At 70.2% G+C, this 113,734-nt stretch carries 106 protein-coding genes, 4 tRNA genes, 7 pseudogenes and 1 riboswitch (1 of these 118 cut by a window edge); of the genes and pseudogenes, 84 read left to right on the plus strand and 33 right to left on the minus strand.

All coding sequences use genetic code 11. The annotated features are described in order from the left end of the window. Together KWI83_RS14855 and KWI83_RS14860 are read right to left on the minus strand one after the other, a co-directional pair. A pseudogene (locus KWI83_RS14855) lies at positions 1–98 on the minus strand (IS5/IS1182 family transposase); the annotation flags it as partial. A gap of 122 nt (positions 99–220) precedes the next feature. After that, positions 221–835, minus strand: coding sequence for a hypothetical protein (locus KWI83_RS14860; RefSeq protein ID WP_218514844.1), 615 nt, complete (start codon positions 833–835; stop codon positions 221–223). Between the two features lie 283 nt (positions 836–1,118). Here KWI83_RS14860 and hemL point away from each other — a divergent pair, with 283 nt between their 5' ends. From hemL to KWI83_RS14900, 8 genes are all read left to right on the plus strand, one after another. Then, positions 1,119–2,435, plus strand: a complete 1,317-nt coding sequence (hemL, locus tag KWI83_RS14865) for a glutamate-1-semialdehyde 2,1-aminomutase (protein WP_218514845.1) — start codon at positions 1,119–1,121, stop codon at positions 2,433–2,435. Then, positions 2,432–3,112: a histidine phosphatase family protein gene (locus tag KWI83_RS14870; protein ID WP_218514846.1), complete on the plus strand. Its 681-nt coding sequence runs from the start codon at positions 2,432–2,434 to the stop codon at positions 3,110–3,112. Before hemL ends, KWI83_RS14870 begins: the two co-directional genes overlap by 4 nt. Before the next feature lie 286 nt (positions 3,113–3,398). Continuing rightward, a complete protein-coding gene (locus tag KWI83_RS14875) occupies positions 3,399–4,676 on the plus strand; it encodes a hypothetical protein (RefSeq protein ID WP_218514847.1) in 1,278 nt (425 codons plus the stop codon). 66 nt (positions 4,677–4,742) lie between these two features. Then, positions 4,743–5,348 carry a TlpA disulfide reductase family protein gene (locus KWI83_RS14880; protein ID WP_218514848.1) on the plus strand — a complete coding sequence of 202 codons (606 nt, stop codon included), beginning with the start codon at positions 4,743–4,745 and terminating at the stop codon, positions 5,346–5,348. Between the two features lies 1 nt (position 5,349). Then, positions 5,350–6,120: a cytochrome c biogenesis CcdA family protein gene (locus KWI83_RS14885; protein WP_218514849.1), complete on the plus strand. Its 771-nt coding sequence runs from the start codon at positions 5,350–5,352 to the stop codon at positions 6,118–6,120. Between the two features lie 3 nt (positions 6,121–6,123). After that, entirely contained in the window at positions 6,124–7,863 is a 1,740-nt protein-coding gene (locus tag KWI83_RS14890) for a cytochrome c biogenesis protein ResB (RefSeq protein WP_218514850.1), read from the plus strand. Further along, positions 7,860–8,966 carry a c-type cytochrome biogenesis protein CcsB gene (ccsB, locus tag KWI83_RS14895; RefSeq protein ID WP_218514851.1) on the plus strand — a complete coding sequence of 369 codons (1,107 nt, stop codon included), beginning with the start codon at positions 7,860–7,862 and terminating at the stop codon, positions 8,964–8,966. Before KWI83_RS14890 ends, ccsB begins: the two co-directional genes overlap by 4 nt. 83 nt (positions 8,967–9,049) lie before the next feature. After that, a complete protein-coding gene (locus KWI83_RS14900) occupies positions 9,050–9,478 on the plus strand; it encodes a hypothetical protein (RefSeq protein WP_218514852.1) in 429 nt (142 codons plus the stop codon). Positions 9,479–9,547: 69 nt separating this feature from the next. On the opposite strand, the gene KWI83_RS14905 is transcribed toward KWI83_RS14900, so the two are convergent. The 4 genes and pseudogenes from KWI83_RS14905 to KWI83_RS14915 form a co-directional block, all read right to left on the minus strand. After that, positions 9,548–9,703: a hypothetical protein gene (locus KWI83_RS14905; RefSeq protein ID WP_218514853.1), complete on the minus strand. Its 156-nt coding sequence runs from the start codon at positions 9,701–9,703 to the stop codon at positions 9,548–9,550. Between the two features lie 233 nt (positions 9,704–9,936). Next, positions 9,937–10,068: pseudogene (locus KWI83_RS38540) on the minus strand (isopenicillin N synthase family oxygenase); the annotation flags it as partial. Further along, on the minus strand, positions 10,049–10,510 hold the full coding sequence (locus KWI83_RS14910; RefSeq protein WP_218514854.1) for a nucleoside deaminase: 462 nt from the start codon (positions 10,508–10,510) through the stop codon (positions 10,049–10,051). The pseudogene KWI83_RS38540 and the gene KWI83_RS14910, both read right to left, overlap by 20 nt. A 127-nt stretch (positions 10,511–10,637) precedes the next feature. Beyond that, positions 10,638–12,095, minus strand: a complete 1,458-nt coding sequence (locus KWI83_RS14915; protein WP_218514855.1) for a hypothetical protein — start codon at positions 12,093–12,095, stop codon at positions 10,638–10,640. 92 nt (positions 12,096–12,187) lie between these two features. Between KWI83_RS14915 and KWI83_RS14920 the strand changes: the two genes are divergently transcribed. Then, positions 12,188–12,907, plus strand: a complete 720-nt coding sequence (locus KWI83_RS14920) for a MerR family transcriptional regulator (RefSeq protein ID WP_218514856.1) — start codon at positions 12,188–12,190, stop codon at positions 12,905–12,907. A 21-nt stretch (positions 12,908–12,928) separates the two neighbouring features. Here KWI83_RS14920 and KWI83_RS14925 read toward each other — a convergent pair whose 3' ends face one another. Next, entirely contained in the window at positions 12,929–13,252 is a 324-nt protein-coding gene (locus KWI83_RS14925; RefSeq protein ID WP_218514857.1) for a PLD nuclease N-terminal domain-containing protein, read from the minus strand. A gap of 89 nt (positions 13,253–13,341) precedes the next feature. Between KWI83_RS14925 and KWI83_RS14930 the strand changes: the two genes are divergently transcribed. From KWI83_RS14930 to KWI83_RS14980, 11 genes and pseudogenes are all read left to right on the plus strand, one after another. Beyond that, positions 13,342–14,793 carry a menaquinone biosynthesis decarboxylase gene (locus KWI83_RS14930; protein WP_218514858.1) on the plus strand — a complete coding sequence of 484 codons (1,452 nt, stop codon included), beginning with the start codon at positions 13,342–13,344 and terminating at the stop codon, positions 14,791–14,793. After that, complete coding sequence (gene mqnP, locus KWI83_RS14935) at positions 14,790–15,692, plus strand: menaquinone biosynthesis prenyltransferase MqnP (RefSeq protein WP_218514859.1); 903 nt, start codon at positions 14,790–14,792, stop codon at positions 15,690–15,692. Before KWI83_RS14930 ends, mqnP begins: the two co-directional genes overlap by 4 nt. Before the next feature lie 47 nt (positions 15,693–15,739). Continuing rightward, positions 15,740–16,154, plus strand: a pseudogene (locus KWI83_RS14940) (Uma2 family endonuclease). 67 nt (positions 16,155–16,221) lie between these two features. Further along, a complete protein-coding gene (locus KWI83_RS14945) occupies positions 16,222–16,860 on the plus strand; it encodes a UbiX family flavin prenyltransferase (RefSeq protein WP_374106307.1) in 639 nt (212 codons plus the stop codon). 58 nt (positions 16,861–16,918) lie between these two features. Next, a complete protein-coding gene (locus KWI83_RS14950) occupies positions 16,919–17,374 on the plus strand; it encodes an Lrp/AsnC family transcriptional regulator (protein ID WP_055707813.1) in 456 nt (151 codons plus the stop codon). An 83-nt stretch (positions 17,375–17,457) separates the two neighbouring features. Further along, positions 17,458–18,621, plus strand: a complete 1,164-nt coding sequence (gene mqnE / locus KWI83_RS14955) for an aminofutalosine synthase MqnE (RefSeq protein WP_218514861.1) — start codon at positions 17,458–17,460, stop codon at positions 18,619–18,621. Positions 18,622–18,706: 85 nt separating this feature from the next. Then, the gene (locus KWI83_RS14960; RefSeq protein WP_218514862.1) at positions 18,707–19,354 is read left to right on the plus strand and encodes a UdgX family uracil-DNA binding protein; all 648 of its coding nucleotides are present in this window, start codon (positions 18,707–18,709) and stop codon (positions 19,352–19,354) included. Positions 19,355–19,370: 16 nt separating this feature from the next. Further along, positions 19,371–19,895: a GNAT family N-acetyltransferase gene (locus KWI83_RS14965; RefSeq protein WP_218514863.1), complete on the plus strand. Its 525-nt coding sequence runs from the start codon at positions 19,371–19,373 to the stop codon at positions 19,893–19,895. A gap of 96 nt (positions 19,896–19,991) precedes the next feature. Then, positions 19,992–20,291, plus strand: a complete 300-nt coding sequence (locus KWI83_RS14970; protein WP_218514864.1) for a DUF4229 domain-containing protein — start codon at positions 19,992–19,994, stop codon at positions 20,289–20,291. 252 nt (positions 20,292–20,543) lie between these two features. Continuing rightward, the gene (locus KWI83_RS14975; RefSeq protein ID WP_218514865.1) at positions 20,544–21,842 is read left to right on the plus strand and encodes a dicarboxylate/amino acid:cation symporter; all 1,299 of its coding nucleotides are present in this window, start codon (positions 20,544–20,546) and stop codon (positions 21,840–21,842) included. Positions 21,843–21,888: 46 nt separating this feature from the next. Next, complete coding sequence (locus KWI83_RS14980; protein ID WP_218514866.1) at positions 21,889–22,533, plus strand: TetR/AcrR family transcriptional regulator; 645 nt, start codon at positions 21,889–21,891, stop codon at positions 22,531–22,533. Here the strand turns inward: KWI83_RS14980 and KWI83_RS14985 are convergent. After that, entirely contained in the window at positions 22,516–23,346 is an 831-nt protein-coding gene (locus KWI83_RS14985; RefSeq protein WP_218514867.1) for a MaoC/PaaZ C-terminal domain-containing protein, read from the minus strand. The genes KWI83_RS14980 and KWI83_RS14985 overlap by 18 nt on opposite strands. A gap of 266 nt (positions 23,347–23,612) precedes the next feature. On the opposite strand from KWI83_RS14985, the gene KWI83_RS14990 reads away from it, so the two are divergent. Further along, positions 23,613–25,562 carry a long-chain fatty acid--CoA ligase gene (locus KWI83_RS14990; protein ID WP_218514868.1) on the plus strand — a complete coding sequence of 650 codons (1,950 nt, stop codon included), beginning with the start codon at positions 23,613–23,615 and terminating at the stop codon, positions 25,560–25,562. An 11-nt stretch (positions 25,563–25,573) separates the two neighbouring features. Here the strand turns inward: KWI83_RS14990 and KWI83_RS14995 are convergent, their stop codons facing one another. Then, positions 25,574–26,239, minus strand: a complete 666-nt coding sequence (locus KWI83_RS14995) for a class I SAM-dependent methyltransferase (protein WP_218514869.1) — start codon at positions 26,237–26,239, stop codon at positions 25,574–25,576. 201 nt (positions 26,240–26,440) lie between these two features. Then, positions 26,441–26,644 (minus strand): cold-shock protein, encoded by a 204-nt coding sequence (locus KWI83_RS15000; RefSeq protein ID WP_004984723.1) that lies wholly within the window; start codon positions 26,642–26,644, stop codon positions 26,441–26,443. Positions 26,645–26,942: 298 nt separating this feature from the next. Here KWI83_RS15000 and KWI83_RS15005 point away from each other — a divergent pair, with 298 nt between their 5' ends. The 6 genes from KWI83_RS15005 (at position 26,943) to KWI83_RS15030 (ending at position 33,093) form a co-directional block, all read left to right on the plus strand. Beyond that, positions 26,943–27,791 (plus strand): menaquinone biosynthetic enzyme MqnA/MqnD family protein, encoded by an 849-nt coding sequence (locus KWI83_RS15005; RefSeq protein ID WP_218514870.1) that lies wholly within the window; start codon positions 26,943–26,945, stop codon positions 27,789–27,791. Between the two features lie 77 nt (positions 27,792–27,868). Beyond that, entirely contained in the window at positions 27,869–29,503 is a 1,635-nt protein-coding gene (locus KWI83_RS15010) for a serine/threonine-protein kinase (protein WP_218515057.1), read from the plus strand. Between the two features lie 47 nt (positions 29,504–29,550). Beyond that, a complete protein-coding gene (locus KWI83_RS15015) occupies positions 29,551–30,273 on the plus strand; it encodes an A24 family peptidase (protein WP_218514871.1) in 723 nt (240 codons plus the stop codon). A gap of 132 nt (positions 30,274–30,405) precedes the next feature. Next, positions 30,406–31,605: a cyclic dehypoxanthinyl futalosine synthase gene (mqnC, locus tag KWI83_RS15020; RefSeq protein WP_218514872.1), complete on the plus strand. Its 1,200-nt coding sequence runs from the start codon at positions 30,406–30,408 to the stop codon at positions 31,603–31,605. A 1-nt stretch (position 31,606) separates the two neighbouring features. Beyond that, a complete protein-coding gene (locus tag KWI83_RS15025; RefSeq protein ID WP_218514873.1) occupies positions 31,607–32,209 on the plus strand; it encodes a hypothetical protein in 603 nt (200 codons plus the stop codon). A gap of 191 nt (positions 32,210–32,400) precedes the next feature. Beyond that, positions 32,401–33,093 carry a demethylmenaquinone methyltransferase gene (locus KWI83_RS15030; RefSeq protein WP_218514874.1) on the plus strand — a complete coding sequence of 231 codons (693 nt, stop codon included), beginning with the start codon at positions 32,401–32,403 and terminating at the stop codon, positions 33,091–33,093. An 11-nt stretch (positions 33,094–33,104) separates the two neighbouring features. Here KWI83_RS15030 and KWI83_RS15035 read toward each other — a convergent pair whose 3' ends face one another. Together KWI83_RS15035 and KWI83_RS15040 are read right to left on the minus strand one after the other, a co-directional pair. Continuing rightward, complete coding sequence (locus KWI83_RS15035; protein WP_218514875.1) at positions 33,105–33,416, minus strand: PASTA domain-containing protein; 312 nt, start codon at positions 33,414–33,416, stop codon at positions 33,105–33,107. Positions 33,417–33,536: 120 nt separating this feature from the next. Beyond that, complete coding sequence (locus KWI83_RS15040) at positions 33,537–34,043, minus strand: GNAT family N-acetyltransferase (protein WP_218514876.1); 507 nt, start codon at positions 34,041–34,043, stop codon at positions 33,537–33,539. A 97-nt stretch (positions 34,044–34,140) separates the two neighbouring features. Here KWI83_RS15040 and KWI83_RS15045 point away from each other — a divergent pair, with 97 nt between their 5' ends. Beyond that, positions 34,141–35,433 (plus strand): geranylgeranyl reductase family protein, encoded by a 1,293-nt coding sequence (locus KWI83_RS15045; protein WP_218514877.1) that lies wholly within the window; start codon positions 34,141–34,143, stop codon positions 35,431–35,433. Positions 35,434–35,610: 177 nt separating this feature from the next. Next, the gene (locus KWI83_RS15050; RefSeq protein WP_218514878.1) at positions 35,611–37,338 is read left to right on the plus strand and encodes a hypothetical protein; all 1,728 of its coding nucleotides are present in this window, start codon (positions 35,611–35,613) and stop codon (positions 37,336–37,338) included. A gap of 112 nt (positions 37,339–37,450) precedes the next feature. Here KWI83_RS15050 and KWI83_RS15055 read toward each other — a convergent pair whose 3' ends face one another. Next, positions 37,451–38,287: a C40 family peptidase gene (locus KWI83_RS15055; RefSeq protein ID WP_218514879.1), complete on the minus strand. Its 837-nt coding sequence runs from the start codon at positions 38,285–38,287 to the stop codon at positions 37,451–37,453. Between the two features lie 714 nt (positions 38,288–39,001). Between KWI83_RS15055 and KWI83_RS15060 the strand changes: the two genes are divergently transcribed. From KWI83_RS15060 to recQ, 15 genes are all read left to right on the plus strand, one after another. Beyond that, on the plus strand, positions 39,002–39,361 hold the full coding sequence (locus tag KWI83_RS15060; RefSeq protein ID WP_007383963.1) for an NADH-quinone oxidoreductase subunit A: 360 nt from the start codon (positions 39,002–39,004) through the stop codon (positions 39,359–39,361). A 13-nt stretch (positions 39,362–39,374) separates the two neighbouring features. Continuing rightward, positions 39,375–39,929 (plus strand): NADH-quinone oxidoreductase subunit B family protein, encoded by a 555-nt coding sequence (locus KWI83_RS15065; protein WP_043442859.1) that lies wholly within the window; start codon positions 39,375–39,377, stop codon positions 39,927–39,929. Beyond that, positions 39,926–40,666, plus strand: coding sequence for an NADH-quinone oxidoreductase subunit C (locus KWI83_RS15070; protein WP_218514880.1), 741 nt, complete (start codon positions 39,926–39,928; stop codon positions 40,664–40,666). Before KWI83_RS15065 ends, KWI83_RS15070 begins: the two co-directional genes overlap by 4 nt. Beyond that, positions 40,663–41,985 carry an NADH-quinone oxidoreductase subunit D gene (locus KWI83_RS15075; protein ID WP_218514881.1) on the plus strand — a complete coding sequence of 441 codons (1,323 nt, stop codon included), beginning with the start codon at positions 40,663–40,665 and terminating at the stop codon, positions 41,983–41,985. Before KWI83_RS15070 ends, KWI83_RS15075 begins: the two co-directional genes overlap by 4 nt. Beyond that, positions 41,982–42,854, plus strand: coding sequence for an NADH-quinone oxidoreductase subunit NuoE (gene nuoE, locus KWI83_RS15080; RefSeq protein ID WP_218514882.1), 873 nt, complete (start codon positions 41,982–41,984; stop codon positions 42,852–42,854). The genes KWI83_RS15075 and nuoE overlap by 4 nt, the downstream gene beginning before the upstream one ends. Next, entirely contained in the window at positions 42,854–44,203 is a 1,350-nt protein-coding gene (gene nuoF / locus KWI83_RS15085) for an NADH-quinone oxidoreductase subunit NuoF (RefSeq protein WP_256362302.1), read from the plus strand. The genes nuoE and nuoF overlap by 1 nt, the downstream gene beginning before the upstream one ends. Next, entirely contained in the window at positions 44,200–46,704 is a 2,505-nt protein-coding gene (locus KWI83_RS15090) for an NADH-quinone oxidoreductase subunit G (protein WP_218514884.1), read from the plus strand. Before nuoF ends, KWI83_RS15090 begins: the two co-directional genes overlap by 4 nt. After that, entirely contained in the window at positions 46,701–48,077 is a 1,377-nt protein-coding gene (gene nuoH, locus KWI83_RS15095) for an NADH-quinone oxidoreductase subunit NuoH (RefSeq protein WP_218514885.1), read from the plus strand. Before KWI83_RS15090 ends, nuoH begins: the two co-directional genes overlap by 4 nt. After that, positions 48,070–48,711, plus strand: coding sequence for an NADH-quinone oxidoreductase subunit NuoI (gene nuoI / locus KWI83_RS15100; protein ID WP_218514886.1), 642 nt, complete (start codon positions 48,070–48,072; stop codon positions 48,709–48,711). The genes nuoH and nuoI overlap by 8 nt, the downstream gene beginning before the upstream one ends. Next, positions 48,708–49,550: an NADH-quinone oxidoreductase subunit J gene (locus KWI83_RS15105; RefSeq protein WP_218514887.1), complete on the plus strand. Its 843-nt coding sequence runs from the start codon at positions 48,708–48,710 to the stop codon at positions 49,548–49,550. Before nuoI ends, KWI83_RS15105 begins: the two co-directional genes overlap by 4 nt. After that, the gene (nuoK, locus tag KWI83_RS15110; protein ID WP_171112534.1) at positions 49,547–49,846 is read left to right on the plus strand and encodes an NADH-quinone oxidoreductase subunit NuoK; all 300 of its coding nucleotides are present in this window, start codon (positions 49,547–49,549) and stop codon (positions 49,844–49,846) included. Before KWI83_RS15105 ends, nuoK (KWI83_RS15110) begins: the two co-directional genes overlap by 4 nt. A 12-nt stretch (positions 49,847–49,858) precedes the next feature. Beyond that, a complete protein-coding gene (gene nuoL / locus KWI83_RS15115; protein WP_218514888.1) occupies positions 49,859–51,823 on the plus strand; it encodes an NADH-quinone oxidoreductase subunit L in 1,965 nt (654 codons plus the stop codon). Between the two features lie 5 nt (positions 51,824–51,828). After that, complete coding sequence (locus tag KWI83_RS15120) at positions 51,829–53,400, plus strand: NADH-quinone oxidoreductase subunit M (protein WP_218514889.1); 1,572 nt, start codon at positions 51,829–51,831, stop codon at positions 53,398–53,400. Then, positions 53,397–55,046 carry an NADH-quinone oxidoreductase subunit NuoN gene (nuoN, locus tag KWI83_RS15125; RefSeq protein WP_218514890.1) on the plus strand — a complete coding sequence of 550 codons (1,650 nt, stop codon included), beginning with the start codon at positions 53,397–53,399 and terminating at the stop codon, positions 55,044–55,046. Before KWI83_RS15120 ends, nuoN begins: the two co-directional genes overlap by 4 nt. Before the next feature lie 201 nt (positions 55,047–55,247). Next, the gene (gene recQ / locus KWI83_RS15130; protein WP_218514891.1) at positions 55,248–57,227 is read left to right on the plus strand and encodes a DNA helicase RecQ; all 1,980 of its coding nucleotides are present in this window, start codon (positions 55,248–55,250) and stop codon (positions 57,225–57,227) included. 147 nt (positions 57,228–57,374) lie between these two features. Here the strand turns inward: recQ and KWI83_RS15135 are convergent, their stop codons facing one another. Further along, positions 57,375–58,313 carry a M56 family metallopeptidase gene (locus KWI83_RS15135; protein ID WP_218514892.1) on the minus strand — a complete coding sequence of 313 codons (939 nt, stop codon included), beginning with the start codon at positions 58,311–58,313 and terminating at the stop codon, positions 57,375–57,377. Between the two features lie 198 nt (positions 58,314–58,511). After that, positions 58,512–59,723, minus strand: coding sequence for a fumarylacetoacetase (fahA, locus tag KWI83_RS15140; protein ID WP_218514893.1), 1,212 nt, complete (start codon positions 59,721–59,723; stop codon positions 58,512–58,514). Positions 59,724–59,841: 118 nt separating this feature from the next. Here fahA and KWI83_RS38550 point away from each other — a divergent pair. Together KWI83_RS38550 and KWI83_RS15145 are read left to right on the plus strand one after the other, a co-directional pair. Next, positions 59,842–60,032: pseudogene (locus tag KWI83_RS38550) on the plus strand (carboxymuconolactone decarboxylase family protein); the annotation flags it as partial. 43 nt (positions 60,033–60,075) lie between these two features. Further along, positions 60,076–60,954: an HAD family hydrolase gene (locus KWI83_RS15145; protein WP_218514894.1), complete on the plus strand. Its 879-nt coding sequence runs from the start codon at positions 60,076–60,078 to the stop codon at positions 60,952–60,954. Here the strand turns inward: KWI83_RS15145 and KWI83_RS15150 are convergent. From KWI83_RS15150 to KWI83_RS15155, 3 genes and pseudogenes are all read right to left on the minus strand, one after another. Then, complete coding sequence (locus tag KWI83_RS15150; protein WP_218514895.1) at positions 60,918–61,406, minus strand: transglycosylase SLT domain-containing protein; 489 nt, start codon at positions 61,404–61,406, stop codon at positions 60,918–60,920. The genes KWI83_RS15145 and KWI83_RS15150 overlap by 37 nt on opposite strands. Before the next feature lie 5 nt (positions 61,407–61,411). Continuing rightward, positions 61,412–61,588, minus strand: a riboswitch (cyclic di-AMP (ydaO/yuaA leader). 367 nt (positions 61,589–61,955) lie between these two features. Further along, positions 61,956–62,126 (minus strand): annotated as a pseudogene (locus KWI83_RS39760) (CocE/NonD family hydrolase); the annotation flags it as partial. Positions 62,127–62,204: 78 nt separating this feature from the next. Continuing rightward, positions 62,205–62,735: pseudogene (locus KWI83_RS15155) on the minus strand (MFS transporter); the annotation flags it as partial. 207 nt (positions 62,736–62,942) lie between these two features. Here KWI83_RS15155 and KWI83_RS15160 point away from each other — a divergent pair. From KWI83_RS15160 to KWI83_RS15175, 4 genes are all read left to right on the plus strand, one after another. Then, entirely contained in the window at positions 62,943–63,953 is a 1,011-nt protein-coding gene (locus tag KWI83_RS15160; protein ID WP_218514896.1) for a polyprenyl synthetase family protein, read from the plus strand. A gap of 358 nt (positions 63,954–64,311) precedes the next feature. After that, positions 64,312–65,529 carry a DUF2092 domain-containing protein gene (locus KWI83_RS15165; RefSeq protein WP_218514897.1) on the plus strand — a complete coding sequence of 406 codons (1,218 nt, stop codon included), beginning with the start codon at positions 64,312–64,314 and terminating at the stop codon, positions 65,527–65,529. Positions 65,530–65,656: 127 nt separating this feature from the next. After that, complete coding sequence (locus tag KWI83_RS15170) at positions 65,657–66,631, plus strand: ABC transporter ATP-binding protein (protein WP_218514898.1); 975 nt, start codon at positions 65,657–65,659, stop codon at positions 66,629–66,631. Then, positions 66,618–67,493: an ABC transporter permease gene (locus KWI83_RS15175; protein ID WP_218514899.1), complete on the plus strand. Its 876-nt coding sequence runs from the start codon at positions 66,618–66,620 to the stop codon at positions 67,491–67,493. The genes KWI83_RS15170 and KWI83_RS15175 overlap by 14 nt, the downstream gene beginning before the upstream one ends. 9 nt (positions 67,494–67,502) lie before the next feature. Here KWI83_RS15175 and KWI83_RS15180 read toward each other — a convergent pair whose 3' ends face one another. Next, positions 67,503–68,087 (minus strand): flavodoxin family protein, encoded by a 585-nt coding sequence (locus KWI83_RS15180; RefSeq protein WP_218514900.1) that lies wholly within the window; start codon positions 68,085–68,087, stop codon positions 67,503–67,505. A gap of 117 nt (positions 68,088–68,204) precedes the next feature. Beyond that, positions 68,205–68,708 carry a DUF6668 family protein gene (locus KWI83_RS15185; protein ID WP_218514901.1) on the minus strand — a complete coding sequence of 168 codons (504 nt, stop codon included), beginning with the start codon at positions 68,706–68,708 and terminating at the stop codon, positions 68,205–68,207. A gap of 193 nt (positions 68,709–68,901) precedes the next feature. Between KWI83_RS15185 and KWI83_RS15190 the strand changes: the two genes are divergently transcribed. After that, positions 68,902–70,077, plus strand: coding sequence for a tetratricopeptide repeat protein (locus KWI83_RS15190; protein WP_218514902.1), 1,176 nt, complete (start codon positions 68,902–68,904; stop codon positions 70,075–70,077). Between the two features lie 43 nt (positions 70,078–70,120). On the opposite strand, the pseudogene KWI83_RS15195 reads toward KWI83_RS15190, so the two are convergent. Further along, positions 70,121–70,408, minus strand: a pseudogene (locus KWI83_RS15195) (VOC family protein); the annotation flags it as partial. Positions 70,409–70,447: 39 nt separating this feature from the next. Here KWI83_RS15195 and KWI83_RS38555 point away from each other — a divergent pair. Further along, positions 70,448–71,026 carry a hypothetical protein gene (locus KWI83_RS38555; RefSeq protein WP_308122060.1) on the plus strand — a complete coding sequence of 193 codons (579 nt, stop codon included), beginning with the start codon at positions 70,448–70,450 and terminating at the stop codon, positions 71,024–71,026. Between the two features lie 234 nt (positions 71,027–71,260). On the opposite strand, the gene rarD is transcribed toward KWI83_RS38555, so the two are convergent. Together rarD and KWI83_RS15210 are read right to left on the minus strand one after the other, a co-directional pair. Continuing rightward, complete coding sequence (rarD, locus tag KWI83_RS15205) at positions 71,261–72,214, minus strand: EamA family transporter RarD (protein WP_218515058.1); 954 nt, start codon at positions 72,212–72,214, stop codon at positions 71,261–71,263. A 173-nt stretch (positions 72,215–72,387) separates the two neighbouring features. Continuing rightward, complete coding sequence (locus KWI83_RS15210) at positions 72,388–73,242, minus strand: SDR family oxidoreductase (protein ID WP_218514904.1); 855 nt, start codon at positions 73,240–73,242, stop codon at positions 72,388–72,390. Positions 73,243–73,341: 99 nt separating this feature from the next. On the opposite strand from KWI83_RS15210, the gene KWI83_RS15215 reads away from it, so the two are divergent. Beyond that, on the plus strand, positions 73,342–73,722 hold the full coding sequence (locus KWI83_RS15215) for a helix-turn-helix domain-containing protein (protein WP_218514905.1): 381 nt from the start codon (positions 73,342–73,344) through the stop codon (positions 73,720–73,722). Between the two features lie 31 nt (positions 73,723–73,753). Here KWI83_RS15215 and KWI83_RS15220 read toward each other — a convergent pair whose 3' ends face one another. The 5 genes from KWI83_RS15220 to KWI83_RS15240 all read right to left on the minus strand — a co-directional run bounded on the left by KWI83_RS15220 (position 73,754) and on the right by KWI83_RS15240 (position 80,544). Next, complete coding sequence (locus KWI83_RS15220) at positions 73,754–74,812, minus strand: 2-oxoacid:ferredoxin oxidoreductase subunit beta (protein WP_218514906.1); 1,059 nt, start codon at positions 74,810–74,812, stop codon at positions 73,754–73,756. After that, on the minus strand, positions 74,805–76,733 hold the full coding sequence (locus KWI83_RS15225; protein WP_218514907.1) for a 2-oxoacid:acceptor oxidoreductase subunit alpha: 1,929 nt from the start codon (positions 76,731–76,733) through the stop codon (positions 74,805–74,807). Before KWI83_RS15225 ends, KWI83_RS15220 begins: the two co-directional genes overlap by 8 nt. 159 nt (positions 76,734–76,892) lie before the next feature. After that, on the minus strand, positions 76,893–77,552 hold the full coding sequence (locus KWI83_RS15230; protein WP_308122069.1) for a response regulator transcription factor: 660 nt from the start codon (positions 77,550–77,552) through the stop codon (positions 76,893–76,895). 282 nt (positions 77,553–77,834) lie between these two features. Beyond that, positions 77,835–79,199 (minus strand): sensor histidine kinase, encoded by a 1,365-nt coding sequence (locus KWI83_RS15235; RefSeq protein ID WP_218514909.1) that lies wholly within the window; start codon positions 79,197–79,199, stop codon positions 77,835–77,837. Positions 79,200–79,353: 154 nt separating this feature from the next. Continuing rightward, positions 79,354–80,544, minus strand: coding sequence for a sensor histidine kinase (locus KWI83_RS15240; RefSeq protein ID WP_218514910.1), 1,191 nt, complete (start codon positions 80,542–80,544; stop codon positions 79,354–79,356). A gap of 318 nt (positions 80,545–80,862) precedes the next feature. Here KWI83_RS15240 and KWI83_RS15245 point away from each other — a divergent pair, with 318 nt between their 5' ends. The 14 genes from KWI83_RS15245 to KWI83_RS15310 all read left to right on the plus strand — a co-directional run bounded on the left by KWI83_RS15245 (position 80,863) and on the right by KWI83_RS15310 (position 94,013). After that, entirely contained in the window at positions 80,863–81,270 is a 408-nt protein-coding gene (locus KWI83_RS15245) for an NADH-quinone oxidoreductase subunit A (protein ID WP_141309576.1), read from the plus strand. Then, a complete protein-coding gene (locus KWI83_RS15250; protein WP_256362304.1) occupies positions 81,261–81,929 on the plus strand; it encodes an NADH-quinone oxidoreductase subunit B in 669 nt (222 codons plus the stop codon). The genes KWI83_RS15245 and KWI83_RS15250 overlap by 10 nt, the downstream gene beginning before the upstream one ends. Further along, positions 81,926–83,413, plus strand: coding sequence for an NADH-quinone oxidoreductase subunit C (locus tag KWI83_RS15255; protein ID WP_218514911.1), 1,488 nt, complete (start codon positions 81,926–81,928; stop codon positions 83,411–83,413). Before KWI83_RS15250 ends, KWI83_RS15255 begins: the two co-directional genes overlap by 4 nt. Next, on the plus strand, positions 83,410–84,378 hold the full coding sequence (locus KWI83_RS15260; protein ID WP_218514912.1) for a complex I subunit 1 family protein: 969 nt from the start codon (positions 83,410–83,412) through the stop codon (positions 84,376–84,378). Before KWI83_RS15255 ends, KWI83_RS15260 begins: the two co-directional genes overlap by 4 nt. Before the next feature lie 2 nt (positions 84,379–84,380). Further along, complete coding sequence (locus KWI83_RS15265; protein ID WP_218514913.1) at positions 84,381–85,166, plus strand: NADH-quinone oxidoreductase subunit I; 786 nt, start codon at positions 84,381–84,383, stop codon at positions 85,164–85,166. After that, positions 85,163–85,765 carry an NADH-quinone oxidoreductase subunit J gene (locus KWI83_RS15270; protein WP_218514914.1) on the plus strand — a complete coding sequence of 201 codons (603 nt, stop codon included), beginning with the start codon at positions 85,163–85,165 and terminating at the stop codon, positions 85,763–85,765. The genes KWI83_RS15265 and KWI83_RS15270 overlap by 4 nt, the downstream gene beginning before the upstream one ends. Beyond that, positions 85,765–86,157, plus strand: coding sequence for an NADH-quinone oxidoreductase subunit NuoK (gene nuoK, locus KWI83_RS15275; protein ID WP_218514915.1), 393 nt, complete (start codon positions 85,765–85,767; stop codon positions 86,155–86,157). The genes KWI83_RS15270 and nuoK (KWI83_RS15275) overlap by 1 nt, the downstream gene beginning before the upstream one ends. After that, the gene (locus KWI83_RS15280; protein ID WP_218514916.1) at positions 86,154–88,148 is read left to right on the plus strand and encodes an NADH-quinone oxidoreductase subunit L; all 1,995 of its coding nucleotides are present in this window, start codon (positions 86,154–86,156) and stop codon (positions 88,146–88,148) included. The genes nuoK (KWI83_RS15275) and KWI83_RS15280 overlap by 4 nt, the downstream gene beginning before the upstream one ends. A gap of 6 nt (positions 88,149–88,154) precedes the next feature. Further along, a complete protein-coding gene (locus KWI83_RS15285; protein WP_218514917.1) occupies positions 88,155–89,729 on the plus strand; it encodes a NuoM family protein in 1,575 nt (524 codons plus the stop codon). Beyond that, positions 89,726–91,249 (plus strand): NADH-quinone oxidoreductase subunit N, encoded by a 1,524-nt coding sequence (locus KWI83_RS15290; RefSeq protein WP_218514918.1) that lies wholly within the window; start codon positions 89,726–89,728, stop codon positions 91,247–91,249. Before KWI83_RS15285 ends, KWI83_RS15290 begins: the two co-directional genes overlap by 4 nt. A gap of 192 nt (positions 91,250–91,441) precedes the next feature. Then, on the plus strand, positions 91,442–92,305 hold the full coding sequence (gene htpX, locus KWI83_RS15295) for a zinc metalloprotease HtpX (RefSeq protein WP_218514919.1): 864 nt from the start codon (positions 91,442–91,444) through the stop codon (positions 92,303–92,305). Next, positions 92,302–92,697 carry a YccF domain-containing protein gene (locus KWI83_RS15300; RefSeq protein ID WP_141309587.1) on the plus strand — a complete coding sequence of 132 codons (396 nt, stop codon included), beginning with the start codon at positions 92,302–92,304 and terminating at the stop codon, positions 92,695–92,697. Before htpX ends, KWI83_RS15300 begins: the two co-directional genes overlap by 4 nt. Positions 92,698–92,802: 105 nt before the next feature. Then, complete coding sequence (locus tag KWI83_RS15305; RefSeq protein WP_218514920.1) at positions 92,803–93,369, plus strand: SMI1/KNR4 family protein; 567 nt, start codon at positions 92,803–92,805, stop codon at positions 93,367–93,369. Positions 93,370–93,746: 377 nt separating this feature from the next. Further along, positions 93,747–94,013 carry a GlsB/YeaQ/YmgE family stress response membrane protein gene (locus tag KWI83_RS15310; RefSeq protein WP_218514921.1) on the plus strand — a complete coding sequence of 89 codons (267 nt, stop codon included), beginning with the start codon at positions 93,747–93,749 and terminating at the stop codon, positions 94,011–94,013. Between the two features lie 100 nt (positions 94,014–94,113). Here KWI83_RS15310 and KWI83_RS15315 read toward each other — a convergent pair whose 3' ends face one another. Then, positions 94,114–94,602, minus strand: a complete 489-nt coding sequence (locus KWI83_RS15315) for a YajQ family cyclic di-GMP-binding protein (protein WP_218514922.1) — start codon at positions 94,600–94,602, stop codon at positions 94,114–94,116. Positions 94,603–94,826: 224 nt separating this feature from the next. Here KWI83_RS15315 and KWI83_RS15320 point away from each other — a divergent pair. Then, positions 94,827–94,908: transfer RNA gene (locus KWI83_RS15320), tRNA-Tyr, on the plus strand. Between the two features lie 101 nt (positions 94,909–95,009). Here the strand turns inward: KWI83_RS15320 and KWI83_RS15325 are convergent. Together KWI83_RS15325 and KWI83_RS15330 are read right to left on the minus strand one after the other, a co-directional pair. Further along, complete coding sequence (locus tag KWI83_RS15325) at positions 95,010–95,666, minus strand: SDR family oxidoreductase (RefSeq protein WP_218514923.1); 657 nt, start codon at positions 95,664–95,666, stop codon at positions 95,010–95,012. Positions 95,667–95,816: 150 nt separating this feature from the next. Next, positions 95,817–97,112: an amidohydrolase family protein gene (locus KWI83_RS15330; protein WP_218515060.1), complete on the minus strand. Its 1,296-nt coding sequence runs from the start codon at positions 97,110–97,112 to the stop codon at positions 95,817–95,819. A 319-nt stretch (positions 97,113–97,431) separates the two neighbouring features. Between KWI83_RS15330 and KWI83_RS15335 the strand changes: the two genes are divergently transcribed. From KWI83_RS15335 to KWI83_RS15360, 6 genes are all read left to right on the plus strand, one after another. After that, positions 97,432–97,504, plus strand: a tRNA-Thr gene (locus KWI83_RS15335). A gap of 34 nt (positions 97,505–97,538) precedes the next feature. Beyond that, a tRNA-Met gene (locus KWI83_RS15340) sits at positions 97,539–97,611 on the plus strand. Positions 97,612–97,700: 89 nt separating this feature from the next. Next, positions 97,701–97,865, plus strand: coding sequence for a 50S ribosomal protein L33 (gene rpmG, locus KWI83_RS15345; protein WP_003948671.1), 165 nt, complete (start codon positions 97,701–97,703; stop codon positions 97,863–97,865). 205 nt (positions 97,866–98,070) lie between these two features. Beyond that, positions 98,071–98,523: a MaoC family dehydratase N-terminal domain-containing protein gene (locus KWI83_RS15350; protein ID WP_218514924.1), complete on the plus strand. Its 453-nt coding sequence runs from the start codon at positions 98,071–98,073 to the stop codon at positions 98,521–98,523. Between the two features lie 4 nt (positions 98,524–98,527). After that, the gene (locus KWI83_RS15355; protein ID WP_218514925.1) at positions 98,528–98,956 is read left to right on the plus strand and encodes a MaoC family dehydratase; all 429 of its coding nucleotides are present in this window, start codon (positions 98,528–98,530) and stop codon (positions 98,954–98,956) included. A 117-nt stretch (positions 98,957–99,073) separates the two neighbouring features. Further along, entirely contained in the window at positions 99,074–100,129 is a 1,056-nt protein-coding gene (locus KWI83_RS15360; RefSeq protein WP_218514926.1) for a UDP-N-acetylmuramate dehydrogenase, read from the plus strand. Here the strand turns inward: KWI83_RS15360 and KWI83_RS15365 are convergent. Then, on the minus strand, positions 100,126–101,181 hold the full coding sequence (locus KWI83_RS15365; protein WP_218514927.1) for an adenosine deaminase: 1,056 nt from the start codon (positions 101,179–101,181) through the stop codon (positions 100,126–100,128). The two genes, KWI83_RS15360 and KWI83_RS15365, sit on opposite strands and share 4 nt — an antisense overlap. Positions 101,182–101,329: 148 nt before the next feature. Continuing rightward, positions 101,330–102,556 carry a pyridoxal phosphate-dependent aminotransferase gene (locus KWI83_RS15370; RefSeq protein ID WP_218514928.1) on the minus strand — a complete coding sequence of 409 codons (1,227 nt, stop codon included), beginning with the start codon at positions 102,554–102,556 and terminating at the stop codon, positions 101,330–101,332. 294 nt (positions 102,557–102,850) lie between these two features. Here KWI83_RS15370 and KWI83_RS15375 point away from each other — a divergent pair. From KWI83_RS15375 to KWI83_RS15420, 10 genes are all read left to right on the plus strand, one after another. Next, positions 102,851–102,923, plus strand: a tRNA-Trp gene (locus tag KWI83_RS15375). Positions 102,924–103,028: 105 nt separating this feature from the next. Then, positions 103,029–103,316 (plus strand): preprotein translocase subunit SecE, encoded by a 288-nt coding sequence (secE, locus tag KWI83_RS15380; protein ID WP_218514929.1) that lies wholly within the window; start codon positions 103,029–103,031, stop codon positions 103,314–103,316. 77 nt (positions 103,317–103,393) lie between these two features. After that, positions 103,394–104,203 carry a transcription termination/antitermination protein NusG gene (nusG, locus tag KWI83_RS15385; RefSeq protein ID WP_171114320.1) on the plus strand — a complete coding sequence of 270 codons (810 nt, stop codon included), beginning with the start codon at positions 103,394–103,396 and terminating at the stop codon, positions 104,201–104,203. A 132-nt stretch (positions 104,204–104,335) separates the two neighbouring features. Then, on the plus strand, positions 104,336–104,770 hold the full coding sequence (gene rplK / locus KWI83_RS15390; RefSeq protein ID WP_019525223.1) for a 50S ribosomal protein L11: 435 nt from the start codon (positions 104,336–104,338) through the stop codon (positions 104,768–104,770). A 76-nt stretch (positions 104,771–104,846) separates the two neighbouring features. Next, on the plus strand, positions 104,847–105,572 hold the full coding sequence (rplA, locus tag KWI83_RS15395) for a 50S ribosomal protein L1 (RefSeq protein ID WP_218514930.1): 726 nt from the start codon (positions 104,847–104,849) through the stop codon (positions 105,570–105,572). Between the two features lie 139 nt (positions 105,573–105,711). Further along, positions 105,712–106,659: a hypothetical protein gene (locus KWI83_RS15400; RefSeq protein WP_218514931.1), complete on the plus strand. Its 948-nt coding sequence runs from the start codon at positions 105,712–105,714 to the stop codon at positions 106,657–106,659. Positions 106,660–106,971: 312 nt separating this feature from the next. Then, positions 106,972–107,502 (plus strand): 50S ribosomal protein L10, encoded by a 531-nt coding sequence (rplJ, locus tag KWI83_RS15405; RefSeq protein WP_030641169.1) that lies wholly within the window; start codon positions 106,972–106,974, stop codon positions 107,500–107,502. A 110-nt stretch (positions 107,503–107,612) separates the two neighbouring features. Further along, complete coding sequence (rplL, locus tag KWI83_RS15410; RefSeq protein ID WP_218515061.1) at positions 107,613–108,002, plus strand: 50S ribosomal protein L7/L12; 390 nt, start codon at positions 107,613–107,615, stop codon at positions 108,000–108,002. Between the two features lie 588 nt (positions 108,003–108,590). Then, positions 108,591–112,076 carry a DNA-directed RNA polymerase subunit beta gene (rpoB, locus tag KWI83_RS15415; RefSeq protein ID WP_218514932.1) on the plus strand — a complete coding sequence of 1,162 codons (3,486 nt, stop codon included), beginning with the start codon at positions 108,591–108,593 and terminating at the stop codon, positions 112,074–112,076. A 94-nt stretch (positions 112,077–112,170) separates the two neighbouring features. Beyond that, positions 112,171–113,734: the 5' portion of a DNA-directed RNA polymerase subunit beta' gene (locus tag KWI83_RS15420; protein ID WP_218514933.1), read on the plus strand. 2,336 nt of this gene lie beyond the right edge of the window; 1,564 of the gene's 3,900 nt are visible here — the first part of the coding sequence; it begins with the start codon at positions 112,171–112,173; the stop codon falls past the right edge of the window.

Consider the following 113,734-nt stretch of genomic DNA (forward strand, 5'->3'; position numbering starts at 1 on the left):
GCGGCCCGGATACCTGAAGCGCCGCTCATGCTTGGCAGCAGCGGCTCGATGACCGCCCACAACTCGTCACTGACCTCCCACGGCTTCCGCCGCGACATGGCCACCCCCACACAGCACGGGATCACGTACAACTCCACCGTGCCACAACAAGATCTTTCTGAAAGGACCCCTAAAAAGGGCGAGGCCCGAAGACCCCGCCCGAATCCCACGAAACCCCAGCTCAGGGCCACACCAAGCAATACGGCTGATGCCCCGCCTCATGAAGCCGCTTCGAGAAGTCCTGCCACTCGTGCAGCAACTGGTACACATTGAACGCATCCCGCGGCCCGCCCCGGTCCGGGACCGTCGACCAGATGAAGGCCGCCGCGCCCACCGCCTCCTCGCCGATGCCGCGCAGGGGGTCGACGACGGTCATGGGGAGCTTCACCACCGCGTAGTCGGGGTGCAGGACGACCAGTTCGAGGGGCGGGACCTTGTGGAGGGGGACCCCTTCGATGCCCGTCAGCACCATCGCGGCCATCGTCTCCGGCTTGATCTTGGTGAACATGCCGTTCATGCCGAGTTCGTCGCCGCCGAGTTCCTCGGGGCGCATCGAGATCGGGACGCGGGCCGCCGTAGCACCGTCCGGCGCGCCGAAGTACTTGTACGTCACCCCCACCCGACCACCATTCCTGCTCCCCGCCCGGAGTCGGTCGACCCGCTCGGGCTCACTCGGCACACCCTGTGTCTGACGTGCTTCGGTCGACTCCTCCGCGTCGCGCCGGTGCCTTCCCCGCCGGGCGCGTCGAGGACCCAGGTCATCAGTCCCCTCGCCCAGTCCGCCACCGCGATGCATATCTCCACCCGACTGCTTTTCTAGGACGCGTGGCCCCCGCCGCGCAACCCGATCATCGTGTCAGTGACCTCCCCCACGGCCGCGCGCCGAAACGTGCGGTGAAACACCTGTCCGCAGGATCTTCGCAGTCCCTGAACACCATGCCCCGCAAGAGCTGTGTGTATCAGGTCTCAGTTTCGCAGACGGAGCGGGGGTGGAGGAGGATCGATCACGGGGTGCCGCGGCCTACCCTGAGGAGGTCACTGGCAACCGGAAGTCCGAGAAGTCGGAGAAGTCGCACGTCATGAGCGAACTGCCCTATTCGTACGAAGCGCCCGTCTCGCAGGCTCTATTCGACCGTGCGGCCGCCGTCACGCCCGGCGGCGTCAACTCCCCGGTGCGTGCCTTCCGCGCCGTGGGCGGTACGCCCCGGTTCATGGTGTCCGGCAGCGGGCCGTATCTGACGGACGCGGACGGGCGGGAGTACGTCGACCTCGTGTGTTCCTGGGGGCCCATGATCCTCGGGCACTCCCACCCGGAGGTGATCGCCGCCGTCCAGGAGGCGGTCGCGCGCGGTACGTCCTTCGGGACGCCCGGCGAGGGTGAGGTGGCGCTCGCCGAGGAGATCGTCGGGCGGGTCGGGCCGGTGGAGCAGGTGCGGCTGGTGTCCAGCGGCACCGAGGCGACGATGTCCGCCATCCGGCTCGCCCGCGGGTTCACCGGGCGGTCCAAGGTGATCAAGTTCGCCGGGTGCTACCACGGGCATGTCGACGCCCTGCTCGCCGCCGCGGGCAGTGGCGTGGCGACCTTCGCGCTGCCGGACACGCCGGGCGTCACCGGCGCCCAGGCCGGCGACACCATCGTCCTGCCGTACAACGACCTCGAAGCGGTGCACGCCGCCTTCCACGCCCACCCCGGCGAGATCGCCTGCGTGATCACCGAGGCGTCGCCGGGGAACATGGGCGTCGTACCGCCGCTGCCGGGCTTCAATCAGGGGCTCAAGGACGCGTGTGCGCAGAACGGGGCCCTGTTCATCTCCGACGAGGTCATGACCGGCTTCCGCACCAGCCGCTCCGGGTGGTACGGCGTCGACGGCGTCGTGCCCGACCTGATGACCTTCGGCAAGGTGATGGGCGGAGGCTTCCCCGCCGCCGCCTTCGGTGGGCGCGCGGACGTCATGGCGCACCTCGCCCCGGCCGGTCCCGTCTACCAGGCCGGCACCCTCTCCGGGAACCCGATCGCCACCGCCGCCGGCCTCGCCCAGCTGCGGCTGCTCGACGACGCGGCGTACACCAAGGTCAACGAGGTGTCGCAGCAGATCCAGGCGCTGGTCGGCGAGGCGCTCGCCAAGGAGGGCGTCGCGCACACCGTGCAGAACGCCTCCAACATGTTCTCGGTGTTCTTCACCGACCGCGCCGTGCGCGACTACGAGGACGCCAAGGCGCAGGCGTCGTACCGCTTCACCGCCTTCTTCCACGCCATGCTGGCGAACGGCGTCTATCTGCCGCCGTCGGCCTTCGAGTCCTGGTTCGTGTCCACCGCGCACGACGAGCGCGCGGTGCAGCGGATCGCCGACGCCCTCCCGGCGGCGGCCCGCGCGGCGGCGGAGGCCACGGCATGAGCGCGCGGGACATCACCGTCGTCCACCTGATGCGGCACGGCGAGGTCGCCAACCCGGACGGGATCCTGTACGGGCGGCTGCCCGGCTACCACCTGTCCGAGCTCGGGCGGCAGATGGCCGACCGGGTCGCCGAGCATCTCGCCTCCCGGGACATCACCTACGTCGCCGCGTCCCCGCTGGAGCGGGCGCAGCAGACGGCGATGCCGATCGCCAAGGCGCACGGGCTGGACCTGGCGACCGACACGCGGCTGATCGAGGCCGAGAACGTCTTCCAGGGCAAGGCCTTCGGCGTGGGTGACGGGGCGCTGCGCCGGCCCGGCAACTGGAGGCATCTGGTCAACCCGTTCCGGCCGTCGTGGGGGGAGCCGTACGTCGAGCAGGTCATCCGCATGATGGGCGCGCTGGACGCGGCCAGGGACGCGGCGCGTGGGCACGAGGCGGTGCTGGTGAGCCATCAGCTGCCGATCTGGATCGTGCGGTCGTACGTCGAGCGGCGGCGGCTGTGGCACGACCCGCGCCGCCGGCAGTGCACGCTCGCGTCGCTGACGTCCTTCACCTACGAGGGCGACCGGATCGTCTCCGTCGGCTACACCGAGCCCGCCCGTGATCTCGTCCCGCCCCATCTGCTCGCGGGCGCCAAGCCGGTGAAGGGCAAGGGCAAGGCCTTCGGGGCGTAGCGCTCCGCGGGCTGTGCCGAGATGCGGCTCCGCCGCGGGGCCGCGATGGGCCGTCGATCGTCCGCGGGCTGTTCGTGGCTGGTCGCTCCCCCAAGTTCTCGGCTTCGCTCGAACAGGGGGCCCCCTCGCGGCGGAGCCGCACATTGATGCAGCTCCGCGCCCCTTACGGGGCGTTGTTGCACTCTTGTTGCATTTGTTCCGGAATGCTGGTGAATCGCCGGAACCTCCCCGTTCGTCGTGGCCTCTGACTGGGTGACCACCAGAGAGCGCAACGGACGGGGATGGCATGACTCACATCAGTCGACGGGGAGCGATGGGACTCGGCGTGGGAGCCGCGGCCGCGCTGGGCCTCGCCGGATGCGGAACCCTCACTTCCTCGGACGGGCCGACCCGCGCCGGAGGTTCCGGACGGAGCCCGGAAGGCAGCCCGAAGCCCACCGCCCGCCCGATCGGTGACGGTTCGACCGCCTTCACCGGCAAGCAGCCCAGGCAGCCCGCCAGGCCCGAGCCGCTGGAGCCCGGGCAGACCCCGCCGCAGTTCGTGGTCTTCTCCTGGGACGGGGCCGGCGAGGTCGGCAACGGGCTCTTCCCACGCTTCCTCGACCTCGCCAAGGAGTACGAGGCGCACATGACCTTCTTCCTCTCGGGGCTGTATCTGCTGCCCGAGTCGAAGAAGCGGCTCTACGACCCCCCGAACAACCCGCGCGGCGCCTCCGACATCGGCTACCTCACGGACGCGCACATCAAGGACACGCTGGCCAGTGTGCGCCGCGCCTGGCTGGAGGGGCACGAGATAGGCACCCACTTCAACGGTCACTTCTGTGCCGGGAGCGGCTCGGTCGGCAACTGGACGCCGCAGCAGTGGCGCAGCGAGATCGAGCAGGCCACGTCGTTCGTGAAGGAGTGGCGGACCAACACCGGCTGGACCGATCTGCCGTCGCTGCCCTTCGACTACGGCAAGGAGCTCGTCGGCGGCCGTACGCCCTGCCTGCTCGGCCAGGACAACCTGCTGCCCACCGCCCGCGCGCTCGGCTGGCGCTACGACGCCTCCTCGCCGGGCGGCCGTCAGGTCTGGCCGCAGAAAAAGCAGGGCATATGGGACCTTCCGCTCCAGCAGATACCTTTCCCCGGTCGTTCGTTCGAGGTCCTCTCGATGGACTACAACATGCTCGCCAACCAATCGGTGAACTCCACCAACGCCCCCGCCCACAACTACCCGGGCTGGCGCGAGCAGTCCGCGCAGGCCTATATCCAGGGCTTCAAGCGGGCATACGAGACAAACCGCGCCCCCTTCTTCGTCGGCAACCACTTCGAGCAGTGGAACGGCGGCATCTACATGGACGCCGTGGAGGAGGCCCTCAAGTACATCGCGCGGGAGAAGGAGAAGGGCGAGGACGTCCGGCTGGTCTCCTTCCGGCAGTTCGTGGACTGGCTGGACGTGCAGCAGCCGGAGGTGCTCGACCAGCTGCGCACGCTCGACGTGGGGCAGGCGCCCGCCGGTGGCCGGCAGGGCTTCGTCAAGGCGCCCTCGACCAGCACCGCGGGGTCGCGGAACGCCGCCTGAAATGCGGGTTTCCGCCCGCAAGGGGGGTGCCCAAGATCCCCAGAACGGGCATGCGAAACTTTTCACATGAGTGCCGCCCGCCGCGCCCGTAACCGCACCGCCCTGCTCGCCACCTCAGGCGCCGCCATCGCCGCGCTGCTGCTGTCCGCGTGCGGCTCCGGCGGTACCTCCGGGGGAGGCGGCGACACCAACTTCGTCGCCGGTGCCGACGGCATCGACACCGTCGAGAAGGGCCGGCGGACCGCCGCGCCCGACCTGTCCGGCAAGACCATCGACGGCAAGCAGCTCGACGTCGCCGACTACAAGGGCAAGGTCGTCGTCCTCAACGTGTGGGGCTCGTGGTGCGGGCCGTGCCGGGCCGAGGCCAAGAACCTCGAAACGGTCTACCAGGACACCAAGGGCCAGGGCGTCCAGTTCGTCGGCATCAACACCCGGGACACCAGCACCGGTCCGGCGCTCGCCTTCGAGAAGGAGTTCGGCGTCACCTACCCGAGCCTGTACGACCCGACGGGCAAGCTGATGCTCCGCTTCGAGAAGGGCACCCTCAACCCGCAGGCCATCCCGTCCACGCTCGTCATCGACCGGGACGGAAAGATCGCCGCGCGCACGCTCCAGCCGCTGAGCGAGGAGAAGGTGCGCGAGATGCTCGATCCGGTCCTCGCGGAGAAGTGACGTGACGGCAGTGACCGAGCTCGCCGCCACCGGGCTCAACGACACCGTGCGCAACGGGGCCCTGCTGCTCGCCCTGCCGATCGCGCTGCTCGGCGGACTGGTGTCCTTCTTCTCCCCCTGCGTCCTGCCGCTCGTCCCCGGATATCTGTCCTATGTGACCGGAGTCACCGGCACCGATCTGGCCGAGGCCCGGCGGGGGCGGATGGTCACCGGCGCCTCGCTCTTCGTCCTCGGCTTCACCGCCGTGTTCGTCTCCGGCGGGGCGCTGTTCGGCTACTTCGGTTCGACGCTGCTGGAGCACCAGAGCGCGCTGACGAAGGTGCTCGGCGTGCTCATGGTCCTCATGGGCGTCCTCTTCATGGGGCTGATGCCCTGGCTCACCCAGCGGGAGTTCCGCTTCCACACCCGGCCGGCGACCGGGCTCGTCGGCGCCCCGCTGCTGGGTGCGCTGTTCGGCATCGGCTGGACGCCCTGCATCGGCCCGACCCTCGCCTCCGTGCTGGCGCTCTCCTCCAACCAGGCCAGCGCAGGACGCGGCGCCCTCCTCACCATCGCCTACTGCCTCGGCCTCGGCGTCCCCTTCGTGCTCGCCGCGGTCGCCTTCCGCAAGGCCCTCGGTGCCTTCGGCTGGGTCAAGCGCCACTATGTCTGGGTGATGCGCATCGGCGGGGTCATGATGATCGCGACCGGTGTGCTGCTGCTGACCGGCGCGTGGGACCGCCTGGTGCAGGAGATGCAGACCTGGTCCAACGGCTTCACTGTGGGGATCTGATCGATGAGCAAGACGACGACGAACGCTCCTGAGGACCAGGCTCCTGACCAGGCTCCTGACCAGGCCCCGGACCACGACCTCGGCGCGGCCCGCTCCCAGCTGTCCACCGCGCCCGCCGAGGAGGGACCGGGCCTGCCCGCCCTCGGCGTCATCGGCTGGGCCCGCTGGTTCTGGCGGCAGCTCACCTCCATGCGGGTCGCGCTGCTGCTGCTCCTGCTGCTGTCGCTGGCCGCGATCCCCGGCTCGCTGATCCCGCAGACCGGCGTCGACGCCACCCAGGTCGCCGACTTCCGCGAGCGGCACGAGACCCTCGCGCCGATCTACGACAAGCTCGGCCTCTTCCACGTCTACAGCTCGGTGTGGTTCTCCGCGATCTACATCCTGCTGTTCGTCTCCCTCATCGGCTGTATCGTCCCGCGTACCTGGCAGTTCGTCGGCCAGCTGCGCGGTCGCCCCCCGGCGGCGCCCAAGCGCCTCACCCGGCTCCCGGCGTACACGACGTGGCGCACCGAGGCCGAGCCCGAGCAGGTCCGGGAGGCCGCGCTCGCGCTGCTGAAGAAGCGCCGCTTCCGCGCCCACCTCTCCGGCGACGCGGTCGCCGCCGAGAAGGGCTATCTGCGGGAGGTCGGCAACCTCGCCTTCCACCTCGCGCTGATCGTGATGCTGATCGCCTTCGCCTGGGGCCAGTTGTTCAAGTCCGAGGGCAACAAGCTGGTCCTGGAGGGCGACGGTTTCGCCAACACCCTCACGCAGTACGACGACTTCAAGTCCGGCAACCTCTTCACGCAGGACGACCTGGACCCGTTCAGCTTCACCCTGAAGGACTTCCACGGCACCTACGAGGCCACCGGCCCCAACCGGGGCACCCCGCGCACCTTCCAGGCCGCCGTCACCTACAGCGTCGGCGCCTACGGCAGGGAGCGGAACGCCACCATCAAGGTCAACGAGCCGCTGGAGATCGGCGGCTCGAAGGTCTACCTGGTCAGCCACGGCTACGCCCCGATCGTCACCGTCCGGGACGCCAAGGGCAACGTCGTGATGGACAAGGCGGCCGTGCCCCTGCTGCCGCTGGACGCCAATGTCACCTCCTCCGGCGCGATCAAGGTGATGGACGGCTACCGCAACGCCCGGGGCGAGCGGGAGCAGCTCGGATTCAACGCCTTCTTCGTGCCGTCCTTCGCCGGTGAGGGCCACGGCACGATGCTCTCCCAGTTCCCGGCGCTGCTGAACCCGGCGCTCGCGCTGTCGGCGTACCACGGCGACCTGGGGGTCGACTCCGGTATCCCGCAGAGCGTGTACCAGCTGAACAAGAAGAACCTGAAGGAGTTCAAGGACTCCAAGGGCGAGCTGTTCAAGAAGCGGCTGGCGGTCGGCGAGACCATGACGCTGCCGAACGGGGCCGGCTCGGTCACCTTCGACGGCGTCAAGGAGTGGGCCGGCTTCCAGATCACCCAGCAGCCCGGCAGCGGCTGGGCGCTCACCGGAGCCGTCGCCGCGATCCTGGGCCTGGCCGCCTCCCTGTTCGTCCAGCGCCGCCGCGTGTGGGTGCGCGCCGTGCGGGGCGCCGACGGCGTCACCGTCGTGGAGATGGCCGGGCTCGGCCGCAGCGAGTCCGCGAAGGTGCCGGAGGAGCTGGGCGACCTGGCCGGGACGCTGTACGAGAAGGCGCCGGGCGCGCCCGACCCCGACCACGAACCCGACACAACCGACCCCGCTGTACCTGCCGAAGGGGCTGAGCAGTGACTCTCGCCGCCGCCACCAACGAACACCTCGCGGACCTCAGCAACACGCTGATCTACTCCGCGATGGCCGTCTACACCCTGGCCTTCTTCGCCTACATCGCCGAATGGACCTTCGGCAGCCGCAGCAAGGTCGGCCGCACCGCCGCCGCGCTCACCACGACGAAGAAGGCCGAGGTACCCGCCGTCACGGTGAAGAACGCCGGTGGGACCGCCGTACTGGAGCGGCCGAAGGTCGTCGTCCGGGCCGCGGCGGGCAGCCGGGACGTACCCGACGGGCCCGGGGCGCACGGCGGGGACGAGAAGGGCGACCTCTACGGGCGTATCGCCGTGTCCCTCACCGTGCTCGCGTTCCTCATCGAGTTCGGCGGTGTGCTCGCTCGGGCCCTGTCGGTGCAGCGGGCGCCGTGGGGCAACATGTACGAGTTCAACATCACCTTCTCCACTGTCGCCGTCGGTGTGTACCTCACGCTGCTCGTGCTGAGGAAGAACATCCGCTGGCTCGGCCTCCCCCTGGTCACGTCGGTCCTCCTCGATCTCGGCCTGGCCGTCACTGTCTTGTACACCGCCAGCGACCAGTTGGTTCCCGCCCTGCACTCGTACTGGCTGTACATCCACGTCTCCACCGCGATCCTGTGCGGTGCCGTCTTCTACGTCGGCGCGGTCTCGACGCTGCTCTACCTCTTCCGCGACTCCTACGAGAACAAGCTCGCGGGCGGCGGCAAGCCCGGGCGCTTCGCGACCTCCGTGCTGGAGCGGCTGCCCGCCGCGGCCTCCCTCGACAAGTTCTCCTACCGGGTCAACGCCGCCGTCTTCCCGCTGTGGACGTTCACGATCATCGCGGGCGCGATCTGGGCGGGCGACGCGTGGGGCCGCTACTGGGGCTGGGACCCCAAGGAGACCTGGTCGTTCATCACCTGGGTCGCCTACGCCGGCTACCTGCACGCCCGCGCCACGGCCGGCTGGAAGGGCCGCAAGGCCGCGTACCTGGCGCTGATCGCGTTCGGTTGCTGGCTGTTCAACTACTACGGCGTGAACATCTTCGTCTCCGGCAAGCACTCCTACGCCGACGTGGGGCTGAGCGCCCTCCAGTCCGTCGGGTTCTGAGCCCGGCGGCACGTGGAAGGGGCCGGTTTCCCCGACTGTCCGCTCCACATGAGAGCGCTCGGCCGGTCGGAGACACTGGTGTCATGACCGGTTCCATCGAGCAGGGCACCAGCCAGACCCACGGGAACACGCACATCCTGCACTTCCTGGTGCGGCTCCCGCGCCCCATGGAACAGGTCTGGCCCTCGGTGGCCACCGCCGCGGGGCTCGCGACCTGGTTCACCCCGGCGGACGTGCTCGAACCCCACCTCGGCGGCGCGGTCACCCTGCGTGACATCGGCTCGGGGCGGATCACCGCCTGGGACGTCGACCGGGTCGCCGAGTACACGGTGGAGGGCGGTGGCCGCATCCGGTTCCATCTGGAGCGGGACGGGGAGCAGGGCAGCGCGCTGCGGTTCACGCACGAGTTCGAGGGGGAACGGGAGTCGGAGCACCGCTGGCGGGCCCGTTTCGAACGGCTGATCGACGTACTGGGGAAAGGCCCTCAGAGCGACGGCCGGCGACAGGCGTGACTTCCACCTCCACGAGGGGCTGTGCGAGGCCGCGCAGCGAGCGGCGGCGGCTCCGCCTTTCCGGGGCTGTCACCCCTCGCTCGGGCCTCGCGTTTCGCCCAGCAGGGCGAGGAGTTCGTCGAGCATGCGAGGGAACAGGGGCAGGTGGTCGTCGAACGCGGTGGCGAAGTGGCTGTAGACGGCCATGCAGGTCAGGCCGTAGATCTGCCGCCAGCAGGTGATCATCAGAAGGGCGACGCCGAGCGGGAGATCCGGCCCCCTGGCCCATGAAGCGGCGGTAGGCGGTCAGCTGACGGGCCAGGGCGGGGTCGAGTTCGTCGTCGGCCAGTTCACGGAGGAGGACCGGGTCCAGGGCCTCGACAGAGGCGGTCAGCCGGGCGTAGCCGGAGCCCGTCAGGAGGTCGGACTCGGCGGGGTGGGCGAGCGGCCAGCCGAAGACGGCCCGGGTGCCGCGTGATCCGGAGGGCCTCGTCGACGGTTCGGGCGATACGGGCGCGGGCCTCGGGGGCGCCGGACCGCCAGGGCCGCAGGTCGATGGTCGGGATACGGGGGTTGCGGGAGCTGCGGGGATCACTCACCGATGTCCTCATTCCACAGAGCCGGGTTGTCCTTGATGAAGGCGCGCATCATCGCCACGCACTCGGGATCGTCCACGAGCACGATCTCCACACCGTGCTCCGCCAGCCAGTCGTGCCCGCCGTGGAAGGTGGCCGCCTCGCCGATCACCACCCGGGAGATGCCGAACTGCCGGACCAGACCGGAGCAGTACCAGCACGGCGAGAGGGTCGTCACCATCGTCGTACCGCGATACGACCGCTGCCGCCCCGCGTTCCGGAAGGCCGCCGTCTCCGCGTGCGCCGACGGGTCGCCGTCCTGCACACGCCGGTTGCGGCCACGGCCGAGGAGGGCGCCGTCGGGGCCGTACAGCGCGGCACCGATCGGGATGCCACCCTCGGCGAGCCCGGCACGGGCCTCGGCGACGGCGGTGGCGAGCCATGCCTGTGACAGTGCCTCGTCCAGTTCCTGATCCATACGTCAACTCTGCGGGCGCGGCGACTCCCGGGCAACGTCCGGCCGACCCGACGCGACCTTGCTCGACGCCGGGTGGTGGTGACCACGGCGCCACCACGGCCGCCCTCACGACACCCGTTTTCCGCCGTCAGGCCCCCGGCGCACCCACCGGCACCGGGGGCCCCTCCGCGATCAGCGCGCCGCCCGCCGCCCCACCCGCCGGGCCCAGTTCGACCACCCAGTCCGACGCCGCGATCACGTCCTCGTTGTGCTCGATGACCAGCACGGTGTTCCCCAGGTCCCGCAGCCTGCGCAGTACGTCGACGAGCCGCGCGGTGTCGGACGAGTGCAGCCCGATGGTCGGCTCGTCGAGGACGTACAGCACACCGGTGAGTCCGGAGCCGAGCAGCGCGGCGAGCCGCAGCCGTTGCGCCTCGCCCGCGGAGAGGCTGGGCGTCGCCTGATCGAGGGTCAGATAGCCGACACCGACGTCGACGAGCCGCCGTACCCGCTCCTGAAGGTCCGCGACGACCGGCTCGGCGAACAGCCACTCCGCGCCGGTGGCCCGCTCCCGCGCCCCGCCGAGCCACCCGGCGAGTTCGTCGAGCGGCAGCCGGGCCGCGTCGGCGATCGACAGCCCGTGCACGGTGACGGCCCGGCTCTCCGGCCGCAGCCGCGTCCCCGCACACGCGCCGCACTCCTCCTTCACCATCAGCCGCTCGGTCTTCTCCCGGTACTCGGTGTCCTCGATCCGCTCGGCGTACCGCCGCATCAACGCTGTCACCACGCCCTCGAACCGCCCCGCCGTCACGGTCGCGGGCGGCTCCACGCCGGGGAAGTGCCGCCGGAACCCGGGACTCTCGACGCCGTACAGCAGCAAGTCCCGCTGCGGTATGCCCAGTTCGTCGACGGCGACGGACACGTCGAAGTCGATCCCGTAGTGCGCGGCGGCGGCCGTGAGCAGGTGCAGGTTCCGTTCGGTGGCCTTCGGATGCCAGCCGAGCACGGCACCGGCGGCCACCCCGAGGCTCCCGTCCACCAGTCGCCGCACATCCGCCCGGAACACCTCCCCGAGCCCGGTGCACCCGGGGCACGCCCCGGCGGGCTTGTTGAAGGAGAAGGACCCCATCACGAGTCCGGGCACGCCGGTTCCGCAGTGCGGGCACGGCACGACCTCACGAGGCTCGTCGCCCTCGTCCTCGTACGTCGCCGCCTCGGACTCGTACGACGGTGGTACGCCCTTTCCGCATCCCGGGCACGGCCGTACCCCGATCCGCGACCACAGCAGCCGCAGATAGGTGAAGACCTCGGTGACCGTGCCGACGGTGGAGCGGGGGCTGCGGTTGGTGAGGTGCTGGTCGACGCTGATCGACGGGGACAGCCCGGTGATGGAGTCCACCGACGGCCGGCTGACGAGACCGGTGACCATGCCCAGCGACTCCATGTACTGCCGCTGGCCCTCCCGGTGGAGGGTGTCGAGCGCGAGCGTGGACTTGCCGGAGCCGGACAGTCCGGTCAGCACGACGAGCTTGTTCTTGGGGAGGGAGAGGGAGACGTTCTTGAGGTTGTGGAGTCGGGCGCCCTTGATGTGTATGCGGTCGGCCATGCCTTAAAGTCTGTCATTGAAGTTCCTGTTGGGGCTTTTTGTGGCAATTCGCCTGGTATGTAGGCTTTCTGGGTCCCGTAACCTTCAAATCCATGACGAACGACGACCGGTTGCGCCCGGTGGACCTCGCCCGCCTGGTCGGCGTCTCCACGCAGCAGATCCGCAACTACGAGGACGCGGGCGTCCTTCCGCCCGCCGCCCGCACGGTGTCCGGCTACCGCACCTTCACCGACACCCACCGCCGGGCCCTGCTCGCCTTCCGCGCCCTGGTGCCCGGCTGCGGCCCGACGACGGCGGCCCGGATCATGCGGACCGTGCACGACGGTGACGTACCGGGCGCGCTGGCGCTGGTGGACGCCACGCATGCCGCGCTGCACGAGGAGCGGGAGCGGTTGCGGGCGACGGGCGAGGCCCTTCAGACCCTCGCCGGTCGCCCCCCGGAGCCGCTGCCCCGCTCCGGGCTGCGCGTCGGCGAGGCGGCCGCGCTGCTCGGCGTACGGCCCTCAGCGCTTCGGGTGTGGGAGGCGGCGGGCCTGCTGTCGCCACGCCGGGAGCGCGGGACGGCGTACCGCGTCTACGGCCCCGAGGACGTGCGGGACGCCCGCCTGATCCACACCCTGCGCCGCAGCCACTACCTCCTGGACCAGATCCGGCCGGTGCTGGACGACGTACGCCGCGAGGGCGGTACGGAGGCGCTGCGGACGGCGATCACCGACCGGGGGGAGGCCCTGAACGCCCGTACGCGCGCGATGCTCGCGGGGGCGGGGGCCTTGCACGGGTACCTGGGCAGCGTCATCGAGCGGCGGCCCTGATCGGGGTGGGCGCGAGCGTGCTCAGGGTGCTGTGTTGTCGTCGCCGTCCTTCTTCTTTTCCTTCTCGTCCCTCTTGTCCTGCTCCTCCTCGGACAGCGACCTGAGGAACTCCGGGTTGTCGTCCGGCGCGACCCACTGCCGACGGTGACCGGCGGGCCCGGCCGGGCGGCGCTGCTTGCCCGCGATCAGCCAGGAGATCGAGCCGACGAGGGGGAACAGGAGCACCAGGATCGCCCACAGCGGCTTCGGCATGTGCCGGATGTCCTTCTCGTCGGTGCTGATGCAGTCGATGAAGGCGTACACGCTCAACGCCAGTGGTACGACGAACATCAGGATCCGGAGCATCGGCGGTCACCTCGTGGAACGACGGTCGGAAGCCGCGCGCGCGGCCCCCGTGACGGGGCCAGGGTAGCCCCTCGGGGATACTTGACCCCATGGCTTACGACGATCTTCGCTCCCTGCTCAGGGCACTGGAGCGCGAGGGGGACCTGAAGCGCATCAAGGTGGAGGTCGATCCGTATCTGGAGGTCGGGGAGATCGTCGACCGGGTGCAGAAGGCGGGCGGGCCCGCGCTGCTCTTCGAGAAGGTGAAGGGGTCGTCGATGCCCCTCGCCATGAACGTGTTCGGGACCGACCGGCGGCTGCTCAAGGCGCTCGGGCTGAAGTCGTACGGCGAGATCTCCGACAAGATCGGCGGGCTGCTGAAGCCCGAGCTGCCGCACGGGTTCGTCGGGGTGCGCGAGGCCTTCGGGAAGCTCGGCGCGATGACGCACGTACCGCCGAAGAAGGTGAAGGACGCCCCGGTGCAGGAGGTCGTCCTGCACGGCGACGACGTCGACCTGGAGCAGCTCCCCGCGCTGTTCACCTGGCCCAAGGACGGCGGCTCCTTCTTCAACCTGGGCCTGACCCACACCAAGCACCCGGAGACGGGCGTCCGCAACCTCGGCCTGTACCGCCTCCAGCGCCACGACAGGCGCACCATCGGCATGCACTGGCAGATCCACAAGGACAGCCGCAACCACTACCAGGTGGCGGCCCGGCGCGGGGAGCGGCTGCCGGTCGCGATCGCCTTCGGCTGCCCGCCCGCCGTGACGTACGCCTCCACCGCGCCGCTCCCGGGAGACATCGACGAGTACCTGTTCGCCGGGTTCATCGCGGGCAGGCGGATCGAGATGGTCGACTGCAAGACGGTGCCCCTGCAGGTGCCCGCGCAGGCGGAGGTCGTCATCGAGGGCTGGCTGGAGCCCGGCGAGATGCTCCCCGAGGGGCCGTTCGGCGACCACACCGGCTTCTACACACCGCAGGAGCCCTTCCCCGCGCTGAGGATCGACTGCGTGACCATGCGGAAGCGGCCGCTGCTCCAGTCGATCGTCGTGGGGCGCCCCCCGACGGAGGACGGACCCCTCGGCCGGGCGACCGAGCGGTTCTTCCTCCCCCTGCTGAAGATCATCGTGCCGGACATCGTGGACTACCACCTGCCCGAGGCCGGCGGTTTCCACAACTGCGCGATCGTCGCGATCGACAAGAAGTACCCCAAGCACGCGCAGAAGGTGATGCACGCGATCTGGGGCGCGCACATGATGTCCCTGACCAAGCTGATCGTGGTGGTCGACGCCGACTGCGACGTGCACGACCTGCACGAGGTCGCCTGGCGCGCCCTCGGCAACACGGACTACGCCCGCGACCTGACGGTCGTCGAAGGCCCGGTCGATCATCTGGACCACGCGTCCTACCAGCAGTTCTGGGGCGGCAAGGCGGGCATCGACGCGACGAAGAAGTGGCCCGAGGAGGGCTACACGCGGGACGGGGGCTGGCCCGACATGGTGGAGTCCGATCCGAAGACGGCGGCCATGGTGGACCGCCGCTGGAGGGAGTACGGCCTGTGAGTTCCGCTTCTGCCGCGATTCCGCAGCCGGGCCGTGCCAGGGCCTTCCTCCGCCTGGTGATGATCGAGCACTCGGTCTTCGCCCTGCCCTTCGCCTACATCGCCTCCCTCACGGCGATGTTCCAGTGGGACCGGAACATCCACTGGGGCCGTCTGCTGCTGGTCACGATCTGCATGGTCGGCCTGCGCACGTTCGCCATGGCCGTCAACCGGATCATCGACCGCGAGATCGACGCGAGGAACCCCCGCACGGCCCACCGCGAGCTGGTCACGGGCGCGATGTCGGTACGACACGCCTGGACCGGCGCCCTGATCGCCCTGGTGGTCTTCCTGGGCGCGGCGGCCCTGCTCAACCCCCTGTGCCTGGCCCTCGCGCCGGTCGCCGTCATCCCGATGGTGGTCTACCCCTACGGCAAACGGTTCACGAACTTCCCCCAGGCCATCCTCGGCCTCGCCCAGGCGATGGGCCCGGTCGGCGGCTGGCTCGCGATCACCGGCGCCTGGTCCTGGGACGCGGTGATCCTGGGCCTGGCCGTCGGCATCTGGATCGGCGGCTTCGACCTGATCTACGCCTGCCAGGACGTCGAGGCCGACCGTGAGATCGGCGTCATGTCGGTCCCGGCCCGCTTCGGCGTCCCGGCGGCGATCTGGGGCGCGCGGGTCTGCCACGCCGTGACGACCGGGTTGTTCGTCTGGTACGCCCTCGCCACCGACGCGGGCGCGTTCTTCTGGCTCGGCCTGCTGATCGTCGCGGGCGCGTTCGTGTACGAGCACACGATCGTCCGCCCGCACGACCTGTCCCGGGTCAACAGGGCGTTCTTCAGCGTCAACGGCTTCATCGGCATTGCCCTGTTCGGGTGCGCGCTGTTTGATCTCTTGGTTCGGGGCCTGACCGTGTAGCTACGGTGCGGCCTACCATCGAGGGCAGGACCCTCAGGGAGGCCACCGTGACCGTCTCGGGCATCGACCGCCTGCACTCGCAGCTCAGCAAGCTGGAGGGCATGTTCCCCGGCTATCTGACGGAGATTGTCGAGGGCAGCATCGTGCAGGTGTCCGCCGATCTGGAGCTTGTACTCCCCTGATCTGATCGAGTTCGTGGCCGAAGTGGTGTCGCCGGAAAGCGTTCGCCGTGACTACGAGATCAAGCCCCGCTGGTACGCCTCCCGAGCCATCGCCAACTACGTGATCCTCGACCCGCTGCGGGGCCACGCCGTCACGATGTGGAACCCGGGCCCCGACGGCTACCGAGGCCGCGACACCATCCCCTACGGTCCCGACCTCACCATCGACTCCCCGCTCGGCAAGCTGACGATCCCCACCACGCACCTTCCCGTCGATCCGAAGGCGCCCCACCGTTCCTGAAGACCTTTTCGGCCACCGGTACGCTCAAGATGTGAACGCAGGGGAATCGCAGCGCGCGCCTTGGATCGTGGGGGTGTCCGGAGCATCCGGTACGCCGTATGCGGCTGCAGTGCTGCGTGCGCTGCTGGAGGCCGGGGAGAGTGTCGACCTCGTCGTCAGCCGGGCCTCGCGGCTCACCCTGCTGGATGAGACCGGGCTGTCCTTCCGGGACGCGCACTGGCGGGACGACCTGCGGGAATGGCTGTCCAGGGGGGCCGACGGCAAGCCGGACGCCTTCGTCGTGAATCTCGACGGCGTACGGCACTGGAGTGCGGGCGACCTGGCCGCCGGGCCGTCCTCGGGGTCGTACCCCGCGAAGGGGATGCTGATCGTGCCCGCGTCGACCGCCTGCGTCGCCGGAGTCGCCCTCGGGCTCTCCAAGGACCTGCTGCAACGGGCCGCGAGCGTCACCTTGAAGGAGGGGCGTCCGCTGGTCGTCGCCGTGCGGGAGGCACCGCTCGGCGGGCAGACGCTGCGGCACCTGGTCTCCCTGGACGACGCCGGGGCGACCGTCGTACCCGCCTCACCCGCCTTCTACGCGGGCGCCACCCACATCCAGGACCTCGTCGACTTCGTCGCCGGACGGGTCCTCGACGCGGTCGGCGTCCCGCACACGCTCTACCGCCGGTGGGCGGGCGAACTCGGCGGCGGGTCGCGCACCACCTGAGCCTCACCTTCACTCACCAGGAACACGTCAGACCTCTTCAGTGGAAGGCTTCGATCGCATGGACGCCGTGGACAGGCAGCTCATCCAGGCCCTGAGGGAGAACGGCAGGGCCTCCTACGCGGAGCTGGGGCGCCTCGTCGGCCTGTCGGGACCCAGCGTCACCGACCGCATCAACCGGCTGGAGGCGGCCGGCGTCATCACCGGCTACCGCGCCACCGTGAACGCCGCCTCGCTCGGCCTCGGCGTCACCGCCCTGATCGGCATCTCACTCTCCGACGCCGCCGATCACGAGGACGTGGCACAGCGGCTGAGGGACCTGCCGGAGATCGAGGACTGCTGGTTCATCGCCGGTGACGACTCGTTCATGCTCAAGGTGCGGGCGACCGACGTGGACGGGCTGGAGAAGATCATCCGGCGGCTGAGCGGGACCAAGGGCGTGTCGCGGACCCGTACCACCATCGTGCTGTCCACCAAGTGGGAGAACCGGGTGGGTGAGCTGCCGGAAGAGGTGTAGGCGCGGAGCGCCGTATGGGGGCACCTCCCGCCCGAAGGGTGGGGGAGTACGGTTGGCGGAGTCTGTCTGAGAGAGGTGCACGCATGGACGTCGGGCTCAAGCGCGAGCTGGAGGAGAAGGTCAGGGCGGGCGTCCGCCTGACCCGCGAGGACGGCATCGCGCTGTACGAGTCGGACGACCTGGCCTGGCTCGGCGGCCTCGCCCACGAGGTGCGCACGCGCAAGAACGGCGACGTGGTCCACTTCAACGTCAACCGCCACCTCAACATGACCAACGTCTGTACGGCCTCCTGCGCGTACTGCTCCTTCCAGCGCAAGCCGGGCGAGAAGGACGCGTACACCATGCGCATCGAGGAGGCCGTCAAGCTCGCCAAGGCGATGGAGGCGGACAACCTCACCGAGCTGCACATCGTCAACGGGCTGCACCCCAACCTGCCGTGGCGGTACTACCCGCGGTCGCTGCGCGAGCTGAAGGCCGCCCTGCCGAACGTCTCGCTGAAGGCCTTCACCGCGACCGAGATCCACCACTTCGAGACCATCTCCGGGCTGAGCGCGAGCGAGATCCTCGACGAGCTGATCGACGCGGGCCTCGAATCCCTCACCGGCGGTGGCGCCGAGATCTTCGACTGGGAGGTCCGGCAGCACATCGTGGACCACCGCACCCACTGGGAGGACTGGTCCCGCATCCACCGGCTGGCGCACGAGAAGGGGCTCAAGACCCCGTGCACCATGCTCTACGGCCACATCGAGGAGCCCCGCCACCGCGTCGACCACGTCCTGCGCCTGCGGGAACTGCAGGACGAGACCGGCGGCTTCCAGGTCTTCATCCCGCTGCGCTACCAGCACGACTTCGTCGACATGAAGGACGGCAAGGTACGCAACCGGCTGCAGGCCCGGACGACCATGGCGACCCCGCTGGAGGCCCTGAAGACCTTCGCCGTCTCCCGGTTGCTCTTCGACAACGTCCAGCACGTCAAGGTCTTCTGGGTGATGCACGGCGTCCAGACCGCCCAGCTCGCGCTCCAGCACGGCGCGGACGACATGGACGGCTCGGTCGTCGAGTACAAGATCACCCACGACGCCGACAACTACGGCACGCCGAACAAGCTCACCCGCGACGACCTGCTGGAACTCATCCGCGACGCCGGTTTCCGGCCGGTGGAGCGCAACACGCGGTACGAGATCCTCCGGGAGTACGAGGGCCCCGACCCGGCCCGCCGGGAGGCGCCGCAGCCGATGCGGGTGTGAGGCCTCCCGGGCGTCGTTCGCCCGCGGGTCGTGGTGGGTGGCCCGCGCGGTTCCCCGCGCCCCTCAGGTGGGTACTCGGCGGGCCGTGAGCAAGGCACCCGAGGACCGGTACACCGCTGAACCCTTCGTCCCGGCGCAGGCGAAGGACCTCGACGCACTGCGCCGGGCCGCCGCCGGCTGCCGGGGCTGCCCGCTGCACCGGGACGCCACGCAGACGGTGTTCGGGGCGGGTGCTGTGGACGCCCGCGTCATGCTCGTCGGCGAGCAGCCCGGCGACCAGGAGGACCGGCAGGGCGCACCCTTTGTGGGCCCCGCCGGGAAGCTGCTCGACCGGGCGCTCGCGGAGGCCGGGATCGACCCCGGCGACGCGTACGTCACCAACGCCGTCAAGCACTTCAAGTTCACCCGGGCGGAACCCCGGAAGCGGCGGATCCACAAGGCACCCAGCCTGCGGGAGATGACCGCGTGCGGTCCGTGGCTCGCCGCCGAACTGGCCCTCGTCGAGCCCGAGCTGATCGTGGTGCTGGGTGCCACCGCGGGCAAGGCGCTGCTGGGCTCGTCGTTCCGGGTGACGCAGACGCGGGGCACCGTGCTGGAGGAGGAGATCCACGGGCGACGCGAGCGGCTGGTGCCGACCGTGCATCCGTCGTCGGTGCTGCGCGCGGACGACCGGGAGGCGGCGTACCAGGGGCTGGTGTCGGATCTGAAAGTGGCGGCGAGGGTGCTGACGTAATAGGTACGATGCCCACATGTCCCTTACCTTCACGCTGGACCCCGCCGTGGACCCCGCCCTGCGCGACGGCCTGCTCGACCTGTGGACGGACGTGTCCAACGCGGACGGGGCCGTCGGCTTCGTGCCGCCCGTGACGCGGGACACCGTCCGCCCCGAGTTGCTGAAGCACCTCGTCGCCATGGCCGAGGGACGCACCCGGCTGCTCGCCGGACACGACGAGGACGGCCGGGTCGCCGCGACCGCGTTCCTCACCTTCAACACGCACCGGCTGATGGCCCACTGGGTGTGGCTCTACACGGTGATGGTGCACCCCCGGCACCAGGGCAAGGGATACGGCCGGGACCTGATGGCCGCCGCGGCGGACGCGGCGCGAACCTTCGACGGCATCGAGGCGATACGGCTCACATGCCGGGGCGGTCTCGGCCTGGAGCGCTTCTACGGTTCCTGCGGCTACAAGGAAGTCGGCCGCATTCCCGGCGCCATCCGGGTCGCCCCCGGCGACGACCGCGACGACGTGATCATGCTGCTGCCGCTGAGCTGACGGCCGTACCCCCCTGCAAGATCGGCTGCCGGGCGTGCTTCACTGGACGGTGCCCTTTGGGTAGTTCTGGCCGTTCGATACGGAAGAGTGGATGAGATGCTCCGCTACACGCTGATGCGCCTCGGAATCTTCGTGGGCTGCTTCGTGGTCGTCTGGGGGCTCGTCTACTCCGGTGTCGCCCCGCGCGGGCTCGGTGCCTCCAACGGCATCTGGGTCGTGCTGCTCGCGCTCGTCATCTCCGCGCCGATCAGCTTCGTCGTGCTGCGCAAGGAGCGGGACCGGGCGTCCGCGCAGATCGTGCGGAGGGTGGACCGCGCCAAGGCCAACTTGGAGGCCAACCGCAGCCAGGAGGACGTGGCGGACGACGCGGCGCGCGCGCAGGGTCAGGCTTCCTAAGGCTGTCTGTCCTGTGCGCCTCTCAAAGTGAGGCTTTGGGGTTCTCAAAGCTCCGGTGTTAAGGTCTCAGGCATGATGTCAGCAGCCGTGCCCGTCATGCCCGGGAGCATGCCCAAGAGCCCGCTGCTCGTGGCGCGTCTGCATGTGGACCTCTGCTGGTGCGCGTCGGCGATCTGTCGCCTCTGACATCCCGCGACCCGTCCTGACGTCAGCCCTCGCGACCCCTCGCGCACCCCTTACCGGAGCCCTTCCGTGTCCACGCACACGAACCCCGTCAAGCTGCCCCTCAAGGCGCCCTTCTGGGCCCAGATACTCCTCGGCCTCGTCCTCGGCGTCCTGCTCGGCTGGACAGCCAGGAGCCAGGACGTGTCCTGGCTCGTCACGGCGCTGGAGAAGGTCGGCGACACCTTCATAGGCCTGCTGAAGCTCGCCGTCGCCCCGCTCGTCTTCTTCGCGATCCTGGTCTCGATCACCAACCTGCGGAAGGTCAACAACGCGGCCCGCCTGGCGTCCCGCACCCTCCTCTGGTTCATGATCACCTCGCTGATCGCGGTGGCCATCGGCCTCGTCATCGGCCTGGTCACCCATCCCGGCGCCGGCACCGGCCTCACCCCCAGGGACGGTGAGCTGCCCGAGAAGACCGGCTCCTGGCTCGACTTCCTGACCGGCATCGTGCCGACCGATGTGATCACGCCGTTCACCGAGCTGAACGTGCTGCAGATCGTCTTCATGGCCGCCGTCGCCGGGATCGCCGCCCTCCAGCTCGGCGAGAAGGCCCAGCCGATCCTCACCCTGAGCGAGTCCGTCCTCGAACTCCTGCAGAAGGCCCTGTGGTGGGTCATCCGGCTCGCCCCGCTCGGCACCGTCGGCCTCATCGGCACCGCGATCGCCACCTACGGCTGGGACCTGATCGGCAAGTACGCCACCTTCACCGCCGACATCTACGTCGGCTGCGCGATCGTGCTGTTCGTGGTCTACCCGGCGCTGCTCGCCACCGTCGCCAAGGCCAACCCGCTGCAGTTCTTCAAGGGCGCCTGGCCCGCGATCCAGCTGGCCTTCGTCTCCCGCTCCTCCGTCGGCACGATGCCGCTGACCCAGAAGGTCACCGAGCGGCTCGGTGTGCCGAAGGAGTACGCGTCCTTCGCGGTGCCGTTCGGCGCGACGACCAAGATGGACGGCTGCGCCGCGATCTACCCCGCGATCGCCGCGATCTTCGTCGCGCAGATCTTCGACATCCAGCTCGGGATCGGCGACCACCTGCTGATCGCGTTCGTGTCGGTGGTCGGCTCCGCCGCCACGGCAGGTCTCACCGGCGCGACGGTCATGCTGACCCTCACCCTGTCCACGCTCGGCCTGCCGATGGAGGGCGTCGGTCTGCTGCTCGCCATCGACCCGATCCTGGACATGATCCGCACCGCCACGAATGTGGCCGGGCAGGCGCTCGTACCGGTCATCGTGTCGGCCCGCGAGGGGCTGCTCGACCGTGAGGTGTACGGCAGGGCGGGCGGTTCGCCGGTGGAGGAGCCGGAGCGGGTGGCTGTCGCCGCCTGACCGGTACTGTCCGGATGCCTGCCGCCTGGGCCGTACGCTGAGCCGCATGGGTGTCGTGAAGGCCAAGCGGATGCCGCGTGCGGTCCGTGAGCAGCAGATGCTGGACGCCGCCGTACAGATCTTCGGGCAACGGGGGTACATCGCGGCGTCGATGGACGACATCGCCGAACTCGCGGGCGTGTCCAAGCCGTTGGTGTACCTCTACCTCAACTCCAAGGACGACCTCTTCACGGCCTGCATCCGCCGGGAGGCCCAGGCGCTGTTCGCCGCCGTCCGGGCCGGTGTCCGGCGCGAGCTGCCCGCCGACCGTCAACTCTGGGAGGGGCTACTGGCGTTCTTCACGCACACCGCACGGCATCCCGACGGCTGGTCCGTGCTGCACCTCCAGGCGCGTACCCACGGTGAGGCGTTCGCCGCCGAGGTCACCGCGATGCGGGCGGACATCGTCGCCTTCGTCACCCAGCTGATCGCCGAGGCCGCCCGCGAGGCCCACCGGAACCCCGACCTGCCCGAGCGCGAGGTCGCCGGGCTCGCCGAGGCCCTGGTCGGCGCCGCCGAGTCGCTCGCCGACTGGGCCAACGCCACCCCGCACGTGACGGCCCGGCAGGCGGCGGCCACCCTGATGAACTTCGCCTGGGCCGGGCTCGGCGGGCTCATGGCCGGGCGGCGCTGGTCACCGCCCGGCGCGTGAAGGGAGCGGGTGCACAGTCCCGCTGACGTGCAGCCGGTCTCCCCGGCGCAGTTCGAAACGCCCGCCCTCCGCGGCGTACTCCACCGTCCCCGGCAGTGGCACCGGCGCCCGGAACTCCGCCCGGACCAGCACCGCCTCGGGCGTGCCGTGCGCGGCGAGACACCGGGCCACCGTCCACATGCCGTGCGCGATCGGGCGCGGGAAGCCGAACAGGCGGGCGGTGAGCGGGTGCAGGTGGATGGGGTTGCGGTCGCCGGAGACGGCGGCGTAGCGCCGCCCGATGTCGGCGCCGAGCCGCCATTCGGTGCCCGCGGGCAGCGGCTTGCGCTCCTGGGGCGCGGCAGGCGGTACGGCGTCGGTGCGGTGCCGGGCCAGATACGTGCTGCGCGACTCCCAGACGACCTCGCCGCCGGCCAGCGCCTCGGTCACCACCGTCGCCTCCGTCCCGCGCCGGTGCGGGGCCAGTCCGGCGATGTGCACGGCGAGTTCGTACGCGCCGGTGGCCGACAGGGCGGTGTGGCGGGTGAGGTCGATCGAGGTGTGGACCAGGCCGAGCAGCGGCAGCGGGAAGTCACGGCCGCTCATCAGCCGCATGGCCAGCGGGAAGGCCAGCACGTGCGGATAGGTGAGGGGGAGGCCGTCCTCGCCGGTGGGGAAGCCGCAGAGCCGCTCGTAGGCGGCGAGCCGGGCCAGGTCCACGCGGACGCCGGAGCGGACCAGCCGGGTGCGGGGGAACTCGGCGTCCGGGCGGGGGCGTTTGAAGGGGGAGCGGAGGGCGCCGGTGACGAGCGGGAGGTGGTCAGCCATGGTCATACCGGTTTCCTCACCCCGTCCTCCCGGTTTTACTCCTGAGTAAGGTTACCGGAGGTAAGTCCAAGCGCCGCAAGGCCTCCGGGACTCCACAGGCCCAGCGCTGGAAGCTCTTCGAACCCGCACAATCTCCCCACGCGGAAGCCGTACCATCTGCCACCCGACCGCCGGTGACGCCCCAGCGCGCACCGCCGGTGAACGCCTCCGTACGCGCCGCGCGTACTTCATGCAGCAGAGCCGTACCGCGCTGCAGGCCCCAGGAGCTGCCCATGCCCATCTCGTACTCGTCATCGCCCTTACCGCATCAGACGCCCGAGTCATCGCTCGCTTACGACCCGGACGGCGGGCCGGTCCTCGTCGAGCCCGAGATAGGGCGGCTGGACGGGGAGGTGCGGGAGGCGGCCGTACCGCCGCTGGTGCCGCCGGTGTCGCACGGCTCGCTGGCCGATCTGCCGTTCGAGAACGCGGCCGTGGCGCCCGCCCGGACGGTGCTCAGCCGGCGTGCCGGGGACGGGCGTTGGGCGGATGTGACGGCGGCGGAGTTCGCCGCGCAGGTGCTGGACGTGGCGAAGGGGATGATCGCCGAGGGGCTGGCGCCGGGCGACCGGATCGCGATCATGGCGCGGACGTCGTACGAGTGGACACTCCTCGACTTCGCGGCCTGGGCGGCCGGACTGGTGACCGTCCCGGTGTACCCGACCTCGTCCGCCTTCCAGATCCGCTGGATGCTCCAGGACTCCGGTGCGGTCGCCCTGGCGACGGAGACGGCCGGGCAGGCGGCGGCGCTCGGGCCCGAACTGCCGCACCTGCCCGACCTGCGGCACCTGTGGGTCATCGAGAAGGGCCACGTGGACCGGCTCGCGGAGCTGGGGCAGCCGGTGCCGGACCAGGAAGTCGACGTACGGCGGGGCATGCTGGGCCCGGACACCCTCGCCACCGTCGTCTACACCTCGGGCACCACGGGCCGCCCCAAGGGCTGCGCGCTGACCCACGGCAACTTCCTGGCGGAGGTCGACAACGCGATCGAACTCCTCTACCCGGTCTTCAAGGCGCGGACCAGCGAGGAGGCCTCCACGCTCCTCTTCCTGCCCCTGTCCCATGTGTTCGGCCGGATGGTGGCCGTGGCCTGCGTGCGGGCCCGGGTCAGGCTGGGGCACGCGCCCAGCCTGAAGTCGCAGGACCTGCTGGCCGATCTGGCGGCCTTCCGGCCGACGTTCCTGCTGGCCATCCCGTACATGCTGGAGAAGGTCTACAACAGCGCCCGCGCCACCGCGGAACGGGGCGGCAGGGCACCGGCGTTCGACCGCGCGGCGAGGGTCGCCCGCCGGTACGGCGAGGCCGTGGAGGCCCGCGCCAGTGGCACCGGCCCCGGCCCCAGCACCTCCCTGAAGGCGTCCCGCGCCTTCTACGACCCGCTGGTCTACCGCAGGATCCGCAACGCCCTCGGCGGCCGGGTCCGTTACGTCATCTGCGGCGGTTCCCCGCTCGGCCGCGACCTGGCGGCGTTCTACGCGGGCGCCGGGATCGACGTGTACGAGGGTTACGGGCTGTCCGAGACGACCGGCGCGGCGACCGTGACGCCGCCGCTCAAGCCCCGGCTCGGCACGGTCGGCTGGCCGCTGCCCGGCACGCGGGTGCGGATCGCGGCGGACGGCGAGATCCTGCTCGCAGGGGGCCAGGTCTTCCGCGGCTACTGGGACCCGCACGCGGGCGGGGTGGTCCCGGCGTCGTCGGACGGCTGGTTCCCGACGGGCGACATCGGCCGGCTGGACGACGAGGGCTACCTCACCATCACCGGCCGCAAGAAGGAGATCCTGATCACGGCGGGCGGCAAGAACGTGGCCCCGGCGCCCCTGGAGAACTGGCTCCGCTCGCACCCCCTGATCTCCCACTGCGTCGTCCTCGGCGACCGCCGCCCCTACATCACCGCCCTGATCACCCTCGACGTCGACGGCATCACCCACTGGCGGCAGATGAACGGCAAGCACCCGGTGCCGCCCGAACTCCTCGTCGACGACGCCGAGCTGCGGGCGGTGCTGCAACGCGCGGTCGACGAGGCCAACAAGCTCGTCTCCCGCCCCGAGTCCATCCGCCGCTTCACCGTCCTGCCCACCGACTTCTCGGAGGCGGCCGGTCATCTCACCCCGTCGATGAAGCTGCGCCGGGAGGTGATCCTGCGGGACTTCGCCGAGGAGGTGGAGGCCATGTACGGGGGGTGAGCCAGGTCACGTCAGCCCTCCGGGTCCGTGTTCCTGCGGGCGATCAGCAACGCCTGCGGGGTCGTCTCGGCGAGCTCCGGGTCGGGCTCCCGGACCGTCCGGGAGTGGAGCGTGAAGCCTGCCTCCGTCAGGAGGCCGGTCATGCGCTCCGGGCGGCGGCGCAGGAAGTCCAGGGACACCGGACGGCCGAAGGGCCGGTCGACGCGGCGAGGTGCGTCGCCCGCCTGGAAGGCGAGGAGGAGGTGGCCGCCGGGGGCGAGGACACGGGCGTACTCCTCGAACAGGGCGGGGAGCTGGTCGGCGGGGGTGTGGACGGAGGAGTAGAAGGACACCACACCCGCCAGGTGGCCGTCCGGGATGTCCAGGCCCAGCATCGAGCCCTGCTCGAAGCGCAGGGCGGGGTTCTCGCGGCGGGCGACGGCGAGCATCGCCGCCGAGAGGTCCAGGCCGAAGACTTTCAGGCCCAGCGAGGCGAGGTACGCCGTGACCAGGCCGGGCCCGCAGCCCAGGTCGGCCACCTCACCGTCGCGGCCGACCAGCTCGGCGTACGCCGTGAGGAGCGCGCGCTCCAGCGGCCTCGCGGTGAGTTCGTCACGGAAGTGGTGGGCGTAGTCCTCGGCTATCGCGTCGTAGAAGTGCTGGACGGATTCCGTGGGGGTGAGCGCGTCTTCGGTCATGGCGCGTGACCGTACTGCCCGGCACTGACAGTGGGGCGGTTTTCCGTCACGCCCCGGCCGCCGCGGACAGCGACGACCCGTCGCCGCCTTCCTCGCAATTCCCGGAGAATTCATCTTCCCGATGTGCGGGAAAAGGCAGGAGCCCCGTTGCCGGGCGGCGCGGGGCTCCTTGGGTACTGCACTCGATCCTGGATCAGAGGATCAGACCGGGGTGACGTTCTCCGCCTGCGGGCCCTTCGGGCCCTGGGTGACGTCGAAAGACACCTGCTGGTTCTCCTCGAGGGACCGGAAGCCGGTCGCGTTGATCGCGGAGTAGTGGACGAAGACGTCGGGGCCGCCGCCCTCCTGGGCGATGAAACCAAAGCCCTTTTCGGCGTTGAACCACTTCACGGTTCCGGTAGCCATAAGCCCTCCTTGGGCTCAAAAGGGTTGCCCTGCTCCAGAACCAGCAAGTGTGAAGATTTGAGTTCTGCACAACTGCATATGTCTGTGAACGACGAGAGCCCGCGGTCACATGCTCCGCAGGCTCTGTACTGCAAGGGAAACCAAACTGCAACTTGCGACGAGCCTAGCACGCGGGCAGCCGAAAGCAATAGGGGTCAAGATCACGTCACCCGAATGTTTGAACGTCGTGTCGACGTTGACGCCGGGGACGGTCACCCCGGAAGCCCGCACCCTATCCCACGGGGTCTAGCCTCTCGACGTGGACATTTCTCGCACGCGGCCGCGCGTCGGCCACATCCAGTTCCTGAACTGCCTGCCCCTGTACTGGGGGCTCGCCAGAACGGGGACGCTGCTGGACTTCGAGCTGACGAAGGACACCCCGGAGAAGCTCAGCGAGCAGCTGGTGCGGGGCGATCTCGACATCGGGCCGATCACCCTCGTGGAGTTCCTGAAGAACGCCGACGACCTCGTCGCCTTCCCGGACATCGCCGTCGGCTGCGACGGACCGGTGATGTCCTGCGTGATCGTCTCCCAGGTCCCGCTGGACCGGCTGGACGGCGCCCGGGTGGCCCTGGGCTCCACCTCGCGCACCTCCGTACGCCTCGCCCAGCTGCTGCTGGCGGACCGCTTCGGCGTACGGCCCGAGTACTACACCTGCCCGCCCGACCTCAGCCTGATGATGCAGGAGGCCGAGGCGGCCGTACTCATCGGCGACGCCGCCCTGCGGGCGAACCTGCACGACGGGCCGAGGTACGGGCTCGCCGTGCACGACCTCGGCGCGCTGTGGAAGGAGTGGACCGGGCTGCCGTTCGTCTTCGCCGTGTGGGCGGCCCGCCGGGACTACCTGGAGCGCGAGCCCCTCATCACCCGCAAGGTGCACGAGGCCTTCCTCGCCTCCCGCAACCTCTCCCTGGAGGAGGTCGCCAAGGTCGCCGAGCAGGCGGCCCGCTGGGAGGCCTTCGACGAGCGGGTCCTGGAGCGGTACTTCACCACCCTCGACTTCCGCTTCGGCGGCCCGCAGCTGGAGGCCGTGGCGGAGTTCGCCCGCCGGGTCGGGCCGACGACCGGCTTCCCGGCGGACGTGAAGGTGGACCTGCTGCGGCCGTAGGACGGCGGCCCTCAGTACGCCGATACGCCGCTACCCTGCGGGCAGTGGAGGCGTACGGGGGAGAGGGGGCGGACGGCATGCAGCCGCTCGGCGTCGACGAGCCCACCGCCATCGGGCCCTACCGGCTGCTCGGCCGGCTCGGTTCCGGTGGCATGGGCCGGGTGTATCTGGGCCGCAGCGCGGGCGGCCGTACCGTCGCGGTGAAGGTCGTCCACCCGCATCTCGCGCTCGACGAGGAGTTCCGCGCCCGCTTCCGCCGTGAGGTGGAGGCGGCGCGGCGGGTCGGGGCCGCCTGGACCGCGCCGGTGCTGGACGCGGACCCGGAGGCGCCGGTGCCGTGGGTGGCCACCGCGTACGCCGCCGGGCCGTCGCTCGCGGCGGCGGTCGCGGACGGCGGTCCGCTGCCCGCGCACTCGGTACGAGCGCTGGGGGCGGGCCTGGCCGAGGCGCTGGCGGCGGTGCACGAACTGGGCCTGGTGCACCGGGACGTCAAGCCGTCCAACGTGCTCCTCACCCTCGACGGGCCGCTGCTCATCGACTTCGGGATCGCCCGCGCCCTGGACGGCACGGCGTCGCTCACATCGACGGGGGTCTCGGTCGGCTCGCCCGGTTACATGGCGCCCGAGCAGATCCTGGGCAAGGGCGTCACGGGGGCGGCGGACGTCTTCTCGCTGGGTGCGGTACTGGCGTACGCGGCGACCGGAGAGCCGCCGTTCCCCGGGGACTCGTCGGCCGCGCTGCTCTACAAGGTCGTGCACGAGGAGCCGCACCTCGACGCCCTGGAGGGCGAGTTGCGGGAGGTCGTCGAAGCGTGCCTGGCGAAGGAGCCGGGTGCGCGTCCGGTCCCGGCGGAGGCGGCCCGGCGGCTCGCGCCGGAGGGGGCGGCGCGGCTGGTGGCGGGCGGGTGGCTGCCGGGGGCGCTGGTGGAGCAGGTGAGCCGGGGGGCCGTGCGGCTGCTGAATCTGGAGGCGGCGGGGGCCGGTGCTGCTTCTTCGGGGCCGGTTGCGTTCAGCAGTCCGGCGGTAGGAGAGGGTTCACCCGCGGGAGCCTTCGGTCCGCCGCCCGTGATGCCGGAGCCCCGTCGGGCGGAACCGGAGGACAAGGTTTCCGACGGGGGCAAGCGGCCCGGCAAGGTCTCCGTCAGCGTCGCCGCGACGGCCGCACCGGAGGCCGACGGGCGGGGACGACGGGTGAGCTGCACGGTGGCGCTCGCGGTCGCCGGTGCGTTCGCGGCGGCGACGGTCGGCTCGGTCCTCGTCCTCGACCTGCTGCCCGGCGAACGCCAGGACAGCGCGGGCGAATCCGGCCCCCGGGACGCCTACTCCCCGGCCCCGGGCGCCAGCCTGAGCAGCGGCCCGTCCGACATCCCGGCCCGCTACCTCGGCACCTGGGAGGGGCAGGGCACCGCCCTGGACGGCACGCTGCCCGCGGGCACGTTCCGGGTCACCGTCCAGCAGGCCGAGGTGGGCGAGGAGTTGGGCCGGCTCCGGCAGACCGACCAGCTGGGCGGCGTCTGTGTCGACGTACTGACCCTGCAGCGGGTGACGGAGAAACAGCTCGTCGCCAGGTCGGTCGGTCAGAAGGGCAACCACGGGGGCTGCAACCAGGAGCCCACCACGGTCCGCCTCGTCCCGACCGGTGACGACCTCACGTATGAGTCGGACAGCGCGCGGTCGGGGTATCCGACGGCCCGGATGTCGAAGGTGAAGTAGGGCTCTCTCACGCGGCAGTGGTGGGGTGAGGAGGGGGTGAGCGGGGCTTGGGTGAGGGGCTGCTGGTCGCCGCTGCCCTGGTCTGGGGCGCGGTGGCGGGAGCGCTGCTGCCGCGTGCCGCGTACCGCTTCTGTGTGCCGCCGGAGGAGGCGTGGCGGGACCGGTGCCCGGGCGGGCATGCGATGCGGGGATGGATCGGGTGGGGGCGGTGCGCGGAGTGTGCGCGGAGCTACGGCCCCGGCGTCCCCCTGGTCGCCACCGTCACCGCCGTCCTCTGCGCCGTCCTCGCCGTCGTCACCGGCCCCCACCCGGAGCTCGGAGTCTGGCTGCTGATCACACCCGTCGGCGTGCTGCTGGCCGTCGTGGATCTGCGTGTGCGGCGACTGCCCGATCCGCTGACCCTGCCCCTCGCGGCCGCCACCCCCGCCCTGCTCGGCGTGGCCGCGCTCGCGCCCGGGCCCGCCGGGGACTGGGGCACCGCCCTGCTCGGCGCCGTCGCCCTCGGCGGCTTCTACTTCCTCCTCTTCCTGATCAACCCCGGCGGCCTGGGCTTCGGCGATGTGAAGCTGGCCGTCGGCGCGGGGGCCGTGCTCGGGTGGTACGGGTGGTGGGCGGTGCTGCTGGGGACCTTCGCCGCGTTCCTGTGCGGGGCGGTCTACGGCGGCGTCCGCGCCGTCGTACGGAAGACGGGGCGGAAGACGGTGATCCCGTTCGGGCCGTTCCTGCTCGCGGGCGCCTACGCCGGGCTGCTGCTGGGCGCGGTGGGCTGAGGTGGGGCGGGTTGGGGCGGCGGTGGGCTGAGGTGGGGCGGGTTGGGCCGCGGCGGGCTGAGGGTGGGGTGGGAAAACGGCTGGCGTAGGCTGGTTCAGTCCGTCCGCAACCCTTGACGAAAGGGACACCCGGTGACCGAGAAGGCCGACCTCCAGTCCGTCCTCGAACGTGCCGCCGCGGGCGGACGGATCACCCCCGAGGAGGCGCTCGCCCTCTACCGGGACGCCCCGCTGCACGCGCTGGGCGCCGCCGCCGACGCCGTACGCCGCCGTCGGTACGCGGGCACCGAGCACATCGCGACGTACATCATCGAACGGAACATCAACTACACGAACGTCTGCGTCACGGCGTGCAAGTTCTGCGCCTTCTACGCCCCGCCGAAGGACAAGGCGAAGGGCTGGACCCGCGATCTGGACGACATCCTGCGCCGGTGCGCGGAGACCGTCGAGCTGGGCGGGACGCAGATCATGTTCCAGGGCGGTCACCACCCGGACTACGGCGTCGAGTACTACGAGAAGCACTTCGCCGCCATCAAGAAGGAGTTCCCGCAGCTCGTCATCCACAGCCTGGGGGCGAGCGAGGTCGAGCACATGGCCCGGATCTCCAAGGTGACGGTCGAGGAGGCCATCCGGCGGATCCACGCCGCCGGGCTGGACTCCTTCGCCGGGGCCGGCGCCGAACTGCTGCCCGAGCGGCCGCGCAGGGCCATCGCCCCGCTGAAGGAGAGCGGCGAGCGATGGCTGGAGATCATGGAGACCGCCCACCGGCTGGGCGTCGAGTCCACGTCCACCATGCTGATGGGGACCGGCGAGACCAACGCCGAGCGGATCGAGCACATCCGGATGATCCGTGACGTACAGGACCGCACGGGCGGCTTCCGGGCCTTCATCCCGTACCTCTACCAGCCGCAGAACAACCACCTGAAGGGCCGCACCCAGGCCACCATCTTCGAGTACCTGCGGATGATCGCGATCGCCCGGCTCTTCCTCGACAACATCGCCCACATCCAGGGCTCCTGGCTGACCACCGGCAAGGACGCCGGGCAGCTGACCCTGCACTACGGGGCGGACGACCTCGGCTCGGTGATGCTGGAGGAGAACGTCGTCTCGGCGGCCGGTGCCAAGCACCGCTCCAACCTGATGGAGATGATCGAGATGATCCGGGGGGCGGACCGGGTCCCGGCCCAGCGGAACACGACGTACGAACACCTCCTCGTGCACGACGACCCGGCGAACGACCCCGTCGACGAGCGCGTCATGTCCCACATCTCGTCCACCGCGATCGAGGGCGGCACGGCTCATCCGGAGCTGAAGCTGCTCGCCTCCAACTGAGTTGCTGACGATTCACGCGGACTCCAGGGGGCGTGCCCTGGCCGTGCGCGGCGAGTGGGTCCTGGACGCCGGTCCGCTGGAGGAGCTGTCCGCCGCGCATCCGCTCGCGCGCGTGCGGCAGTGGCCCGGCATCCTCACCCCCGGGCTGGTCAACCTGCACGGGCCCGAACTGCTGGAGCAGGCCTACCACCCCGACCCGCGCGAGGCCGACGAACTCGGCACCGAGCCACTGACCGGGGACGCGCTGGCCGCGCTCGCCATGGACGAGGCGCGGTGGGGTGCCGGCGCGCGGCGCGGGCTGCAGCGGATGCTGGCGCGCGGGACCGTCGCGGTGGCGGGAACGTTCGGCAACCGGGCCGTGGTGACGGCCGTACGGCGGTCCGGGATCGGCGTGGTGGGGCGGCTCGGGGTGCCCGGCGGGGTGCCCTCGCTCGACCCGTTCGATGCCGGGGTGCCGGTGGAGTTCCCGCCGCCGCGCGAGAGCGGGTCCGCCGCGCGGTTCGCCGTGTTCGACGTACGGGACGAGGCGGAGCTGGCCGAGCGCGGGGGCGGGAGCTGTGTGGTGACGGTGGTGGCGGGGCGGATCGTCTACCGGCGTCGGTAGGTCGCTCAGCTCCGAGATGTCGGCCGGTTGGCCGTGCGCGGCGATGGCGGCCTGCTCGGCGTAGGCGCCCATGTCGCCGGTGCAGGAGCTGCCGTAGTGCGGCAGGGCGAGGATGACCCGCGGGTGGAGGATGTGGCGGCGAGGAAGACGCCGCGGCTACTGCCGTGAACGCGGACTGCAACAATGGGCCCGTGACCCGCGCTTCCCTGAACAAGCAGCCGCACGAAGTCGCCTCGATGTTCGACGACGTGGCGGAACGGTACGACCTGACGAACGATGTGCTGTCGCTCGGCCAGGACCGGGTGTGGCGCCGGGAGGTCGCGAAGGCGGTCGACGCGCGCCCCGCGCAGAAGGTGCTGGACCTGGCCGCCGGTACGGCCACCTCCTCGCTGCCCTTCACGCGTGCGGGCGCGTACGTCGTGCCCTGCGACTTCTCCCTCGGCATGCTCCAGGTCGGCAAGCAGCGCCGCCCCTGGCTGCCGCTGACGGCGGGCGACGCGACGCGGCTGCCCTTCAAGGACGACGTGTTCGACGCCGTCACCATCTCCTTCGGGCTGCGCAACGTGCAGGACACGGACGCGGCGCTGCGGGAGATGTACCGGGTGACCCGGCCGGGCGGGCGGGTGGTGATCTGTGAGTTCTCGCATCCGACGTGGGAACCGTTCCGCAAGGTCTACACCGAGTACCTGATGCGGGCGCTGCCGCCGGTGGCCCGTGCGGTGTCGTCGAACCCGGAGGCGTACGTCTATCTCGCCGAGTCCATCCGCGCCTGGCCCGACCAGCCCGCGCTGGCCGAGCAGTTGCGCAAGGCCGGGTGGTCGAAGGTGGCGTGGCGGAATCTGACGGGTGGGGTGGTTGCTCTGCACCGCGGGTTCAAGGCCTGACCCCGACAGGCCTACCGGATGGGCTGGAACGCGTCCCCGGGCTGGTCGAGTTCGCGCTCCATGCCGCCCCTCGGTGGTCTCGGCAGCCGCGGCTCCCGGACGCCCGCGCCTCCCCCGCCCTCCCCCTCGCCGAAGTCGAACCACACGGTGACCACCGCACCGCGCGGCACCTCGACGCCGGGCGGCGGGTACTGCCGTACGACATGGTCCACGACGGTGAGATGGAAGTCGGGCCGGTCGGGCGCGGCGAGCAGCACTCCCTGTGCCTCGGCTGCCTCACGGGCGTCCACGGCCATCAGTCCGACGAGCTTCGGCACGCGCACTTCGGGCGTCCTGCGTGGTATGCGCACAGATGTCACCCCCAGAGGTACTGGCAGCGTAACGGCCCGGGGGTGCCGTCCGGAAGCATCACGTGTCTTTCCGTAGCCGACTGTCGCTCTCTGTTACAGGTCCAGTCGGTAGCAGTGTCCCTGCATGTCGGTTTCGGGGCTGGTGAAGGTCTCGGCGAGGTGCATGCCGAGTCGCTCGGTGACCGCGATCGACCGGGTGTTGCGCGCGTTGACCATGGCCACCACGCTGCCGACGCCCGCCGCGCGCAACCGGTCCAGCGTCATGTGCGCGGCCGCCGTGACGTACCCCTTGCCCCAGTGCTCCCGGCCGAGCCGCCAGCCGATCTCGATCTCGCCCGCCGGTCCCCACGGGCGCGGCCAGGGCTGGGCGCCGGTGAAGCCGATGACCCGGTCGTCGGCGTCGAGCATCGTCCACAGGCAGAAGCCGAGTTCGGCGTCGTGCTTGCGCTGGCGGGCGGTGAGCTCCTCGTAGACGGACAGTTCCGCGGACCTGCCGCCGTGGAACTCCATGACGTCCGGGTGGTCGAACACCCGGTGCCAGGCGACGGCGTCCTCGTCGGTGGGGACACGCAGCCGTACCACGGGGAGAGCTCGGTTCACTGGGTATCCCTTCAGCCGGTTGATCAATTCTGCTGAATAGACTGCCCGTGTCCAGTGCCGGTCGGCACACAGATTTCTAACTTGGGGAGATCCCGCCGTGGCCGAGTCTCTGACGGACAACACCGCCGATGTGATCGTCGTGGGCGCGGGCCCGGCCGGCTCCACGACGGCGTACCACCTCGCCAAGGCCGGACTGGACGTACTGCTCCTGGAGAAGACCGAGTTCCCGCGCGAGAAGGTGTGCGGCGACGGGCTCACGCCGCGCGCCGTCAAGCAGCTCGTGGCGATGGGCATCGACATCTCCGAGGAGGCCGGCTGGCTGCGCAACAAGGGCCTGAGGATCATCGGCGGGGGTGTGCGGCTGCAGCTCGACTGGCCGGATCTCGCCTCCTTCCCCGACTACGGACTGGTCCGCAAGCGCGACGACTTCGACGAGCAGCTCGCCCGGCAGGCGCAGAAGGCGGGCGCCCGGCTGTACGAGCGCTGCAACGTGGGCGCGCCGATCGTGGACGACCGCACCGGCCGCATCACCGGCGTGCACGCCAAGCTCGGCGACGCAGGCCACAAACGCGAGGTCACCTTCCACGCGCCACTGGTCGTGGCCGCCGACGGCAACTCCACCCGCCTGTCCCTGGCGATGGGCCTGCACCGCCGCGAGGACCGTCCGATGGGCGTCGCGGTGCGGACGTACTTCACCTCCCCGCGCCACGACGACGACTACCTGGAGTCCTGGCTGGAGCTGTGGGACCGCCGGGGACCCGGCGAGGACCGGCTGCTGCCGGGCTACGGCTGGATCTTCGGCATGGGCGACGGCACCTCGAACGTCGGCCTCGGCGTGCTCAACACCTCCGACTCCTTCAAGGAACTGGACTGGCGCGAGGTCCTCAAGGCCTGGTGCGCCTCCATGCCCGAGGACTGGGGCTACACCCCGGAGAACATGACCGGCCCGATCCGCGGCGCCGCCCTGCCGATGGCCTTCAACCGCCAGCCGCACTACACGCGGGGCCTGTTGCTGGTCGGCGACGCCGGCGGGCTGGTGAACCCCTTCAACGGCGAGGGCATCGCCTACGCCATGGAATCCGGCCAGATCGCCGCCGACGTCATCGTCCAGGCGCACGCCCGCTCGACCCCCGCGGGGCGGGAGATGGCGCTCCAGCGCTACCCGCGCGTCCTCAAGGACACCTACGGCGGCTACTACACGCTGGGCCGCGCCTTCGTGAAGCTCATCGGCAACCCGAAGGTCATGAAGATCGCGACGCAGCGTGGGCTCACGCACCCCCTGCTGATGAAGTTCACCCTGAAGCTTCTCGCCAACCTCACCGACCCGACGGGCGGCGACGCGATGGACCGCGTCATCAACGGGCTGTCGAAGGTGGCCCCGAAAGCCTGACCCTCCGGACCGACGCGGGCCGTTGAGGACATTTGGGCCCATGGTGCGTTCGATGTTGGCGGAGTATGCGGGAATGTGATCCCGCCGTGATGCGTCTGTGGACAACGGACCGGCTCCGGCTCAGGTCGAAGGGGGTGTGCCCGCCCGGGCACACCCCGATCGACGAGAGAGCACCCGATGACACTCAAGTCAGCGCGGCGGGTCCGGCTGTCCAGATCCGTGGGCCTGCTGGCCGCCACGGGTCTGGCCGCCGCCGGCCTCGTGGGAACCGCCCAGGCCGCGCCCGCGCCCCTGCCCGTGACGATCACCGGCGAGGACCGGGTCGACCTGTCGCTGAACTCCGGCAGCGGGGACGAGACGGAGCCCCAGGTCGAGCTGCGGCTGAACGTCCCGGGTGAGGAGTTCGACGGCGACGGCGTCATCCCGCCCGTGTTCACCGGCGACTACGAGATCCGTATCGACGCCTCCGAACTCGCGGGCGTCGCCTCGGTGAAGCTGCCCTGCGACGCCGACGGCCTCGTCGCGGTCTGCAGCGGCTACGAGCTGTACGCCGGCGAGAGGTACAACCGCCTCGGTGGCATCCGGCTCGACATCGACGACGACAGCCAGGCCGGCGACTTCGGCACCATCAAGGTCACCGGCGAGGGCGAGGGGCTGGAGTTCACCCCGCTCGACATCGACGTACTGGTGGGCGGCCCCGAATTCGTCAACCACCAGCTGTCGCTGCCCTCCGATCTCAAGGCGGGCGACACCTATGCGGCACCCGTGGGCCTGCGCAACCAGGGCGCCATGGACTCCGAAGGCGCGGTGCTGCGCTTCCACGGCTCCCGCGGGCTGTCCTTCCCCGACTCGTACGGCAACTGCGCCTACACCGAGGTGACCACCGGACCGCTGCTGCGCCAGGGCACGGACGCGATCTGCACCTTCCCCGACACGATCAAGGCCGGGACCGCGTACGCGCTGACCGAGCCGCTGAAGGTGAAGACCGCCGACTTCGCCCTGTTCGACGTCTTCACCTACTCCTTCACCGCGATCAGCCCCACCGAGGCGAAGAGCCTGCGCGAGGCCAAGGACTACCGGGCGGGCAACGGCCCGGAGCTGAAACTGAAGGAGATCTCCGGTGCCGACCCGGCGGACTACTCCCGCTACGCCGAGCTGGACCTGCCCGCGACGAACACCTACGACCTGGAGCTGACCGGCGCGTCGCTCAAGGGTGCCGCGGGCGACACCGTCACGGCGAACCTCGGCTTCCGCAACAACGGCCCGGCCTGGGTCGGCGCACTGCGCTCGGGCGGTGAGCCGATCGGCTTCACGGTGGAGGTCCCCGAGGGGGCGACGGTCACCAAGGCCCCGGAGTCCTGCGGTGAGAACTACATCGCCGAGGACACCAAGGGCTACCTCTGCTGGGTGGACACCCCGCTGCTGGAGGACGCGGAGCTGGGCTTCCCGTTCGAGCTGCGCATCGACCGGGTCGTGGAGAACGCCAAGGCGAGGGTGGCGCTGCCCGACTGGGACAACCCGTCCGAATCCGACAAGTCCAACGACACCGCCTGGATCGTCCTCAACGCCTCCGGCGACGAGGGGTCCACGGACGGCGGCACCGGCTCGTCCGACGGCGGCACGTCGAACGGCGGCACGTCGAACGGCGGCACGTCGGGCGGCGGCACGTCGGGCGGCGGTTCCTCGTCCTCCGGCACGGACGGCGGCGCGGGCTCCAGCGGCAGCACGGGTGGTGAGACCTCCGGTGGCGACTCCGGAGCCGACACCGACGGCGGTCTGGCCCTCACCGGTGCGGGCGGTGTGACGCTGCTCGCCGGGGGCGCGATCCTCGCACTCGGCCTGGGGACGGGCCTGGTCCTGTTCCTGCGCCGGCGCGCGGGGCAGAACGGCGGCACCACCGCCTGACAGCCGCTCATTCCAACGCCGACGGGTGCCGTTCGCGGAGAACGGCACCCGTTGCGTATGCCGGTGGACCGGTGTGTATGCGGTGGACCGGTGTGTTTGCGAGCGATACGGCTCAGAGCACGCGCACCGCACCCGACGCCGGGTAGCCGGAGAGGTCCTGGATGACGACGCCCTTGGAGGGGTTGGCCGCGTCCAGGTACTGGCCGTTTCCGATGTACACACCCGTGTGGTACGCGGAGCCCTTGCCGCCCCAGTACAGGATGTCGCCCACCTGGAGGTTGGACAGGGAGACCTCCGTGCCGACCATCGACTGGTCCTGCGACACGCGCGGAAGGTCCACGCCGACCTGCCGGAACGCCGCCTGGATGAGGCTGGAGCAGTCCCAGGCGTTGGGGCCGGTGGCGCCCATGACGTAGGCGTCGCCCAACTGCGCCTTGAGGAAGGAGATGACCGTTCCGACGCTGCCGCCGGCCGGTACGGTCACGCTCGTGTCGGTGCCCACGGACGCGGAGAGGGTCTCCCGCTCGGCGTCGCGCGCGGCACGCTCTGCGGCGGCCTTGCGCGCCTCCTCGGCGGCCTTCTTCCGGGCCTCCTCCTTCTTCTTGGCCTCGGCCAGGTCGGCCTTGGCCTCCTTGGCGGCCTGGGCGGCGGCCGCGTCACGCTCTGCCTGCAGCTCGTAGTTCGCGGCGGCCAGCTGTGTGGCGTCCGCCGACCGGGCGACCTGAGCGGACAGGTCGGCCGTGAGGGTGGGCAGTTCGAGCGTCTGCGTCACCGGCTCGGCAGCGTTCGCCGAGGCCGACGCGCCGGCCACTGCCACGGTGCTGAGGATGCCACCGGCAACTCCGGCCCGCATCGCCATCTTCGACGTGCCGGGCTGGCGGGGTTTCCGGTGGCTACGTATGTGAGCGGTGTGGGACATGGGAACAACCGGTATCAGGGGCTCCTCCATACCTTCAAGAAACGTGTGGTCCGCCACAGTTGTTCAATCGGCGGCCGGAATCCCCGGCGCGTCGCCCTTTATTGACGCCGTAACGGACATTGCGGACGTCAGTCATCAAGCCTGTGATCACGGGCTTTCTTCGTTACGTCCGAATTGCCCCGCGCCTACCACTGGTTGGGACCGTTGGCCAACCCCGCTTCTCAGGGCCCTCTCGTGAATGTGGCGGAGGTCACGGAACGGTTACCGGAGCGGGAGCGTCCGGCGCGCGGAATCGACGCCGCGGCGCTCGTGAACGCGTGCACGTGTCCACACCTCGCCGCCGCCTCCCTCGGATGTGTGAACGCGGGCCACTAGCAGGCCCCGGCGTCCAGCTCCAATTTGCATGCAGGGGAAGTTTCTTGATATGGAGACGCCCCCCGCCAGCTGCGCCGACGAGCGAAAATGTCACCTCTGGTGATCACTTGAACGCTTCACGTGCGAAGATCGCCGATCATCCGACTTCATGATCGTTCATCAGGTGGTGGAGATCACAAAGCTTGTGCAATACCCCGTGTCGCAGATCACAGAGCGGCGGGCATAAGATGCGAGGCAGTTGGGCTTGTGACCTGCTTCACATGTTCTCGATCTTCGCCGGGGCCAGCGGGGCTCGTGGGGCTGGTGAGCAGGAAGTGAGTCCAGTGCAACCCGCCAGCAGTCAGTGCCGACTGAGAGGAGCGAGGAGCGGTGAACGCGTATGCGCCCATCCTCGTACTGGGAGCCCTCGGGGCAGGATTTGCGATCTTCTCCGTGGTCATGGCCACGCTGATCGGTCCGAAGCGGTACAACCGCGCCAAACTCGAGGCCTACGAGTGCGGTATCGAGCCGACCCCCACGCCGGCCGGCGGCGGGCGCTTCCCTATCAAGTACTACCTGACGGCGATGCTCTTCATCGTCTTCGACATCGAGATCGTCTTCCTCTACCCGTGGGCCGTCACCTTCGACGCCCTGGGTGTGTTCGGGCTCGTGGAGATGCTGCTCTTCGTGCTCACCGTCTTCGTCGCCTATGCGTATGTGTGGCGGCGCGGCGGCCTGGAATGGGACTGAGGGGCCTTTAGTCATGGGACTCGAAGAAAAGCTGCCGAGCGGTTTCCTGCTGACCACCGTCGAGCAGGCCGCGGGCTGGGTGCGCAAGTCGTCCGTCTTCCCCGCCACGTTCGGCCTCGCCTGCTGCGCCATCGAGATGATGACCACCGGCGCCGGCCGTTACGACCTCGCCCGGTTCGGCATGGAGGTCTTCCGCGGGTCACCCCGCCAGGCGGACCTGATGATCGTGGCCGGCCGGGTCAGCCAGAAGATGGCGCCGGTGCTGCGGCAGGTCTACGACCAGATGCCGAACCCCAAGTGGGTGATCTCCATGGGGGTGTGCGCGTCCTCCGGCGGCATGTTCAACAACTACGCCATCGTCCAGGGCGTCGACCACATCGTCCCGGTCGACATCTATCTCCCCGGCTGTCCGCCCCGGCCGGAGATGCTGATGGACGCCATCCTCAAGCTCCACCACAAGATCCAGACCTCCAAGCTCGGTGTGAACGCCGAGGAGGCGGCCCGGGAGGCGGAGGAAGCGGCGCTCAAGGCCCTGCCGACGATCGAGATGAAGGGGCTGCTGCGATGAGTGACGCCAACAGCAACGGGGTCAACCCCGAGAAGGACCTCAGCGCGTCGAACCTCCCGGGTCAGCGAGGCCAGGGCGGTGAGGAGATCCGCGTCCAGCGCGGCATGTTCGGCGCCAACAACGGCGGCGACACCTCCGGCTACGGCGGCCTGGTCCGCTCGGTCCGGCTGCCGGGGCCGGCCACCCGCCCCTACGGCGGCTGGTTCGACGAGGTCGCCGACGAGCTGGAGGGCGCGCTGGAGGAACAGGGACTGCTCCCCGAGAACGCCATCGAGAGGACGGTCGTCGACCGCGACGAACTCACCTTCCACGTCGAGCGCGAGCACCTGGTCCGCGTCGCCCGCACCCTGCGCGACGACCCGGCCCTGCGCTTCGAGCTGTGCACCGGCGTCAGCGGCGTCCACTACCTGAACGACAAGGGCCGCGAGCTGCACGCCGTCTACCACCTGCGTTCGATCACCCACAACCGGCTGATCCGCGTCGAGGTCAGCGCCCCGGACAGCGACCCGCACATCCCGTCGCTGGTCGCCGTCTATCCGACCAACGACTGGCACGAGCGCGAGACCTACGACTTCTTCGGCATCGTCTTCGACGGTCACCCGGCCCTGACGCGGATCATGATGCCGGACGACTGGCAGGGCCACCCGCAGCGCAAGGACTACCCCCTCGGCGGCATCCCCGTCGAGTACAAGGGCGCCCAGATCCCGGCTCCGGACCAGCGGAGGTCGTACTCATGAGCACGCAGCACGCAACTCCGCGCGAGACCACCGAGGGCACTGTCTACACGGTCACCGGTGGCGACTGGGACGAGGTCGTCCAGTCCGCGGCCCGCGCCGACGACGAGCGCATCGTGGTCAACATGGGCCCCCAGCACCCCTCCACCCACGGTGTGCTCCGGCTGATCCTGGAGATCGAGGGCGAGACGGTCACCGAGGCCCGGTGCGGCATCGGCTATCTGCACACCGGCATCGAGAAGAACCTGGAATTCCGCACGTGGACGCAGGGCACCACCTTCGTCACGCGCATGGATTACCTGACGTCCTTCTTCAACGAGACCGGCTACTGCCTCGCCGTCGAAAAGCTCCTCGGCATCGAGGACGAGATCCCCGACCGCGCCACGATCATCCGGGTGCTCCTGATGGAGCTGAACCGGCTCTCCTCCCACCTGGTGTGCATCGCCACCGGCGGCATGGAACTCGGCGCCACCACGATCATGATCTACGGATTCCGTGATCGTGAAATGATTCTCGACATCTACGAGCTCATCACGGGCCTGCGGATGAACCACGCGTACATCCGCCCCGGCGGACTCGCCCAGGACCTGCCACCCGGCGCGGTGGACCAGATCCGCGAGTTCGTCAAGAAGATGAAGAAGAACCTCCCGGAGTACGACAAGCTCGCCACCGGGAACCCCATCTTCAAGGCCCGCATGCAGGACATCGGCTACCTCGACCTGGCCGGCTGCATGGCCCTCGGCGCCACCGGCCCGATCCTGCGCGCCACCGGCCTGCCGCACGACCTGCGCAAGGCCCAGCCGTACTGCGGCTACGAGACATACGACTTCGACGTCCCGACCGCCGACACCTGCGACTCCTACGGCCGCTTCCTGATCCGCCTGGAGGAGATGCGCCAGTCGCTCAGGATCGTCGAGCAGTGCCTGGACCGGCTGCAGCCCGGGCCGGTCATGGTCGCCGACAAGAAGATCGCCTGGCCCGCCCAGCTCGCCCTGGGGCCGGACGGACTGGGCAACTCCCTGGACCACATCAAGAAGATCATGGGTACCTCCATGGAGGCCCTGATCCACCACTTCAAGCTGGTGACCGAGGGCTTCCGCGTCCCGCCGGGACAGGCGTACACGGCGGTCGAGTCACCCAAGGGGGAGCTGGGAGTGCACGCCGTCTCCGACGGCGGCACCCGTCCCTACCGGGTCCACTTCCGCGACCCGTCCTTCACCAACCTGCAAGCCATGGCGGCGATGTGCGAGGGCGGCCAGGTCGCCGACGTCATCGTCGCCGTCGCGTCCATCGACCCCGTGATGGGAGGCGTCGACCGGTGACCACCTCTTCTTCGGAGCGGGGCGTCAGCCTGGGCATGCCAGAGCTGCCCGCGCCCGGCTACCCGGACGACGTTCGAGCCCGGCTGGAGCGGGACGCGCGCGAGATCATCGCCCGCTACCCGGACTCCCGGTCCGCCCTGCTGCCGCTGCTGCATCTGGTGCAGTCGGAGGAGGGCCATGTCTCGCGCACCGGGATGCAGTTCTGCGCGGACATGCTCGACCTGACCACGGCCGAGGTCACCGCGGTCGCCACCTTCTACACCATGTACCGGCGCAGGCCGAGCGGCGACTACCAGGTGGGCGTGTGCACCAACACCCTGTGCGCGGTGATGGGCGGTGACGCGATCTTCGAGGCGCTCCAGGAGCACCTCGGCGTCGGCAACGGTGAGACCACAGACGACGGCAAGATCACCCTGGAGCACATCGAGTGCAACGCGGCCTGCGACTTCGCGCCGGTCGTGATGGTCAACTGGGAGTTCTTCGACAACCAGACCGTTCAGACCGCGAAGCGCCTGGTGGACGACCTGCGCGCGGGAGCACGGGTCGAGCCGACCCGCGGGGCGCCGCTGTGCACGTTCAAGGAGACCGCCCGGATTCTGGCGGGCTTCCCCGACGAGCGAGCCGGGGCCGTCGAGGCCACGGGCAGCGCGGGACCGGCGTCACTGGTGGGTCTCCGCCTGGCCAGGGGAGAGACCGCACCCGCGCGCGTGGTCCACCCGCGGGAGGGCGGCCCGGACGACGAGCCGCAGGACCGGGCCGTCCACGAGCCGTCACCGGCGGAGCACCTCAGCTCGCACGACGCGCCGCAGAAAACATCGGCATCCGACCCCGCCCACCCGGCCGGGCCTATCGCCGAGGAGGGGGAGTGATGACGTTGGCACCCGAGCTGAAGGACCCCAGCCCCGAGAAGCTGCTCGCACCGGTGCTGTCGGCCTTCTGGGACGAGGACGGGTCCTGGACGCTGGACGTCTACCGACGGCACGAGGGCTACGAGGGCCTTCGCAAGGCGCTCGCCATGACGCCCGACGACGTGATCGCGTACGTCAAGGACTCCGGGCTGCGTGGCCGGGGCGGGGCCGGTTTCCCCACGGGAATGAAATGGCAGTTCATTCCCCAGGGTGATGGAAAACCGCACTATCTAGTTGTCAACGCCGACGAATCGGAGCCCGGTACCTGCAAGGACATCCCGCTCCTCTTCGCGAACCCGCACAGCCTCATCGAGGGCATGATCATCGCGTGCTATGCCATCAGGTCGTCGCATGCCTTCATCTACCTGCGTGGTGAAGTCGTCCCCGTACTGCGGCGGTTGCACTCAGCCGTCGCTGAGGCCTACGCGGCGGGCTACCTCGGCAAGAACATCCTGGGCAGTGGGCTCGACCTCGACATCACGGTGCACGCCGGCGCGGGCGCGTACATCTGCGGTGAGGAAACTGCACTGCTCGACTCGCTCGAAGGCCGCCGGGGTCAACCGCGGCTTCGTCCCCCCTTCCCTGCTGTCGCGGGCCTCTACGCGTGCCCGACTGTGGTGAACAACGTCGAGTCGATCGCCTCGGTTCCCGCCATTCTGAAAAACGGCAAGGAATGGTTCAGGTCGATGGGCAGCGAGAAGTCGCCCGGCTTCACGCTCTACTCGCTCAGCGGTCACGTCGCGAGCCCCGGCCAGTACGAGGCGCCGCTCGGCATCACCCTGCGCCAGCTCCTCGACATGAGCGGCGGGATGCGGCCCGGCCACCGGCTGAAGTTCTGGACGCCGGGCGGCTCCTCGACGCCGTTGCTCACCGACGAGCACCTCGACGTCCCCCTTGACTACGAAGGAGTGGGCGCCGCGGGTTCCATGCTCGGCACCAAAGCCCTGCAGTGCTTCGACGAGACGACCTGCGTCGTCCGCGCCGTCACCCGCTGGACCGAGTTCTACGCCCACGAGTCCTGCGGCAAGTGCACGCCCTGCCGCGAAGGGACGTACTGGCTGGTGCAGTTGCTGCGGGACATCGAGGCCGGCAAGGGCGTCATGTCCGACCTCGACAAGCTGAACGACATCGCCGACAACATCAACGGCAAGTCCTTCTGCGCCCTCGGCGACGGTGCCGCCTCGCCGATCTTCTCCTCGCTGAAGTACTTCCGTGAGGAGTACGAGGAGCACATCACGGGCCGTGGCTGCCCCTTCGACCCGGCCAAGTCCACGGCCTGGGCCGACCACCGTACGGAGGTGAACGCATGACTGTGACCACGAGCGCTCCCTCCGGCGGGGGAGAGGCGGCGGTTCCGCGGGAAGACCTCGTCACGCTGACGATCGACGGCATCGAGATCAGCGTGCCCAAGGGCACCCTGGTCATCCGGGCCGCCGAGCAACTCGGCATCGAGATCCCGCGGTTCTGCGACCATCCCCTCCTCGACCCCGCCGGCGCCTGCCGCCAGTGCATCGTCGAGGTCGAGGGCCAGCGCAAGCCCATGGCGTCCTGCACCATCACCTGCACCGACGGGATGGTGGTGAAGACCCACCTGACCTCGCCGGTCGCCGAGAAGGCACAGCACGGTGTGATGGAGCTGCTGCTCATCAACCACCCGCTGGACTGCCCGGTCTGCGACAAGGGCGGCGAGTGCCCGCTGCAGAACCAGGCGATGTCCCACGGCAACGCCGAGTCCCGGTTCGAGGGCAGGAAGCGGACCTTCGAGAAGCCGGTCCCGATCTCCACGCAGGTGCTGCTGGACCGTGAGCGGTGTGTGCTGTGCGCGCGCTGCACCCGGTTCTCCAACCAGATCGCGGGCGACCCGATGATCGAGCTGCTGGAGCGGGGCGCGCTGCAGCAGGTGGGCACCGGCGAGGGCGACCCCTTCGAGTCGTACTTCTCCGGGAACACCATCCAGATCTGCCCGGTCGGCGCCCTCACCTCGGCGGCGTACCGCTTCCGCTCCCGCCCGTTCGACCTGGTCTCCTCGCCGAGCGTCTGCGAGCACTGCTCCGGCGGCTGCGCCACCCGCACCGACCACCGGCGCGGCAAGGTCATGCGGCGGCTCGCGGCGAACGACCCCGAGGTCAACGAGGAGTGGATCTGCGACAAGGGGCGCTTCGCGTTCCGGTACGCGCAGCTGAAGGACCGCCTGGACACCCCGCTGCTGCGCAACGCCGAGGGCGAGCTGGAGCCCGCCTCCTGGCCGGAGGCGTTGCAGATCGCCGCCCAGGGACTGCTCGCCTCGCGCGGCCGCACCGGTGTCCTGACCGGCGGCCGGCTCACCGTCGAAGACGCCTACGCCTACAGCAAGTTCGCGCGCGTGGCGCTCGACACCAACGACATCGACTTCCGCGCGCGCGTGCACAGCGGCGAGGAAGCCGACTTCCTCGCGGCATGGGTCGCCGGCCGCGGCCGCGACCTCGACGGTACGGGCGTCACGTACACCTTCCTGGAGAAGGCGCCCGCCGTCCTGCTGGCCGGGTTCGAGTCGGAGGAGGAGGCGCCCGGCGTCTTCCTGCGGCTGCGCAAGGCCTGGCGCAAGCACGGGCAGAAGGTGTTCTCACTGGCCACGCACAGCACGCGCGGTCTGGAGAAGGCCGGCGGCACGCTGCTGCCCGCCGCTCCCGGCACCGAGACCGAATGGCTGGACGCGCTCGCGAGCGGCGTCGGCCTGGAGGAGGACGGTGCGCTGGCCGCCGAGGCGCTGCGCACCGAGGGCGCGGTGATCGTCGTGGGCGAGCGGCTGGCCGGGGTGCCCGGTGGCCTCACCGCCGCCGCACGGGCCGCGAACGCGACCGGCGCACGGCTGGTGTGGATCCCGCGGCGGGCCGGGGAGCGCGGCGCGATCGAGGCGGGCGCGCTGCCGTCGCTGCTGCCGGGCGGACGCCCGGCGACCGACCCGCGCGCGCGGGAGGAGGTCGCGGCTGCCTGGGGCGTCGCCGAACTCCCGATCCGCTACGGCCGTGACACCGGCCAGATGGTCGAGGCCGCCGCGACCGGTGAACTGCAGGCGCTGCTGGTGGCCGGTGTGGAGGTCGCGGACCTGCCCGACCCGGCACGCGTGCGTGAGGCGCTCGGCGAGGTCGGCTTCCTGGTGTCGCTGGAACAGCGGCCCAGCGAGGTCACGGCACTCGCGGACGTGGTCCTGCCGGTCGCCGCGGTCGCCGAGAAGGCGGGCGCCTTCCTCAACTGGGAGGGCCGGGTCCGCTTCTTCGAGGCCGCGCTCAAACCCGACCACATGACCCGCCCGCCGACGCCCACCGACGGGCGCGTACTGCAGATGCTGGCCGACGCCATGGACGTCCACCTGGGGCTGCCGGATCTGCGGACCACGCGCGCGGAGCTGGACCGGCTCGGCGCCTGGGACGGGCCGCGGGCCACCGAGCCGCTGGAGAGCGCGGGCCCGCTGCCGCGGCCGGCCGCCGGGGAGGCCGTACTCGCCGGGCACCGGCTGCTGCTCGACCAGGGCCGGCTGCAGGAGGGCGACGAGGCGCTCGCCGGGACGCGGCACGCCGCACGCGCGCGCGTGTCGCCCGCCACGGCCGCCGAGGCGGGAGTCACGGAGGGCGATGTGCTCGCCGTGACCGGACCCGCCGGTAGCGTCCGGCTGCCGCTTCAGATCACCGAGATGCCCGACCGCGTGGTCTGGCTGCCGCTGAACTCGGTCGGCGGGGGCGTCGCCTCCGACACCGGGGCGCTGCCCGGCTCCCTCGTCCGCATCGGCCCGGCGACACCCGCCGGTGAGGCCCCCAAGGAGGTGGAGGCATGAGCCCGTACCTCGCCGCTGAAGACCTCTCCATGTTCGGCCGCGACCCGTGGTGGCTGATCGCCGTCAAGGCGGTCTTCTGCTTCGCCTTCCTGATGGTGACCGTGCTGTTCTCCATCGTCTGGGAGCGCAAGGTCGTCGCCTGGATGCAGCTGCGCATCGGCCCCAACCGGCACGGCCCCTGGGGCATGCTCCAGTCGCTCGCCGACGGTGTGAAGCTGATGCTCAAGGAGGACCTTGTCGTCAAGCGCGCGGACAAGGTGGTCTACGTCCTCGCGCCGATCGTCGCGGCCATCCCGGCCTTCATGGCGGTCGCGGTGATCCCGTTCGGGCCCCCCGGCAACGAGATCTCGATCTTCGGCCAGCGCACCACGATGCAGCTGACCGACCTGCCGATCGCGATGCTGTACATCCTCGCGGTCGCCTCGGTCGGCATCTACGGCATCGTGCTGGCGGGTTGGAGTTCTGGATCCACCTATCCGCTGCTCGGCGGTCTGCGGTCCTGCGCGCAGATGATCTCCTACGAGATCGCCATGGGCGCCGCCTTCGCGTCGGTGTTCCTCTACTCGGGCTCGATGTCGACGTCGGCGATCGTCGACGCGCAGGCGGACCGCTGGTTCGTGATCCTGCTGCCGGTCTCGTTCCTGGTCTACGTCGTGACGATGGTCGGTGAGACCAACCGCGCCCCGTTCGACATGCCGGAGTCCGAGGGTGACCTGGTCGGCGGGTTCAACACCGAGTACTCGTCGATCAAGTTCGCGATGTTCATGCTCGCCGAGTACGTCAACATGGTCACCGTCGCGGCCGTGTCCGTGACGCTCTTCCTGGGCGGCTGGCGGGCGCCCTGGCCGATCAGCACCTTCTGGGAGGGCGCGAACCACGGCTGGTGGCCGATGCTCTGGTTCGTCGTCAAGGTGCAGCTGCTGCTGTTCTTCTTCATCTGGCTGCGTGGCACGCTCCCGCGGGTCCGCTACGACCAGCTGATGAAGCTCGGCTGGAAGGTCCTCATCCCGGTCTCGCTCGTGTGGCTGATGCTCGTCGCCGGCGTGCGGGTCCTGCGGAACGAGGGCTACGCCTTCGCCGACATCGCCTTCTACGTCGGTGGCGGCGTCCTCACCCTGCTGCTGCTCTCCTTCGTCGTGGACTTCTTCCGCGAGCGTGCCAAGACCGCGCCCGAACCGGCCGTCCAGCAGCCCGCCTTCGACCCGATGGCCGGTGGGTTCCCCGTGCCGCCGCTGCCCGGGCAGCAGCTGCCACCGGTGCCGAGGCGCCGCTCGCGCCGGGAGCGGGAGCTGATTGTCAGTGGTGGGCCCGATACTCAGAGTGATGGATCTCTGGGGGGATCTACGGATGGAAAGGAGGCGTCCGATGGCTGAGGAGCCCAAGGAGACCAAGCCCGGTTTCCAGAACCCAGTGGCCGGCTTCGGCGTGACCTTCAAGGCCATGTTCAAGAAGCGGCTGACCGAGCAGTACCCGGAGCAGCAGAAGACCACGGCACCCCGGTTCCACGGACGGCACCAGCTCAACCGCCATCCGGACGGCCTGGAGAAGTGCATCGGCTGCGAGCTGTGCGCCTGGGCCTGCCCCGCCGACGCCATCTATGTGGAGGGCGCGGACAACACCGACGAGGAGCGCTACTCGCCGGGCGAGCGGTACGGGCGCGTGTACCAGATCAACTACGCCCGCTGCATCCTGTGCGGCCTGTGCATCGAGGCGTGCCCCACGCGCGCGTTGACCATGACGAACGACTTCGAGCTCGCCGACTCCAGCCGCGCCAACCTCATCTACACCAAGGAGCAGCTGCTGGCCGGCCTCGAAGAGGGCATGGTCGACACGCCGCACGCCATCTACCCGGGGATGGACGAACAGGACTACTACCGGGGCCTGGTGACGGAGGCCGCGCCCGGCACGGTGCGTCAGGTCGCCGTCTCCAACGGCGAGACGCCCCAGGAGGCGGCCTCGACCTTCGGTGAGGACGAGCCCGCCTCGGAGAAGGTGATCGGCCGATGACCACCCAGCTCGCCGCCTACACCACCTCGACCGGAGAGGCCGTCCAGTTCTGGATCCTCGGCACGGTCGCGGTGATCGGCGCCCTGTGCACCGTCTTCATGAAGAGGGCCGTGCACAGCGCGCTCTGCCTGGCCGCCACCATGATCATTCTGGCGGTGTTCTACCTCGCGAACGGCGCCTACTTCCTGGGCGTGGTGCAGATCATCGTCTACACCGGCGCGATCATGATGCTGTTCCTGTTCGTGGTGATGCTGGTCGGTGTCACCGCGGCGGACTCCCTGAAGGAGACCATCAAGGGCCAGCGCTGGCTGGCCCTGCTCTGTGGCCTCGGCTTCGGCCTCCTGCTCGTCGGGGGCATCGGCAACGCGTCGCTGACGGAGTTCAACGGCATCGGCCAGGCCAACGCGAGCGGCAATGTGGAGGGCCTCGCCGCCCTCATCTTCACCAGGTACGTCTTCGCCTTCGAACTCACCGGCGTGCTGCTGATCACGGCCGCCGTCGGCGCCATGGTGCTCACCCACCGGGAGCGCACCGAGCGCGCCAGGACCCAGCGCGAGCTGTCCGAGCAGCGCGTGCGTGAGGGGACGTACGTACCGCCGCTGCCGGCGCCCGGTGTGTATGCGCGGCACAACGCCGTGGACATCGCGGGCCTGCTGCCCGACGGCACCCCGTCCGACCTGACGGTCAGCAAGACGCTGCGCGAGCGTGGCCAGATCCGGGACGTGTCCACCGAGGCGCTCAACGACCTGCGGGCCCTCGAACAGCGGGCGGAGGACCGGCTGGAGCGGAAAGCGATCGAGCCGCCGACGTTCAAGCGGGCCGAGGAGGCGTCGAAGTGAACCCCGTCAACTACCTCTATCTCGCCGCCCTGCTGTTCACGATCGGCGCGACCGGCGTGCTGATCCGGCGGAACGCGATCGTGCTGTTCATGTGCATCGAGCTGATGCTCAACGCCTGCAACCTCGCGTTCGTCGCCTTCGCCCGGATGCACGGCAACCTCGACGGCCAGATCATCGCGTTCTTCACGATGGTCGTCGCCGCGGCGGAGGTCGTGGTCGGGCTCGCGATCATCGTCTCGCTGTTCCGTTCCCGCCACTCGGCCTCGGTCGACGACGCCAGTCTGATGAAGCTCTAAGGGGTCGCTGAAGTGGAGAACCTGATTGCGCTGCTGATCGCGGCGCCCCTGCTCGGAGCGGCCGTCCTGCTGTGCGGCGGCCGGCGGCTCGACGCCGTCGGCCACTGGATCGGCACGGTCCTCGCGTTCGCCTCCTTCGCCCTCGGCGCGGTCCTCTTCGCCGACCTGCTGGGCAAGGACGCGGAACACCGGACGCTGACCCAGCACCTGTTCAGCTGGATCCCCGTCGAGGGCTTCCAGGCCGACGTCGCCTTCCGGCTGGACCAGCTGTCGATGACGTTCGTGCTGCTGATCACCGGCGTCGGCTCGCTGATCCACCTCTACTCGGTCGGGTACATGGAGCACGACGAGCGGCGCCGCCGCTTCTTCGGCTACCTGAACCTGTTCCTCGCGGCGATGCTGCTGCTCGTCCTCGCCGACAACTACCTGCTGCTGTACGTCGGCTGGGAGGGCGTCGGTCTCGCCTCCTACCTGCTGATCGGCTTCTGGCAGCACAAGCCCAGCGCCGCCACCGCCGCGAAGAAGGCCTTCCTGGTCAACCGCGTCGGCGACATGGGCCTGTCGATCGCGATCATGCTGATGTTCACGACGTTCGGCACCTTCGCCTTCGGGCCGGTGCTCGGCAGCCACGAAGAGCCGGGCCTCGTGGGCGACACCTCCGAGGGCATGCTCACCGCGATCGGCCTGATGCTGCTGCTCGCCGCCTGCGGCAAGTCCGCCCAGGTGCCGCTGCAGTCCTGGCTCGGGGACGCGATGGAGGGCCCGACCCCGGTCTCGGCCCTGATCCACGCCGCGACGATGGTGACGGCGGGCGTGTACCTGATCGTCCGCTCCGGCGCCCTCTTCAACGCCGCGCCCGACGCGCAACTCGTCGTCACGATCGTCGGTGCCGTCACGCTCCTGTTCGGTGCCATCGTCGGTTGCGCCAAGGACGACATCAAGAAGGCGCTGGCCGGCTCGACCATGTCGCAGATCGGCTACATGACCCTTGCCGCCGGCCTCGGCCCCATCGGCTACGTCTTCGCGATCATGCACCTGGTGACACACGGCTTCTTCAAGGCCGGGCTGTTCCTCGGCGCGGGGTCCGTGATGCACGGCATGAACGACGAGGTCGACATGCGCCGCTACGGCGGCCTGCGCAAGTACATGCCGATCACCTTCGTCACCTTCGGCCTCGGGTACCTCGCGATCATCGGCTTCCCGGGCCTGTCCGGCTTCTTCTCCAAGGACAAGATCATCGAGGCGGCGTTCGCCAAGGGCGGCACCGAAGGCTGGATCCTCGGCGGCTGTGCCCTGCTGGGCGCGGCCATCACGGCGTACTACATGACGCGCGTGATGCTGCTGACGTTCTTCGGAGAAGAACGCTGGCGGCACGCCCCGACCCCGTCCCCGGCCGAGCCCAGCGTGGAGCCCGCCGCCGAGACGCGGGGCGAGCACGCCGAGCCGCACCCGCACGAGTCGCCCAAGATCATGACGATCCCGATGATCCTGCTGGCCGTCGGCTCGGTCTTCGGCGGCGCGTTCTTCAGCATCGGCGACCGGTTCGTGCACTGGCTGGAGCCGGTCACCGGCCATGACCACGGGAGTCCGCCGGTCAGCGCGCTGACGGTGACGCTGTCCACGGTGGCCGTGATGGTGATCGGCGTGGCGATCGCGTACGCGCAGTACGGCCGCCGCCCGGTCCCGGTCGTCGCCCCGCGCGGATCGCTGCTCACCCGGGCCGCCCGCCGCGACCTGCTCCAGGACGACTTCAACCATGTCGTCCTGGTCCGCGGCGGCGAGCACCTCACGCGGTCCCTGGTGTACGTCGACCACACCCTGGTCGACGGAGTCGTCAACGGCACGGCGGCCTCGGTCGGCGGCCTGTCCGGACGGATGCGCAAGCTGCAGAGCGGCTTCGCGCGGTCGTACGCGGTCTCGATGTTCGGCGGCGCGGCGGTCCTCGTCGCCGCGACCCTGCTGATGAGGGCGGTCTGATACCGATGTCCTTTCCTCTGCTGACAGCGACGGCGGTGCTCCCGGCGCTCGGTGCGATCGCCACGGCCGCCGTCCCGGCCGCGCGGCGCACCGCCGCCAAGTGGCTGGCGCTGCTCGTCTCGCTCGCCACGCTCGCCCTCGCCATCACGATCCTGATCCGCTTCGACCCGGACGGCGCGCGTTACCAGCTCACCGAATCGCACCCCTGGATCGCCGACTTCGGCGTCCGGTACGAGCTGGGCGTGGACGGCATCGCGGTGGCGCTCATCGCGCTCACGGCGCTGCTGATCCCGTTCATCATCCTCGCGGGCTGGCACGACGCCGACCCGCTGGAGACCGGCAGCAAGCGGTGGCGGCCCACACAGGGCTTCTTCGCCCTGATCCTGGCCGTCGAGGCGATGGTGATCCTCTCCTTCGAGGCCACCGACGTCTTCCTCTTCTACATCTTCTTCGAGGCCATGCTCATCCCGATGTACTTCCTCATCGGAGGCTTCGGGGACCGCGCCCACGAGCACGGCGAGCAGGTGGCGTCGACGCAACGGTCGTACGCGGCCGTGAAGTTCCTGCTCTACAACCTGGTCGGCGGTCTGATCATGCTGGCCGCGGTGATCGGCCTCTATGTGGTCGCCGGGAACTTCTCCCTCACCGAGATCGCCGAGGCCCGGGCCAACGGCTCGCTGGAGATGGCGACCAGCACCGAACGCTGGCTGTTCCTCGGCTTCTTCTTCGCCTTCGCGGTGAAGGCGCCGCTGTGGCCGCTGCACACCTGGCTGCCCAACGCCATGCAGGAGTCCACCGCCCCGGTCGCCGTGCTCATCACGGCGGTCGTGGACAAGGTGGGCACCTTCGCGATGCTCCGCTTCTGCCTCCAGCTGTTCCCGGAGGCGAGCAAGTGGGCGACGCCGGTGATCCTCGTACTGGCACTCGTCAGCATCGTCTACGGGGCGCTGCTCGCGGTCGGCCAGCGCGACATGAAGCGCCTGATCGCGTACGCGTCGATCTCGCACTTCGGCTTCATCATCATGGGCATCTTCGCGATGACCAGCCAGGGCCAGTCCGGCGCGACGCTGTACATGGTCAACCACGGGATCTCGACGGCCGCGCTGATGCTGGTGGCCGGCTTCCTGATCTCGCGGCGCGGCTCGCGGCTCATCGCGGACTACGGCGGTGTCCAGAAGGTCGCCCCGGTGCTCGCCGGCACCTTCCTGGTCGGCGGCCTGGCGACCCTGTCGCTGCCCGGGCTCGCACCCTTCGTCAGTGAATTCCTGGTCCTGGTCGGCACGTTCGCGCGCTATCCGGTGATCGGCATCATCGCCACCTTCGGCATCGTGCTCGCCGCGCTCTACACCCTCGTCCTCTACCAGCGGACGATGACGGGCCCGGTGAAGCCGGAGGTCTCCGCGATGCCCGATCTCCGGGTCCGTGAACTCGTGGTGGTCGCCCCGCTGGTCGCGTTGCTGATCTTCCTGGGCGTCTACCCGAAGCCTGTCACGGACATCGTCAACCCGGCGGTGAAGCAGACCATGTCCGACGTTCAGAAGCAGGACCCCCGGCCCGAGGTGGAGGCGGCCAAGTGAGCGCAACAGCCGTCCACAGCCTGTGGACAACCGCGGCCGAGCCCATCGGCAACATCGACGCGCCGAAGATCGAATACGCCCAGCTGTCGCCCCTGCTGATCGTGATCGGCGCGGCGATCCTCGGGGTGCTGGTCGAGGCGTTCGTACCGCGCAAGTCCCGTTACTACACGCAGATCTTCCTGTCCGCCGTGGGGCTGGCCGCCGGTTTCGCCGCGGTCGTCGCCCTCGCGGCGAACGGATACGGCACCACGAAGGCACAGATCGCGGCGATGGGCGCGATCGCGGTCGACGGACCGGCGCTGTTCCTGCAGGGCACGATCCTGCTGGCCGGGCTGGTCGGCCTGTTCACCTTCGCCGAGCGGCGGCTCGACCCGGCCGCGCACGGCAACCGGGTCGACTCCTTCGCCGCGCAGGCGGCGTCCGTGCCCGGCAGCGACAGCGAGAAGGCCGCGGTCAAGGCCGGTTTCACCACCACCGAGGTCTTCCCGCTGCTGCTCTTCGCGGTCTCCGGCATGCTGCTCTTCCCCGCGGCCAACGACCTGCTGACGCTGTTCGTGGCCCTGGAGGTCTTCTCGCTGCCGCTGTACCTGATGTGCGCGCTGGCCCGCCGCAAGCGGCTGATGTCGCAGGAGGCCGCGGTCAAGTACTTCCTGCTCGGCGCGTTCGCCTCGGCGTTCACGCTGTTCGGGATCGCACTGCTGTACGGTTACTCCGGCTCGATGGCGTACGGCACGATCGCGCAGGTCGTCGACGGCACCATCACCGACATCACCCCGGCCCTGGCGAACACCATGGGCAACGACGTGCTGCTGCTCCTCGGTACCGCGCTGATCGTCATGGGGCTGCTGTTCAAGGTGGGCGCGGTGCCGTTCCACATGTGGACGCCGGACGTGTACCAGGGCGCGCCGACGCCGGTGACCGGCTTCATGGCGGCGGCGACGAAGGTGGCGGCGTTCGGCGCGCTGCTGCGGATCCTGTACGTCGTGCTGCCCGGCCTGCGCTGGGATTGGCGGCCGGTGATGTGGGGCGTCGCGATCGTCACCATGCTGGGCGGCGCGATCGTCGCGATCACGCAGACCGACATCAAGCGGCTGCTGGCGTACTCGTCGATCGCGCACGCCGGATTCATCCTCGCGGGTGTCATCGCGGCGACGCCGGACGGTGTGTCGTCGGTGCTCTTCTACCTGCTGGCGTACTCGTTCGTGACGATCGGCGCGTTCGCGGTGGTGACGCTGGTGCGGGACGCGGGCGGCGAGGCGACGCACCTGTCGAAGTGGGCCGGGCTGGGGCGCAGGTCGCCGCTGGTGGCGGCCGTGTTCGCGGTCTTCCTGCTGGCCTTCGCGGGCATTCCGCTGACCTCCGGGTTCGCCGGGAAGTTCGCCGTGTTCAAGGCGGCGGCGGAGGGTGGCGCGGTCCCGCTGGTGGTGATCGGCGTGATCTCGTCGGCGATCGCCGCGTTCTTCTACATCCGGGTGATCGTGCTGATGTTCTTCAGCGATCCGAAGCCGGAGGGGCCGACGGTGGCGGTGCCGTCGCCGTTGACGGTGACGGCGATCGGGGTGGGCGTGGCGGTCACGCTGGTGTTGGGTGTGGCGCCGCAGTACTTCCTGGATCTGGCTGGGAGCGCAGGGGTGTTTGTGCGCTGACGATCCCGGCGCCTGGTGTCCTTGGCGGCCCTCCCCGATTGTCGGGGAGGGCCGCTCTGTCGCCTGTGCCGACCGTTGCGGTCGTACGTGTGATCGGTTGCGGAGGGGAGCCGGGGAAAGCCTGTGGATAAGTCCGAGGGTGTCAGTGCGGGCGCCTATCGTGGACGCAGTGGTCGAGATACGACGTACGGGGGCACGGCGATGGGTGGGACAGGCGGGGTAGGCGGCATGACGGCGGTAGCCGAGAGTGAGGCGTTGGCTGCGCTCCACAAGGTGTTCGGGTACGAGGCCTTTCGTGGGGAGCAGGAAGCGGTCATCGAGCATGTGGTGGCCGGTGGCGACGCCGTCGTCCTCATGCCGACCGGCGGCGGCAAGTCGCTCTGCTATCAGATTCCGGCCCTGGTCAGACCGGGGACGGGCATCGTCGTCTCGCCGCTCATCGCGTTGATGCAGGACCAGGTGGACGCGCTGCGGGCGCTGGGTGTGCGGGCCGGGTTCATCAACTCCACGCAGGACTTCGACGAGCGGCGGGTGATGGAGGCCGAGTTTCTCGCCGGTGAGCTGGACCTGCTGTATCTGGCACCGGAGCGGCTGCGGCTGGACGCCACGCTGGATCTGCTGTCGCGCGGGAAGATCTCCGTCTTCGCGATCGACGAGGCGCACTGTGTGTCCCAGTGGGGGCATGACTTCCGCCCCGACTATCTGACGCTGTCGCTGCTCGGTGAGCGCTGGCCCGACGTGCCGCGGATCGCGCTCACGGCGACGGCCACGCGGGCCACGCACCAGGAGATCACCCAGCGGCTGAACATGCCGACGGCCCGGCACTTCGTGGCGAGCTTCGACCGGCCCAACATCCAGTACCGGATCGTGCCGAAGGCCGACCCCAAGAAGCAGCTGCTCAGCTTTCTGCGCGAGGAGCACGCGGGTGACGCGGGGATCGTGTACTGCCTGTCGCGCAAGTCGGTGGAGTCGACGGCCGAGTTCCTGACCCGGAACGGGATCGAGGCGGTGCCGTACCACGCGGGCCTGGACGCGGGGACGCGCGCGGCGCACCAGTCCCGGTTCCTGCGGGAGGACGGGCTGGTCGTCGTGGCGACCATCGCCTTCGGGATGGGCATCGACAAGCCGGACGTGCGGTTCGTCGCCCACCTGGATCTGCCGAAGTCGGTGGAGGGGTACTACCAGGAGACCGGCCGTGCCGGGCGGGACGGGCTGCCGTCCACGGCCTGGATGGCGTACGGCCTCAACGACGTCATACAGCAGCGCAAGCTGATCCAGTCCGGCGAGGGCGACGAGGCGTTCCGGCGGCGGGCCGCCGCGCACCTCGACGCCATGCTGGCGCTGTGCGAGACCGCCCAGTGCCGCCGGGGTCAGCTGCTCGCCTACTTCGGCCAGGACCCGGATCCGGCCGGATGCGGCAACTGCGACACCTGTCTCACGCCGCCCGAGACCTGGGACGGCACCATCGCGGCGCAGAAGGTGCTGTCGACAGTCGTGCGGTTGCAGCGGGAGCGGGGGCAGAAGTTCGGCGCGGTGCAGATCGTCGACATTCTGCTGGGCAAGCGCACCGGCAAGGTGATCCAGTTCGATCACGACCAGCTGTCCGTGTTCGGCATCGGTCAGGAGCTAGCCGAGGGCGAATGGCGGGGCGTCATCCGGCAGTTGCTGGCGCAGGGACTGCTCGCGGTCGAGGGGGAGTACGGGACGCTCGTGCTGACCGAGGCCAGCGGTGCGGTGCTGCGGCGGGAGCGGGAGGTGCCGCTGCGCAAGGAACCGAAGAAGCCGGTGGGCTCGCGGTCGGGCTCGTCCTCCGCCGGCCGAGGTGAGCGCAAACCGAAGGCTGCCGCCGCCGAGCTGCCCGAGGAGCTGCTGCCCGCCTTCGAGGCGCTGCGCGCCTGGCGCGCCGAGCAGGCCCGCGAGCAGGGCGTCCCGGCCTACGTCATCTTCCATGACGCCACGCTGCGGGAGATCGCCATGGTGTGGCCGACGTCGGTGGCCCAGCTGGGCGGCATCAGCGGAGTCGGAGAGAAGAAGCGGGCGACGTACGGGGAGGGCGTGCTGGCGGTGCTGGCCTCCCTGGGCGGACCGCCCGGCTCGGCGACGCCGGCACCCGCTGCGGATCCGGGCGCGGACGACTGGCCCGAGCCGGATGCGGAGCCGGAGCCGGACGACTGGATATAGGCGACGGGTGCGGGAGGCGCGCGGACAGAGGCTGCCCTCCTGGTTCGCAGGGCTCGTCCCACCCGTGTCACAGGGCGACCGTCCCGCCCGTGTCACGGAGCCCGCGCGGCGTACGCTGCCCGCCGCCGCGCCCGCATCCGCCCGCCGCTACGACAGTGCCGTCAGGCCGGGGGCGAACGTGATCAGCAGGGGGAGCATGGGCACCAGAGCCGCCGCCGTCGTCGTCAAAGCCCGGTGTCTGCGGTGCAGCCGAGCGGGGGGCTCCAGCAGGCGGTCCACGCGTTCGCCCAGGAGGCGGTGGCTGGAGGCGCAGGAGAGGACGCCCCGGTGCTGGTTGAGTTCGATCAGGGCCAGTGCCGTGGTCAGGTGGCCGCAGCGGCGGGAGGCCGTGTCGTCGGCGGCGAGTTCGACCAGGCGGTGGGTCTGGTCGCAGAAGTGGGCGAAGAGCGGAACACGCGGGAAGCCGGTGGCCAGCGCGGTGGACAGGTGCAGCAGCCAGTCGTGGCGGGCGCGGGCGTGGCCGCGTTCGTGGGTGAGGACGGCGTCGAGCTGGTGATCGGTGAGGCGGTGCAGCGCGCCGGTGGTGACGATCAGCTGGGGCGGGCTGCCCGGCATCCACCAGGCGTCGGGGTACTCGTCCTCCAGGACGAGCAGCGGGCCGCGTGCCGCCCCTAGGCCGGCGGGCAGGTCGGGGGCGCGTTCGCGTAGGTGGGCGCGGGCCTGGCCACGGCGGCGCCGGGCCTCGAACAGCTCGCGGGCGAGCATCGCGGTGGTCCAGGCGGCACCGCAGGCCAGCAGCAGGGTGAGCGCCGCGGCCCAGGGCGGCGCGGCGGACAGGTTGTACGCGGCGGTGACGTGGGGCGGTGCGGGGGCGAAGACCTGGTCGCGCACGGTCTGGAAGACGGCCGCCGTGCCGAGGGTGAGCGCGGCCAGACAGCACAGCAGGACGGTGGCGACCAGGCACTGCCACACCCACAGCCCGACCACGGGCTCCCGTTCGGGCCACGCCGCCCGGACCAGCGCGCGAGGGACCGGTACGGCGGCCGTCAGGGCGACGGCGCTGAGCAGGAGCAGGCAGACGGTCATGCCACGGGCTCCGGATCCTGATCGGGAGTGGGCGGCTTCGGGTCGGTGCGGTGCGGTGCGGTGCGGTGGCGGTGCGGGCGGCGGTCGCGCGCCTACGCGTCACATGTCCCGCGACACGCGTGGCGCACACCGCCGCCGCCAGTATGACGGTGACGGGCGCCCGGAGTCAGCGCCCGGACCGTCGCTGTCGCGGAAACCTCACCCCGCGACGACCCGCCCACTCACCTCGCCCAGCCCGACCCGGGCCCCGCCCTGCCCCGGAGCCCAGGCCGTCATCGTCACCACGTCGCCGTCCTCCAGGAACGTCCGCTTGCCGTCGGGGAGTTCGAGGGGATCGCGGCCGTTCCAGGTCAGCTCCAGGAGAGAGCCGCGTTCGCGCTCGCCGGGGCCGCTGACCGTGCCGGAGCCGTAGAGGTCGCCGGTGCGCAGGGAGGCGCCGTTGACGGTCATGTGGGCGAGTTGCTGGGCGGGCGTCCAGTACATGGTGGAGAAGGGCGGCTCCGAGATGACATGGCCGTTGAGGGCGACGGAGATCCGGAGGTCGTAGCCGCCGGGTTCCTCGTCGGTGTCGTCCAAGTACGGCAGCAGCGGGTGCGTCCGCTCGGGCAGGGCGACCCGCGCCTCGTCCAGTGCGTCCAGTGGGGTGATCCACGCCGACACCGAGGTGGCGAAGGACTTGCCGAGGAACGGGCCGAGGGGGACGTACTCCCAGGCCTGGATGTCGCGGGCGGACCAGTCGTTGAGGAGGCACAGGCCGAAGACGTGGTCGCGGAAGCCGGACAGCGGAACGGGCGTGCCCATCGCCGAGGGGACGCCGACCACGAAGCCGACCTCGGCCTCGATGTCCAGGCGCACGGACGGGCCGAAGAGGGGCGCGGGGTCGGTCGGGGCCTTGCGCTGGCCGCAGGGGCGGACGACGTCCGTGCCGGAGACGACGACGGTGCCGGAGCGGCCGTGGTAACCGATCGGCAGATGCTTCCAGTTGGGGGTGAGGGAGTCGGCGGCGTCGGGGCGGAAGATCTGGCCGACGTTCCGGGCGTGGTTCTCGGACGCGTAGAAGTCGACGTAGTCCGCGACCTCGAAGGGGAGGTGCAGGGTCACCGAGGAGAGCGGGTGCATCAGGGGCGCGAGGGTCTCGCGGTGGGAGGGCACGGTGACCCAGGCGGTCAGCGCGCGCCGGACGTCCGACCAGGCGGTGCGGCCCGCGGCGAGCAGCGGGTTCAGGGTCGGACGGGCGAGCAGTTCGGCGTAGGGGGAGCCGAGCGCCAGGGCGGCCGCGCCGGCGTCGAGGACGTGGTCGCCGAGGCGGACACCCACCGTCCGGTCGGTGGACCCGGCGGGTGAGAACACGCCGTACGGAAGATTGTGCGGACCGAAGGGGCTGCCCTCGGGGACATCGAAGGGGGGCATGGGGTGCTGCCTCACTTTCGTACGCGCGGTCCATGCGGTCGTGGATCACGTTACGGCTGTGGCCCCTGTCTTGGGCAGTGCTGAAGTGCGCAGATGGCTCTTGATGTCCCGGCCCGTGGTCGTCGCCTGGCGGCACGCGCCCTACTACAGCGACGCCGAGCGCGCCGCGCTGACGCTCGCGGAGAGGGTGACGCGGCTCGCCGACCGGTCCGAGGAGTCGGTTCCGGACGCGTTGCGGACGAGGTCGCCGAGCACTTCGACGAGAAGGAACTGTCGGCGCCGGTCAAAAAGCAGACAGTTGGATGGTAGTTGGGGATGAACGGTGTGGGTGTGGTGTCCGTATTCTCTGATCATGGCCGCACCCACCGCATATGCCGCGCGCACCGAGTACGCGCGTACCGACTACGCCCTCATCGCCACTGACCTGGACGGGACGCTGCTGCGCGGCGACGACACGGTCTCCGACCGTTCGCTCGCCGCGCTCGCGCGGGTCGCTGCGGCCGGTGCCCGGCATCTGGTGGTGACCGGACGGCCGGCGCCGAGGGTGCGACCGCTGCTGGAGTTGCTGGGCGGCGGGGGGCTCGCGGTGTGCGGGCAGGGCGCGCAGTTGTACGACGTCGGCGCGGACCGACTGCTGTGGTCCGTCACGTTGGACCGGGAACTCGCCGAGACCGCGCTCGGCAAGATCGAGGCCGAGGTCGGCCAGGTGTACGCGGCCGTCGACCAGGACGGCGTCGACGGGCTCACGCTCATCGAGCCGGGCTATCTGATGCCGCATCCCACGCTGCCCGCGGTGCGGATCGGCCATCGCGACGACCTGTGGTGCGCGCCGATCAGCAAGGTGCTGCTGCGCCATCCGACCCTGTCCGACGACGAGTTGGCGGCGGTGGCCCGCACGGTGGTCGGCTCGCTCGCGACCGTCACCATGTCGGGGCCGGGGACGGTCGAGCTGCAGCCGTGCGGCATCACCAAGGCGACCGGGCTGGCGCTGGCGGCCCGGCATCTGGGCCTGAGTCCGCAGCAGACCATCGCCTTCGGGGACATGCCCAACGACATCCCCATGTTCGACTGGGCGGCGTACGGCGTCGCCATGGCCAACGCCCACCCCGAACTCAAGGCGGTGGCCGACGAGATCACCCTGTCGAACGAGGACGACGGTATCGCCGTCGTCCTCGAACGGCTCCTCGCCCGGGCTCAGTACGCGCCGAAGACGTTGTCGATGGAGCCGTAGCGGTCGGCCGCGTAGTTGCAGGCGGCGGTGATGTTGGCGACCGGGTCGTACGGGTCGAACGGCGTGCCGGGCACGTGGTAGGCCGCGAAGGTCGGGTCGATGACCTGGAGCAGGCCCTTCGAAGGGGTGCCCTTGGCGGCGTTGGAGTCCCAGTTGTTGATGGCGTACGGGTTGCCGGACGACTCCCGCATGATGTTGCGGTAGATGCCGTTGTACGAGCCCGGAATCCCGTGCTGCGCCATGATGTCGAGCGACTCGCGGATCCAGCCGTCGAGGTTGTTCGGGTACGTCGTGGCGGTGCTCGCGACGGTGACGGCCGTGGGCGTGGCGGCGGAGGCGCTGGTGGCCCCGATCAGCGGGAGGGCCAGCACGGCCGCGCCGGTACCGGCGACGGCGAGTTTGCGGGCGATGCGGGCAGAGCGGGAGCGGCGATACTGACCGTTTGCAGGCATGGGGGATGTCCTCTCCGACGCCTGCGAGGTGAGCTGTCGGGTTCGGGCGGGGAGGTGCCCGGCCGCGCCCTTGCGAGTGCGACTTCACCCCAAGCCGTTCCGGTGTGTCGTGGTGTACGACGTCCGGCCCGGCGACTTACCTGGGTCCCCCGCTCCTGCCGTGCGGTGAGTGAGTCCGTCATGGATGGCGCGGGCGGCGGCAGGATTCGGCGTTCCGCCCGACTGGCCGGGAACGTATGCGAGAGCACATGTCCGAAACAAGTAGCGGATTCACATATTGCGCGATTTGATCTTCGAATGGTGTGTTTGCTGTGCTTGATCCTTTGCGGTCGGCAAGGGCCAACTCGGCGATACGCAAAGGCGGATCGCGGCATCCCTGTGAGGGGCTCGTGAAGGTGTGCGCGTGAGCCAACTCACGCGCATGCAGAAGAACGGCAATTCGGGCAATGTGCCCAAGTCCTGCTTAATTAGCGGTCCGTGGAATCCGCTTCTTCCGGGTTCGGTGAAAGGCCGCCTCTCCATCGGCGGTGCAAATCGCCTCATTCTGGCGCGGGGTGCGGTCCAGTCGCGCAGGTGGTACGGGAGGTACTCCAGGAGCGCCGGTACGGGCTCATCGGTGATCGGGCGCCGCACGCGCGCGTACAACCGTGTTCCGTCGGGCAGCGGGATACGGAGGTCCTCGTGAGTCGTCTCGTAGGGGAAGGGCGTACGGATGTGCATGAGCGTGACCCCAGGGATGGCTTCAGTGGGCCGGGGCATCGTGCGGCGCAGCCAGGGCGTGGCGGCCATCGCTGTCGGGAGCGCGGAGCCTGCGTCGCGGCGGTCTCCCTCAAGCTCTCGGCTTCGCTCAAGCAGGGAGGTGCCCCCATCGGTGCGGTAGAGCTTGCCGGCCATGGTGGCCGCATTCGGCTTCAGCAGACCGGTGCCCGCGCTGATCAGGCCGAGACCCCCCCAGGTCATGGTCGCGGTGGGCATGGCCATGGCGTAGTGGCCGCAGGCGATCAGGACGCCGCCCCGCAGCACGGCGCGGTACGGGCCGAGGGTGCGGTCGGCGAGCAGGCCACCGGCGACGAGGGCCAGGTAGGCGAGGGTGCCGTAGGCGGCGGAGACGGAGGCGGCGGTTCCGGACGACATGCCCGGGCCGCCGTTCGCGAGCGTGTCGGCGGACTGCAGGACGAGGATGGCCTGCATGCCGAGGAACGAGAAGCGCTCCCAGGCCTCCGGGCCGGAGAGGGTGAGCAGGCCCCTGGACCGGAAGCCGAACGAGGTGCGGTCGTCACCGGACGGCGGCAGGCTCTCGGGCTCGCCATCGACGGCGGTGCGGAGCAAAAATCCTCTCTTCCGGCTAAGTCAAGGAATACCTGCTCATATCAACTGATCAAAAACATACCCGCAGTGATCCGATACCGCCCGAGGTGTAACGGTGGGCGGCCTCGGTGATCGAAACGTGACCGGATACGCTGACTTGAGTGAAGGCAGCGACGTATCGACATTCCGCGTAACCGCCAGTAGACACCAGCAGACAGGAGACCCCTCGTGACCGTCGTCGGGCCGTTCGGGCTGAGCGTGCGGGACCAGGCTCTGGAAGCCGATGTCCAGGCCGGATTGGCGGCTGTCGAGGAAGGGTTGCTCGAAGCCACCAAGAGCGAGGTCCCGTTCATCACGGAGGCAGCGCAGCATCTGGTGCGGGCCGGTGGGAAGCGGTTCCGGCCGCTGCTCGTGATGCTCACGGCCCAGTTCGGTGACCCGTACGCGCCCGGAGTCGTGCCCTCCGCCGTGGTGGTGGAGCTGACCCACCTGGCGACGCTGTACCACGACGACGTGATGGACGAGGCGGCGGTACGGCGCGGGGTGCCGAGCGCGAACACCCGCTGGGGCAACTCCGTCGCCGTCCTTACGGGTGACTTCCTGTTCGCCCGGGCCTCGCACATCCTGGCCGACCTCGGGCCCGAGGCGGTACGGGTGCAGGCCGAGGCGTTCGAACGGCTGGTGACCGGCCAGATCCTGGAGACCGCGGGTCCCTCGGACGGGCGGGACCCGGTCGAGCACTACCTCGATGTGCTCGCCGGCAAGACGGGATCGCTGGTGGCGGTGTCGTGCCGGTTCGGCGCGATGATGTCCGGGGCCGACGAGTCCGTGGTGGACGTGCTGACCCAGTACGGGGAGCGGCTGGGCGTCGCCTTCCAGCTCGCGGACGACGTGCTGGACATCGCCTCCGACTCCCACGAGTCCGGCAAGACGCCGGGGACCGACCTGCGGGAGGGCATCCCGACGATGCCCGTACTGCGGTTGCGGGAGCGAGTGGCCCGGCTGGGGCTGGCGGAGGACGTCGCGCTGTGCGAGTTGCTGGACTCCGACCTGACCGATGACGCGCGGCACGCGGAGGCGCTGGCCGCGCTGCGGGTGCATCCGGCGCTGGAGCAGGCCCGGCGGGACACCGTGCGGTTCGCCGAGGAGGCGCGGGCGGCGCTCGTGCCGCTGCGCGAGTGCGACGCGAAGGCGGCGCTGACCGAGCTGTGCGACGCCGTGGTGCACCGGGCCGGATAGCCGGTCCCGTCACCGGGGTCGGTCGGCCATCAGGGTGGCCGTCCGGTTCGCCGGAGGCCCGACCGTCGGGTTTCACCGGAGTGTTCGCCGTCCGGTTTGCCGGAATGTTCGCGTCCGGTTCTCTTGACTCCCCGTCGGGACCCCTACGGGTCGGAGCAGATGCCGTCCCGTCATGTCATACCGCAGCAGTACGCGGAGTTGGCTCCCCGGTCTGACGCTTCTCACCCTCCGATTTGGTCAGATGGAGACCACGCAACACCCCACTCCTCACCGATCCGGGTGAGAATGGCGGCTCAGGGTGGGACCCATGCGGGGACGTGACGAGACAGCCGCCGCCGACGACGGAGGTAAGGCACACATGGCACCGTACGAATCCGACGACACCACGGCCGTGGCGGACGCGGACGAACTGCGCGCGGCACGGCGGCGCAAGGCCGCGCGGTACGTCGTCCCGGCGGCGGTCCTGGGGGTGGCGGCGGGGACCATCGGGCTCGTCCCCGCGATCGCCGACTCCGGCAGCCCCGACCTGCCGGAGATCAGCGCGCAGCAACTCATCGAGAAGATCGCCGCCTCGGACGTACAGCAGCTGTCCGGCACGGTGAAGATCACCACCGATCTGGGACTGCCCGACCTGGGCGGCCTGGAGAGCGACCTGATGTCCGGCGCGACCCCGTCCGGCGGCGAGGGCTCCTCCGCCGACCCGTCGGCCAAGCTCACCGAGCTGGCCTCCGGCACGCACACCCTGCGCGTCGCCGCCGACGGCCCCGACAAGCAGAAGCTGTCGCTGCTGGAGGACGCCGCCGAGTACAGCCTGATCCACAACGGCAAGGACGTCTGGGGCTACGACAGCGCGTCCAACGAGGTCTACCACGGCACCGCGACCGAGGGCGCCGAGCAGGGCGAGGAAGAGGTCCCGGCCACGCCGAAGGAACTCACCGAGGAGGCGCTGAAGGCGGTCGACGACACCACGTCCGTGACCGTCGACGGCACCGCGCAGGTCGCCGGCCGGGATGCCTACAAGCTGCTCATCGAGCCGAAGCAGTCCGGCTCCACGGTGGGCGCGATCAGCGTGGCGGTGGACGCCAGGACCGGACTGCCGCTGAAGTTCACGCTGACCCCGGCGAGCGGCGGCGCCGCCGTGGTGGACGCGGGCTTCACGCAGATCAGCTTCGCCAAGCCCGCCGCCTCGACCTTCGACTTCACCCCGCCCCAGGGCGCGAAGGTGACCGAGGAGGGCAGCGTGGAGGCGCCGGAGCACTCGCACAAGCCCGAGGAGGAGGACTTCGCGAAGGGTCTCGACGGGCTGAACGTCATCGGCGAGGGCTGGACCTCGATAGCCGTCCTCGACTCCGGCGCCGAGGGCGTGCCCTCCGACGCCGGGCGCGGCGCGACGGGTGACATGGGCGGCATGGGCAGCTTCCTGGGCTCCCTGGGCGACGAGGTGACCGGCAAGTTCGGCTCGGGCACGGTCTTCAAGACCCGCCTGGTCAACGCGCTGATCACGGACGACGGCAAGGTCTACGTCGGCGCCGTCACCAAGGACGCGCTGGTGAAGGCGGCCGACTCCGGTAAGTGAGCCGGGGACGGACGCCGACTGCGGGAAGTGAGCCGGGGACGGACGCCGACTGCGGGAAGTGAGCCGGGGACGGACGCCGACTCCGGGACGTGAGAGTTCGGTACGAGTACGACGCATCGGGGGACGCATGGACGAGCCGTCCGTCACGGGACCGCTGAGGGACGCCGCGGGTGAGGGCATCATCCGCACCCGCGCGCTCACCAAGCGCTACCGCGGCGGACAGCTCGCCGTCGACGCCCTCGACCTGACCGTCCCGACGGGCAGCGTCTTCGGCTTCCTCGGTCCGAACGGCTCCGGCAAGACCACCACCATCCGCATGCTGATGGGCCTGATCGAGCCCACCTCGGGCACGGCGCACGTGCTGGGGCGCCCCATGCCCCGGGCCACGCGTGCCGTGCTCCCGCACGTGGGCGCCCTCATCGAGGGCCCGGCCCTGTACGGCTTCCTCTCCGGCCGCGACAACCTGCTGCGGTACGACTCCGCCGACCCGTCCGCCGACCCCCGCACCCGGCGCGCCCGCGTCGCGGCGGCGCTGGACCGGGTGGGTCTGGCCGCGGCCGCGGGCAAGAAGGCGAAGGCCTACTCGCTCGGCATGAAACAGCGGCTGGGCCTCGCGGCCGCCCTGCTCCAGCCGCGCAGTCTGCTCGTCCTGGACGAGCCGACCAACGGTCTCGACCCGCAGGGCATGCGCGAAATCCGCGCCCTGATCCATGAGCTGGCCTCCGACGGCACGACCGTGTTCCTCTCCTCCCACCTCCTCGACGAGATCGAGCAGGTCTGCACACACGCGGCGGTGATGGCGCAGGGCCGGTTGATCACCCAGGGCGCGGTGGCGGACCTGGCGGCGGGCGTGCGGGGCCGGCTGGTGGTGACCACGCCGGACACCGCTGACGCGGCCCGGGTGCTGAAGGAGCGTGGGGTCGGTGATGTGGCCGTCACCGAGGACCGGGTGACGGGGGAGCCGCCGGAGGGAGAACTGGCCGAGCTGAACGCCGCGTTGGTGGCGGCGGGCGTGCGGGTCCGCGGCTTCGGGGTGGAACGGGCGTCTTTGGAGGACGCCTTCGTGGCACTGACGGGGGAGGGCTTCGATGTCGCAGGCTGAGGTCATCGGCTCCCGCCGCAGCCGATTGTGGACCTTCGGTCTGCTGCGCAGCGAACTCGCCACCACCTTCCGGCGCTGGCGCACCCTCGCGCTGCTCGGTGTGCTGGCCGCCGTACCCGTCCTGGTGGGCATCGCCGTGAAGATCGAGACGAGCGACGGCTCGTCCCTCGGCGGGGGTGGTGGTGGCGAAGGACCGGCGTTCATCACGCAGATCACCAACAACGGTCTGTTCCTCGTCTTCACCGCCCTTGCCGCGACCCTGCCGTTCTTCCTGCCGATGGCCGTCGGCGTCGTCGCGGGCGACGCGATAGCCGGTGAGGCGAACGCCGGGACGCTGCGCTATCTCCTGGTCGCCCCGGCCGGCCGTACGCGCCTGCTGCTCACCAAGTACGCGACGACGATGGCCTTCTGTCTGACGGCCACCCTGGTCGTCGCCGTCTCGGCGCTGACCGTGGGGGCGCTGCTGTTCCCGCTGGGAGATCTGACGACCATCTCCGGCACACGGATCGGCTTCGCCGAGGGACTGGTCAGAGCCCTGCTGATCGCCCTGGTCGTCGCCGCCTCACTGATCGGGGTGGCGGCGCTCGGCCTGTTCGTCTCGACGCTGACCAACAGCGGTATCGCGGCGATGGCGACGACCGTCGGGCTGCTGATCACCGTGCAGATCCTCGACCAGATACCCCAACTGCACGCGATACAGCCGTACTTCTTCTCCCACTACTGGCTGTCCTTCGCCGACCTGATGCGCGAGCCGGTCTACTGGGACGACCTGATACGCAACCTGGGTCTCCAGGCCCTCTACGCGATCGTGTTCGGCTCGGCGGCGTGGGCGCGGTTCACGGCGAAGGACATCACCGCGTAGCCCGCTGAACTACTGGGCCTCGTACGGGAAACGGGCGAGCGGTGCCTCCCGCGCGAAGAACGTCTTCGCGCGGGCGAGGGCCTCGGTGTCCTTCAGTACGTCGCCGGGCTTGCTGCCGTTGCCGAGCAGGACTCCGCCGAAGCGCATCCCCATGTAGGCGGCCGAATTGTTGAGGGTGCCGATCAGCGGGTCGGCGACCTCGGTCTCCTCGTGCGCGAGCGCGGTGACGCCCCAGAGTGTGCGGCCCTTCAGCGTCGCCTTGAAGTCGAGGCCGGGGGTGCGCAGCCAGCCGGACCAGTAGTCGAGGTAGCGCTTGACGTGGGCGGACACCGAGTACCAGTAGAGCGGGGAGGCGATCACGATGTCCGTCGCGGCGAGCGTGGCGTCGAGCAGCAGCGCGACATTGCCCTGCGTGGGACGGACATGATCGCTGTCGTGCCGGAGGTCCTCGAAGTCGGGCACGGGGTGCGTGGCGAGGTCGATCCACTGCTGTTCGACGTGGGCGGGGAGCTGCTCGGCGGCCCGGCGGGCCAGCAGTTCGGTGTTGCCGTCGCTGCGGCTGCTGCCCAGCACGAACAGGAAGCGTCGGGTCATGGTGTCCCCCAGGAGGTTCCATATGGGCCGCGTGCGCTGGTTAATTACTCCTGCAGTATATGCACACGCATGCATCCCGTCCAGTGCCCCGGGGGGCCTGCTCGGTGCGGTGGTGGTTCAGCGAACCGCCGTGGTCAGCCGGGCCAGGGCCTCCGTCTCGCGAGGCGGGCGCCCGCTCAGATCACCCAGCCGCCATGCGGGCACCCACGGCACCCGGTACACGTCGACGACCGACTCGACGAGCCTGACGTGCTGGGCGAGCGGGCGTGGCAGCCGCCCTGGCGCGTCCGCGACCAGCACGACGGAGTCCAGGTCGAGCCCGGCCGGGGCCTCACCACGCCGGAACACCTCCAGGGCATGGACGACGGAGGCCAGCCCGGTCGCGTGCGTGCGGGCGACGAGCAGCACCGACGGTGGATCGGCCGGGCCGGGCCAGTCACGGCCGCAGTCGTGACCGCCGTACACCGCGGCGAGCGTGGAGACTCCCGACCCGCCGTGGGTGCCGACCCAGGAGAAACGCCGGACCGTGCCGAGGGAGGCGGGCGCGGGCTCCGGTGCCGGTGGCGCGGCCATCGGTCCGCGGATCCAGATCTCCGGTCCCTGTCGTGCGCCCGTCCGCATGCCCGCTCCCCTCTGCCGTCAGCCGGCGATCGTCATCCATCGATCTTCGCGTGACGGCGGAGTGCTCCGGGACGGGCGTGCCGGGTCTTGGGACGAGGCTGTGACGCCCCGGTGACGCGTGCAAGGTGCGGAAGCGGTGAGACTCGGCAGTAGGGTCCGCCGAGAACGTGGACGCCGGCGAGTGAGGGAACCGATGTCTCGACCAGGCCGCGAGAAGAAGCGGGAACAGCAGGACCGGACCGGGGGTGCGGTGATCGACGTCCACGTCCCGGGCGCCGGACCGGGCACAGGCGGCACTGGCTGCGCCTCGATCGGCGGTGTTCCGGTCGCCCCCGCGCCCGGCGAGGAACTTCAGCAGACGGTCCTGAACCACCTGCACCGCATCGCCCTCACCACCGGTCGACCCGTCCTCGCCACGGTTCACGACGAACGGATCGGGTACGTCGTACCGCTTCGGGTTCACCCGGACGGGTCCAGTTGTTTCACGGCGGAGCCCGTGCGCACGAGTGCGGCGCGGGAAGCCGTACCCGCGCCGCCGCGCCCGCCGCAGGAGCCCGCAGCGGCTCCGCCGCGCCCGCCGCAGGATCCCGCACAGCCCGCACAGCCCGCACAGCCCGCACAGGCCACCCAGGACAACGCGACGCAGTTGCTGCGCACGGCGCCTGCCTCCGCGCGCACCTCCACGCCGACCTTCCGGCTGCGGGCGATTCAGGAGCCGCAGCCGCTGGGCGAGTTCGGGCCGCCGCCGGTCATGGACGCGAGGCCGCACCCGGAGCCCCTCATCACGCCAGACGTGGAGCCGGACCCGGAGCCGGACCCGGAGCCGGACCCGAAGCCCACCCCGCCCCGCGGCTTCGACGCGGTCGCCGAAGCCATCCTGGAGCCCGCGGATCTCCCGGGCCCCGCCGCCACCCTCCTCGCCGAACCCACGGCCCGTATCGGCGAAGCCGTGAAGGCAGGGCGGATAGACGCGGCCGCGGGCCTCGCCGAGCAGGCCTTGGCCGAGGCGTCGGCCGCCCTCGCCCCGGACCACCCCGAACTGCTCCGGCTGCTCGAACTCACCGCGTACGTCGCCTACTTGGCGGCCGACCCGGTCCGCGCCTTCCGCCTCTCCCTGGACGTGGCGCGCGTTCACCGCCGTACGCGGGACGCGGAGGGCGCCTACGGAAACGTGCAGAGCGCGGCCACGGCCTGGCGGGCGGTGCGCGACCCCGCGCTCGGCCTGGACCTGGGGCGTGAACTGATCGGCCTGTGGACCGAGTTGGCCACCGAGGCCGGTCCGGCCGCCGACGACGTCGAAGAACTGGAATCGGCCCGCGCCCGCATGGGACGCCTGGCCGAGCGGGCGGGCCGGGCGTCCGGCGCCTGAGCGCCCCCCCGCGTCCGTCCGGGGGCCGGGAGGCCCTCGTCCCCTAGTGCACGCAGAACTCGTTGCCCTCCGGGTCGGCCATCACCACCCACTCCCCACCAGCCTCCTTCACCTCCCGCAGCACGCTAGCCCCCAGTCCCCGCAACCGCTCCACCTCGTTCGCCCGCCGCCCCTCGGCGGGGTGCAGGTCCAGGTGGATGCGGTTCTTGCCGGTCTTGGGCTCCGGTACCCGCTGGAACAGCACCCGCCGCCCCAACCCGGTGCCGCTCTGCTCCTGGTACGGATCGTCCGGATGCCGTACGGCGACCAGGTCCCGGAAGGCCGGGCGTGAGGATGCCTTCTCAGTCATGTGACCAGTTACATTCGTGACGTGACTGAGCGTCCGCCCGCCGACCTGGTGAGCTGGGCCGAACGCAGCCGGCTGGCGGCCGGACTCGACCTCACCGCCACCGAGGGCGAACTCGCTCGGGCGCGCTCCCTGCGCGGCGCCCTCTTCCTGCTCACCGCCGACCGCGCGCACGGCCGCCGGCTCCAGCCCCGCCACCTCAACGCGGCGGCCGCCGCCCTGCCCCCGTTCGCCGCCCGCCTCACCCCCCGATGGCGCGGCTTCGACCTGCTCGGCGCGGTCACCGCCGCCGGCGCCATGCTGCTGGCCGCCTGCACCGTCGTACGGCTGGAACACGGTCCGCACGACTGGCCGCTCACCGCTGTCGCCGGGCTCGTCGCGGTGGCGCTCGGGCCGCCTTCGTCGCCGTCGAACGGCGGGCCGCCGCGCCGCTGGTCCGGCTCGGGATCCTGCTCAAGGGCTCCGTGGCGCGGGCCGATCTCGGGGCACTGCTCTTCGTGGGGCCTTCTTCGGGTTCCAGTTCGTGGTGACGCTGTACTTGCAGGAGCTGCGCGGCTGGTCGTCGCTGCAGACCGCGGTCGCGCTGGTCGTCATGGGCGGTGACGCCGTCCTCGCCCCGACGCTCACCCTGTTCCTGCCGGTCGGGATGGACTGGTCGTACGCCGCCATGTTCCGGACGCTGATCCTCGCGGGCACGGGGTTCGCGCTGGCGTACGGGCCGCTCACGATCGCGGCGACGGACGGGGTCGCGGAGGAGGAGCAGGGCCTGGCGAGCGGGCTGCTGAACACGGCGACGCAGTTCGGCTCGGCGATCGGGATCTCCGCGGTGACCGCCGTCTACGGCTTGGCGTCGACGACCGGGTCGGGCCCGGAGGCCACGCTGTCCGCGTTCCGTACGGCGCTGACCGTGCCGGCCGTGATGGTGGTGGCCGGCACGGTCCTCTCGGCCCTCAGCGCGCGGGCCGCCCGGCGCGCGGTGCGCAGCGCGTCCCAGGTGAGCAGCGTCAGTGCCAGCCAGACCAGCGCGAACCCGGCCCAGCGCTCGGGCGGCATGGCCTCGCGGAAGTAGAGCACGCCCAGCAGGAACTGGAACACGGGGGCCAGGTACTGCAGCAGCCCCAGCGTCGACAGGGGCACACGGATCGCGGCCGCGCCGAAGCAGACCAGCGGAAGCGCGGTCACGACGCCGGTCGCGGCGAGCAGCGCCGCGTGCCCCGGGCCCTCGGTGTGGAAGGTCGACTCGCCCTGGGCGGTCAGCCACAGCAGATAGCCGAGCGCGGGCAGGAACTGGATCGCGGTCTCGGCGGTCAGCGACTCCAGGCCGCTGAGGTTGACCTTCTTCTTCACCAGGCCGTAGGTGGCGAAGGAGAAGGCGAGGACGAGCGAGATCCACGGCGGGCGGCCGTAGCCGACGGTGAGCACGAGCACGGCCGCGAAGCCGGTCCCGACCGCCGCCCACTGCACGGGCCGCAGCCGTTCCTTCAGCAGCAGCACGCCGATCGCGATGGTGACCAGCGGGTTGATGAAGTAGCCGAGCGAGGCCTCGACGACCTGTCCGTTGTTCACGGCCCAGATGTAGACGCCCCAGTTGACGGTGATGACGGCCGCGGCGACGGTGATGAGCCCGAGGCGGCGCGGCTGCCGCAGCAGCTCGCCGGCCCAGCTCCAGCGCCGTACGACGAGCAACGCCACGGCGACGAAAACCAGCGACCACACCATCCGGTGGGCGAGGATCTCGACCGATCCGGCGGGCTTCAGCAGGGGCCAGAAAAGGGGGACGAGTCCCCACATTCCGTAGGCCGCGAAGCCGTTCAGCAGTCCTATGTGGCTCTCGCCCCTCGGCTTCCCGGCCACCGGCTCCTCCTTCGTACGTCAGCCCGCCTGCACGAAGGTAGCGCCGAGCACCCCTGCCTGTCATGGCCGTATCGCCATACGGTCATGACGGGCTGGGCGAGTGGGCGAGATCAGCCCTTGAGTGCGGCGGTGACGGCCTCGGCGAGCGGGGTGGTCGGGCGTCCGGCCAGGCGCGAGAGGTCGCCGGTGCGCACGGCCAGCTCGCCCTTCTCGATGGACGCGTCCACGCCGGCCACGATCGCGGCGAGCGGCTCGGGCAGGCCGGCGCCGGTCAGGATGCCCTGGTAGGCCTCGACGGAGACCGGGTTGTACGCGATCTCCCTGCCGGTCTGGCGGCTGAGCTCGGCCGCGTACTCCGCGAAGCTCCACGCCTCGTCGCCGCTCAGCTCGTACGTCCGGTTCTCGTGCCCCTCGCCGGTCAGCACCGCCACGGCGGCGGCCGCGTAGTCGGCGCGCGAGGCGGAGGCCACCCGGCCCTCACCGGCGGCGGCGACGACCGCGTGGTGCTCCAGCACCGGGCCGAGGTTCTCGGTGTAGTTCTCGTGGTACCAGCCGTTGCGCAGCAGCACATGCGGCAGGCCCGACGCCCGGATCGCCTCCTCGGTGGCGCGGTGGTCGTCGGCGAGCGCGGCCGTGAGGCTGCCGGGGGCGCTGGTGTAGGCGAGGAGCGCGGCTCCGGCCGCCTTCGCGGCGTCGATCACGACCTTGTGCTGGGCCACTCGGCCCTTGTCGAACTCGTTGCCGGAGATCAGCAGCACCTTGTCACCGGCGGAGAACAGGGCGTCGAACGTCGCGGGCACGTTGTAGTCGGCGAGCGCGATCTTCACACCGCGCTGCGCGAAGTCGGCGGCCTTCTCGGCGTTGCGGACGACGGCCGTGATCTGGTCGGCCGGGACCTTCGCCAGCAGCTGCTCGACGACGTGGCGGCCGAGGTGTCCGGTGGCTCCGGTGACGACGATGCTCATGGGGGCTCCTCCGTGCGGATGCGTAAGTCAGGACCTGACACTCACCCTAAGAGGGGCACTAACTCAACGAAAGTACCCACTTTGAAGTAAGGTACTCGCATGGCAGAAAGCACAGGGAAGCCCGAGGGCGAAGTGATGTGCCCGTACCGGCTGGTCCTGGAGCATGTCACCAGCCGCTGGGGCGTACTGGTGCTGATCCGGCTCATGGAGCGGCCGTACCGTTTCAGCGAGCTGCGCCGGGCGATCGGCGAGGTCCGGCAGGTCAGCGAGAAGATGCTCACCCAGACACTGCAGACCCTGGAACGGGACGGATTCGTCCACCGCGACGCGAAGCCCGTGATCCCGCCCCGCGTCGACTACTCCCTCACCGACCTCGGCCGCGAGGCCGCGGAGCAGGTGCGGTCGCTGGCGCTGTGGACGGAGCGGCGGATGGGGGACGTGGAGCGGGCGCGCAAGGCATACGACGAGGCCCGGGCCTGAGCCCGGGCCGGTGGCCTGCCACGGCTGTTGCTCAGCCGACGACGGTCCAGGTGTCGCCGCCCGCGAGCAGGGCGGCGAGGTCGCCCTTGCCGTTCTGTTCGATGGCGGTGTCGAGCTGGTCGGCCATCTGGGTGTCGTAGACGGGGCGGTCGACGGAGCGGAAGACGCCGATCGGGGTGTGGTGCAGGGTGTCGGGGTCGGCGAGCCTGCTGAGCGCGAAGGCGGTGGTCGGGGAGTCGGCGCGGGCGTCGTGGACGAGCACCTGCTGCTCGTTCTCCGGCGTGACCGTGACGACCTCGAGGTCGCCGGTCTGCGGATCCCGGACCACCCCGCGCGTGTTGTCCGGCCCGAAGCGGATCGGCTGCCCGTGCTCCAGTCGGATCACCGCCTCCTGGGACTGCTGCTTGTCCTTCAGGGCGTCGAAGGCGCCGTCGTTGAAGATGTTGCAGTTCTGGTAGATCTCGATCAGGGCGGTGCCGGGGTGGGCGGACGCCGCCCGCAGGACCTGCGTGAGGTGCTTGCGGTCGGAGTCGATGGTCCGCGCGACGAACGAGGCCTCCGCGCCCAGGGCCAGGGACACCGGGTTGAACGGGGCGTCGAGCGAGCCCATCGGGGTCGACTTGGTGATCTTGCCGACCTCGGAGGTGGGGGAGTACTGGCCCTTGGTCAGGCCGTAGATGCGGTTGTTGAACAGCAGGATCTTGAGGTTGACGTTGCGGCGCAGGGCGTGGATGAGGTGGTTGCCGCCGATGGACAGCGCGTCGCCGTCGCCGGTGACGACCCACACGCTCAGGTCGCGGCGGGAGGCGGCCAGGCCGGTGGCGATGGCGGGGGCGCGGCCGTGGATGGAGTGCATCCCGTAGGTGTTCATGTAGTACGGGAAGCGGGAGGAGCAGCCGATGCCGGAGACGAAGACGATGTTCTCCTTCGCCAGGCCCAGTTCGGGCATGAAGCCCTGGACGGCCGCCAGGATCGCGTAGTCACCGCAGCCGGGGCACCAGCGCACTTCCTGGTCGGACTTGAAGTCCCTCATGGACTGCTTGGCCTCGGCCTTGGGGACGAGCTGGAGCAGCGTGTCGGCGTCAGTCATCGATGGCCTCCTTCAGCGCCGTGGCCAGCTGCTCGGCCTTGAACGGCATGCCGTTGACCTGGTTGTACGAGTGGGCGTCCACCAGGTACTTCGCCCGGATCAGCGTGGCGAGCTGACCGAGGTTCATCTCGGGGATCACCACCTTGTCGTAACGTGCGAGCACCGCGCCGAGATTCCGCGGGAACGGATTGACGTGGCGCAGGTGGGCCTGGGCGATCCGGCCGCCGTCCTTGCGGAGGCGGCGGACGGCCGCGGTGATCGGCCCGTACGTCGATCCCCAGCCCAGCACCAGCAGCTTCGCGTCGGCCGGGTCGTCGACCTCGATGTCCGGGACGTCGATGCCGTCGACCTTGGCCTGGCGGGTGCGGACCATCAGGTCGTGGTTGGCGGGGTCGTAGGAGATGTTGCCCGTGCCGTCCTGCTTCTCGATGCCGCCGATGCGGTGCTCGAGGCCCGGCGTGCCCGGGATCGCCCAGGGGCGGGCGAGGGTCTGCGGGTCGCGTTTGTACGGCCAGAAGGTCTCGGTGCCGTCGTCCAGGGTGTGGTTCGGGCCCTGCGCGAACTGCACGGTCAGGTCCGGCAGTTCGTCCAGCTCCGGGATCCGCCACGGCTCGGAGCCGTTGGCGAGGTAGCCGTCGGAGAGCAGGAAGACGGGCGTCCGGTAGGTCAGCGCGATCCGGGCGGCTTCGAGGGCGGCGTCGAAGCAGTCGGCGGGCGTGCGGGGCGCGACGACCGGGACGGGCGCCTCGCCGTTGCGGCCGAACATCGCCTGGAGCAGGTCGGCCTGCTCGGTCTTGGTCGGCAGGCCGGTGGAGGGCCCGCCGCGCTGGATGTCGACGATGAGCAGGGGCAGCTCCAGCGACACGGCCAGCCCGATGGTCTCGCTCTTGAGCGCCACGCCCGGGCCGGAGGTGGTGGTCACGGCGAGTGAACCGCCGAAGGCCGCGCCCAGCGCCGCGCCGATGCCCGCGATCTCGTCCTCGGCCTGGAAGGTGCGCACCCCGAAGTTCTTGTGCTTGCTCAGCTCGTGCAGGATGTCCGAGGCCGGGGTGATCGGGTACGAGCCCAGGAACAACGGCAGGTCGGCCTGCTTGCTCGCGGCGATCAGGCCGTAGGCCAGGGCGAGGTTCCCGGAGATGTTCCGGTAGGTGCCGACCGGGAAGGCCTTCGCCGCCGGGGCGACCTCGTAGGAGACGGCGAAGTCCTCCGTCGTCTCGCCGAAGTTCCAGCCCGCCCGGAACGCGGCGATGTTCGCCGCCGCGATGTCCGGCTTCTTCGCGAACTTCGACTTCAGGAACTTCTCCGTGCCCTCCGTCGGCCGGTGGTACATCCACGACAGCAGGCCCAGCGCGAACATGTTCTTGCTGCGCTCGGCCTCCTTGCGCGTGAGGTGGAAGTCCTTCAGCGCCTCCACCGTGAGCGTGGTGAGCGGCACCGGGTGCAGCTGGTAGCCGTCGAGCGAACCGTCCTCCAACGGGTTCGTCTCATAGCCGACCTTCTGCATCGCCCGTCTGGTGAACTCGTCGGTGTTGACGATGATCTCCGCACCCCGCGGCAGATCACCGATGTTCGCCTTCAACGCCGCCGGGTTCATGGCGACGAGGACGTTGGGCGCGTCGCCCGGGGTGAGGATGTCGTGGTCGGCGAAGTGCAGCTGGAACGACGAGACGCCCGGCAGCGTCCCGGCAGGGGCACGGATCTCGGCCGGGAAGTTCGGCAACGTCGACAGGTCGTTGCCGAACGACGCGGTCTCCGAGGTGAACCGGTCCCCGGTGAGCTGCATACCGTCACCCGAGTCCCCCGCGAACCTGATGATCACTCGGTCGAGACGGCGGACGTCCTTGACGTCGGCCGCTTTGCGCTGCTCTCCCACGACGGCTCCGTCGGCCTGCTCCGCTGGGCTACTGACCTGGCTCGTCACTGAACTGGTCCTCCTTCGAGGCGGCTGTCGGGGACCGACCCCACAGGGTCCTCCCAGGATCAACCCTACGTCTGTGCGGCTCGCCTTCCCTCGGCCATTCGCATGATGGCTACCTGCCTGAGACGCTCACCGCATCCCGTTCGGATGCGCCGGGCGGTCTCAGGAATTCAGGTACGTCAGGACGGCGAGGACCCGGCGGTGATCCCCCTCGCTCGGGGACAGGCCCAGCTTGAGGAAGATATTGCTGACATGCTTCTCGACCGCGCCGTCGCTCACCACCAGTTGCCTGGCGATGGCCGAATTGGTCCGTCCCTCGGCCATCAGCCCCAGAACCTCCCGCTCCCTCGGCGTGAGCCCCGCGAGCACGTCCTGCTTACGGCTGCGGCCGAGCAGCTGCGCCACGACCTCCGGGTCGAGGGCCGTACCCCCCTGGGCCACCCGCACCACCGCGTCCACGAACTCCCGCACCTCTGCCACGCGGTCCTTCAGCAGATACCCGACCCCGCGGCTGGAACCGGCCAGCAGTTCCGTGGCGTAGCGCTCCTCCACGTACTGTGACAGCACCAGCACGCCGAGCCCCGGATGGGTCTTCCGCAGCCGCACCGCCGCCCTGACGCCTTCGTCCGTGTGCGTCGGCGGCATGCGCACGTCGGCGACCACGACGTCCGGCATGCTGCCCTCGGCATCCAGCTCCGTGACGGTCTTGATCAACGCCTCCGCGTCGCCCACCCCGGCGACGACGTCGTGCCCGCGGTCGGTGAGGAGCCTTGTCAGGCCCTCCCTGAGCAGCACGGAGTCCTCGGCGATGACCACGCGCACCCTGTCCTCCACGATCCTTGGCCCCCGTTGTTCGAATCCGCCCCGATGACCCGTCAAGCATTTCAGGTTTTGGGGTGGGGTGGGGTGGGTTGGGTTGGGGCTTCGGTGGGGTGGGTTGGGGCCTTCGGTGGGGAGAGGGGGTGCGGTTGGGGCCTTCGGTGGGGAGAGGGGGTGCCGTCGGGGGCTGGGTGGGAGAGGGCAGGGTGGGGTGGAGGGGTGCGTGGGGGGGCTTTGAGGTGGGTGGGGGGGCTTTGAGGTGGGTGGAGGGGTGTGCTGGGTGGTTTACCCGCGCCAGGGCAGTTCCGCCGTGATGCGGGTGGGGCCGCCCGCCGGTGAGTCGATCACCAAAATGCCGTCCACCGCGTTCAGCCTCTCCGCGAGCCCGGCCAGACCGGAGCTCCCGCTCGCGCCTGCCTCGGCCCCGCCCACGCCGTTGTCCATGACCTGCAACATCAGCCGGTCCTCCGACCGCCAGACGTCCACCGCGGCCGAGGTCGCCCGCGCGTGCTTGCTGATGTTCTGGAGGAGCTCGGAGACCGTGAAGTACGCGATGCCCTCGATCGCGGGCGCCGGCCGCGACGCCAGGTCCACGTCCACCTGCACCGGCACCGTGCAGCGTGAGGCGACCGCGGAGAGGGCGGCGTCCAGGCCGCGGTCGGTGAGGACCGCCGGGTGGATGCCGCGTGCCAGGTCCCGCAGTTCCTGCAGCGCCGTCTTCACCTCGCCGTGCGCCTCGTCCACCATCCGTGCCGCCGCCCGCGGATCCTCGGCCAGCTTCTCCTTCGCCAGCCCCAGATCCATCGCCAGCGCCACCAGGCGGGCCTGCGCCCCGTCATGCAGGTCGCGCTCGATGCGGCGCAGATCCGCGGCGGCCGTGTCGACCACGACCCCTCGGTCCGACTCCAGCTCCACCACCCGCGTCGCCAGCCGCGACGGTCCGAGGAGCCCGTGCACCAGCAGCCGGTCCACCAGGGTGAGGGCCCGCACGATCCACGGCGTGGCCAGCGTGAACAGCAGCCCCACCAGCGCCGTCACCGTGATCTCGAACGGGTTGTCGAGGTAGATCTGGTGCGTCTCGTCGCCGTACAGCTGCAGCCCGTCCTGTCCGCCGTACATCGGGAAGAGCCAGAACCACACCGGGTACGTCAGCAGCGCCCAGCCGTACGCGCAGAAGTTCACCGCGACGACGAAGGAGAACACGGCCCACGGGAAGTGCAGCACCGCGTACAGCAGGTGCCGCCAGGACGTGCCGCTCTTGAGGACCGCGCCCATCCACGCCATCACACCGCTCTTGCGCACCCGCAGCGGCTCCGGGTCGGCCACCTCGAGCCCGAGCAGCCCCCGCGCCCGCGCCCGCTCCAGCGCGCCGAGGCCCCGGCAACCGGCCAGTCCCGCCGCCAGTACCGGTATCCCGAGGAACGTCACCAGCAGGCCCGCGCCGAGCGCGAGCATCGTCACGGCGTACGTGAACATCAGCACGCCGATCGGCAGGCTGAGTAGCACGTAGGCGAGTTCCCGCCAGGTGCGGCCCTCGAACGGCGCCCGCAGCCCGGCGGGCAGCCGGAACCGCCGCCGGACGTTCCCTTCCGCACCCCGGTCGGACGGCCCGCTCCGGCGTCCGTAGCCGTGCCCGTACTCCGTGGCCATTGGCTTGGTCCCCGTTCTCCTCAGTCTGCTGTGCTTGCTCGTTGCTCCGTGCGTGTCCGGCGGACGCTTCGTCGCGGCTCCCACCCTGCTCTGCGCGAGGGCCGCGGACCATGGAGGCCGTCGGCCTCTTGAACGGGGGGTTTCCCCCACCCCCTCAGCGCTGTCGGTCCCGCCACGGCAGTTCCGCGGTGATGACCGTCGGGCCGCCCTGGGGGGAGTCGATGACGAACAGGCCGTCAACGGCGTCGAGGCGTTCCGCCAGGCCGCGCATTCCCGTGCCGCCGTCGAGGTGGGCGCCGCCCCGGCCGTCGTCGGCGACCTGTATGAGGAGGCGTTCCTCGGTGCGCCAGACGTCGACGGACGCGGCCTTCGCGCCGCTGTGCTTGCTGACGTTCTGCAGCAGCTCGGAGACGGTGAAGTAGGCGATGCCCTCGATGGCCGCGGCCGGCCTGTACTCCAGGTCGACGGTCACCTGCACCGGCACCGTGCAGCGTGAGGCGACCGCGGAGAGGGCGGCGTCCAGGCCGCGGTCGGTGAGGACCGCCGGGTGGATGCCGCGCGCCAGGTCCCGCAGTTCCTGGAGCGCCAGCTTCACCTCACCGTGCGCCTCCTCGACCATCGCCGCCGCGTGGTCGGGATCCTCCAGCAGCTTCTCCTTGGCCAGGCCGAGGCCCATGGCCAGGTTGACCAGGCGGGCCTGTGCCCCGTCGTGCAGGTCGCGCTCGATCCGTCGTAGATCCGCGGCGGCCGTGTCGACGACGACCCCTCGGTCGGACTCCAGTTCGGCGATCCGCCGCTCCAGCTCGTCGGAGGGCGACAGCAGCCCGCGCACCATCGCCCGGTCCGCGTTGGCCAGCCCGCGCGCGATGAACGGCAGCACCGGCCACAGCACGAACAGCGAGGTCAATGTGAGGGTGAAGGTGAGGATGCCCCACGGCAGCCGTATGAAGTCGTACAGGACGGTCCGCCAGCCCACCGGGTCCTTCAGCGCCATCCACAGTCGCGGGAGGAAGCCGCCCGCGCTCCGCACGGGCAGTCGGCTCGGCTCGTCCACGCGCACCCCGAGCAGCGTCCTGGCCCGCGCCCGCTCCAGCCTGCCCAGCTGCCGGGCGCCCAGCAGACCGGCCGCGAGCAGCGGGAAGCCGATCACCGTGACGGTGAGGAAGGCGCTGGTGGACAGCACCGTGACGACGTAGACGAAGCCCAGCAGGGCCATCGGCAGGTTCGCCAGGAGATGGGCGATCTCCTTCCAGGTGTGCGCGTCGTAGGCGAGGCGGGGCGGCGGCAGGCGGTCCGGGTTCGGGTCGGTCGCCGCCGCGCTCGCGGGCGGGAGTTTCTTGGTCACATGGGCCAGCGTGCCCGGCGGCAAGCGCCCACGCCATGAGGTGCACCGCCACGTTCTCCTGAGGAAAACCCCACCCTTGCCTCTCAGGGCCCGATGGGCTGCTTACCGTCCCTTTAACAGGCCCTAGACTCACGTTGCGTACAGGTCGTCGAACAGCGGCGTCCACGATCGGCAAGTTCGCGAGACCGGCAGGGCATCGCGGCATCGGCGGGGCATCGCGACATCGGCAGGGCATCGCGGGACCGCCGGGCCGGTCGAAACGTCATGTCGAAGAGTCGAAGAGTCGTAGGGTCGAGGTCAGGGGAGCGAGGGACGGACGTGCGGGAATCGACCGTCGAACCGACCGCCGTCGTCGCGGCGGACTACTTCCAGTCCTATTCGGTCGTCGGACTGCTCGCCGCCATCGGCGTGCTGTTCGTCGCCATCGCCTTCGGCGCGGGTCGGCTGCTGCGCCCCGTCGCGCCCACCCCAGAGAAGCTCCTGACCTACGAGTGCGGCGTCGACCCCGTCGGCGAGGGCTGGGCCCACACCCAGGTCCGCTACTACGTCTACGCCTTCCTCTATGTGATCTTCGCGATCGACTCGATCTTCCTCTTCCCGTGGGCCACCGTCTTCGCCGCCCCTGGTTACGGAGCGACGACCCTGGTGGAGATGTTCATCTTCCTCGGCTTCCTGGCCGTGGGCCTGCTCTACGCGTACAAGAAGGGTGTCCTGGCATGGACGTGACGCCAGAAGCGACCCCCTCGGTGACTCCTTCCACGGGTGCCGCACAGCCCGTACCGGGTGCGGAGCCCGTCCCGCTGCCGGAGCCGAAGCGCCTCGGCGCCCTCGCGCGCCTCGCCCCCGAGCCGATGAAGGTCGTCCTGAACTGGGGCCGCCGCTACTCGCTCTGGGTCTTCAACTTCGGCCTCGCCTGCTGCGCCATCGAGTTCATCGCCGCCTCGATGGCCCGCCACGACTTCATCCGCCTCGGCGTCATCCCGTTCGCGCCGGGCCCCCGCCAGGCCGACCTGATGGTCGTGTCCGGCACCGTCACGGACAAGATGGCGCCCGCCATCAAGCGCCTGTACGAACAGATGCCCGAGCCGAAGTACGTCATCTCCTTCGGCGCCTGCTCGAACTGCGGCGGCCCGTACTGGGACTCGTACTCCGTCACCAAGGGCGTCGACCAGGTCATCCCCGTCGACGTCTACGTCCCCGGCTGCCCGCCCCGCCCCGAGGCGCTGCTCCAGGGCATCCTCAAGCTCCAGGAGAAGATCGCCCGCGAGTCGCTGGGGGAGCGGTACGGTTCCGCACGTCCGTCGGCGGCGGCCCTGCAGAGCGGCCTGGTCCAACCGCCCGCCACCGGCGGCACCGGCGGCACCGGCGCGGGGGAGGCCCGATGAACGGCACAGTCGGCTGGCTTCCCGCCCCCGCCGAGGACCTCTTCGGTACGGAGGCCACGGCCGAGGAGTCGTACGCGCTCCTGACCGTGGACGTACCGCCCACGTCCTGGACCGCCGCCCTGCGCACCGCCCGCGACGAGCTCGGCTGCACCTACTTCGACTGGCTGAGCGCGGTCGACGAACCGGGCACCGGCTTCCGCGTCTCGGCGCACCTGGTCGCCCTCGCCCCCGTACGCCGCCTGCTGCTGCGCACCACGGTCCCGCACGAGGCCCCCGTCCTCGCCTCCGCGGTCGAGGTCTACGCGGGCGCGGCCTGGCACGAACGCGAGACCCACGAGATGTTCGGCGTCACCTTCGAGGGCCACCCCGCCCTGGACCACCTCCTCCTGCCGGACACCTTCGAAGGCCACCCCCTTCGCAAGGACTTCGTCCTCGCCGCCCGCGTCGCCAAGGCCTGGCCCGGCGCGAAGGAGCCCGGCGAGTCCGAACACGGCGGCCCCAAGCGCCGCCAGATGCTCCCGCCGGGCGTCCCCGACCCGAACGAGTGGGGCCCCCTCAAGGGCCAACTCCCCCCGGCCCCGACCCGCCCGGCCCGGGGCACGGCCCGCCCTGCGGGCGACCGCCCCGTACGCCGCACCCGCACCGCGGCGGAGGGCTCCGCAAGCCAGCCGCCGCCGACCGCCGCCGGCACACCCACGGAGACCCCACCACCGACCGGCCCACGCCGAGCCCGGAGCGTGAGCGAGGGGTCGGTGTCGCAGCGTGGGGAGGGTTCCTCGGAGGGTGGGGCTGCTTCGGTGGCTCCTCGTCGTGGGCGGGGTGTGAGTGAGGGGTCCGCCTCCCAGCGCCCGGAGGGTACGGAGGCTGCCGCCGAGCAGGCAGGACCTGGACCTTCCGGTACGGCGGCCCCTGCGGGCCCCCGCCGTGCCCGCAGCGCATCCGAAGGTTCCGCCTCGCAGCGCGCCCAGGCACCGGCGGCGGAGAAGCCGACCCGCCCGACCCGCCCGACCACCCCGCGCAGCCCCGACGCTCCGTGGCACCACGCCCGCCCGGCCTTCGACGAGCCCGAGGCCAAGGACGCGCAGGCGCAGGAGACCGAGGATGCGGAGGGGCCGGAGGACAGGGGCGCGGAGGGACCGGAGGGCGCGGAGGTGCCGGAGGGCGCGGAGGTGCCGGACGGCAAAGACGCGAAGGTGCCGGAGGGCAAAACCACGGAGGTGCCGGAGGCCAAGGGCGCTGGGCCGGAAGCCGAGGGAGCGACGGAGACGGAGGCCCGGACGGAAGCCAAGGCGAGCGAGGCTGAGCCGCCGCAGCGGCCTGCGCCCGAGCGCGCGGAGCCGGAGCCGGATCCGAGCCCGGAAGCCGAGCCGGAGCGCGACTCCCGGGCGCCCCAGACCCCGCTGGAGCCCCCCGCCCCCAAGGACTCGGCACCCGGCGAACCAACACCCCCCAGCCCCGAAGACCCCTCAGGAGGCCGACAGTGAACGACGTGCTCGACGTCGCCCTGCGACTCCTGATCGTCTTCGGCGTCTTCCTCACCTTCCCCTTGATCATCGGTCAGACCGAGCACAAGGTGATGGCCCATATGCAGGGCCGCCTCGGCCCCATGTACGCCGGTGGCTTCCACGGCTGGGCCCAGCTCGTCGCCGACGGCGTGAAGTTCGCGCAGAAGGAGGACGTCGTACCGGCGGGCGCGGACCGCCGTATCTTCCAGCTCGCCCCTGCCATAGCCCTCCTCCCGTATCTGCTGGTCCTGCTCGCCATCCCCGTCGGCCCCGGTGAGGGCGCGGTGGGTGTGGTGATCGACGCGGGCATCTTCTTCGTACTCGCCGTCATGGGCGTCGGCGTCCTCGGCTCGCTCATGGCCGGCTGGGCCAGCGCCAACAAGTTCTCCCTCCTCGGCGGCCTGCGCACCGCCGCCCAGCTGCTCGCCTACGAACTCCCGATGCTCCTCACCGCCGCCTCCGTCGCCATGGCGGCCGGCACGGTCTCCCTGCCCGGCATCCTCGACGCCTTCGAGTGGTGGTGGCTGCCCTGGCAGATCGTCGGCGCGATCGTGTTCTTCGTCGCGGGGCTGGCCGAGCTCCAGCGCCCGCCGTTCGACATGCCCGTCGCCGATTCGGAGATCATCTTCGGCGCGTACACCGAGTACACCGGCCTGCGTTTCGCCCTGTTCCTCCTCGCCGAGTACGCCGGGATCGTCGTCCTGTGCGGTCTGACCACCGTCCTCTTCCTGGGCGGCTGGCACGGCCCCTGGGGTGCCGACGGCCTCGGCTGGGTCTGGACCCTGCTGAAGGCGGCCGTGCTCGCCTTCATCGTGATCTGGTTGCGCGTCACCTACCCCCGGCTCCGCGAGGACCAGCTCCAGAAGCTCTCCTGGACCCTGCTCGTCCCCCTCTCCCTCGCCCAGATCGCCCTCACCGGCATCGTCAAGGTGGTGATCCAGTAGCCATGGCCGAGTCTCTCCCGCCCACCCGGCCCCGCATTCCCGGCAGCGGTCTCGCCAAGGGCTTGGCCGTCACCCTCCGCACGATGACGAAGAAGACCGTCACCGAGCAGTACCCGGACGTCCAGCCCGACCTGCCGCCCCGTACCCGCGGTGTGATCGGCCTGTTCGAGGAGAACTGCACGGTCTGCATGCTGTGCGCCCGGGAGTGCCCGGACTGGTGCATCTACATCGACTCCCACAAGGAGACGGTCCCGCCCGCCGCCCCGGGCGGCCGCGAGCGCAGCCGTAACGTCCTCGACCGGTTCGCGATCGACTTCTCCCTGTGCATGTACTGCGGTATCTGCATTGAGGTCTGTCCTTTCGACGCTCTGTTCTGGTCCCCGGAGTTCGAGTACGCCGAGACCGACATCCGCGACCTCACCCACGAACGCGACAAGCTCCGCGAGTGGATGTGGACGGTGCCCGCCCCGCCTGCCCTCGACGCCGGCGCGGAGGAACCGAAGGAGGTCGCCGCCGCCCGCAAGACCGCCGAGAAGCTGGCCGCAGCCCAGACCGAGCCCAGCGAGCCCGCTGGTCGGCAGGGCGGCGAGCCCGCCGGTTCCCAGGGGGGCGGTCCCGCTGGTCGGCAGGGCAGCACGCCCGCCGGTCCCCACGGCGGCGGTCCCGCCGGTCCCCACGGCGGCGGTCCCGCCGGTCCCCACGGCGGCGGTCCCGCCGGTCCGCAGGGTGGCGAGCCCGCCGGTCCGCAGGGCGCCGAGCCGACCGATCCCCAGGGAGGAGCCTCATGACCCTCGCCGCGAGCCAGCACGGATTCCTCTCGCCGACCGGCGTCGAAATCGCCTTCCTCCTCGTCGGCGTGGTGACCTTCGCCGCCGCGATCGTCACCGTCACCACCCGGCAGCTGGTGCACGCCGCCCTGTGGCTCGTGGTGACCCTCGGCGGACTCGCCGTCGAGTACCTCCTGCTCACCGCCGAGTTCATCGCCTGGGTGCAGGTGCTGATCTACGTCGGTTCCGTCGTCGTCCTCCTCCTGTTCGGTCTGATGCTCACCAAGGCCCCCATCGGCCGCTCCCCGGACGCCGACTCCGGCAACCGCTGGGCCGCCCTCACCGTGGCCGTCGCCACGGCCGCCGCCCTGGTCTGGGTCGTCGTCGACGCCTTCCGCACGACCTGGATCGACCTGGACGATGCCCCCGCCGGCTCCACGGAGGTCACCGGCAAGGCCCTCTTCCAGAACTGGGTCCTCCCCTTCGAGGCCCTCTCCGTGCTCCTCCTCGCCGCGCTGGTCGGCGCGATCGTCCTGTCCCGCAAGGCGAAGGCGGACGAGGCGACGGCCAGCCACGCGAGTGCCCCCGGCAGCCGAAGTGACAAGGACGGTGCCCGCTGATGCACCTCGCCTACCCCGCCGTCCTGTCCGCCCTCCTGTTCTGCACCGGCCTGTACGGAGTCCTCGCCCGCCGCAACGCGATCCTGGTCCTGATGTCGGTCGAGCTGATGCTCAACGCTGTCAACCTCAACCTGGTCGCCTTCGACGTCTGGCTCAGCAGGACCGCCGAGGAGACCCTGCACTCCGGCCAGGCCCTGACCCTGTTCACCATCGCCATCGCGGCCGCCGAGATCGGCATCGGCCTCGCGATCGTCCTCGCCGTCTACCGCAACCGCGGCACCTCGGACATCGACAAGCTCCGCGACACCGCCGAGGGCCACGAGACCGACGGACCCGACGGCGAGGCCTCCGCGGCGGAGCCGGCCGCCGAGAAGGCTGAGGCCACCGCGTGACCACGACCACCCTCGCCTACCTCGTCCCTCTCCTTCCGTTCCTGGGCGCGGCCGCCGGTCTGCTCCTCGGCCGCACGGCTCCCGGCTTCGTCCGCCCGATCGCCGTCCTGCCGACGCTCGCCTCGCTCGTCCTCGCCGTCCTGGTCGCCGTCCGCCAGGGCGGCGACGAGGCCATCGACGCCGCCACCGAACTCACGCCCACCGGCTCGATCCCGATCGAACTCGCCGTGCACATCGACGGCTTCGCCGCCCTCGTCGCCGTCCTCGTCGGGTTCGTCGCGCTCTGCGTGCAGATCTACTCGACCGGCTATCTGCAGGACGACCCGCGCTACTCCTCCTACGCCGCGCTCGTCTCCCTGTTCACCTCCGCGATGCTCCTCGTCGTCTACTCGGGCGACCTGATGGTGCTGCTGGTCGGCTGGGAAGTGATGGGCATCTGCTCCTACTTCCTGGTCGGTCACTACTGGGAGACCCCGGAGGCCCGCGCCGCCTCCCTGAAGGCCTTCCTGGTCACCAAGCTCGGTGACGTTCCCTTCCTGATCGGTCTGTTCGCGCTCGCCGTCGACGCGGGGTCGTTCCGCATCACGCGCGTGCTCGGCGCCGTCGCGAACGGCGGACTCGACCACCCCACGCTGATCGCCCTGCTGCTCCTCGCCGGTGTGGCGGGCAAGTCGGCGCAGTTCCCGCTGCACTCCTGGCTGCCCGACGCGATGGCGGGCCCCACGCCCGTCTCCGCGCTGATCCACGCCGCGACGATGGTCGCCGCCGGTGTCTACTTCATCGCCCGTCTCCTCCCCGTCTTCCAGGCCTCCTCGGCCGCGATGGTCGTGCTCGCCGTCATGGCCGCCGTCACCATGGCGGGCTCGGGTCTCGCGGCGCTCGCCCAGGACGACATCAAGCGCGTCCTCGCCTACTCGACGATCGGCCAGCTCGGCTACATGACCGGCGCCCTGGCCGTCGGCGACCGCGGCGCCGCCGTCTTCCACCTCCTGTCCCACGGCGCCTTCAAGGCGCTGCTGTTCCTGGCGGCGGGCGTGATCATCCACGCCGCCGGCACCAACTCACTGGCCGCCATGTCCCGCATGGGCGGCCTGCGCGACCGCGTCCCCGACGCCTACTGGACGATGACCGTGGCGCTCCTCGCGCTCGCCGCGATCCCGCCCTTCAGCGGCTTCTTCTCCAAGGAGTCCGTCCTCGCCGCCGCCGAGCACGTCACCACCGGCCACACCGAGCACATCCCCGGCGCCGCGGGCTGGATCGTGCTGGTCGCCGGCCTGGTCACGGCCCTGCTCACCGCCGCGTACGCGATGCGCCTGTGGCTGCTCGCCTTCCGCGGCCACGGCACCGAGGCCCCCGACCACGGCAGGCAGCCCCTGACCATGACCGTGGTGCTGTGGGTGCTCGCCGCCCCGTCACTCGCCCTGGGCGGACTGGCGTACCAGTCGCTGCCCGGCTGGTTCGACGGCGGTGAGCTGACCCCGACCCTCACCACGTCCGTGCTGGGCACGGGCCTGGCCCTGGTCGGCGGCATCGCCACCTACGCCGCCTGGCGGCACACCAGCACGCTCGCGGCCCGCGTCCCGCTGGGTGCGGTCGCGGCCCACCCGGAGGGTGACGCCGCGCAGGTCGAGGCCGAGGCCATCGCCACCCACGAGCCCGCCTACGGCGACGTGGCCCACGCACCCGACCCGGCGGACCCGGGACGGCTGCTGCTCGGCCCGCTGCACCGGCACGCCGCCGCCGGCTTCCACCTGGACGCCGTGTACTCGGCGCTGTTCGTCCGCCCGGTCCGGGGCGGCGCCAGTCTGGTCCGGTTCCTCGACCGCGAGGTCGTCGACACCTACGTACGCGGGGCGGGCACCCTGCCCCGCTGGCTTGGAGCCGCCGTCCGGCGCGCCCAGACCGGCAATGTGCAGACCTATGTGAGCGCGCTGCTCGCCGGCACCGTCGTCCTGGTGGTCGCCGCCGTCCTCGTCGCCACGGGAGCGTGAGCAGGCGTGATCGATATCAACGAGTCCGTGATGCAGTTCCTTCTCGCGTTCGTCGTCGTCGGCCCGCTCCTCGGCGCCGCCGCCGCTCTCCTGCCGGCCCCGCCCGGGCTGAAGGGGAAGTCGCCCGAGCAGGCCGTGCTGCGGCACGGCGTGACCGTGACCGGCGCGGTCCTCGCCGCCGCGATCGTCCTGGCGCTCGGCTTCGACCACGGCCAGCCGTCGAAGATGCAGGCCAGCACGGACATCAGCTGGATCCCCGCACTCGACGTGCGGATCCACCTCGGCATCGACGGCATTTCCCTCCCCCTTGTCGTCCTGACCGCGCTGCTGACCTTCCTCTGCGCGCTCTACTCGTACTTCAAGATGCCCGCGGGCCCGACCCCGAAGGCCTTCGTCGCACTGCTGCTCGTCCTGGAGTCCGGCACCCTCGCCACCTTCGCCGTCCTCGACCTGCTGCTGTTCTTCCTCGCCTTCGAGATGGTCCTGATCCCGATGTACTTCCTCATCGCCCGCTGGGGCGGCGAGGGGCGGACGCAGGCCGCCTGGAAGTTCATCCTCTTCACGCTGCTCGGTTCCGTGGTCATGCTGCTCGGCCTGCTCCTGATCGGAATCACGGCGGGCACATTCGACATGGTGGCACTCGCCACTGACAACGGCCGCTCGCTGACCACATCCGTGCAGGTCATCGCGGTTCTGGCGGTCGGGATCGGACTCGCGGTCAAGACGCCGATGTGGCCGCTGCACAGCTGGCTGCCGGACGCCCACACCGCCGCGCCGACCGTCGGCTCGGTCCTGCTGGCCGGCGTACTGCTGAAGATGGGTACGTACGGGTTCGTTCGAATTCTGCTGCCGATCACGCCGGACGGATTCCGCACCTTCGCCCCCTACCTCGCCGCCTTCGCCGTCGTCGGGATCATCTACGGATCGCTGGCCTGCCTCGCCCTCGCCAAGCAAGGCGCGAAGGGCGACCTCAAACGCCTCATCGCCTACTCCTCCGTCGGCCACATGGGCTTCGTCCTGCTCGGCATCGCCACCATGACCCCCACCGGCGTGAACGGCGCCCTGTTCGCCAACATCGCCCACGGCCTCATCACCGGCCTGCTGTTCTTCCTGGTCGGCGCGCTGAAGGACCGCACCGGCAGCACCGACCTCGACGCCCTCGCCGACAAGACCGGCGCCGCGCTGTACGGCAAGGCCCCGCGCTTCGGAGGCCTGCTCGCCTTCGGTGCCGTCGCCTCCCTCGGCCTGCCGGGCCTCGCCGGGTTCTGGGGCGAGATGCTGGCGCTGTTCGGCGCGTTCCAGCCCGCCGCCGGCCTCAGCCGCCCCGCCTTCCTCACCTTCATGGCGATCGGCGCGTTCGGCACCCTGCTCACCGCCGCGTACCTGCTCGTCGTGGTCCGCCGGGTCTGCATGGGCGTCGTACCCCAGGACGCACCCAAGCTCGCCGACGTGCACATGTATGAGTACGCGGCGTGGACCCCGCTGGTCGCCCTCACCGTCGTCGCCGGACTCTGGCCGAAGGCCCTCCTCGGCCTGACCGACCCGGCCGTGCAGCAGCTCCTCGCAGGAGGCACCCGATGAGCTCCCTGGCCCAGTCACCGGTCGAGTCCCTGGTCCAGTCCGTCGACTGGCTCGCCATCGCGCCGCCCACCATCGCAGCCGTGGTCGCCCTCGCCGTCCTGGTCGCCGACCTGTTCGTCGGCGACACCAAAAAGGCGCTCCTCGGGTGGGTGTCCGTGGCCGGTCTCGCCGTGTCCACGCTGATGCTGCTGCCGCTCCTGGACGGCGACCGCTCCACCTTCTGCCTCATCGGCGACGCCGACGTGTGCAGCTACACGGCGGACCGGTTCACGCTCGTCATCCAGTTCCTGGTCCTCGGCGGCGCCCTCCTGACGGCCCTGCTGTCCGTCACGGCCGTCAAGGACGCGCGCGGAGGACTCCCCGAAGGGGAGTTCTGGTTCCTGCTGCTCTCCTCCGCGGCCGGCGCCGCCCTCCTGCCGGCCTCCCGCGACCTCGCCACGCTGATCGTCGCCCTGGAGGTCGCCTCCCTGCCCGCGTTCGCCCTGGTCGGCATCCGGCACGGCGACAAGAGGTCCTCCGAGGCGGCCCTGAAGTTCTTCCTGTCGTCGGTCACCGCGACCGCCGTCAGCCTCATGGGCATCAGCTTCGTGTACGCCGCCACCGGCACCCTCTACCTGACCCAGATCGCCGAACGCATCCAGGACGTCGACGGACAGCTGCACACCCTCGCGCAGACCGGCGTCGTCCTCACCCTCATCGGCTTCGCCTTCAAGACGGCCGCCGTGCCGTTCCACTTCTGGGTGCCCGACACCTATGTGGGCGCCCCGCTGCCGGTCGCGGCCTATTTGTCGGTGGTCGGCAAGGCTGTCGGCTTCTCCGGGCTGATCCTCGTCACGGTCATCGCCTTCCCGTCGTACGCCGACGTCTGGGGCCCGGCCCTGGCCGCCCTGGCCGCCCTCACCATGACCGTCGGCAACGTCGGCGCCCTCCGGCAGCAGGGCACGCGCGCGTACAGCGCGGTACGCCTGCTCGCCTGGTCGTCCGTCGGCCAGGCCGGTTACCTCCTGGTGCCGATCGCCGCCGCCGCGTACTCCGACGACGCCGAGCACTCGATCGGCTCCACGGTCGCCTACGCGCTCATGTACGCCGCTGTGAACCTGGGCGCCTTCGCGGTGGCCGCACTGGTGGGTCGTACGAGGACCCTCAACCGCGTCAGCGACTACCGGGGCCTGTACGCCTCGAACCCCGTGACGGCGCTGCTGCTGGCCTTCTTCCTGCTCTGCCTGGCCGGGCTGCCGCCGGGCATCATCGGCCTGTTCGCCAAGGTCACCGTCTTCTCCGCGGCCGTCGACGCGGGCCTCGGCTGGCTGGCCGTGGTGATGGCCGTCAACGTGGTGATCGCGCTGTTCTACTACCTCCAATGGACGGCCCTGCTGTTCCGCGCCCCCGAGGCAGAGCCCGCCAAGCACCTCGTCCCGGCCCCCCTCACGGCGGCGATCGCGCTGACCGCCGTCCTCGGCATCGGCCTGTCCGGAGCACCCCAGCTGGTCCTGCGCTTCGCGGACACCGGGCTCTTCTAGACACTCACCCGGACTGCCGGGCGCCCTCACCCGGACGGCCGACGTGCGCCGCCGCACGCACAAGGGAACTAGTGGCCGTCGCCTCGCGTTGTCCACATCGGGAGGGTCCACTGGACGTGTCACCACGGCACCAGCGGGACCGGAGATCAACAAGCAAAGGGTTCCCCTGCTGCACCACTTGGAGGGCGTACCGTGCACCGCCGGCACAACGGGCTCAGGACCGCAGTACTCCTCGGGGGACTGTCCGCACTCATCATCCTCATCGGCAGCTTCTTCGGACGTGTCGGGCTCGTCGTCGCCGTCCTGATCGCGCTCGCGACGAACGCCTACGCCTACTGGAACAGCGACAAGCTGGCGCTACGCGCGATGCGGGCCCGCCCGGTGAGCGAGTTCGAGGCCCCCGCGCTGTACCGCATGGTCCGCGACCTCTCCACGCAGGCCCGCCGGCCCATGCCCCGCCTGTACATCTCCCCGACGGAGGCGCCGAACGCCTTCGCGACCGGCCGCAACCCGCGCAACGCCGCCGTGTGCTGCACCGAGGGCATCCTGCGGATCCTGAACGAGCGAGAGCTGCGCGGCGTCATCGGGCACGAGCTGAGCCACGTCTACAACCGCGACATCCTCATCTCATCGGTCGCCGGCGCCCTCGCCTCCGTGATCATGTTCCTGGTCAACTTCGCCTGGCTGATCCCGATCGGCCGCTCCGATGACGACGACGGCCCCGGCCTCCTCGGCATGCTGCTGATCATGATCCTGGGTCCTCTCGCGGCCACCCTTATCCAGCTGGCCATCAGCCGCTCCCGCGAGTACGAGGCCGACACCTCCGGTGCCCAGCTCACCGGCGACCCGCTCGCCCTCGCCAGCGCGCTGCGCAAGCTGGAGGCCGGCACCAAGCAACTTCCGCTGCCCCCCGAGCCCCGGATCGAGACCGCGAGCCACATGATGATCGCGAACCCGTTCCGCCCGGGCCAGGGACTGTCCAAGATGTTCTCCACGCACCCGCCCATGGCGGAGCGCATCGCTCGCCTCGAACAGATGGCAGGTCGTCGCCCGTGAAGACAATCCTGAACGTCATATGGCTCGTCCTGAGCGGCTTCTGGCTGTTTCTCGGCTATCTGCTGGCGGGCGTGCTGCTGTGCATCACCATCATCGGCATCCCGTTCGGCATCGCCGCGTTCCGCATCGGCGTCTACGCCCTGTGGCCCTTCGGGTACACGACGGTCGAGCGCCGCGACGCCGGAGCCCCCTCCTGCGTCGGCAACGTCCTGTGGCTGATCCTCGCGGGCTGGTGGCTGGCCCTCGCCCACATCGCCACCGGCATCGCGCTGTGCGTCACGATCATCGGCATCCCGCTCGGCATCGCCAACTTCAAGCTCATCCCGGTCTCACTGCTGCCCTTCGGCCGCGAGATCGTCTCCACGGACAGGCCGTTCGCGGCGGGTTGGTGACGCACGCCCGGAGTGCCGCGTTTTCCGCAGCCTGGCGGTTGTCCACAGCCGGGCGGTTGTCCACAGGCCGGCCCGACTGTCAGTGCCGCCTTGCATGATGAACCCATGACCGAGATCGAGCAGTTGCTGGCACGGGTGGAGGGCAAGGCCCGTAACACCCGCCCGTGGGGCTGGACTTCACTACCCGAGCCCGTGGACGCCGCCACGGTGGCCCGCGCCGAGACCGTGCTCGGCTTCCGCCTGCCGCCGCTGCTCGCCGCCCTCTATCTGCGGATAGGAGACGGTGGATTCGGCCCGGAGTACGGCCTGCTGCCTCTGCTCGACAGCCCACCCGCCGACGAGCCCGCCGCCGTCGTGCAATACCTCGCCAACCGCGAGAGCGGCCGCAAGGACCCCGAGTGGCCCTGGCCGGAAGGGGTGCTTCCGATATCGCACTGGGGCTGTGCGATGTACGCCTGCGTGGACTGCCTCGACCCGCAGGCCCCCGTCCTGCTCTTCGAACCGAACGCCGACGACGCCGACCACGCCTGGTACGTCGACGCCCTCAGCCTCACGGCCTGGCTGCGCGCCTGGGTGGACGGCACGGGCTGGTACGAGGAAACGAACGAAGGGGTGGACCTGGCGCCCTGGTCCGACTTCCGCATACGTACGACCCCGACACCGGCCTCGTGACCTCGTAGCCGAATTGGCCCAGCCCACCCACCAGCGGTGTGGCATGTGCCGCACCCCGCTGGGCGGTGCAACCGCCAGGTACTGCCGTGCCGTCCTCGGCAGTGACAGAGCACGCAATCCCGCCAGACCTGGCACCTGCGGCGAGGCAAGGGGCCGACAGCGGGCGAGGCCAGGCGTGGACCGCAACGCGACAACAGCGTGACGCATATCACGCACGTACGCACAACGGGAGCACGCACAACACACCAGCACCACGAATGACGCACCACGGAGCACGCACCACGCACGAGCACGATCTGCACCCGCCCGGGGCGGACATCGCCAAGATCACAGTTCCGGGACAGTGCAGACACAGCGCGGAAGGGCAGGTTCACGGCATGAGCATCATCGCTTGGATCATCCTGGGACTGTTGGCCGGAGCCATCGCCAAGTTTCTGCTGCCGGGCCGTGACCCGGGCGGATTCATCGGAACGACAGTGATCGGCATTGCGGGCGCGTTCATCGGCGGCTGGATATCGGCCCGCTGGCTGGACCACCCGGTCACCAAGGACTTCTACGACGGCGCCACGTGGGCGGCGGCGATAGGCGGCTCGCTGGTCCTGCTGATCGGGTACCGCATCCTGTGCGGCCACTCGCGCGACTGAGCGCGGGGCACCGCGCGTACGGGCTCCGCGTCGGAGCGAGAAGGGTGGGCCACCGGGCCCACCGGCTGCCCACCCTTCCTCGGACGCGCGCGGCGTCGGGTTACCGGTAGTTCACGAACTGCAGCGCGAAGTCGAAGTCCTTGCCCTTCAGCAGGGCGATCACGGCCTGAAGGTCGTCCCGGCTCTTGGAGGTGACACGCAGCTCGTCGCCCTGGACCTGGGCCTTGACGCCCTTGGGACCCTCGTCGCGGATGATCTTCGCCACCTTCTTCGCGTTCTCCTGGGAGATGCCCTCCTGGATCGACGCGAAGATCTTGTACTCCTTGCCCGAGAGCTGGGGCTCGCCCGCGTCCAGGGCCTTCAGCGAGATGCCGCGCTTGATCAGCTTGGACTGGAAGACGTCGAGGACGGCCTTCACGCGGTCCTCGGAGTTCGCCTCCATCAGGATCTTGTCACCGGACCACGAGATCGAGGCACCCACGCCCTTGAAGTCGTAGCGCTGCGAGATCTCCTTGGCGGCCTGGTTGAGGGCGTTGTCGACCTCCTGCCGCTCGACCTTCGAGACGATGTCGAAACTGGAGTCGGCCATGTGCTGTGGCTCCTTGTATCGGGGTGCGAATCGGGTGCGTAGCGGCGTACGCGGGGCGGCGGCCCGGTCGGCTGGAACCCGTGGCCGCATCCGGACAAGCCTAGCCACCCCCCGTCCCCCGAGCGCCGATCAATCGGGTGGCGAAGCACCCCTCCGTATCGGGTATTGTTTACGTCGTTGCCAGCGAGCACCGCCGAAAAGCGGTTCGAGCGGCATCGAACCCCGGCGGTGTGCCCGAGCGGCCAAAGGGAGCAGACTGTAAATCTGCCGGCTCAGCCTTCCCAGGTTCGAATCCTGGCGCCGCCACTGTGAAGAGGACCCCCTCCAGGTCTGCGGAAACGCAGAGCAGAGGGGGTTTCTTCATGTTCCGTTGAGATCGCCGTCGTGAACCGCTGCCGCGGCCGGTCTCAGTTTCCGGCCACCGACTTCACGGCCACCGAGACCGGTGTCGACCCGCTGATCAGTTCCAGGGTCAGACCGGCTGTCGCCGGGGTGTCGAGCAGCTCGGCCAGTACGGCGGCCACGTCGTCGCGCGGGATCGGGCCGCGGCCGGTGTGCGCCTCCAGGCGGACCAGGCCCGTGCCGGCGTCGTCCGTCAGCGCGCCGGGGCGCAGGATCGTCCAGTCCAGCGCGTCCTGGCGGGTGACGTGCGCGTCGGCCTCGCCCTTGGCGCGCAGGTAGACGTCGAAGACCTCGTCGCCCTGGTGGTTCGGGTCGGCGCCCATCGAGGAGACGACGAGGAAGCGGCGTACACCCGCCCGGACCGCCGCGTCCGCGAACAGCACCGCCGCGCCCTTGTCGACCGTGTCCTTGCGTGCCGCCCCGCTGCCCGGGCCGGCACCGGCCGCGAACACCGCCGCGTCGGCGCCCTGCAGATACGCCGCGACCTGCTCGACCGTGGCCGACTCCAGGTCCAGCAGGACCGGTTCGGCGCCCGCCTCCCGCAGATCGTCGCCCTGTTCGGCGCGGCGGATGATGCCCGCCACCTCATAACCGCTCGCGGCGAGCAGGCGCTCCAGCCGCAGCGCGATCTGTCCATGACCTCCAGCGATGACAATGCGCATGCTTCCGACCGTACGCCCGAACGGCCGCATTCGCCCCATGAGATGGGTGGGGTCTCGGGTGGGTGGCCCACGACACCCCGGCGCCCCACCACACGCCCCGGGTGCCCTACGACAACTCGCCCGGGCGCCCTATGACAACTCGCGGGTGCCCTACGACAACTCGCCCCGCCCCTGCCGAGGCAACCCCAGCTCCGCCGCCGCGGCCGAGTTGCAGTACTCCCGTACCGCGCTCGTCCGTGCCACCACGCGCCCCCGGTGCACCACGATCCGGCTGTACGCCAGCGACAGGGCACCCGCCAGCCGGTCCCCGCGCACGGCCAGCAGCTCGGCCGGGAAGCCCGCCTCCACACGCACCTCGGGGAGGCCCAGGGCGGCGCGGGCCGACGTGCTCACGGCGTCGTAGGCGTCCTCGGGGCGCAGGCCGTAGTGGGAGGCCAGGAGGTACGCGGCCTCCAGGGGATCGCCGCGGCCCACCGGGTTCGAGGGGTCCCGTAGGGCGCCGCTGCCGGCGGCAAGGCGTACGCCGGCGGCGCGCAGCAGTCGGACCGGCGGCGTCCCGCGCCGGTCCGCGCCCGCGCAGCCGCCCTGGGGCAGGCACACCACCGTCACCCCCGCCGCCGCCAGCTGGTCGGCGGTGCGGGACGCCAGGTCGGCGGGAAGGTCGCCCAGGCCGCCGCAAGGACCGATCGTCACGCCGGGGCGCAGGCCGCCGGCCATCGCGGCGAGGCGGGCGAGGCGGGCCGGGTCGGTGGCGTCGGTGTGCAGGTCGACGGGGCAGCCGTGTTCGGAGGCGACCTCCAGGACGGTCTCCACATAGCCCGTCGGATCGGGGTCGAGATCCGGACAGCCGCCCACCACGGAGGCGCCCATCTTCACCGCGTCCCGCAGCATGGCGAGCCCGTCCGCCCCGGCCACCCCGGTCAGCACCCGTGGCATCGCCACCGCCGTCAGCTCGGCGAGCCCCCGCAGCGACCGCCGCGCCCGCAGTACGGCGGTCAGCGCGCCCAGCCCCTGAACGTCCCCCACGCGCACGTGTGCCCGCAGCGCGGTCGCCCCGTGCCCGAGCTGCAGCAGCGTGGCCTCGGTGGCCCGGCGCTGGACGTCCTGCGGGTCGTACGAGACGGGGCCGTCGATGTCGGCGGACAGGGCCGTGTCGGCGTGGGCGTGGACCTCGGCGGGGGCCGGCAGCAGGAGATAGCCGCTGAGATCCACTCGGCCGCCACCGCCACCGCCACCGCCACCGCCACTGTCACCACGAGATCCGCCCAGGCTGCCGGCCGTCCCCACCGCTTCGATCCGCCCGCCGCCCAGCCGGACGTCCACGGTCCGGCCGTCGGTCAGTCGCGCGCCGCACAGCAGCAGGCCGGCCACGCCGCTCTGTCCCGACTGTCCCGAGCCCGACGGGGACGACGACGAACGGGGCGGCTGCGGCTGGCTGTCGGGCATCGCGCTCCAGGGCTCGGAATCGGGGGCGGGGCTCATCACGCACTCATGACGACTCCTGACGTCTCCTGACGTACCCATGACGCACCGCCGCGTCACGGACGCAAGATCACGCAGAGTGAGTCGAGCCTAGGACGGCGTTCGGTCCGTGGCGCGGAGGAGCGCAATAGTCGTACCGGTGTGGTCCGCCGCACGAGGGGCGATGCTCAAGAGGCCCTTGGGGCTCCTGAGGGCGCGGGAGGGCGGCGAGGGGGAGGCGGGGCGGGGACGGGGAAACGGATTTGGGTGAACGGCGGCCGAGCGTGTAATGTCTTCATCGCTCGCCCCAATAGCTCAGTCGGCAGAGCGTCTCCATGGTAAGGAGAAGGTCAACGGTTCGATTCCGTTTTGGGGCTCTGGTGCTAGCGCCGCTCGCGGCGTGTGCATCGCAGCGGTGTAGCTCAGTCGGTAGAGCAAGCGGCTCATAATCGCTGTGTCACCGGTTCAAGTCCGGTCACCGCTACTGACAGTAGCCGATTGCGGGGTCGGTCCTTCGATCGGCTACTCTTTCTTGCGTTGAATTAACCTACCCGTTCGTCAAGGAGCACTCACGTGGCTGCCACCGACGTCCGCCCGAAGATCACGCTGGCCTGCGTGGAGTGCAAGGAGCGGAACTACATCACCAAGAAGAACCGGCGTAACAACCCGGACCGGCTTGAGATGAAGAAGCACTGCCCCCGCTGCAACGCGCACACCGCGCACCGCGAAACGCGCTGACGCAGGCTCGTACATCTCGTACGGCTCGTAACACGAGGCCGCCCCACAGTTCAGGGGGCGGCCTCGTGGCCTTTTCGGTCACCCTTTCGTTTTCGGTCACCCTTTCGGCCGGCGTGCCCACCGAGCGCAATCGGCCACAGCGGCTTTTATACGGTTGACCCGGCACGGTGGGTCGACCAGAGCAGAAACCAGGAGGTGCCGAGCCATGGCGCTCGACCAGTCCTTCGTGGGGCGGAGCTACCCGCCCACCGACCACTACGAGGTGGGCCGGGAGAAGATCCGTGAGTTCGCGGAGGCGGTGGGAGACGCCAACCCGGCCTACACGGATCCGGAAGCCGCCAAGGCCCTCGGCCACCCCGACGTGATCGCCCCGCCCACCTTCGTGTTCGCGATCACCTTCAAGGCGGCGCGGCAGGTCATCGACGACCCGCAGCTCGGCCTGGACTACAGCCGCGTCGTGCACGGCGACCAGAAGTTCGCCTACAGCCGCCCGGTGCGCGCCGGTGACCGGCTCACGGTCACCTCGACGATCGAGACCATCAAGTCCATGGCGGGCAACGACATCCTGGACGTCCGTGGTGAGGTCCACGACGAGGCCGGGGAGCACGTCGTGACCGCCTGGACCAAGCTGGTGGCCCGCGCGGCCGAGGAGGCGTGAGCAGATGACCGCCAGGATCGCGTACGCCGACGTCGAGGTCGGCACCGAACTGCCCGCGCAGTCCTTTCCCGTGACCCGCGCCACGCTCGTCCAGTACGCGGGCGCCTCCGGGGACTTCAACCCCATCCACTGGAACGAGAAGTTCGCCAAGGAGGTGGGCCTGCCGGACGTCATCGCGCACGGCATGTTCACCATGGCCGAGGCGATCCGCGTGGTCACCGACTGGGCCGGGGACCCGGGAGCGGTCGTCGAGTACGGCGTCCGCTTCACCAAGCCCGTCGTGGTCCCGAACGACGACCAGGGGGCCACGATCGAGGTCAGCGGCAAGGTGGCCGCCAAGCTCGACGACAACGCGGTCCGTGTGGACCTCACGGCGACGAGCGCCGGACAGAAGGTCCTGGGGATGTCCCGGGCGGTTGTCCGACTGGCTTGAGCTGTGCACTTGAGTAAGGGGCGTTCGCCAGGGCGGGCGCCCCTTACCGGTGCCGTGACGGGCGCACGCGCGCGTGCGCCACGGAGCCTGTCAGTGCCGTCTCGTAGTCTTGGGCGCGTGCAGGTACTCCACGACGCTCCCCTCGCCCCGTTGACCACGTTCCGGCTGGGCGGCCCCGCGACCCGGCTGGTGACCGCGACGACCGACGCCGAGGTCGTCGACGTCGTGCGGGAGGCCGATGCCACCGGGACGCCGTTGCTGGTCATCGGCGGTGGTTCGAACCTGGTCATCGGTGACAAGGGGTTCGACGGGACCGCCCTGCGCCTCGCCACCCGCGGCTTCGAGCTGGTCGGTACGCGGCTGGAGCTGGCCGCCGGTGAGGTGTGGACGGACGCCGTCGCACGCACCGTGGAGGCCGGGCTGGCCGGTGTCGAGTGCCTGGCCGGGATCCCGGGATCGGCGGGAGCGACGCCGATCCAGAACGTGGGGGCGTACGGCCAGGAGGTCTCCGCCACCATCACCGAGGTGATCGCCTACGACCGCGAGGCGGGCGAGACGGTCACCCTCACGAACGCCGAGTGCGGGTTCTCGTACCGCCACAGCCGCTTCAAGGCCGCCCCCGAGCGGTACGTCGTCCTGCGCGTCCGCTTCGAGCTGGAGGACGCGGGCGGGCTGTCGGGGCCCATCCGGTACGCCGAGACGGCCCGCGCGCTCGGGGTCGAACCGGGCGACCGGGTCCCGCTCGGCGACGCCCGCGACACCGTGCTGAAGCTGCGCGCCGGGAAGGGCATGGTGCTCGACCCCGAGGACCACGACACCTGGTCCGCCGGGTCCTTCTTCACCAACCCGATCCTCACGGACGCCCAGTTCGCCGCGTTCCACGCGCGCGTGCGGGAGCGTCTCGGCGAGGGCGTGGAGCCGCCCGCGTACCCGGCCGGGGACGGGCACACCAAGACCTCCGCCGCCTGGCTGATCGACAAGGCCGGATTCGGCAAGGGGTACGGCACCGGGCCCGCCCGGATCTCCACCAAGCACACCCTCGCCCTCACCAACCGCGGCGAGGCGACCACGGACGACCTGCTGGCGCTGGCCCGCGAGGTCGTCGCCGGGGTGCGTGAGGCCTTCGGGATCACCCTGGTCAACGAGCCGGTGACGGTCGGCGTCAGCCTCTAGGTGTATGGGCTCGCGGGCTCGCTCGACGTCAGCCAGGCGTCCACCCCCGCCAGCAGCCTCGCCTTCGTCTCCTCCGGCGCCGCCGACGCCCGTACCGACTGGCGGGCCAGTTCGGCCAGTTCCGCGTCCGTGAAGGCGTGGTGCTCGCGGGCGATCTCGTACTGGGCCGCCAGACGGGAGCCGAACAGCAGCGGATCGTCGGCGCCCAGGGCCAGCGGGACGCCGGCCTCGAAGAGAGTGCGCAGGGGGACGTCCTCGGGCTTCTCGTAGACGCCGAGAGCCACGTTCGACGCCGGGCACACCTCGCAGGTGACGCCCCGGTCGGCCAGGCGCTTCAGCAGGCGCGGGTCCTCCGCCGCGCGCACGCCGTGGCCCACCCGGTCGGCGTGCAGGTCGTCCAGGCAGTCGCGGACCGAGGCGGGGCCGGTCAGCTCGCCGCCGTGCGGGGCGGACAGCAGACCGCCCTCGCGGGCGATGGCGAAGGCGCGGTCGAAGTCGCGGGCCATGCCGCGCCGCTCGTCGTTGGAGAGGCCGAAGCCGACCACGCCGCGGTCGGCGTACCGGGTGGCCAGACGGGCCAGCGTGCGCGCGTCCAGCGGGTGCTTCATACGGTTCGCGGCGACCAGGACGCGCATCCCCAGCCCGGTCTCCCGCACCGCCGAGTCCACCGCGTCCAGGATGATCTCCAGCGCCGCGATCAGGCCGCCCAGGCGCGGGGCGTACGACGTCGGGTCGACCTGGATCTCCAGCCAGCCCGAGCCGTCCCTCAGGTCCTCCTCGGCCGCCTCCCGCACCAGCCGCTGGATGTCCTCCGGCTGCCTCAGGCACGAGCGCGCGGCGTCGTACAGCCGCTGGAAGCGGAACCAGCCCCGCTCGTCCGTCGCCCGCAGTCTCGGCGGCTCCCCGCTGACCAGGGCCTCGGACAGCACGTCGGGCAGCCGTACGCCGTACTTGTCGGCCAGCTCCAGCAGGGTGCCCGGCCGCATCGAGCCGGTGAAGTGCAGGTGCAGATGGGCCTTCGGGAGGTCGGAGACATCACGTACACGTTCCATCCCAGGATCCTGCCGTACGGCCTGCTCGTCCCGGTAGCGCTTTCCCCGTTCGTGGTCTTGCTCGCACGAAGAAACGGAACGGGCCGCCTCCCCGGAGGGAGACGGCCCGTGCACGCGCGCGTACAGCACGGCCACGTCGTCGTGGACGTCAGTCGCGCGCCTCCGCCAGCAGCTTCTGGATGCGGCTCACGCCCTCGACGAGGTCCTCGTCGCCCAGGGCGTACGACAGCCGCAGATAGCCCGGCGTGCCGAAAGCCTCGCCCGGGACGACCGCGACCTCGACCTCCTCCAGGATCAGCGCGGCCAGCTCGACGGTGTTCTGCGGGCGCTTGCCGCGGATCTCCTTGCCGAGCAGGGCCTTCACCGACGGGTACACGTAGAACGCGCCCTCGGGCTCGGGGCAGACGACGCCGTCGATGTCGTTGAGCATCCGCACGATCGTGCGGCGGCGGCGGTCGAAGGCCTCGCGCATCGTCGCCACGGCGTCCAGGTCGCCGGAGACGGCGGCCAGCGCGGCCACCTGGGCGACGTTCGAGACGTTCGACGTGGCGTGCGACTGGAGGTTCGTCGCGGCCTTCACGACATCCTTCGGGCCGATGATCCAGCCCACGCGCCAGCCGGTCATGGCGTACGTCTTCGCCACACCGTTGACCACGATGCACTTGTCGCGCAGCTCCGGCAGGACGGCCGGCATCGACACGGCCGACGCGTCGCCGTAGACCAGGTGCTCGTAGATCTCGTCGGTGAGCACCCACAGGCCGTGCTCGACGGCCCAGCGGCCGATGGCCTCCGTCTCGGCCTCGGAGTAGACCGCGCCGGTCGGGTTGGACGGGGAGACGAACAGGACGACCTTCGTCCGCTCCGTGCGGGCCGCCTCCAGCTGCTCCACGCTGACCCGGTAGCCGGTCGTCTCGTCGGCGACGACCTCGACCGGGACGCCGCCGGCCAGGCGGATCGACTCCGGGTACGTCGTCCAGTACGGGGCGGGGACGATGACCTCGTCGCCCGGGTCGAGGATCGCGGCGAAGGCCTCGTAGATGGCCTGCTTGCCGCCGTTGGTGACCAGGATCTGGGACGCGTCGACCTCGTAACCGGAGTCGCGCAGCGTCTTCACGGCGATCGCGGCCTTCAGCTCGGGCAGGCCGCCGGCCGGGGTGTAGCGGTGGTACTTGGGGTTCTTGCAGGCCTCGATCGCGGCCTCGACGATGTAGTGCGGAGTCGGGAAGTCGGGCTCGCCGGCGCCGAATCCGATCACCGGACGCCCGGCGGCCTTCAGGGCCTTGGCCTTGGCGTCCACGGCGAGGGTGGCGGACTCGGAGATCGCGCCGATGCGGGCCGAGACCCGGCGCTCGGTGGGTGGGGTTGCAGCGCTCATGAGGCCATCGTTTCAGACCGGAAACCGGCCCGGCACACGGGTTTCACGGACTGAACAGCTCAGGGCAAACCACTGAACAACAGTCCGGATACATCGGGTGGCCTGGGTGATCTTCGGCCAGTCCGCGGACCAGAAGGCGGCGATCTCCCCGGGGCGCAGGCCCCACGGGCTCTTTCTGTTCGACGACCGGCTCAGGACCACGTACACTCTCACCTCGTTGGCCTTCACTGAGCCCGCGCTCGGCCGGTGCACACCGAGCACCCGGTTGGATGCGGTACGTTGGGGGACACACAAAGGGTCGTAGCTCAATTGGTAGAGCACCGGTCTCCAAAACCGGCGGTTGGGGGTTCAAGTCCCTCCGGCCCTGCTTCACACACCGCCAGGATGTGTGCACAGGTACGTACAGCAATGCACCGCCGTGCGGCTCAGACCGGGCGCGGCACGGCCACGACCCGGGATCAGGTGAGGACGAATGACGGACGCCGTGGGCTCCATCGACACGCCTGATGCTCAGGACGAGACACCGGAGTCCCAGAAGAAGACCCGCAAGGGCGGCAAGCGTGCCAAGAAGGGCCCGCTGAAGCGCCTCGCCCTCTTCTACCGGCAGATCGTCGCGGAGCTCCGCAAGGTCGTCTGGCCCACGCGCACCCAGCTGACGCGATACACCACCGTTGTGATCATCTTCGTCGTCGTCATGATCGGACTGGTCACCGTGATTGACTATGGGCTCGACCACGCCGCCAAGTACGTCTTTGGCTGAGCCAAGAGCGAAGGGCGCCGCGACCCGGCGCCCCTTTCGCGTGTTCCACCCCCATGATCCAGGAAGAAGCAGCCACCGTGTCTGACCCGAACGTGAACGACGCCATCGAGCCGGTCGAGTCCGTGGAAGACGAGCTCGACATCGTCGAGGGTGCGGACGAGGACCTGGACGAGGCCGAGGCTGCCGACGCCGCCGCGGGTGAGCCCGCGGAGGAAGCCGCCGTGCACGTCGACGAGGAGCCCGCGGAGGAGGCCGAGCCCGAGGCCGAGCTCGACCCCGTCGAGAAGCTCCGTGAGGAACTGCGGACCCTGCCCGGCGAGTGGTACGTGATCCACACCTACGCCGGTTACGAGAACCGCGTGAAGACCAACCTGGAGCAGCGCGCCGTCTCGCTGAACGTCGAGGACTACATCTTCCAGGCCGAGGTGCCGCAGGAAGAGGTCGTCCAGATCAAGAACGGCGACCGCAAGACGATCAAGCAGAACAAGCTCCCGGGCTACGTCCTGGTCCGCATGGACCTGACGAACGAGTCCTGGGGCGTCGTGCGCAACACCCCCGGCGTCACCGGCTTCGTCGGCAACGCCTACGACCCGTACCCGCTGACCCTGGACGAGATCGTCAAGATGCTCGCCCCGGAGGCGGAGGAGAAGGCCGCCCGCGAGGCCGCCGAGGCCGAGGGCAAGCCGGCGCCGCAGCGCAAGGTCGAGGTCCAGGTGCTGGACTTCGAGGTGGGCGACTCGGTCACCGTCACCGACGGCCCGTTCGCCACGCTGCAGGCGACGATCAACGAGATCAACCCCGACTCCAAGAAGGTCAAGGGCCTGGTGGAGATCTTCGGCCGGGAGACGCCGGTCGAGCTCTCGTTCGACCAGATCCAGAAGAACTGACGCAGCGCCTCGAGCAGGTCAGAGTGGCTTCGGGCCGCTCTGACCTGCTCGGTTTTTAGCCGCACGGCGGTATCCGTTACCGTTGTGCGGTTGCCTTTGGGCACAAGTACAGGAAGAGGAAGAGGACCCGGAATGCCTCCCAAGAAGAAGAAGGTCACGGGGCTCATCAAGCTCCAGATCCAGGCCGGTGCCGCCAACCCGGCCCCGCCGGTCGGCCCCGCGCTGGGTCAGCACGGTGTCAACATCATGGAGTTCTGCAAGGCCTACAACGCCGCGACCGAGTCGCAGCGTGGCTGGGTCATCCCGGTGGAGATCACGGTCTACGAGGACCGCTCCTTCACCTTCATCACCAAGACCCCGCCGGCCGCCAAGATGATCCTCAAGGCCGCGGGCGTGGAGAAGGGCTCCGGCGAGCCGCACAAGACCAAGGTCGCGAAGATCACCCGCGAGCAGGTCCGCGAGATCGCCACCACCAAGATGCCCGACCTCAACGCCAACGACCTGGACGCCGCCGAGAAGATCATCGCCGGCACCGCCCGTTCCATGGGCGTCACGGTCGAGGGCTGAGCCCCAACCTCCCAGAGCAGTAGTGGCAGGGCCTGCTCGGCCCGGACCACGACTCCTAAGAACCCCAGGAGCAGTAGTGAGCAAGCGCAGCAAGTCTCTCCGCGCTGCGGACGCCAAGGTCAACCGGGAAAAGCTCTACGCCCCGCTTGAGGCCGTCCGTCTCGCCAAGGAGACCTCCACGACCAAGTTCGACGGCACCGTCGAGGTCGCCTTCCGTCTGGGTGTCGACCCGCGCAAGGCCGACCAGATGGTCCGTGGCACCGTGAACCTTCCGCACGGCACCGGTAAGACCGCCCGGGTCCTGGTCTTCGCGACCGGCGACCGTGCCGAGGCCGCGCGTGCCGCGGGCGCCGACATCGTCGGCGCCGACGAGCTGATCGACGAGGTGTCGAAGGGGCGTCTGGACTTCGACGCCGTCGTCGCCACCCCGGACCTCATGGGCAAGGTCGGCCGCCTCGGCCGCGTGCTCGGTCCCCGTGGTCTGATGCCGAACCCGAAGACCGGCACCGTGACCCCGGACGTCGTCAAGGCTGTCAACGACATCAAGGGCGGCAAGATCGAGTTCCGCGTCGACAAGCACTCGAACCTGCACTTCATCATCGGCAAGGTGTCCTTCGACGACGCCAAGCTGGTGGAGAACTACGGCGCCGCGCTGGAGGAGATCCTCCGTCTGAAGCCGTCCGCCGCCAAGGGTCGCTACATCAAGAAGGCCGCCATCACCACCACGATGGGCCCCGGCATCCCGGTCGACCCGAACCGCACCCGCAACCTCCTCGTCGAGGAGGACCCGGCCGCGGTCTGAGCCCATGGCTCGCTGAAGTCGGTCACGGGCCCCGCACCTGCTCCAGGTGCGGGGCCCGTTTCGTCGCCGTGGGGGACGGTTGTCAGTGGCCTGGGTTAGCGTGCTTGCACGGGACTCGCATCTCGCAATGGGGGGACGAATGACGAGCACCATCCTGCGCCGGGGCGTGCGCCGCGTGGCCGTCGCGCTGGCGGCCGTGGCCGCGCTGACCGGCGGCCTGGCCGGCTGCACCACCGCGGACTCGTCCGGCCGCCCGGCCGCGGACGACCGCCCGGCCGCAGAGGACCGGCCGTCAGACGAGAGCGGGGCACGCGTCGCCCCGATCGCCGCGTTGCGCTCCGCCGAGCGGTCCACGGACCTGGCCGACTCCGCGCGCGTGGAGTCCAGGACGACGATGGGCACGCTGATGTCCATGACGGCCGACGGCGTCCTCGGCTGGAGCGACGGCATCACCGGCACCCTGACCATCACCTACACCGGCGGCACCATGGCCGACACCATGCGCCAACTGGGCAGTACGTCGATGGAGGCCCGCTATCTGCCGGACGCCTACTACGCGCGCATGGGCGACACGTTCGCCGAGCAGGCGGGCGGCCGCCACTGGGTGCGGTACGCGTACGACGACCTGGCCGACCTCACCGGGGGCTCCGGCGCGTATCTGCAGGACCAGATGCGCAACACCACCCCGAAGCAGTCCGTGGAGCTGCTGCTGGCCTCCGGGGACGTCAAGGAGGTCGGCACGGAGGAGGTGCGCGGCGAGCGGACCACGCACTACTCCGGCACCGTCGACGTGGCCGACCTCGCCGCCCGGAACTCCCACCTCTCCGCCGACCGCCTCGCCGACCTCAGGGCACAGCTCGAACGGGCCGGCGTGACCACGCAGACCGTCGACATATGGGTCAACGAGCGGGACCTGCTGGTCAAGAAGGTCGAGAGGGGGCGGATGGTGACCGGGGAGCTGACCCAGACCGCGTACTACAGCGACTACGGGGCCGAGGTCTCCGCCGAGCGGCCGCCGGCCGACGACACCCAGGACTTCAGGGAGCTGCTGCGACAGCGGCAGGGCGGCGGCGGAGGCGGCTCCTGAGTCCCGTGCTGCGGCGGGCCGAGGGCCGTACGGGCGGATTTGCTTGACAGGGATGCGGTCCCGTACTCTTCTGCGGAAGCCAAAGACCGCTGGTTGTTGCCGCGCGCTCGTACGAGGGTGCGGTGGCCGAAGGATCCGCTGAACTGCGGACGGCCCGCGCAGGTGACAGTGGAAGTACTCCCGGAGTACGTGCGTCCCCGCATGTACGGCCGGTCGAGTCCGCCCCGTGCGCCTGCGCCGGGGCGTTTCGTTTTCCCCAGTCCTCCTTCGGGTCCGCGCGGTCCGAATCACCCGGAAGGAGGCCGAGGCTCTATGGCGAGGCCCGACAAGGCTGCCGCGGTTGCCGAGCTGACGGACAAGTTCCGCAGCTCCAACGCCGCCGTGCTGACCGAGTACCGCGGTCTCACCGTGGCGCAGCTCAAGACGCTGCGCCGTTCGCTCGGTGAGAACGCCCAGTACGCCGTGGTGAAGAACACACTGACCAAGATTGCGGCCAACGAGGCCGGGATCACGCTGGACGACCAGCTGTTCGCTGGTCCGACGGCCGTCGCCTTCGTCACCGGTGACCCGGTGGAGTCGGCGAAGGGTCTTCGTGACTTCGCCAAGGACAACCCGAATCTCGTCATCAAGGGCGGTGTCCTTGACGGCAAGGCGCTGTCCGCCGACGAGATCAAGAAGCTTGCGGACCTCGAGTCCCGCGAGGTTCTGCTCAGCAAGCTGGCCGGTGCCTTCAAGGCGAAGCAGTCCCAGGCTGCCTCCGTCTTCCAGGCGCTGCCGTCGAAGCTCGTCCGCACCGTGGACGCGCTGCGCGCCAAGCAGGCCGAGCAGGGCGGTGCCGAGTAATTCGGCTCGCATCATGACCGCCGCCTTCAGGCAGCGGTCGTAGCGGGCCGAACGTACGCCCGCCAGTCATGTACATCCCGGCACCAGCCGATTTAAGTGGAAGGAAAGCCATCGTGGCTCTCACCCAGGAAGAACTGCTCGCCGAGTTCGAGTCGATGACCCTGATCCAGCTCTCCGAGTTCGTGAAGGCGTTCGAGGAGAAGTTCGACGTCACCGCCGCCGCGGCCGCCCCGGTCGTCGTCGCCGGTGCCGCCGCCGGTGGCGCTGCCGCCGAGGCCGAGCCGGAGAAGGACGAGTTCGACGTCGTCCTCACCGGCGCCGGTGACAAGAAGATCCAGGTCATCAAGGTCGTGCGCGAGCTGACCTCCCTCGGCCTGAAGGAGGCCAAGGACCTGGTGGACGGCGCCCCGAAGCCCGTCCTGGAGAAGGTTGCCAAGGACGCCGCGGACAAGGCCAAGGAGGCCCTGGAGGGCGCCGGCGCCTCCGTCGAGGTCAAGTAAGGCCGACCTCTCCGCGCGCTGACGACAGCCCCGTAGGGCTGTAACGCGAACGCACCGAAGAGCGATCATCCATCCGGGTGGTCGCTCTTCGGCGTTCCTGAGGGTCGGCGGCGGCTGCCTTGCACCCGCGGTCGCGAGGAGTAAGGTGATCTTCGTCGTGCCTCTCCGCGCCCTTGTGGCTGGCTGCACGTGACGAGCGCAGCACCTCGGCTTGGGCAAGGGGGCCTTGACGAACCGCACGCAGCGCGCAATTCTCAGGACGCGTCGTCACAAGGATCCGAATCCGAGGCATGGATCGACGACGAAGAGGGCAGTATCAACGTGGCGTTGAGGGCGTGGCCTTGTCGCAGGGGTTGAGAACAACGAGGGCATCGAGGTTCTTCGAAAACCCGCACTGGACATCAGTGTGCCAAGTGGCTACACTGACCCTTTGCGCTGCCTGTTAGCTGTCCCCTGCCCGTCACCAGGGGCATGCCCTCGCTTGAGCACCGACGACCGGACCGTCCCTGACCTGGGACTTCTGTCTCTGTGTATCGGTGAGGGGCCGGTACGCGCGTAGTGAGTCCGAGCCCTCGGAAGGACCCCCTCTTGGCCGCCTCGCGCACTGCCTCGACCGCGAATACGAACAACGGCGCCAGCACCGCCCCGCTGCGCATCTCCTTTGCAAAGATCAAGGAGCCCCTCGAGGTTCCGAACCTTCTTGCGCTGCAAACCGAGAGCTTCGACTGGCTGCTCGGCAACGACGCGTGGAAGGCTCGTGTCGAGGAGGCTCTGGACAACGGTCAGGACGTCCCCACCAAGTCCGGGCTCGAGGAGATCTTCGAGGAGATCTCCCCGATCGAGGACTTCAGCGGGTCGATGTCGCTGACGTTCCGCGACCACCGCTTCGAGCCGCCGAAGAACTCGATCGACGAGTGCAAGGAGCGTGACTTCACCTACGCGGCTCCGCTCTTCGTCACCGCCGAGTTCACCAACAACGAGACCGGCGAGATCAAGTCCCAGACGGTCTTCATGGGCGACTTCCCGCTCATGACGAACAAGGGCACCTTCGTCATCAACGGCACCGAGCGTGTCGTCGTGTCGCAGCTGGTGCGCTCGCCGGGTGTCTACTTCGACTCCACGATCGACAAGACGTCCGACAAGGACATCTTCTCCGCCAAGATCATCCCGTCCCGGGGTGCCTGGCTGGAGATGGAGATCGACAAGCGCGACATGGTCGGTGTCCGTATCGACCGCAAGCGCAAGCAGTCCGTCACCGTTCTGCTGAAGGCGCTCGGCTGGACGACCGAGCAGATCCTTGAGGAGTTCGGCGAGTACGAGTCGATGCGCGCCACCCTGGAGAAGGACCACACCCAGGGCCAGGACGACGCGCTGCTCGACATCTACCGCAAGCTGCGCCCGGGCGAGCCCCCCACGCGTGAGGCCGCGCAGACGCTGCTGGAGAACCTGTACTTCAACCCCAAGCGTTACGACCTCGCCAAGGTCGGCCGCTACAAGGTCAACAAGAAGCTGGGTACGGACACGCCGCTGGATGCGGGCGTCCTGACCGTCGAGGACATCATCGCGACGATCAAGTACCTGGTGAAGCTGCACGCCGGTGAGACCGAGACGGTCGGCGACTCCGGTCGCTCCATCATGGTCGAGACCGACGACATCGACCACTTCGGCAACCGCCGCATCCGCAGCGTCGGCGAGCTGATCCAGAACCAGGTCCGTACGGGTCTCGCCCGTATGGAGCGCGTCGTGCGCGAGCGCATGACCACCCAGGACGTCGAGGCGATCACGCCGCAGACCCTGATCAACATCCGGCCGGTCGTCGCCTCCATCAAGGAGTTCTTCGGCACCAGCCAGCTGTCCCAGTTCATGGACCAGAACAACCCGCTGTCGGGCCTGACGCACAAGCGTCGTCTCAACGCCCTCGGCCCGGGTGGTCTGTCCCGTGAGCGGGCCGGCTTCGAGGTCCGTGACGTGCACCCGTCGCACTACGGCCGCATGTGCCCGATCGAGACGCCGGAAGGCCCGAACATCGGTCTGATCGGCTCGCTCGCCACCTACGGCCGGGTCAACGCGTTCGGTTTCGTCGAGACCCCGTACCGCAAGGTGATCGACGGCCAGGTCACCGACGAGGTGAACTACCTGACCGCCGACGAGGAGGACCGCTTCGTCATCGCGCAGGCCAACGCGCCGCTGACCGACGATCTCCGCTTCGCCGAGGCCCGCGTCCTGGTCCGCCGCCGTGGCGGTGAGGTCGACTACGTCGCCCCCGAGGACGTGGACTACATGGACGTCTCGCCGCGCCAGATGGTGTCGGTCGCGACCGCCATGATCCCGTTCCTGGAGCACGACGACGCCAACCGTGCCCTCATGGGCGCGAACATGATGCGCCAGGCCGTGCCGCTGATCCAGGCGGAGTCCCCGCTCGTCGGCACCGGCATGGAGTACCGCTCCGCGGTCGACGCCGGCGACGTGGTCAAGGCCGAGAAGACCGGTGTGGTCCAGGAGGTCTCCGCGGACTACATCACCACCGCCAACGACGACGGCACGTACATCACGTACCGCCTGGCCAAGTTCGCCCGCTCCAACCAGGGCACCTCGGTCAACCAGAAGGTCATCGTCACCGAGGGCGACCGCATCGTCGAGGGCCAGGTCCTCGCCGACGGTCCGGCCACCCAGCAGGGCGAGATGGCGCTCGGCAAGAACCTGCTCGTGGCGTTCATGCCGTGGGAGGGTCACAACTACGAGGACGCGATCATCCTGTCGCAGCGCCTCGTGCAGGACGACGTCCTCTCCTCGATCCACATCGAGGAGCACGAGGTCGACGCCCGTGACACCAAGCTCGGCCCCGAGGAGATCACCCGGGACATCCCGAACGTCTCCGAGGAGGTCCTCGCCGACCTCGACGAGCGCGGCATCATCCGTATCGGTGCCGAGGTCATCGCCGGTGACATCCTCGTCGGCAAGGTCACGCCCAAGGGCGAGACCGAGCTGACGCCGGAGGAGCGCCTGCTGCGCGCGATCTTCGGTGAGAAGGCCCGTGAGGTCCGTGACACCTCGCTGAAGGTGCCGCACGGCGAGACCGGCAAGGTCATCGGTGTGCGCGTCTTCGACCGCGAGGAGGGCGACGAGCTGCCGCCGGGCGTGAACCAGCTGGTCCGCGTCTACGTCGCGCAGAAGCGCAAGATCACCGACGGTGACAAGCTCGCCGGCCGGCACGGCAACAAGGGTGTCATCTCCAAGATCCTGCCGATCGAGGACATGCCGTTCCTGGAGGACGGCACCCCGGTCGACATCATCCTCAACCCGCTGGGTGTGCCGTCCCGAATGAACCCGGGACAGGTTCTGGAGATCCACCTCGGCTGGCTCGCCAGCCGCGGCTGGGACGTCTCCGGCCTCGCCGACGAGTGGGCGCAGCGCCTGCAGGCCATCGGCGCCGACCAGGTCGAGCCCGGCACCAACGTCGCCACCCCGGTCTTCGACGGTGCGCGTGAGGACGAGCTCGCGGGTCTGCTGCAGCACACCATCCCCAACCGCGACGGCGAGCGCATGGTGCTCCCGTCCGGCAAGGCGCGGCTGTTCGACGGCCGTAGCGGTGAGCCGTTCCCGGACCCGATCTCGGTCGGCTACATGTACATCCTGAAGCTGCACCACCTGGTCGACGACAAGCTGCACGCCCGTTCGACCGGTCCGTACTCGATGATCACCCAGCAGCCGCTGGGTGGTAAGGCCCAGTTCGGTGGCCAGCGGTTCGGCGAGATGGAGGTGTGGGCACTCGAGGCGTACGGCGCCGCCTACGCCCTCCAGGAGCTGCTGACCATCAAGTCCGACGACGTCACCGGCCGCGTGAAGGTCTACGAGGCCATCGTCAAGGGCGAGAACATCCCCGAACCCGGCATCCCCGAGTCCTTCAAGGTGCTCATCAAGGAGATGCAGTCCCTGTGCCTGAACGTGGAGGTGCTGTCCAGCGACGGTATGTCCATCGAGATGCGTGACACCGACGAGGACGTCTTCCGCGCTGCGGAGGAGCTCGGCATCGACCTGTCCCGGCGCGAGCCGAGCAGCGTCGAAGAGGTCTGACGGGAGTCCGGAGGCCTCCCACCAGGAGGCCTCCGGCCCCAGGACCCCCGTTTCAGACCCCAAGACTTACGACCCTGAGAGGGATTGACGCATAGTGCTCGACGTCAACTTCTTCGACGAGCTCCGGATCGGCCTGGCCACCGCTGACGACATCCGTCAGTGGAGCCACGGCGAGGTCAAGAAGCCCGAGACCATCAACTACCGCACCCTCAAGCCCGAGAAGGACGGACTCTTCTGCGAGAAGATCTTCGGTCCGACCCGGGACTGGGAGTGCTACTGCGGCAAGTACAAGCGCGTCCGCTTCAAGGGCATCATCTGCGAGCGCTGTGGCGTCGAGGTCACGCGCGCCAAGGTGCGCCGTGAGCGGATGGGCCACATCGAACTGGCCGCCCCCGTCACGCACATCTGGTACTTCAAGGGCGTTCCGTCGCGGCTGGGCTACCTGCTCGACCTCGCCCCGAAGGACCTGGAGAAGGTCATCTACTTCGCCGCGTACATGATCACGTACGTGGACGAGGAGCGCCGCACGCGCGACCTGCCCTCGCTGGAGGCGCACGTCTCCGTCGAGCGGCAGCAGATCGAGCAGCGCCGGGACGCCGACCTGGAGGCCCGCGCCAAGAAGCTGGAGGCGGACCTCGCCGAGCTGGAGGCCGAGGGCGCCAAGTCCGACGTGCGCCGCAAGGTGCGCGAAGGCGCCGAGCGGGAGATGAAGCAGCTGCGCGACCGTGCGCAGCGGGAGATCGACCGGCTCGACGAGGTGTGGAACCGGTTCAAGAACCTCAAGGTCCAGGACCTGGAGGGCGACGAGCTGCTCTACCGCGAGCTGCGTGACCGCTTCGGCACGTACTTCGACGGTTCGATGGGCGCCGCGGCGCTGCAGAAGCGCCTGGAGTCCTTCGACCTGGAGGAGGAGGCCGAGCGCCTCCGCGAGATCATCCGTACCGGCAAGGGCCAGAAGAAGACCCGTGCGCTCAAGCGGCTGAAGGTCGTCTCCGCCTTCCTGCAGACGTCCAACAGCCCCAAGGGCATGGTCCTCGACTGCGTCCCGGTGATCCCGCCGGACCTGCGTCCGATGGTGCAGCTGGACGGTGGCCGCTTCGCGACCTCCGACCTGAACGACCTGTACCGCCGTGTGATCAACCGGAACAACCGACTGAAGCGGCTTCTCGACCTCGGCGCGCCCGAGATCATCGTCAACAACGAGAAGCGCATGCTCCAGGAGGCCGTCGACGCGCTGTTCGACAACGGCCGCCGCGGCCGTCCGGTCACCGGTCCCGGTAACCGCCCGCTGAAGTCCCTCAGCGACATGCTGAAGGGCAAGCAGGGTCGCTTCCGTCAGAACCTGCTCGGTAAGCGTGTGGACTACTCCGCGCGTTCCGTGATCGTCGTCGGTCCGCAGCTGAAGCTGCACCAGTGCGGTCTGCCGAAGGCGATGGCGCTGGAGCTGTTCAAGCCGTTCGTGATGAAGCGGCTCGTGGACCTCAACCACGCGCAGAACATCAAGAGCGCCAAGCGCATGGTGGAGCGCGGCCGCACCGTCGTGTACGACGTCCTCGAAGAGGTCATCGCCGAGCACCCGGTGCTGCTGAACCGTGCGCCCACCCTGCACCGCCTGGGCATCCAGGCCTTCGAGCCGCAGCTGGTCGAGGGCAAGGCCA

Source organism: Streptomyces sp. TRM70350 (assembly GCF_019219825.1).
Taxonomy (GTDB): domain Bacteria; phylum Actinomycetota; class Actinomycetes; order Streptomycetales; family Streptomycetaceae; genus Streptomyces.

Coding starts and splice junctions, on each gene's coding strand:
- KWI83_RS14860 (WP_218514844.1), bottom strand. CDS start 835: ATGCATCGCGGTGGCGGACTGGGCGAGGGGACTGATGACCTGGGTCCT.
- hemL (WP_218514845.1), top strand. CDS start 1,119: ATGAGCGAACTGCCCTATTCGTACGAAGCGCCCGTCTCGCAGGCTCTA.
- KWI83_RS14870 (WP_218514846.1), top strand. CDS start 2,432: ATGAGCGCGCGGGACATCACCGTCGTCCACCTGATGCGGCACGGCGAG.
- KWI83_RS14875 (WP_218514847.1), top strand. CDS start 3,399: ATGACTCACATCAGTCGACGGGGAGCGATGGGACTCGGCGTGGGAGCC.
- KWI83_RS14880 (WP_218514848.1), top strand. CDS start 4,743: ATGAGTGCCGCCCGCCGCGCCCGTAACCGCACCGCCCTGCTCGCCACC.
- KWI83_RS14890 (WP_218514850.1), top strand. CDS start 6,124: ATGAGCAAGACGACGACGAACGCTCCTGAGGACCAGGCTCCTGACCAG.
- KWI83_RS14900 (WP_218514852.1), top strand. CDS start 9,050: ATGACCGGTTCCATCGAGCAGGGCACCAGCCAGACCCACGGGAACACG.
- KWI83_RS14905 (WP_218514853.1), bottom strand. CDS start 9,703: ATGATCACCTGCTGGCGGCAGATCTACGGCCTGACCTGCATGGCCGTC.
- KWI83_RS14910 (WP_218514854.1), bottom strand. CDS start 10,510: ATGGATCAGGAACTGGACGAGGCACTGTCACAGGCATGGCTCGCCACC.
- KWI83_RS14915 (WP_218514855.1), bottom strand. CDS start 12,095: ATGGCCGACCGCATACACATCAAGGGCGCCCGACTCCACAACCTCAAG.
- KWI83_RS14920 (WP_218514856.1), top strand. CDS start 12,188: ATGACGAACGACGACCGGTTGCGCCCGGTGGACCTCGCCCGCCTGGTC.
- KWI83_RS14925 (WP_218514857.1), bottom strand. CDS start 13,252: ATGCTCCGGATCCTGATGTTCGTCGTACCACTGGCGTTGAGCGTGTAC.
- KWI83_RS14930 (WP_218514858.1), top strand. CDS start 13,342: ATGGCTTACGACGATCTTCGCTCCCTGCTCAGGGCACTGGAGCGCGAG.
- KWI83_RS14950 (WP_055707813.1), top strand. CDS start 16,919: ATGGACGCCGTGGACAGGCAGCTCATCCAGGCCCTGAGGGAGAACGGC.
- mqnE (WP_218514861.1), top strand. CDS start 17,458: ATGGACGTCGGGCTCAAGCGCGAGCTGGAGGAGAAGGTCAGGGCGGGC.
- KWI83_RS14965 (WP_218514863.1), top strand. CDS start 19,371: ATGTCCCTTACCTTCACGCTGGACCCCGCCGTGGACCCCGCCCTGCGC.
- KWI83_RS14970 (WP_218514864.1), top strand. CDS start 19,992: ATGCTCCGCTACACGCTGATGCGCCTCGGAATCTTCGTGGGCTGCTTC.
- KWI83_RS14980 (WP_218514866.1), top strand. CDS start 21,889: ATGGGTGTCGTGAAGGCCAAGCGGATGCCGCGTGCGGTCCGTGAGCAG.
- KWI83_RS14985 (WP_218514867.1), bottom strand. CDS start 23,346: ATGACCATGGCTGACCACCTCCCGCTCGTCACCGGCGCCCTCCGCTCC.
- KWI83_RS14990 (WP_218514868.1), top strand. CDS start 23,613: ATGCCCATCTCGTACTCGTCATCGCCCTTACCGCATCAGACGCCCGAG.
- KWI83_RS14995 (WP_218514869.1), bottom strand. CDS start 26,239: ATGACCGAAGACGCGCTCACCCCCACGGAATCCGTCCAGCACTTCTAC.
- KWI83_RS15000 (WP_004984723.1), bottom strand. CDS start 26,644: ATGGCTACCGGAACCGTGAAGTGGTTCAACGCCGAAAAGGGCTTTGGT.
- KWI83_RS15010 (WP_218515057.1), top strand. CDS start 27,869: ATGCAGCCGCTCGGCGTCGACGAGCCCACCGCCATCGGGCCCTACCGG.
- KWI83_RS15050 (WP_218514878.1), top strand. CDS start 35,611: ATGACACTCAAGTCAGCGCGGCGGGTCCGGCTGTCCAGATCCGTGGGC.
- KWI83_RS15055 (WP_218514879.1), bottom strand. CDS start 38,287: ATGGAGGAGCCCCTGATACCGGTTGTTCCCATGTCCCACACCGCTCAC.
- KWI83_RS15065 (WP_043442859.1), top strand. CDS start 39,375: ATGGGACTCGAAGAAAAGCTGCCGAGCGGTTTCCTGCTGACCACCGTC.
- KWI83_RS15070 (WP_218514880.1), top strand. CDS start 39,926: ATGAGTGACGCCAACAGCAACGGGGTCAACCCCGAGAAGGACCTCAGC.
- KWI83_RS15075 (WP_218514881.1), top strand. CDS start 40,663: ATGAGCACGCAGCACGCAACTCCGCGCGAGACCACCGAGGGCACTGTC.
- nuoF (WP_256362302.1), top strand. CDS start 42,854: ATGACGTTGGCACCCGAGCTGAAGGACCCCAGCCCCGAGAAGCTGCTC.
- KWI83_RS15090 (WP_218514884.1), top strand. CDS start 44,200: ATGACTGTGACCACGAGCGCTCCCTCCGGCGGGGGAGAGGCGGCGGTT.
- nuoH (WP_218514885.1), top strand. CDS start 46,701: ATGAGCCCGTACCTCGCCGCTGAAGACCTCTCCATGTTCGGCCGCGAC.
- nuoI (WP_218514886.1), top strand. CDS start 48,070: ATGGCTGAGGAGCCCAAGGAGACCAAGCCCGGTTTCCAGAACCCAGTG.
- KWI83_RS15105 (WP_218514887.1), top strand. CDS start 48,708: ATGACCACCCAGCTCGCCGCCTACACCACCTCGACCGGAGAGGCCGTC.
- KWI83_RS15120 (WP_218514889.1), top strand. CDS start 51,829: ATGTCCTTTCCTCTGCTGACAGCGACGGCGGTGCTCCCGGCGCTCGGT.
- recQ (WP_218514891.1), top strand. CDS start 55,248: ATGGGTGGGACAGGCGGGGTAGGCGGCATGACGGCGGTAGCCGAGAGT.
- KWI83_RS15135 (WP_218514892.1), bottom strand. CDS start 58,313: ATGACCGTCTGCCTGCTCCTGCTCAGCGCCGTCGCCCTGACGGCCGCC.
- fahA (WP_218514893.1), bottom strand. CDS start 59,723: ATGCCCCCCTTCGATGTCCCCGAGGGCAGCCCCTTCGGTCCGCACAAT.
- KWI83_RS15145 (WP_218514894.1), top strand. CDS start 60,076: ATGGCCGCACCCACCGCATATGCCGCGCGCACCGAGTACGCGCGTACC.
- KWI83_RS15150 (WP_218514895.1), bottom strand. CDS start 61,406: ATGCCTGCAAACGGTCAGTATCGCCGCTCCCGCTCTGCCCGCATCGCC.
- KWI83_RS15165 (WP_218514897.1), top strand. CDS start 64,312: ATGGCACCGTACGAATCCGACGACACCACGGCCGTGGCGGACGCGGAC.
- KWI83_RS15170 (WP_218514898.1), top strand. CDS start 65,657: ATGGACGAGCCGTCCGTCACGGGACCGCTGAGGGACGCCGCGGGTGAG.
- KWI83_RS15175 (WP_218514899.1), top strand. CDS start 66,618: ATGTCGCAGGCTGAGGTCATCGGCTCCCGCCGCAGCCGATTGTGGACC.
- KWI83_RS15180 (WP_218514900.1), bottom strand. CDS start 68,087: ATGACCCGACGCTTCCTGTTCGTGCTGGGCAGCAGCCGCAGCGACGGC.
- KWI83_RS15185 (WP_218514901.1), bottom strand. CDS start 68,708: ATGCGGACGGGCGCACGACAGGGACCGGAGATCTGGATCCGCGGACCG.
- KWI83_RS15190 (WP_218514902.1), top strand. CDS start 68,902: ATGTCTCGACCAGGCCGCGAGAAGAAGCGGGAACAGCAGGACCGGACC.
- rarD (WP_218515058.1), bottom strand. CDS start 72,214: ATGTGGGGACTCGTCCCCCTTTTCTGGCCCCTGCTGAAGCCCGCCGGA.
- KWI83_RS15210 (WP_218514904.1), bottom strand. CDS start 73,242: ATGAGCATCGTCGTCACCGGAGCCACCGGACACCTCGGCCGCCACGTC.
- KWI83_RS15215 (WP_218514905.1), top strand. CDS start 73,342: ATGGCAGAAAGCACAGGGAAGCCCGAGGGCGAAGTGATGTGCCCGTAC.
- KWI83_RS15220 (WP_218514906.1), bottom strand. CDS start 74,812: ATGACTGACGCCGACACGCTGCTCCAGCTCGTCCCCAAGGCCGAGGCC.
- KWI83_RS15235 (WP_218514909.1), bottom strand. CDS start 79,199: ATGGCCACGGAGTACGGGCACGGCTACGGACGCCGGAGCGGGCCGTCC.
- KWI83_RS15250 (WP_256362304.1), top strand. CDS start 81,261: ATGGACGTGACGCCAGAAGCGACCCCCTCGGTGACTCCTTCCACGGGT.
- KWI83_RS15255 (WP_218514911.1), top strand. CDS start 81,926: ATGAACGGCACAGTCGGCTGGCTTCCCGCCCCCGCCGAGGACCTCTTC.
- KWI83_RS15265 (WP_218514913.1), top strand. CDS start 84,381: ATGGCCGAGTCTCTCCCGCCCACCCGGCCCCGCATTCCCGGCAGCGGT.
- KWI83_RS15270 (WP_218514914.1), top strand. CDS start 85,163: ATGACCCTCGCCGCGAGCCAGCACGGATTCCTCTCGCCGACCGGCGTC.
- nuoK (WP_218514915.1), top strand. CDS start 85,765: ATGCACCTCGCCTACCCCGCCGTCCTGTCCGCCCTCCTGTTCTGCACC.
- KWI83_RS15290 (WP_218514918.1), top strand. CDS start 89,726: ATGAGCTCCCTGGCCCAGTCACCGGTCGAGTCCCTGGTCCAGTCCGTC.
- KWI83_RS15305 (WP_218514920.1), top strand. CDS start 92,803: ATGACCGAGATCGAGCAGTTGCTGGCACGGGTGGAGGGCAAGGCCCGT.
- KWI83_RS15310 (WP_218514921.1), top strand. CDS start 93,747: ATGAGCATCATCGCTTGGATCATCCTGGGACTGTTGGCCGGAGCCATC.
- KWI83_RS15315 (WP_218514922.1), bottom strand. CDS start 94,602: ATGGCCGACTCCAGTTTCGACATCGTCTCGAAGGTCGAGCGGCAGGAG.
- KWI83_RS15325 (WP_218514923.1), bottom strand. CDS start 95,666: ATGCGCATTGTCATCGCTGGAGGTCATGGACAGATCGCGCTGCGGCTG.
- KWI83_RS15330 (WP_218515060.1), bottom strand. CDS start 97,112: ATGCCCGACAGCCAGCCGCAGCCGCCCCGTTCGTCGTCGTCCCCGTCG.
- KWI83_RS15350 (WP_218514924.1), top strand. CDS start 98,071: ATGGCGCTCGACCAGTCCTTCGTGGGGCGGAGCTACCCGCCCACCGAC.
- KWI83_RS15355 (WP_218514925.1), top strand. CDS start 98,528: ATGACCGCCAGGATCGCGTACGCCGACGTCGAGGTCGGCACCGAACTG.
- KWI83_RS15365 (WP_218514927.1), bottom strand. CDS start 101,181: ATGGAACGTGTACGTGATGTCTCCGACCTCCCGAAGGCCCATCTGCAC.
- KWI83_RS15370 (WP_218514928.1), bottom strand. CDS start 102,556: ATGAGCGCTGCAACCCCACCCACCGAGCGCCGGGTCTCGGCCCGCATC.
- secE (WP_218514929.1), top strand. CDS start 103,029: ATGACGGACGCCGTGGGCTCCATCGACACGCCTGATGCTCAGGACGAG.
- rplK (WP_019525223.1), top strand. CDS start 104,336: ATGCCTCCCAAGAAGAAGAAGGTCACGGGGCTCATCAAGCTCCAGATC.
- KWI83_RS15400 (WP_218514931.1), top strand. CDS start 105,712: ATGACGAGCACCATCCTGCGCCGGGGCGTGCGCCGCGTGGCCGTCGCG.
- rplJ (WP_030641169.1), top strand. CDS start 106,972: ATGGCGAGGCCCGACAAGGCTGCCGCGGTTGCCGAGCTGACGGACAAG.